Source organism: Corynebacterium sp. 1103A (genome assembly GCF_055700955.1).
Genome location: NZ_JASTTF010000001.1, coordinates 229,291 through 343,367, shown reverse-complemented (window position 1 = coordinate 343,367; position 114,077 = coordinate 229,291). Strand labels below are relative to the sequence as shown.

Genomic DNA, 114,077 nt, shown 5'->3' with positions numbered 1-114,077 from the left:
TGGCCGGGCAGCTGCCGAAGACCGTCGCCGAGCGCGATCCCGCCAACGCGGCGAAGCTCGCCGTGGTGGAAAAAGACGCGCTGAAAATCACCGCGGGCGAGCTGGGGGAGCCGACCGCGCTGGTGGCCAACCTGCCGTACAACGTCGCGGTGCCAGTGCTGTTGCACCTGCTCGCGGCCTACCCGTCCATCGAGCGCGTGCTGGTCATGGTCCAGTTGGAGGTCGCCCAGCGGCTGGCGGCGCAGCCAGGCAGCAAGATCTACGGCGTGCCCAGCGTGAAGGCCTCCTTTTACGGGAAGGTGCGGCAGGCTGGGACCATTGGGCGCAACGTGTTTTGGCCCGCGCCGAATATTGAATCCGGCCTGGTGCGCATCGATTGCTACCGCCCGGTCCAGGCGCCCTGGCCGGTCACGGAAGAGGCCCGCGCGAAGCTCTGGCCGGTTGTCGACGCCGCCTTCGCCCAGCGCCGCAAAACGCTCCGGGCCAGCCTGTCCGGGCACTTCGGCTCAGCCAACGCGGCGGAAGAGGCACTGCGGGCGGCGGGTATCGATCCACGCCAGCGCGGCGAGAAACTCGGGGTGGAAGACTTCGCCCGGCTAGCGGGCATCGCCGGGCAGACAGGAAAGGCGAACTAATGGGTGATTATGCGGTGCGGGCGCTGGCGCACGCCAAGGTGAACCTGCACCTGGGCGTCGGTGATGCGCGCGAGGATGGCTACCACGAGCTGGTCAGTGTGTTTCAGGCCCTGGATATCCACGACGTCGTGGAGTTGAAAACCCGCGGGATCGTGCGGGCGGGAGAGCCGACCGTGGTGGGCATGGACATTGCTGGCTCTTACGCCCACGGGGTTCCGGCCGATGAGCAGAACCTGGCGTGGCGGGCCGTGGAGATGGTCGCGCGTGGCTTTCGGGATCGTGGGATAGGCGAGCTGCCCGGCGTTTATATCGGGCTGAGCAAGGGGATTCCGGCGGCCGGCGGGATGGCCGGCGGCTCGGCGGACGCGGCCGCGGCGCTGCGGGCGGCCAACGAGGTCTTTGCACGGGTGAGCGGGCGGTCCGGACTGGGCGAGACGGAGCTCTATCAGGTGGCCGAAGAGCTGGGGTCGGACGTGCCGTTTACCCTGATGGGCGGCACGGCGTTGGGCACGGGCCGGGGAGAGAGGCTCGCGGAGATGCTCACGCGCAGCTCTTACTGCTGGGCGCTTATTACCTCCGCGGAAGGTTTGTCGACCCCGGCGGTCTTCGGGGAGCTGGACCGGCTCCGCGCAGCTGGGCAGGGCGGCACCCCGCGCCTAGATTCGCAGTCGGTCGCGCAGGCGCTGCTGCGCGGGACGCCGGAGGCGCTCGCCGAGGTGCTGGCGAATGACCTGCAGCCGGCGGCGCTGAGCCTGCGCCCGGACCTGCGCCAGACACTGCGGGTGGGTGAATCCGCGGGCGCGTTGGTGGGCATCGTTTCGGGCTCGGGGCCCACGTGCGCTTTCCTGTGCGCGGACCCGGAGGCCGCGGCCGACGTGGTGGGCGAAGTCACCACGGAAATCCCCGGCACGCGGGGACTCGTAGCGCGCGGGCCCGCCCGCGGGGCGCACCTGGTGGAGGCGGCAGGCGCGGAGGATTAGAGGACTTCCATCTCCGTGACCGGGGTCTCCAGCTCCACGCGCTTGACGACTTCCTTCTTGAACAAGTCGATGATGACCAGCTCCTTCTGGTTGGCGTCGGTGACATACGCGTAGCCGTTCGCCGCCTTCAGGATCGGGCCAGGGACCTGCCATTCCTCGTTTTCGGTCCACGGAGAAATCGCCTCGATGCTGTCGGTGACATCGGCCGAATCCGGGTCGATGACGTTGAGCTTGCCGTCGGTGGTCAGCACCAGCCCCTCGCCGAGCGGGCCGCGAGCCAGGGAGCGGAACCAGTAGCTGCCATCCAGGTCGACGGTGCGGGCGGTGCGATCCTCGGCGTTGATGAGTGCCACGGAGGTGGGGCGCTCGTGCTCGGCGTTAGCGTCGGTCTTGTTGTCGGCCAGGATGATGTTGGATTCTTCCGAGCCGGCGGCGTTGCCGGAGCGCTGGTAGCCGTCCTTGCCGGCGAACGCGGAGACGTCGACCTTGTGGAAGTCGGAGCCGTCGAACACGACGGGGCCGTCCTCACAGCCGAAGACAATATTGCCGTTCTGAGCGGCGGCTTCGCCGTGCACGCCGGGGCACTCGGTGGTCTCGGCGAGCTTCTTGCCGTCGGCATCTAGGTGCACGATGGTGTGGCGCTCGTCCTCGGTGCCCTTGGTGACCACCACGGAGCCGTCCTTTAACGGCACGGCCACTCCGTGGTGCGGGGCGCCGGTATCGACGGTGTTGACGGGGTCGGCGGCGGTGCCGTCGGCGACCATGTCGTCGGTCTTGTAGATCTTGGCCGTACCGTCGCCGTCGGAGAAGAGCGCCGTGTAGCCGTCGTGGCTGACCACGTGGCCGGCGTGGGGGAGGCCGTCGAAGGTGGCATCGCTAAGCGTGGGGTCCTGGACGAAGTAGTGGAAGTGGTCGCCGTGGGCCTGGCGGATTAGCCCCATGTCGAAGGCCTGGAACTTGTCGCCGCGGGTGACCAGGGCGTGGCGTCCGTCGCCGGCGGGGTTCAGGCGCTTGAAGCCGGAGGCCTCGTCGCGGCTGATTTCCTCGCCGGTCTTGGCGTCTAGGCTGATGAGCTCGTCGTCGGTGCTGAGCAGGATGCGGCCCGGCAGCTGGGCGACCTCTTCCTGGCCGGCGGCGGCCTCGACCCCGTCGTGGTGGTGCTCGTGCTCGGAGTGCCCGGCCTCAGAATGTTCGGCCGCGGAGTGCCCGGCCTCGGAAGGCTGCGACTCGGCGCTGTCGTCGGGGCGGGAACAGCCGGTGACCAACAGTCCGGCGGCGGTCAAAGCGGCAAGGGTGCGAATAGTCGATTTCTGCATACCAAAAGAGTATTGCAAATCGAATTCAACTGCAATAAGGGGTGTGGCGGGCGGCGAAGTAAGATGGTGGGCTGTTATGGCGAACCTTTTAAACTTGGAACAAGTCAGCAAGTCCTACGGCCTGAAAACCCTGCTCGACGGGGTGTCGCTGGGCGTGCAGACGGGCGACCGCATCGGCATCGTCGGAGTCAACGGCGGGGGTAAGACGACCCTGCTGGAGGTCTTGAGCGGCATCGCGGAGCCGGACGCGGGGCGGGTCAGCCACGCCAACGATCTGCGCATGGCGGTGGTGACTCAGCGCTTCGAACTGGACGAGCAGCTGACCATTGCCGACTGCGTCGTGGCCCCGCTGGGCCTGGAGACCTACGAGTGGGCCTCGAACGCGAAGGTGCGCGACGTGCTGTCGGGGCTGGGCATCGCCGAGCTGGGCCTGGAGACCCCTGTCGGGCAGCTCTCCGGCGGGGAGAAGCGCCGCGTGAGCCTGGCCGCGGCCCTGGTCAAGGACCTGGACCTGGTGGTTTTGGACGAGCCGACCAACCACCTCGACGTCGAGGGCGTGCAGTGGCTGGCGCAGCACCTTCTGGCGCGCAAGCTGGCGCTCATCGTGGTTACCCACGACCGCTGGTTCCTGGACACGGTGGCCACGCTGACCTGGGAGGTCCACGACGCGACCGTCGATGTCTACGAAGGTGGCTACAACGACTGGACCTTCGCGCGGGCGGAGCGGGCCCGGCAGGCCGACGCCATGGAGCAGCGCCGCCGCAACCTGGCGCGCAAGGAGCTGGCCTGGCTGCGCCGCGGCGCGCCCGCGCGCACCTCGAAGCCGCGCTACCGCGTCGAGGCGGCCGAGGCGCTGATCGCCGACGTGCCGGCGCCGCGCGACAAGGTCGAGCTGATGAGCTTTTCCAAGCAGCGCCAGGGGCGCGTGGTCATCGAGCTCGAGGACGCGACCATCGCCGCCCCGGACGGGCGCGTGCTGCTCGATCACTTCACGTGGCGCCTGGCCCCGGGCGAGCGAATCGGCCTGGTGGGCGTCAACGGCTCCGGCAAGACCACCCTGCTGCGCGCGTTGGCTGGCGACTATGAGTTGGCTGCCGGCAAGCGCATCGAAGGCCAGACCGTGCGGCTGGGCTGGCTGCGCCAGGAACTCGACGATCTGGACCCGCAGCGCCGGCTCATCGACGCCGTCGAGGACGTGGCCACCTATGTCCAGCTGGGCAAGAAGGAGCTGTCCGCTTCGCAGCTGTCCGAGCGCCTGGGCTTTAGCCCGAAGCGCCAGCGCACCCCGGTCGGGGATCTGTCTGGCGGCGAGCGCCGCCGCCTGCAGCTAACCCGCGTGCTCATGGCGGAGCCGAACATCCTGTTGCTGGACGAGCCGACCAACGACCTGGACATCGACACCCTCCAAGAGCTGGAGTCCCTGCTGGACTCCTGGCCGGGCACCCTCGTGGTCATCTCCCACGACCGCTATCTCATCGAGCGCATCGCCGACAACGCCTATGCCCTCTTCGGGGACGGGAAGCTCACGCACCTGCCCGGCGGCATCGACGAGTATCTGCGTCGCCGCGCCGAGCAGGAAGCTGCCGCCGAGCGCGGGGTCATCAACCTGGGCGAAGGCGAGTCTCCGGCGCCGGAGAAGAAGGGCCTGTCGCAGGCCGAGGAGCGCACCATCACCAAGAAGATGAACGCGCTCGAGCGCAAGATCACCAAGCTGGACCAGCAGATAGACCAGGTCAACCAGGAGATGGCCGAGGCCGCGGAACAGGTCGATACTGGGCGGCTGACGGCGCTGGATGCGACACTGAAGGGGCACCGGCAGCAGCGCGAGGATTTGGAAATGGAATGGTTGGAATGGGGAGAAAAGCTGGAAGCGTAGCGTTAGACCACGCGCGCGACGTCTTCTCCCTACTCAACGCCTGGGGCGCGCTGGCCGCCGCGATCTTCTTCGTTATCGGACTGACCCCGTCCATCCTGCCGCGCACCTGGTACTACCAGGGGCTTATCTGCGGCCTGGCGGCTGGCCTGGGCTACCTGGTGGGGCTCGGCCTCGAGTGGCTGTGGACCCGGATCGTGAGGCGCAACCTCGCGCAGCGCTACCGCTGGCTCGACGCAGAGACGTGGTCGCCGCGGCAACGGACCTTCACCGCCTACGCCTTCTACGCCGTGCTGGGCATCTGGGTGCTGGCGGTGACCTTCTACTCGGTGCGGTGGCAGCGCGACGTCGCCAATAATTTCTCGGTGCCGGCGCTCAGCCTGCCTAAGTACCTGCTGGTCCTGCCGGTGGCGCTGGCCGTGTTCACCGCGCTAGTCATCGTGGCCCGCGGGCTGCGGACCCTGGTCCGCGCGCTGGGGAAGGCGATCCCGGGCAACTGGCCGCGGCGCCGCCGCCAGATCGTCGCTGCTGGGGTGGTGGCCGTACTCGGCGTCTACCTGCTCGACAGCGTGGTCCCGGACGTCATCGTGCGCGCCGGGGAGAAGATCTTCACCGCCCAGAACGCCGACCCCGATCCGGCCACGCGCCCACCCGCCAACCCGGAGCGCTCCGGCTCGCCCGACTCCGTCATCGATTTCGACGGGGTGGGGCTGAACGGCTCGCGTTTCTTAAGCGCCGGGGCCTCGCGAGCAGAACTCGAGCGGGTGACCGGGCGCCCGGCGAAAGAACCCATCCGCGCTTATGCTGGCCTGGGCAACGGCGCGACGAATACGGAGCGCGCCCGCCTGCTCATCGAAGAACTGGAGCGGACCAACGCTACCGAGCGCGAGGCTATCCTGCTGGTGATGACCACGGGCACGGGCTGGATCTCGTCGTACTCCGCCCAGGGCTTCGAGCTGCTCTACGGTGGGGACACCGCGGTGGTCGCCGCGCAATACTCTGCTATGCCCTCGGTCTTCCACTTCCTGGCCGGCGGTGAGCAGGTCGAGCGTGCCGGGCAGGAATTCATCACCCCGATTGTCGACTGGTGGAACACGCTGCCGCGGCAGGACCGCCCGCAGCTCTACCTCTACGGCGAGTCGCTGGGCACCACCGGCATCGAGGCGGCGTTTTCCGGGCTTCGCGACATTGCCAACTCTGTCGACGGCATCCTGCTGACCGGCCCGCCGCACTTCAACCGGCTGCGCACCCAGTTTGTCGAGCGCCGTGGCCCCGGCACCACGGAGATCAACCCGGTCTATGCCGGCGGCCTGGTGGTGCGTTTCGCCACCAGCAGCACCCAGGCCCGGGAGTGGGCCAGCCTGCCGGAGCAGGAGTGGGGGCCGACTCGCATGCTGTATATCCAGCACACCTCGGACCCGGTCAGCTGGTGGTCGCCGGGCCTGACCTGGCGCGAGCCCGACTGGATGAGTGAGGACACGCAGGCCAGCCGCGACTCCGCAATGTCCTGGTTCCCGGTGATTACCTCCCTGCAGGTCGCCGCGGACCTGCCGGGCGCCAAGAACGTCCCTGACGGCGCCGGCCACAACTACGGCGAGTCCGTCATCGACGGCTTCGTTTCCATCGCCGGCCCGGAACTTGCCGCCCAGCGTGACTTGGAGGAACTGCACTGGCAGTTCGCTGAGCTTGACGTCGACAAGTACTAGCGGCCACTAAGGCGCAAAGGATTACAAAGCTGTATCGATCCGCCGCCACGGGCCGGCTCGCGTGGCGAAAGCCGGGCACGGCTGGCAAGGTCGGGGATATGCGCTACCACCAAAACCGTAAGTTTTGTACCGTCCTGGCTGCCGTCGCCGTAACCTTTGGCGGGACACAGGCCGCCCAGGCCCAGGTGCTGCCGCAGCCGGCCGACCTGTCCTCCCAAGCAGGCGCCCAGGTCGAGCAGCTGTCCTCGCAGATCCCGCAGGTGGAGCTGCCCGCCCAAGCCTACGAGGCCGCCGACCGCTTTGGCATTCAGCTGCCGGCCTTCATCGCCCCGCCCAAGGGCGCCGCCTTCGCCCAGGCCCGCTCCGACCTCGGCGCCGCCACCCACGCCCACCTGGTCAAGCAGGGCCACCACCCGAACCAGAACGCCGCCGGCATCGCCCAGCAGTGGGCGGACGAGGCCGCGGCCGGCAAGGTGAGCTTCGACGGCAAGGTCGGCCACGGTGCCGCGGCTGCCGATGCCGGCGAGGGCTCCGTTCACCGCCTGACCGAGCAGGAAGCTCGCGAGCGCACCGCCTGGCTCAACCGCGACGTCCCGGTCACACGGATTGACGACGGCCGCGGCTTCGGCGTGGCCACCGCCACCGACGGAAAGTTCGTCTACGTGGCCGAGTTTTTCCTGCGCTAACGGGAATTTAAAGGCACCACCAGGCGCGGGTAGGACCCTCGGGGCCCGTGTGATCAGCGCCTCCTCGGCGAGCTAAGGCCCCATCCACCCAGGCGGGTAAGATGGGGCCATGATTTTCATCAACGTTCAATTCCACGTCAAGCCCGAGTACGCCGAGACCTTCCTCGATGAGATCGACTGGTACACCCAGGCCTGCAACGCCGAGGAGGGCTGCCTGGACTTCAAGTGGTTCCGGGATCCGGAAGACCGCCAGAAGTTCCTGCTGCTGGAGACCTACGCCGACGGCAAGGACGTCGACCACGTCCAGTCCGAGCACTTCGAGCGCTCCTGCCGCGAGTTCCCGCAGTACTTGGTCGAGACCCCGGACATCATCAACTTCCACATCGAGGGTAAGGAGTCCTGGGACAAGATGGCAGAGTTTAAGGTCGAGGACTAGACCTCGCACTTAGTTGTCGTGACCTTCTCCCCGTGGGCATAGCGCAGCAGCCCGTAGAAGAAGGCCAGGGCATATTGGTCGGTGCCCACGCCCGCCACGGGATGGATCCCGTCTTCGCGCAGGTAGTTCGGGTCGTGCTGGGCGTGTGAGCACCAGTCCGCCAGGTAGACGTTGTCGTATTTTTTCACTGCGGCGATGGTCTCCTGCCGCGCCGTGGTCATCCAGTCGCGGTCGCCATAGGGGGTGGCGATGAGCACCGTGCGCTCTGGCCCGATGATCTTCATCATCTGATCGATTTCATCATCCAGCTGCGGGCCGTTGGTGCCGAATCCTATAAAGACCGTGTCCCGCAGCTGACCCGAGTCCGCGAGCTGCTGGATGGCGGGCAGGCTCTGGTCGTAGTGCCGGGAGACCGCCGCGTCGATATAGATGCCGGGGAAGCGGTCCTGCAGCGACTGGCTGGAGGCCAGCATCACGGAATCACCCACGGCCGTAATCTCGTCCCCGCTGGGCATGGGGTGCACCATGTCCGGGCTCTTCTTGTCCTCCGAGGTCTTGTCATTCGGGGCACCAGCGGCGTCCCCGCCGCCCTGGTCCGCGCTTTTCTCGCTGGGCGCCTGGGCATTGTTGGACTGGTTCTGGGCCGCCAGATCATCCAGTTCCTGCTCAAAGGAGGTCTTGTCGCCGGAGTGGGTCAGGCCCCAGGCGATGCCGCCGAGGGAGCTGAAGACCAGCACGGGAACCAGCGGCCAGGCCGCCACCTTCCAGGCTGAGCGCAGCGTGGGCCAGTCGGGGCGGGCGGACCAGAAATCGCGGGCGGTAGTGCGGTAGCCGCGGCGGCGCAGCGGGTTCTCAATGCACCGATAGCTCAGCTCCGCCAGCCCGGCAGAGAGCAGTAGGGCGACGGTACCCACGGCCCACGCGTTTGCATCCCCGGTGATCTCGCGCAGGATGATGACAATAGGCCAGTGCCACAGGTACAGAGAGAACGAGCGCTTGCCGGCCCAGCGCATGAAGCGGTTGGCGAACAGCGCGTTGAGTAGCGGGCGCTCGGCCAGGATGCCGCAGATGATCGCCACCCCCAGCACGCTGGAGACCAGCAGCCCGCCGCGGTAGGTCAGCGCCAGATCGTCGGCCATAAACATAAGCTGCGCGGCGTAGGCGACCAACGCCACCAGGCCTACGGCCTCGGCCACGCGCCGTCCGGACGCGGAGTAGTGCGGCCACGCGGGCGCTTCCGGGTTGGGGTTGCGGGTGGTGATGATGAGCGACAGGCCCGCGCCGGCCAGCAGGCCGAAGGCGTGGGTGTCGGTGCCGTAGTAAACACGGGTCGGATCTTCGCCCGGGCTAAAGATCCAGGCCATCGCCAGCGCGGAGGCCACCCCCAGCGCCACGCTGACCCCTAGCGCTAGGCGCCGCGGCTGGCGCCTGCCCAGGGAGAACAGCCCCAGAATAAACAGCGGCCACAGCAGATAGAACTGCTCTTCCACGGCCAGGGACCAGTAGTGGGCAAAGACCTGGACCTCGTTATCGGCGAAATACGACTGGGAAGTAGCTATCTGGACCCAGTTGTTGGCGAAGAACAGGGTGCCGAAGAACTGCTCGCGCAGGTTGACGGCGATATCGCCGCCGATCGCGCCGACCAGCGCCGTGCAGATTGCCAGCACGGCCACGGCCGCCGGCAGGATGCGGCGGAAGCGCCGGACCCAAAAATCGCGCAGGCTGATCCCGCCGGTGACGTCGAATTCCCGTACCAGCAGCGAGGTAATCAAAAACCCGGACAGGACGAAGAACATGTCCACGCCCAGGTAGCCGCCCGGCAGCACACCTCCAAAGAAGTGGTAGACGATGACCGCGGCGACCGCGAGGCCGCGCAGCCCGTCGAGGGCGGGCACGTAGCGCAGCCGCGCCGTGTTCTTCTTCCGAGCCTGCTTTTTCGACGCGGCTACTCGGCCGCCGCCTATCTCCCGCGGGCGCGGCGACGCAGGGGAGGAACCCGCCTTGCCGCCTGCCAGCAGCACCGCCGGCGCGGCCTTGGCCGCGCGGGCCTTAGGGACAGATGCAGCCTTAGGTGCGGCGCCCACCACCTGGGGAGCGGCCTTGACCACTGGGCGGCGGGGGTTTGCCGGCTGCGCCGAACGGCCGGCGGGCAGCGCCTTGCGCTCCGGGTTGGGTCCCAGCGCCCGCTGGGGCTGCGGGGCCGGGGAGGCAGGCTCGGAGGGTGGTGTGCTCGGGGCAGCCGGCACGCCGCTAGCGCGGGTGCTCTGGCTGCGACTGCGGCGCGGGTCGAGCTTATGGGCTACGCGTTTGCCCAGTTTGCCGGCCTTAGAACTCACCACTCGCTCCTACCTAGCTGGGAAAATATTCGCGCCCTGATCCGCGAGTCAGACTCCGTGCCAGGGCGATGGTGGGGATTATTCTCCAAACCAGTCGCGGAGTACTTCTAACACGCCGTTGTTGAGATTGGAGGGAGCTTGGAGATCCGCGATTTCTTTTAGGCGGCGGTGAGCATTCTCCATCGCCACGGCGGTGCCGGCCGCCTGGAGCAGCTGAAAGTCGTTGAGGTAGTCGCCGAAGGCGGCGGTCTGCTCCATCGGGATGCCCAGCTTCGCGGCCAGTTGTTCCAGCGCGTGGCCCTTATCCGCGTCGGCGGACATGACGTCTATCCAGTTCTTGCCGGAAATAGCCAGATTGTTGCCGGCGGATGCGGCCCGCAGGTGCGGGGCGACGTGCTCTTCGGCGTCGGCGTTGCAGTAGACCGCCAGCTTGACCAGCGGCTTATCGGCCGCCACTCGTGCCAGGTCGTCCACCACGGTCACGGAGTGGTAGTACTTGTCGATTTCAGCCCGGATGGCAGCCGGGGTGCCGGCGGCGATGTAGGAGGTCTCCGGCGCGCAGAGGACTGCCGCGTAGGTCTGGGCGCTGTCGATGCCCGCGCAGGCGTCAAGGCAGGCGGTGACTATGTCGGCGGGCAGCTGCGTGGTGTCCACGATGTTGCCGTGGTGGCTGACCACGGTCCCGTTTTCTGCGATGAAGGACTTGATGCCGCTGATACCGGAGAACATGTCGCGGAGGGTGGCCAGCTGCCGGCCGGACGCCGGCACTAGGACCACGCCTAGATGGTGGAGCCGGGCGGCGAGCTCGGGGAAGCCGGCGGGGATGCGGCCTTCGCCGTCGAGGAGGGTTCCGTCCATGTCGAGGGCGATGAGCCGGGGAGTAGGTGCAGGCATAATGATCCTCCGTTAGTTGTGGGGCTGCGGCGCCGCTGTGTGACGTGGAATACTGGATGCCATGACTGAACACAACGATGCCCCAGTAATTCTTGACGTCCGCAACAGTACCGGAGTGGTGGAGCTCAACCGGCCCAAGGCCTTGAATTCGCTCAACCCGGAGATGGTTGACAAGATTGTTGAGGGCCTGAACCAGTGGCGCGACGACGACGGCATCGAACAGGTGCTTTTTGTCTCCTGCAGCCCGAAGGCCTACTGCGCCGGCGGCGACGTGCGCGCGGCAAGGCAGGGCCTCATTGATGGCAACGTCGCGGAGGTCGACCAGTTCTTCGCGGACGAGTACACCATGAACGCCCAGCTGGCGCACTACCCGAAGCCGGTCATCGCGGTTCTCGACGGAATCGTCATGGGCGGGGGAGTAGGCATCTCCATGCACGGCAGCCACCGCATTGTCACGGACAAGACTTTCGCCTCCATGCCGGAGATGAATATCGGCTACGTCACCGACGTGGGCGCGGGCTATGCCGCCCAGCGCACGGTGGGCACCCGCGGGAAGTCCTCCCCGGCGCTGGCGAAGTTCTGGGCGCTGACCGGCTACCGCATGTACGCCGCGGATCTGCTTTACTCCGGCCTGGCCACCCACTACGTCAAGGACGCCGAGGCCGTGGTAGAAGACATCGTAGAGCGTGGGATCGATGCCGCGCTGGGAGAGCACTCCACCCAGCCGGAAGAGGTGGCCCCGCTGGCAGAAATCATCGACGATATCGAGGCCATTTTCGGCGCGCCGACGTGGGAGGAAATCTCTCAGAGCCTGGCGCAGGCCGGCAATGAGGAGCTGGCGCGCAAGGTCGCGGAGCTTACCCAGGCAGCCAGCCCGACCTCGCTGGTGGCCGCGGCCGAACTCCTGGCGGCCGAGGAGCGCGCCGCCAGTGTTGACGACGCGCTGGCCATGGAAAACGCGCTCGGGAAATACCTGCGCGGGCTGCCCGACTTCCGCGAGGGCGTGCGCGCGGTGCTAGTCGACAAGACCCAGGACGCGACCTTCACACCGGCTGCTGCCAGCGAGGTCGACGTGGAAGGCATCCGCGCGGCGCTGGGCAGCGTGTAGACACGCGGCGTTTAGCCTAAGCGGGGCGGTAGAGCGGGCCGTCGATGGCCCGCTGGTAGGTCTCAACGAGGGAGCGGGTCGCCGCCTCCCAGGACCACCGCTCGGCCTCGGCGCGCGCGGCCTCACCCATGGCGGCGCGGCGGTCGGCATCGCCTAGCAATCCCGCCAGGGCCTCGGCCCACGCGCTGTCGGAGGCGTCCTCGTCGACCAGCAGGCCGGTCTTCTCGTCGTCGATAACGAAAGGGATTCCGCCCGCGCGGGTACCGACCACCGGCACGCCGGAGGCGAAGGACTCCAGGGCCACCAGGCCCAGGGTCTCGGTCCGGGAGGGGAAGCAAAAAACGTCGCCGCAGGCGAATGCCGCGGCCAGTTCGTCGCCGGAGAGGTAACCGGTAAAGACCGCCTCGTCGGGGCCGAACTGCTTCGCCAGCTGCCCGGCGTACGGGCCGGCGCCGACCACCGCCAGGCGCGCGCCGGGCACACGCTCGCGGACACGCGCCATGATGCCGGGCAGGCGGTCCAAGTCCTTTTCCTTGGACACGCGCCCCACGTAGGTAACCAGCGGGGCTTCGGGGTGCCCGCCCGTTAGCCGGGAGCGCATGTCCTCGCTGTAGCGGCGCGGGTAGTAGTTGTCCGTGTCCACCGCCTTGGGCCACAGCGAGACGTTGTTGATCCCCAGTTCTTGGGCGCGCTCGACCATGGGGTCTGAGGTACAGAGGTTTTCTACCGCCTGGTTGTGCAGGTAGCGCAACGCCGCCTCCGTGGCGGGCCGGACCCAGCCGATCCCTAAGGCATCTACGTATTCCGGCAGGTTCGTGTGGAAACTACCCACCAGGGGCAGGGCCTCGCGGCGCGCCGCCCACACACCCAGCGCCGCGGTCCAAATCGGGTTGACCACGTGCACGACGTCGGCGTCGAAACGCCGCAGCCGGCGCAACACTCGCGGATCCGGCAGGCCCCATTTCAGCTCGGGGTAGACCGGCCACAGGGACAGCGAGGGGATGGAGACGACCTCGAAGCCGGCGTAGGCGGCCGGCGGGTTACCGGGGGCGAAGACTAAGACCTCGTGCCCGGCGGCGTGCAGCTGCTGCAAGGTGTGGGTCAGCCGGGTGACGACCCCGTCGATTTTGGGCAGGAAGACTTCCGTGAAGATAGCAACGCGCACGGTAGCTGCCTGGCCTATTCGTTCTCGGGAACGCCGGCGGACTGCTGGGCGGTCCACAGGGAACGCGCCGGGATCTTGGAGCGATCCACCCGGTCGCAGTACTTGCGCGCGACGTCCTCGACCTCCTGCAGCAGCCCCTCGGACAGGGTGGTGGGCTCAAGGCCCAAACGCAGGAAGGTGTCGTTGGATACGTGCAGCTCGTTCTCGGCGGACTCCTTGCGCGGGTTCGGCACGTAGGCGACCTGCGCGCCGGAGAACTTCGCGACCAGCTCCGCTAGGTCGCGCACGCGGTGGGTCTCGGTCATCTGGTTGATGATCTTGACTCGCTCGCCCCGCTGCGGCGGATTGTTCAGGGCCAGTTCAATGCAGCGGACCATGTCGCGGATGTGGATGAACGCGCGGGTCTGCCCGCCGGTGCCGTGGATCGTCAGGGGGTAGCCGACGCCGGCCTGGACCAAGAAGCGGTTGAGCACGGTGCCGTAGTCGCCGTCGTAGTCGAAGCGGTTAATCAGCCGCTCGTCCCGACGAGTCTGCTCGGTGTGCGTGCCCCAGATGATGCCCTGGTGGAGATCGGTAATGCGCAGCTCGTCATTCTTCGCGTAGTAGGCGAAAAGATGCTGGTCCAGCACCTTGGTCATGTGGTAGACCGAGCCCGGGTTGGACGGGTAGAGGATGGACTGCTCGACCGGCTCGGAGCCCGGGACCTCTACCTTGACGTCCAGGTAGCCTTCCGGGATCTCCATGCCGGCGGTGCCGTAGCCGTAGACCCCCATGGTTCCCAGGTGGGCGACGTGGATATCCTGGCCGGACTCGACCACCGCAGCCAGCAGGTTGTGCGTGGCATTGATGTTGTTGTCCACCGTGTAGCGCTTGGTCCGGGAGGTCTTCATCGAATACGGCGCGGCGCGCTGCTCGGCAAAGTGGACGACGGCGTCTGGGTGATCGGTGTTGATGAACTCCAGCAGTGCTGCGTAGTCGTGGGACACGTCGATGCGGTGGAAGCCGATGGTCTTGCCGGAGACTTCCTTCCAGGCCTCCAACCGCTCGTCGATGCTGCGGATCGGTGTGAGCGATTCGGCTTCGAGCTCGGCGTCAATGGCGCGCCGGGAGAGGTTGTCAACGATGTGCACGTCGTGGCCCTGGTCGGACAGGTAGAGGGCTGCGGGCCAACCGCAGAATCCGTCCCCGCCCAGAATGGCTACCTTCACTGTGTGATACTCCAATAAAACGATCGCGAATAGGGGAGACCTTAAAAGGCCTAGACATAAAATTTTACCCTGATCCAACGCTTAAGGCGCTGAATCAGGGTAAACCTTCAGTGAACATTTGCTGCCCGGCGGGCCGGGCACCAAGAGGCAATACCCGGATTCTTCGGGGAGTAGTCCACCTAGACTATCGAGCGAAGCGTGGCAAAGGCCCGCCGGACCATCTGCTCACCCACCTCTGGGTCGCGCGGCTCAGGCAGTGCGAAGAAAGCCTTGCTCGCCGACGCACTCACCGCGGCGCAGGCGTGGAGAACTACCTCGGTGTCGAACGCGTCCCGCTCAGGGCTGTGCCGGGAAAACGCTTCCGAGACTTGCTCTGCCACGCGCTTGGCGTCGTCGCGATTGACGCCGGAGAAACATGACTTATCCAGGTAGTCCATCACCATCGACAACGAAGCCACGGAGTGCAGCTCCGGTTCGGCGGTATGGAATCCCTTACAGACGATGTCTTCGAAGATCTCCGTCGTGGTTGCTTGCGCTGGGTATTCGTCTACCTTCTCGGCAATCGAGCTGACTGTATCAAGAGCGAACTGAGCCAGGCACTCGTTCAGACTGGAGTAATAATTGTGGAAGGTGCGGGCGGATACGCCTGCCTGCTCAGCCACGTGAGAAACCGTGAGCGCCTCCGCGCCCTCGGCTAGATAGATGCGGCCAGCCGCATCCGCTATCGCCTGCCGGGTGGCGCGCTTTTTCGTTTCTCGGAGATTACTCATTGCCAGTAAATGCCTTCTTGACCTTGGTCCACCAGGATTCCTTGCCCGAAAGGTTATCGCCTTGCTGCACCCAGGCGCCAGTTTCGGCGTCGTTAGCATAGCCCCCGCGCGCCGGGGTGGCCGGGCCGGACTCGGCGAAAACGCCGGCGCGCCGGGCCGCCTGCACGTGGGCAGCATAGCCGCCGTGCTCCGGGTGGAAGTCCGCGTAGGTGTCGCGGTGCTTCTCCGCGCCTGCATCGGCGTTGCCGGGTGCAGTTTCGGTAGCGGTGGCGGTGGCGGTAGCGGCAGCTGCGCCGCCCGCGGCGGCGGTGCCGGCAGCCGGGGTGCGGACCTGGTCGGGATCGCCGCCATTCATCAGGGCCTCGCGGTTGGCGGTAAGCGCCTCGCCCTCGATGTCCATGTTCGGCAGGACCTTGTCCAGCCACTTGGGGATCCACCAGGCCTTGTCGCCCAGCAGGAACATAGTGGCCGGGATGATGGTCATGCGGACCACGAAGGCATCGATAGCCACGCCGATGGCCAGGGCGAAGCCCATGGTCTTGATGAACTGCTCGTCCATGAGCATGAAGGCGGCGAAGACCGAAATCATGATGATCGCGGCCGCGGTGACCACGCGGGCGCCGTGCTTGAAGCCGTTGGAGGTTGCGTTCCCCGCGGTCTTGCCATGGACGTAGCCCTCGCGCATGCGGGTGACCAGGAAGACCTGGTAGTCCATGGCCAGCCCGAAGGTCAGGCCGATGAGCATGATTGGCAGGAAGGACAGCAGCGGCTGCGGATCGTCGATGATGCCGAAACGGCCCTCCTGGAAGATGGCCACGGTGATGCCGAAGGCGGCGGCCATCGAACCCGCGAAGCCGAGCGCGGCGATGAGCGGGACCCAGATGGAACGGAAGACCAGCAGCAGGACGATGAACGCCAGGGCCAGGACCACGGCGATGTACGGGATGAGGATATCCGTAAGCCGCTCCGAGATGTCGTCGAAGATCGGGGTGACGCCTGTGATGCCGTATTCGCCGCCGGTTTCCTCAGTGAAGTCGGTCTGGTAGGAGCGCAGCGCGTTCAGGGTGTCCGTGGTGGCCTCATCGGTAGCCCCCGTGGACGGGGTGATAAGCACCTGGGCGGCGTCCACGTTGTCCGTCGTCTGGATGATCTGGGCGTTTTCGACGCCCTCGGTGTCGTTGAAGTCGGCCAGCAGCTGCTGGAAGGCTGGCATCCGCTCCTGTTCGTTCACGCCCGCGACGTCGACGTAGGCTACCATCGGGGCGTTGCGGCCCTCGCCGAAGGCGTCGGCGGTGATCTCGTAGGCATCGCGCTGCGGGCTGCCTACTTTGGCGGTGCCGTCGGTCGGCATGGCCAGGGACAGGTTGGCGGCCGGGATGGCCAGAATACCCAGCAGGACAATGCCGGCGACCAGGTTGGTAACCGGGCGTGCGCGGATCTGGCGGACCCACTTCAGGCCCATGGTGGGCTTTTCATCCTCCGGGTCCGGGACCTTCGGCCCCGGCACGCGGCCGGCGAAGATCTTGGTGCCCAGCAGTCCCAGCAGGGCCGGGATGAAGGTCAGGGCGACCAGCACGGCGACGGCCACAGTAGCCGCGGCGGCGATAGCCATGGTGCCCAGGAAGGGGATGCCGATCATGGTCAGCGCTGCCAGCGCGATCACCACGGTGGTGCCGGCGAAGACCACGGAGGAGCCCGCGGTGCCCAACGCCATGCCCATGGCGTGGGCGCGGGTCTTCTTGTCCATCTTCTTCAGCTCTTGGGCCAGTTCCTTCGGGCTCAGGTTGTTCAGCCCGGAGGAGGTGATGAGCTCGTTGCGGTAGCGGTTGACAATGAACAGTGCGTAGTCGATTCCCACGGCCAGGCCGATCATGGAGGCCAGCATCGGGGTCATATCCGAGATGGTGTCGGTGAAGATGGTGCCCAGCTGGACCCCAAGCAGGCCCACGCCGACGCCGATGACCGCGGAGATCAGGGGCATGCCGGCGGCGACGAAAGAGCCGAAGGTAATCAGCAGTACGACAGCGGCCACCGCCATACCGATGAGCTCCGAGGTCATGTTCATCTCTTCGCCTGCGGCGGAGAAGGCGTTGCCGTTGTATTTGACGGTCAGGTCGCCGGAGTCGTAGTCATCGATGACGTCGGTGACAGCGTCGCGCTCGCCCTCGTCGATCTCCATGACCTCCGGCGCATCAAAGGCGATGGGCAGAGTACCGGTGGTCTTGTCCTCGCTCAGCGGGGACAGGGCCTTGAGGTTGGACTGGATCTGCTCCTGCGGCATGCCCTGGGCGGCCATCTGCTCGCCCATCTGCTTTTGCATGCCGCCGGCGGCCATCACCGGGTTGACCAGCTGGTCCGTGTCGGTCAGGGCGTCGGTGCCCTTGAGATCGTCGATGAGCCTATCGACCTCGCCCATCAGGGCCGGGTCGTCTAAGGGCTTGCCCTCCGGTGCCTGGATAACCACGTTGGCGGTGGGCTCGCTCATGGCATCCGAATCGTTGCCGAAGCGCTCGTTCATCTTGGCTTGGGTGACGGTGGAGTCCATGTCCGGCATGGAGAAGTTCGGGTTCGGCTCTTTAGCAAAGCCCGCGGCCAGGCCGCCCATGGCGACCAACAGGACGAGCCAGAAGGCCAGGAAAGGCCAAACCTTCCGGTACGACCAGCTGCCCAGCCGGTAGAGGAATTTAGACATAAAGCGTGCTTTCTTTCTCGCTCAGAACAATGGTCAAACGAAGAATGGTTGGAAACAAAAGTTAGACGTCGGTCCGCTTCCCGCCGCGGACGTTGCCTAGGCGGCGGGGAGTGGAGGAAATGAAAGAAGGATTCCGGGGACACGTGCAGAAACGTGCGCACCCTCGGAAACAATGCATAGCGTACGCAAACTTGCAGAGGGTGTGCAACTTGGGTGCACTTCGGGCGCTGAGAGACTTAAGCGGTAAGATTGCGCCCATGCTGCACGCCGCTAGTTTCGCCTTCCTAGACTCCGTCAACGCCCTGCTGATTGGCGTGGTCACGGCGCTAGGCGTGATGCTTGAGCGCGGCAAGTACCGCCGGATCGTGCCGCTTTTGATCTTCGGCGACTGGTTCGGGGTCTTCGCCCTCTCGGTGGTGACCATGTTCGTGCTGGACCAGCTCAAGGCCTACGTCGAAGGCTTCCTGGACACCCCTATCCTGGGCGTGCTGCTCATCGTGCTGGGCCTGGCCGCGGCGGTCATGACCTGGCGCCACCGCGGGGGAGAGTCCAACGAGATGGTGAGCAAGCTTCTGCGGCCCCTGCAAACGCCCAGCCCGCTGACGTTTTTGACCGGTTTCATCCTGGGCGTGGCCCAGTCCATTACCTCCGGTGCCTTCTTCGCTGGGCTCATCTACCTGGCCGCCGGGGACTATAGCGTGGGAATCCGCTACGGTGGGCTTTTCCTCTACGCTACCTTCGCTCTCTCGCTGCCCATCGCGGTGGCGGTCTTCGTTGGACTCGTGCGGCGCAAACCCAACTCGGCGGCTGGGCGGCTTTTCGCCCAGGCCCGAGAAAACAAGGAGATCGTCAGCAAGGTCGGCAGCTACGTGGTGGCCGCCATCCTGGTCATCATCGGCTTCGCGATGCTCTAGGCCTTAACCCACCACAAACCCATCACAGCCCTTAATCCACCACGAAGGCCAGGCGCTCGGAGATTTCACACTCGCCCGGGCCGGTCAGCTTCTCCGCTACCGCGCGGCGCTCCTGGTCGGACAAGGGGATAAGCCAGCCCTTCTTCGGATCATGGACCGGCAGGGTGGTTTTGCTTACCGGCAGGAGGTAGACCGCCGTGCTGGTGGTGGCTGCGGTGCCTGGGGCGGCATCGCGCCTGCCCGCCGTTAGCAGTAGCGGGCGGGCGTTTTCGGCCGCCTCCCGCACCGCGTCGGCGGTGATGACGTCAATATCCACAATAACGAGGGTTTCCGCCGTGGACACCTGCAAGCGGGCGGCCGCGAGCTCCGGCACGTCAACGCGGGCCCGGGCCAGGGGGCGGCCTTTCCGGCCGGTCAGTGTGGACCAGATACTGCTCACATCCATGGCCTTAATTGTATCCGCGGTTAGAATGGCGGCCATTATGATTGATGCCTCGGATACCGCGCTCGTCATCGAAGGCGGTGGGATGCGCAACTCCTATACCGCCGCGTGCATAGTAAGCTTCATCCAGCAGGAGGTCCAGTTCGGCTGGGTCGGTGGGGTCTCCGCGGGCTCGTCGCACACGGTCAACTACCTGTCAGGGGACCCCATCCGCGCGGAGGATTCCTTCACCGACTTCGCCAAGAACCCCAGCTTCGGCGGCGTGGGCTTCTTGCTGCGGGGTAAGGGCTATTTCAACGCGGAATTCATCTACGAAAAGTCCGCGGACCAGGACCTGCCCTTCGATTGGGAGGGCTACCAGGCGAACCCGGCGGAGATGAACCTGGCCGCCACGCGCGCGGACACTGGGGAATCCGTCTACTGGACGCGCGCAGACGTGGCCGTTCCGGAGGACCTTTTCGTACGGGTCCGCGCCTCCTCCACCCTGCCGCTGCTGATGCCGCTGCGCTTTATCGACGGCGCGCCCTACGTCGACGGCGCCCTCGGCGAGCATGGCGGGATCACCATCGAGCAGGCCGAGCTGGCGGGTTACAAGAAATTCTTTTTCGTCGGCACCAAGCCGCGGGGCTATATCCGCCCCAAAACGCGCCGGCCCAGCATGGTGCGCGGGCTCTTCCGGCGTTACCCGGCTATCGCGGAGGCGATCATCCAGCGGCCGGACCGCTACAACGCCTCCCGCGCGCGGCTGGCGGAACTGGAGCGGGCCGGCCAGGCCTACCTGTTTAGCCCGGAGGACATGCAGGTCACCTCCACGGAGCGCTCGGTGGCCAAGCTACGCGCCAACTTTGCCGCCGGCGCCCGCCAGGTCGAGCGCGAATGGCCCGCCTGGCAGGAGTTCCTGCGCGGCTAGGGCGCGTCCTTGTTAAGCTTCGCCGTAGCCGGCGGCCCGGGCCTGCGGGGCGGCGGAAACGTAGGTCGCCACCAGGTAGCGGTTGATGTCCGAGCGGTTGATGACGCCGACCACGTGGCCGGCGGAGTCGACCACGGGCGCCTTCTTCAGGTGCCGGTCGGCCAAGACCGCGGAGATGGTCCCCAGGTCGTCCTCGGCATTGACCGTGACCACGTCGGTGGTTGCGATGTCTGCCACCGGCTTGTCGAGCACCGCGGCGACCTCGACGCTGAACTCGTCCTCGCCGTGGTGGATGAGGAAGGCATAGGGCGTGGTAAACCGCGGTACCTGGGTGCCCAGCGCGCCCAGCACGTCGCCGTCGGAGACGATGCCGCGCAGGGTACCGTCCTCGGCCAGCAGGGGCACAGCGGAGATCTTCTTGTCCACGAAGACCTGCAGCGCCTGGCGGATAGTGGCGGCAGGCGGCAGGTGGTAGACGTCGGTTTTCATCAGCTGGCTAACCAGCGAGTCCGTGATCGCCGGAGCCGCCTCGCCTGCCTCCGGGGCAACGTCGGCATCGTGAGCTGTGCGCGAGTGGGTGCCGGCCACGGCCAGGACTGCCGCCCCGGCGGCGAGTACAAAGAGCAGGACGCCGACGGCCAGGAAGCCGCGGTTAGCGGACTCATCCGAGCCCTGCCCGGAGGCGACGAAGGCGCCGTAGATGCCGGTGGAAACGGCCGAACCGATACAGCCGGCGACCTGGAAGGACGTCGAGAAGATGGTCACGCCGTGCGCATTCAGGTGGCGCGGCAGCGAGGACAGAGCGAAGGACTGCACCGGGCCGATGGCCAGGGCGGAGCCCACGATGGCCGGGATGTACCACAGCGTGATGGCCCAGAGGACTTCGCCGCGCATGGCCCAGGAGGTGGCCAGGGAGAACACGGCCATGAGCGCCATGCCCAGCGGCAGGATGAGCTGCGGGCCGCGGGAGTCGTAGATCTTGCCGGCCACCGGGCCCAGAATCACGGCCATCAGGATGGCGGGGAAGAGCACCAGCGAGGCGGTCAGCCCCGTGGTCACGTGCACCGACTGCAGGTGGATCGGCACGAGGATGTTCATCGAGAAGACGATGATGAGCGCGACGATGTTGATGGTCACGCCGGCGCGGAAAGCGAAGACCTCCAAGGGGCGGAGATCGATGAGCGGATCGGCGCTGGTGCGCTGGCGGCGCACGAAGGCGGCCAGGGCGAGGGCGCCGATGACGATCGCGGCCACGGCGACAAGGCGCTGCGGGCCGAAGATGGTGGAAATGCCGTAGAACAGCCCGATGAGAGCTACGGCGACCAGCGCCACGGAGAGCGCGTCCAGGGTGGTCTTGGCGTTTTCGGAGATGTTGTAGACCACGATCCAGCCGACGATGAAGCTAATCAAGGCCAGACCGCCGAAGAACCACAGCAGCAGGCGCCAGGAGGCCAGCTCCAGCAAGCCGCCGGAGACCACGATGGCCACCGACGGGCCCAGCGTGGTCATCGCGCCCATCAGCCCCATGAAGGTGCCGAGCTTCCCGCGCGGGGCGACGGTCAGGGCGATATTCATGCCGATGGGTACGAGCAGTCCCGTGCCCAGCGACTGGATGATGCGGCCGAGTAGCAGCATGGTGAAGTTCGGGGCCAGGGCGGCGACGACGGAACCGATGATCAGTGTGGAGGTCGTGGACAGGTACAGCGGCTTGGTATTAAAGCGGCGGAAGAAGAACCCTGCGGTCGGGGTCATCACGGCCGCGCCCAGCATGTAGGCGGTGGCCAGCCACTGCACGGTGGTCACCTCCACGCCGAAGTTGGCCATGATGGGGGTAAAAGCCACGTTCAAAAACGTCTCGTTGAAGGTGGCGAGGAACGCCGAAAACGCGGCGGCGATAACGATGGAAAGCCCGGCCGGCTTAGCCGACTGGGCAGGCGCAGCAGAATGTGAAGCAGCCAAGGAAACACCTCTGGGGTTGTAGCGGTTGAGAAGAAATCGGACTATCACCAGGAAGACCTGTGTGACAAGGCGTCGTGGCGTTAGCAGATTTACTCGCACCGCCGCACCCCAGCGCGGGTGATAAAAGGTGGGCGCTAGCGTGAGGGCTCCAGGGGCACTCCGGGTGGGGGCTCCAGGTGGGCCTTAGGCGCGATACATGTCTCGTGTTCCAGCCGGCCAGACAGTGTAGCGGCACCTGCTGGGGCGGTTCTAGTTGCTGGGCGCCGGCGACATCGAAAGTTTGCCCCTGAAAGGGGTGCAACCCAGCGACGTACCTAGTCAGGGTAGGGTCTCGGCTGGTGAAGTGCACCCGACCGCTTAGAATTGAGCAACGTGTTAGAAATCTTTAATGGTAATGAGCTACTGACCATCTTCTTGATGATCGTGCTCGGCACCTTGTTCGGGATGATCCCCTTCGGGCCGCTGCGCTTCGGCGCGGCCGGCACGTTGTTCGTGGGGCTCGCCTTCGGTTCCTTCGTGGACCTAGACGAGACCATCCTGAGCAAGTTACAGGAAATGGGCTTGGGTCTGTTCATCTACATGCAAGGCCTGTCCGCCGGGGAACGTTTCTTCAAGGGATTATCTGAGCAGTTTAAGCAGATGATGGCGGCTGCGGCCGCAGTGATCTTGGCAGCCGGGGCCGCGCTGGGCTTCGGTGGCATTCTGGGGATTTCCCCGCTGGGCGCGGTAGGCGTCTTCTCCGGCGCGACGACGTCGACGGCCTCGTTGGCCGTGGCCCAGCAGCAGACCGGCGAGGACTTGCCGGCTGTGGGCTACTCCCTGGGCTACCCGGTGGGCGTGGCCGTGGCTATCCTCATGGTCTCCTTCATCCTGAAACAGAGCTGGCCGGCGAAGAAGGACCAGGATAACTCCGCCGACCAGGTCTTCCGTGCCATCACGGTGCGCGTGACGAAGAACGACGTCAACATGGCGGACCTGGAAGAGGCATTCGGTGAGCACTTCATCATCGCGACCATTCGCCGCGGCAACAAGGTGATGGTGGCCGGTGACTCGCCGGAGATCCATACAGGCGACATTATGCGCGTGATGGTGACTAAGTCTTATTCCCGCGAGCTGGTCAAGGCGCTGGGTAAGCGCCAGCCGCAGACCCCGTTCGTGGACAAGCGCCTAGTCATCGAGGACGTGGCGATTTCCAATGAGGACGTCGCCGGCCGCACCGTCGGCGAGCTCAACCTCTTCGAGCGCTACGGCGGCCGCATCCTGCGCGTGCGCCGCGGCGACGAGTTGTTTTTGGCCAACGATGACACGCACCTTGCCTCCGGTGACACCGTGGAGCTCATCGTGAAGTTCGACCGCCTGGGCGATATCCGCGACTACTTTGGTAACTCAGTCAAGTCCTATGCGGAGCTGAACTGGGTGGCTGTGGCCGGCGGCCTGTTTATCGGCTACCTGATTTCGCTCATCGTGATCCCGCTGCCGGGTGGGGCCTCTTTCGAGCTCGGCTTCGCCCTAGGCCCGCTGATTACCGGCCTGGTACTCGGCGCGGTCCACCGCACCCGCCGGGTGCCGTGGCAGGTGCCGGCGTCTATCAACACCTCCTTCCAACAGTGGGGCCTGATGATCTTCCTGGCCTCGGTCGGCCTGGCGTCGGGCGAGGCTTTCGTTTCCACTGCGTTTTCCATCGTGGGGCTTAAGGCCATGGTGCTGGCGGCGCTGGTGACCATCGTGGTCATCGTCCTCTTCGCGTTGTTCAGCCGCATGCTGGGCCAGTCGGAGACCCGCACCGTCGGCGGCGTGTCCGGTATCTTCGGTCAGCCCGCCGTGGTCAACTACGCCACCGGTGTCAGCACCGACTCCCGCATCATGACCGGATACGCCTCCACCATCGTGGTGGCCCAGGTAGTCAAGATCGTGGTCATTCCGTTCATGCTGATGTTCTAGCTGGCTTCGTCTTCAAGCCTGCAGCTATAGTCAGCTCTTTCAGGCAATAAAGAAAATAAAGGGTGCCTGACCGGTAGATTACCGGCCAGGCACCCTTCGTCTATGGGGCCGTCTGTCGGGGGCGGCTGGTGGCCTAGTCGGCGACCAGGGTTTCCATGGTCAGCTCGGGGTGTTCTTTCTCGATGAAGGCCAGCTTCCACTTGTCGCCGAAGAGGGCGATCAGCTCGCCGTCGGTGCGGGTGAAGATCTCCACGCCGCGTTGGCGGCCCAGCTCAGGGGCGGACTCGGCGTCGGTGCGGCGCGCCACGGAGTAGGGGATGGGCTCGGTGACGGTCTCGACGTTGTACTCCAGCTCCATGCGGGCCTGCATGACCTCGAACTGCATGGGGCCGACCGCGGCCATGACCGGGGAGGCGTCGCCGCGGGCGTCGTTGCGCAGTATCTGGACCACGCCCTCGGCAGCGAGCTGATCCAGGCCCTTGCGGAAGGCCTTGTACTTGCCCAGCGACTTCGCGCGCAGGATCCGGAAGGCTTCCGGGGCGAACTGCGGCATCGGGCGGAACTGCACCTTGCGGCCGGTGTAGATGGTGTCGCCGGGGGCGAGCGAGCCGGCGTTGACTAGGCCCACGATATCGCCCGGGTAGGCGGCATCCACCGTGTCGCGGGTGCGGCCGAAGACTGTCAGCGCGTACTTCGTGGAGAACGACCGCCCGGACTGGGCGTGGTGGACCTGCATGCCGCGCTCGAAGCAGCCGGAGACCACGCGCATGAATGCCAAGTTATCGCGGTGCTTCTGGTCCATGCCGGCCTGGACCTTGAAGATGACGCCGGAGAAGTCATCGGTGACCTCGCGCGCGGCGTCCATCGCGCTGGACGCGCCCGAGTCAGCGGCCTCCAGGGCCTTCGGGTCGGATTCGCGCTCGCGCGGGGCGGGCGCGATGGCGCACAGCGTGTCCAGGATCTGGTGCACGCCGAAGTTCAGCATCGCCGAGGCGAAGATCAGCGGGCTGGTCACGCACTGCTCGAACATTTCCTGGTCGTGGACCGCGCCGTCGGCGGCGAGCAGCTCGGCTTCCTCCGCGGCGGTCTCCCAGACGTCCGCCTCCTTTGCGGCGGCGTCGGCGGGGGAGTAGTGCTCCTCCGGGGCGATGGTGGAACCGCCGGCGGTGCGGATGAAGTGGATGTACTCGTCAGCTTCGCCGTCGTCGTTGACGTGGGCGAGGCCGCGGAAATCGCCCGCGATGCCGACCGGCCAGTACAGCGGCGTCGGCTGCAGTTGGATCTCGTTGACGATCTCATCGACCAGCTCCAGCGGCTCCCGGCCCACGCGGTCCCACTTGTTGATCACGGTGATGATCGGCAGGCCGCGGGCCTTACAGACACGGAAGAGCTTGAGGGTTTGCGGCTCGAGGCCCTTGGCGGCGTCGATCAGCATGACGGCCGCGTCCACCGCGGTCAGCACGCGGTAGGTGTCTTCGGAGAAATCCGCGTGGCCAGGGGTGTCGACTAGGTTGATCATGTACGGCTCACCCTCGTGGCCCTCCGGCGCGTACTCGAACTGTAGGGCGGAGGAGGCCACGGAGATGCCGCGGTCCTTTTCCATGTCCATCCAGTCGGAGACGGTGGACTTGCGGCCGGCCTTGCCGTGCACGGCGCCCGCCTCGTTGATGATGTGGGCGTGCAGCGCCAAAGCCTCGGTCAGCGTGGACTTACCGGCATCCGGGTGGGCGATAACGGCGAAGGTGCGGCGGCGGTTGGCTTCAGCGGCAATACTCATGGCGCATAGTTTACTTCCCGGTAGCAGGGACGTTTAATTGCACGGTGCCTAGTCGAGGTACAGTCTCTGGCCTAGGGCGTTGAACAAAGCGCTGATTTCGGCGTCGGAGACCTTCTTCTGGCGGCCGGGCCGCTGGTGGTTGTTGTAGTACTCGCCCGGGGTGAAGTGGATACCTGCCGTGCCAGTCAGGTAGAACGCCAAGTTGCGGGCGCCGTCCTCGGCCGAGCCGAAGTGGCGGCCCAGACGCCCGGTGTAGGCCTTGGACAGACGGGCGTTGGAGGTGCGCGAGAAATTCGTGGCCAGCACGCCGGGGTGGAAGGCCACGGAGTTCAGCCCCTGTTCGTGCAGGTAGTGGGTGAGCAGGATGGTGCCCAGCTTCGCGTTGCCGTAGGCGCGCTCCGAGCTGAAACCGTGGAAGGTGTTCGGGTCCTCGGGGTCGAACTTGGCGAGCAGGACGTTGGCAATTGAGGCGGTCTGCACCACCGGCGCGCTACCGAGCTGCTCGCGCAGCAAGGTAGACAGCAGGAACGGGGCGACCACGTTGACCTGCCAGGTGCGCTCGAAGCCGTCCGCGGTGGTCAGGGGGCCGTCGAAGATGCCGCCGGCGTTGTTGGCCAGGCCCGCCAGCGGGCCGAACTCGGCCAGCTTCTCCGCCAGCTCGCGGACCTCGCGGAGGGATTCGAAGTCCGCGACCAGGTGCGGGGCGCCGATGTCGTCGGCGACGCGCGCGGTTTTCTCCGGGTTGCGGCCGACGACGACGATGCGATCGTCGGGGCGGGTGCGGTGGATGAGGCGGGCAGCGGCGGCTCCGACGCCATCGGAGGCGCCGGTGATGACGAAGGTTTTCATATCTTAAGCCTAGCGCGGCCGCCGGCCCGGGATCCGGCGCTTTCGCCCTTAGCGAGAGTGGATGGTGTTCTGCGCGGCGGCCAGGCCCTTTTCCACGATCAGACGGGCGCCCTCGGCGGCGGTGTCGAACGCCGTATCCAGCCCGCGGCTGGCGTCGACCGGGCCCAAGACGTAGTCGGGGATGGACGAGCCCTTCGGCGGGCGCCCGATGCCGATGCGCACCCGCAGGTAGTCCCGGGTGCCGAGGTGCTCGGTCAGGGACTTCAGCCCGTTGTGCCCGTTTTCGTTACCGCCCTGCTTGAGGCGAACCTTGTGGGCGGGCAGATCGAGCTCGTCGTGAATGACAATAATGCGCTCCGGCGGGACGTTTAAACACCGGGCCAGCTCGCCTACCGGCCGGCCGCTAAGGTTCATAAAGCTTTGCGGGCGCACGGCCAGCACCGGGGTGCCCTGGATGTCCAGGGAGGCGGCGTCGGCCGCCAGGCCGCGGACCGGCTGGACCAGCCCGCCGGTAGCCGCCAGCAGGTCATCGACAGCCATAAAACCGACGTTGTGCCGCGTCGCCGCGTATTTCGGCCCCGGGTTGCCCAGGCCAACGATGAGCCACTCGGCGCGCAAGTCCTCCGGCGCCGGAGCGGTAGGCCGGTGACTAGAGGGCTGGGACCCGGATGGCTTGCGAAAGGGGCTGAAGAGTTTATCTAAAAAAGACACGCTCTTAGTCTGACATATATCCTTCTAAGACATGACAGCGAGCACAGTCCTGGACGAGGTGACCTGCCCGGTCCTGCCGGCGCCGATGGCTGGCGGCCCGACCACCCCGGAGCTGGTGGCGGCGGCCGCGAAGGCAGGCTCGCTGGGCACCCTGGCGTGGGGCACGGCCAGCCCTGAGCAAGCAGAAACCCAGCTCGACCAGCTGCTGGCCACCGGCACCACCCGCTGGGCGGTCAATCTCTTCCGTCCGCAGCAGCCGCTGCGTGAAGGGGAGCGCCAGGCTGCGGCTGATGTGGCGGCGGCCGAAGGGATGGAGCTTGCCGGTGCCGACTACAGTTTCGGCTGGGACTTCAAACTCGACCTGGCATTAGGCGCGCCCACCCCGCCGCGGGTGGTCTGGGCGATGTTTGGCACCTTCACCAGCGACGAGACCGAGCGCATCCACGACCGCGGAGCCGAGGCCTGGGTGACCGTGACCAGCCCGGCCGAGGCGCGCGCGGCCGCGGAGGCTGGGGCCGACGTCCTATGCGTGCAGGGACCCGACGCGGGCGGTCATCGCGGTATCTGGGACGAATACGCCGAGCCGGACCAGCGCGCGCTGCCGGAGTTGGTGCGCGCCTGCCAGGTGGGAGTGCCACTGCTGGCCGCGGGTGGCCTGCGCACCGCCGAGGACGTCGCCTGGGTACTCGGCCTGCCGGGGGTGGCGGCCGCGGTATGCGGCTCCGCGTTCCTTTTGGCTGATGAGGCGGGAACGAGCCCCGCCAACCGGGAAATGCTTTCCAAGGGCGGGCCCACCGTCGCCACTCGCGCTTTTAGCGGCAGGGTGGCCCGGGGCCTGGCGACGGAGTACACCGCGCAGCACCCGGATGCCCCTGCTATCTACCCTCACCTCAACCAGATTCTGCGCCCTAGGCGGGCGGCGGGGGATAAGGCGGTGGCATATTGCTTAGTGGGCGAACCGGCCACTGGGCTGCGCGGGGGTAGTGTGGAAGACATCCTCTGCCGTCTTAACCAAAAGGCGAACTAGAACGCGATAAACTTTTTGGTTGAGAATTGGTTATACACCCATCGGACCGTGAAAAGGATTGATTTCGTGACCACGAACTCGCACGTGTGGCAAGAAAACTGGAATGAGCGCCTGGAAAAGGCGCAGGAGATGTTGCCGCTGATCCACCAGCTTCACCGCAAAAACAACGTCGTCACCACGATCTTCGGCCGCCCACTGGTGGGCGTCACCGACATCGACATCATCAAGAGCCACCGCTACGCCCGACGCATCGCGGAGCGCGAGCTGTCCACCTTCGAGACCCTGCCGATCATCCAGGAGCTGACCGAGATGAACCTGGGCTCTGCCTCCGTCGACGTGGGGCGCCTGGTCATCGGCTACGAAGAGGAAAAAGACAACTACAACAGCCTGCGCGATTACCTCGAGCAGGAGCTGGTGGAGGTCGTCGGTGCCGGCATTAACAAGGAATGCACCGACGTCGTGCTCTACGGCTTCGGCCGCATCGGCCGCCTGCTGGCCCGCATCCTGATTGCCCGCGAGGCCGCCTACGGCGGCGTGCGTCTGCGCGCCATCGTCGTGCGCAAGAAGGGCGACGGCGACATCCTCAAGCGCGCCTCCCTGCTGCGCCGCGACTCCGTCCACGGCGCCTTCAACGGCTCCATCTCCGTGGATGAGGAAAACGAGGTCATCTGGGCCAACGGTACCAAGATCAAGGTCATCTACGCCTCCGACCCGGCCACCATCGACTACACCCAGTACGGCATCAAGGACGCCATCCTGGTCGATAACACCGGCGCGTGGCGCAACCGCGAGGGCCTGTCCCAGCACCTGGAGGCCCCGGGCATCGGCCGCGTGCTGCTGACCGCCCCGGGCAAGGGCGACATCAAGAACATCGTCTACGGTATCAACGACGGCGACATCGCCGAGGACGACAAGATTCTGTCCGCCGCCTCCTGTACCACCAACGGCATCACGCCCGTCCTGCAGGTCATCAACGAGCGCTACGGCGTGGTCCATGGCCACGTGGAGACTGCCCACTCGTTCACCAACGACCAGAACCTCATTGACAACTACCACAAGGGCGACCGCCGCGGCCGCGCCGCCGGCCTGAACATGGTCCTGACCGAGACCGGCGCCGCCAAGGCCGTGGCCAAGGCCGTCCCGGACTTCGAGGGCAAGCTGACCGGCAACGCCATCCGCGTTCCCACCCCGGACGTGTCCATGGCCGTACTGAACCTGGAGCTGGAGAGCGAGGTCGAGCGCGAGGAGGTCAACAACTTCCTGCGTGACGTCTCGCTGCGCTCCCACCTGCGCCAGCAGATCAGCTACATCGCCTCCCCGGAGGTCGTCTCCTCCGACTTCGTCGGCTCCACCCACGCCGGCATCGTCGACGGCCTGGCCACCATCGCCAGCGGCAAGCACCTGGTGCTCTACGTCTGGTACGACAACGAGTTCGGCTACTCCAACCAGGTCATCCGCATCGTCGAGCGCCTGGCCAACGCCCGCCCGAAGGTCCTGCCCGGCCGCATCCACGCCTCCCAGCTCTAAGGCGCGTGGGAACCCGCTAAGGGCTCCCGGATAAATAAATTTCCCCGATCGGTGGAGTGTTCCACCGAGCGGGGAAATTTTTAGGTCCTGTTGTGGGTGGCCTGGGACTTATTTCTTCTTGTCCTTCTTTTTCTTCTTCTTATCCTGCTTGCCGCGTTCGAGGTCGGCAGCCACGTCGGGGACGTACTTGAACTCCTCGCGGGCTGGGCGCTCGTATTCCTCCCCGTCGGAGGCCGGGCGCTGCGGGATATCCGGCAGCTCGCGGTCGATCTTCCGGTAGGGGATGGAGCTGAGCAGGTGGGAGATGACGTTGATGCGGGAGCGCTTCTTGTCCTCCGACTCGACGGTGTACCACGGCGCGGTGGGGGTGTCGGTGTGGATGAACATCGCGTCCTTGGCGCGGGAGTAGTCCTCCCAGCGGGTGATCGACTGCAGGTCCATGGGGGAGAGCTTCCAGCGGCGCAGCGGGTCGTTGCGGCGGGACTCGAAGCGGGCGAGCTGCTCTTCGTCGGAGACGGAGAACCAGTACTTGCGCAGCATGATGCCGTCCTCGACCAGCATCTGCTCGAAGATCGGGGCCTGGTGCAGGAAGCGGACGTATTCCTGATCGGTGCAAAAGCCCATGACGCGCTCGACGCCGGCGCGGTTGTACCAGGAGCGGTCGAAGATGACGATCTCGCCGGCGGTCGGCAGCTTTTCGATGTAGCGCTGGAAGTACCACTGGCCGCGCTCCCGGGAGGTGGGGGCGGGAAGGGCCTCCACGCGGCAGGAGCGCGGGTTGAGGTACTGCGTGATGCGCTTGATCGCCGAGCCCTTGCCCGCGGCGTCGCGGCCTTCCATGATGATGACCACGCGCGCACCGGTCTCGATGACCCATTGCTGCATATCGACCAGCTCGGCCTGCAGGCGCTTGAGCTCGTCCTCGTACGCCTTTTTGTTCAGTTTCGGCGGCTTGGTGGTCTTGGCGTCTTTCTTGCTCATAGTTCAATCGTAGCCGTCGGAAGGCCGTGGGGAAAACCTATCAACGGTGAATATTAATCGGCAAAGACCGTGGTGTTTTCGATGTGGCCGAGGCCCTCAATCGCCACGCGCACGGTGTCGCCGTGGCCCAGGAACTGCTGCGGGTCCCCGGCGAAGCCGACGCCCTCCGGAGTGCCGGTGACGATGACGTCGCCGGGGTTGAGCGGGTAGAGGTGCGAGCAGAAAGTGACCAGCTCGGCGACGGGGAAGATCAGGTCGTCGGTGTTGTCTTCCTGGCGAATCTCGCCATTGACCTTGGTGGACAGCCGGGCGCCGGTCCCCGGGGACCACTCGTCCGCGGTGGTCAGCCACGGCCCGAAGCCGGAACTGCGGTAGAAGGACTTGCCCGCGTGGAACTGGGTGGTCTGCCGCTGGAAATCGCGCAGGGTGTAGTCGTTCATGATGGCGTACCCGGCCACGTGGGATAGTGCCCGGCTGCGATCGATGCGGTGCGCGCGGGTGCCGATGACCGCGGCGAGCTCGCCCTCGTAGTCGAGCTTGCCCTGGGCGTAGCCGGGGATAGCCACGTCGCTAAAAGGCCCGGTGAGCGCGTCGGCGAATTTCACGAACAGCGTGGGCTGGCCTGGGGCCTCGCGCCCCATCTCCCGGATGTGGCGGGCGTAATTGAGGCCGACGCAGATGATTTTCTCCGGCTGGGGGATGACCGGGGCGAGGTCCTCGTGGTCGAAGACGATGGGCTCGCCGGAGAGCTGGGCAGCCTTGCGCCAGTCGCCGCTGCGCAGGAGGGCACCCACGTCCTCGTGGTCGAGTTCCACACCGGTGTAGTCGCTGTCCACGCGGACGGTGGTCGTGCCGTACTGGGTCTTTAGGGTAGCGAGCCTCATAAAAGGTTATGTTAACGCCTGCAGCACCTCGTCTGCGGCATCGGCAGCGATAATCGGCACCTCCGCGGCCTCCTTCTTGGAAAACTTGGCCAGCACGAAACTGGCCGGATCCAGGCGCCCGGGCGGGCGGCCGATGCCCACCGACAGGCGCTGGTAGTCCTTGGTACCCAGGGATTTCGTGACCGAGCGCAGACCGTTGTGCCCGCGGTCGCCGCCGCCCCGGCGTAGACGCACCGCGCCGAAGTCCTGCTCCAGCTCGTCGTGAATGATAATGATGTCATCCGGCTGGACGGAGAAGTAATTCGCCAGCGCCTTGACCGCCCCGCCGGAGGTGTTCATGAACGTGCGGGGCTGGGCTAGGATGACGCGGCGGGCACCCAGGCGCCCCGGGGCCAGCTCGGCGATCTCCGCGTTGGTTCTCCGGTTGAGGCTCAGACTAGCGGCCTGCGGCGTGGCCCGGCTGGCGAGCTCCGCAATGACCTCGTGGCCGACGTTGTGCCGGGTGCCGGAATATTTCGGCCCCGGGTTGCCCAGGCCGACGATTAGCAGGGGAGTCTCACTCATGCTCACTATTGTGGCACAGGCAAAAGAAAGGCGGGCCGCCCCACGCACTCGGCGTGGAGGGCCCCGCAGTAAGTCCCTAGCGAGGAGGCAGTGATTACTCCTCGTTGTCGGAGGAGGACTCGCCCTCGTCGACGGACTCGGCGCCAGCGTCGGCGCCGCCTTCCTCGACAGCCTCGGCGGCCTCTTCGAGCTCGGTGTCAACCTCCGGCTCGGAGATGGAGACGATGACGGTCTCCTCGTCGGCGACCAGGGTGGAGCCTTCCGGCATGGTCAGGTCGGCAGCGGTGATGACGGTGCCGTTTTCGGCGCCCTCGATGGAGACGACGATCTCTTCCGGGATGTTGAGCACGTCGGCCTCGATCATGACGACGTCGGCGTCCTGCAGGTACATCATGCCCGGAGCCGGCTCGCCCTCGATGGTGACCGGGACCTCGACCTCGACCTTCTCGCCGCGCTTAATGGACAGCAGGTCGATGTGGTCAACGTCTAGGGTCAGCACGTTCTGGTCGACGTGCTTGACCATGGTCAGGTGCTGCTGGCCGTCGATTTCCAGCTCGAGAACGGCGTTGACGCCGTGGTAACGCAGCAGGGTCTGGATTTCCAGCAGGCCGGCGGCGAAGTGGATCGGCTCGGTGTTGGAGCCGTAGATCACCCCGGGGATCTTCCATTCGCGGCGCAGGCGGCGAGCGGCACCCTTACCGAACTCGGTACGGGCTTCAGCCTTGATGACAGGGCGTTCGTTAGCCATTGTTTCTCCTTGAAAGTCGAATGTAGGTTGAAAAGTACACACGGCAAGGACTAGGCGTATAAATACGACTAAAGCCTGCCGATGGACGTCTTGGTCGAGTCACATCGCAGGCTTGGATAAGTGAAGCTTGGAATGTAGTTTTATCAATCGCGTCGATAACGGCCAACACCACGCGCGTGGATAATCAGCCCTCGCCGAGACAGATAGCAATCTAGCACGCGCGCCCCGCTGGCGCAATTTCCGTGCCCGGCGATGCAATTTCTGCGCCAGGGTGCGCGGTACCTTGCACCTCCGCGTCTTCTAGGAGTTCTCGTCACTCCTAGGAGTCTTGGTCGGTGGCCTTCCGCGGGCGCGCCGTGGAGGTTGCCTCGGCATCGGAAGCCGTCTTTTCGGAAGCGGCGATGGGGTTGCTGTCGGCGTCGTAGCCGGTGGGCTCGGTCTCGCTGACGTAGCGCACCTGGCCGCGGTGGATGGGCTCGTAGCGGCCCTCCAGCCAGTTGTCGTCCACCTCGTAGTCCGAGGCATTAAACGGGTTACTGGAGTTCGCGTCCAACTCCGCGATGACCTCCTGGGACACGGACTCACGCAGCGGCTGGGAGGCCAGGTTGGAGTGGAAGATCTCCTCGGAGAGCTCGGCGCGCTGGGCGTTGCTGAACTTCTGCTTCGGGTCGATCATGCGCAGCACCAAGGAGCGGATCTTGTCGCGGAGGCGGGACTCGGCGGTGATGATGTCGCGGCCGCGGGCCAGCCAGGTGAAGATCAGCACGCCGATCATGACCAGCGCGAGGTAGCCCATGATCGGGAAGACCGCGCCGACCAGGGAGGCAAAGTCCAGGAAGGACAGCACGTAGCCGACGATGACGATGATTACCAGGGTCAGGCGGAAACGCTGCGGGGCGTGCGTGGACCCGCGGCGGGACAGGCTGTAGAAGTTACCCAGCGCGGTGGAGAAGATCATGACGTAGATGACGATGGAGGCGAATAGGCCCAAGGCATCATTGACGTTGGTGATGATGCTCAAGGTCGGCAGGGCGTCCTCATAGATGTCCGTGACGTTGGAGATCATGGCGACGACCATCATGACCAGCAGGACGCCGATGATGCCGCCGCGGCCGGCGGTGCGCACGTCGATGGTGTCGCCGCCCATGATGATGCCCATGGAAACGCCGCCCATCATGGCAATACCGACGTAGTTGAAGGTGGAGACCCGCCAGTTCGGCAGGGTGGTCTCCACGTTATCGATGCCGAACTGGCCCACGGCGGCGAGATCCGACGGGGCGTTCATGAAGGAGTAGACCGCGGCGATGACCAACAGGGCGACCACGAACGGGGTGATAGAGCCCAGGGTGTTGCTGACCTTCTCAACGTTCATCATGCCGCAGATGATGACGGCGACGGCCATCAGCGTCGAGCCCACCCAGAGCGGCAGACCGAACTGCCGCTTGAGGTTGGCGCCGGCACCGGCCAGCATCACGAAGGAAATGCAAAACTGCGTGAAGGTGATGGAATAATCTACGAAGCGAGCCAGGAACTTGCCGGCTACGCTGGAAAAGATGCGATCGTGGGAGGCGGCCTGGAAATAGCTTCCGTACTGCATGGCGATCATGACCGCGAGGGGCATCAGTACCAGCGCGATGACGGCGCCGATGACGCCCCACCAACCGAAGGCGGCGTAATACTGCAGCTTTTCTTGGCCGGAGGCGAAACCGGCGCCGACAGTACAACTGAGGTACGCCATTCCCAGCATGAGAGCTTTTTCACTAAAGTCCTTCCACGTTGAAAGTTTTCAACAACAAGGTAGGACTATAGTGGCTGTGCTGGGAAGATACTAGCCCGCTGTGTATCCACCGTCGACCATGTGGGCGCTGCCGGTGATATAGGACGCGTCCGGGGACAGCAGGAAACGCACCAGGTGAGCCACCTCTTCCGGCTGGCCTAGGCGGCCCAACGGGTGGGAATTGATGACGCGGTGCAAGGCCTCATCATCCATGTCTTTAGCCAGGCGGGAGCCGCGCACATAAGCCGGACACACGCAGTTGATGCGGATGGCCTTGGAGCCGTACTCCAGGGCGGCGCTCTTGGTCAGTCCCACCACGCCGTGGTTGGCGGCGGTGTAGCCGGAATTGCCCGCGGAAGCGAAGGCGCCGTGCACGGAGGCGACGTTGACGATTGAGCAGGTGGAGGTGCGCTCTTGGTCCATGAACTGCTCGAGCTGGTAGCGCATGCCGTAGGCCACGGCGTTGAGGTTGCGGTCGATGAGCTGGTCCCACTCGCTCACGGCGAATTCGCCGGTATGGTCGTCGCTGCCGCCGTAGCCGGGGCAGTTAACCGCCAGGTGTAGGGCGCCGTAGGTCTGGACGGCAACATCGACGGCGTCGCGGTGCGCGGCCTCCACGGTGGTGTCCATGACGTGGCCGGTTACCTCCGCGCCGGCGCCACGCAGCTTTTCCACCAACTGTCCCAGCAGCTGCGGGTCCTCGTCCGCGACAACCAGGCGAGCACCCCACTCGCTGAGTTCTTCGGCCACCGCGGCACCGATGCCGTAGCCGGCCCCGATGACCAAGGCCACGCGTCCGTCGAAATTAGAAAACCTACCCATGAGTGTCCTTCCTTGTGGTCGTGGCTCCCTCACCGGTGCGACCCGCCGGAACGTTTAAGCGTTCCGGCTCACGGTCACACCAGGGGAGTTGCCTAGGGCACCCAGGGTAGTGATTTTTTCTTAGTCTTGCGGCTCAAACAGGGTAGTAACCGAGCCGTTTTCGAAGATCTCGTGGATCGTGCGGGCCAGCAGTGGCGCGATAGACAGCACCGTCAGGTTGGACCAGCCCTCGGTGGACTGCGGCAGGGTATCGGTCGTGATGACCTCTTCCGCGCCGCACTCCGACAGGCGCTCGCGCGCCGGATCGGAGAAGACACCGTGGGTGCAGGCGATGATGACCTTGCGGGCACCGGCCTCCTTGAGGACGCGGACCGCGCCAGCAATGGTGCCGCCGGTGTCAATCATGTCGTCCAGCAGGATGCAGTCGTGGCCCTCGACGTCGCCGACGACGCGGTTGGACACAGTCTGGTTGGCCACCTCGGTGGAGCGGGTCTTGTGGACGAAGGCCAGCGGGGCGTCGCCCAGCTCGTGGGCCCACTTCTCGGCGACCTTGACGCGGCCAGCGTCCGGGGAGACCACGGTGATGTTGTCCGTGGCGTAGGTCTTCTTGATGTAGTCGGTCAGGATTGGCATGGCGTGCATGTGATCGACCGGGCCATCGAAGAAGCCCTGGATCTGGTCGGTGTGCAGGTCGACGGAGACGATACGGTCTGCGCCGGCGGCCTGCAGCAGGTCGGCAACCAAGCGGGCGGAGATGGGCTCGCGGCCGCGGTGCTTCTTATCCTGCCGCGCGTAAGGGTAGAACGGCAGGATGGCGGTGATGCGCTTGGCGGAACCGCGCTTGAGCGCATCGATCATGATGAGCTGCTCCATCAGCCACTTGTTCAGCGGCTGGGTGTGGGACTGCATGACGAAGCAGTCGGCACCACGCACGGATTCCTCGAAGCGAATGAAGATTTCGCCGTTCGCGAAGTCGCGGGCGGTTGTGGGGACTAGGTCCGTCTTGAGCTCCTTGGCTACGGCCTCAGCCAGATCCGGGTGTGCGCGCCCGGAAAACAGCTTCATGTTTTTGCTGCTGCCAGTGATTTTGCCAGTCATAGCGAGTTAAAAACCCTTCTTAATTGTGGTCGCCGTTATGTGGTTCGCCTTGCGCGCGGGCCGCCGCTTCCGCCGCCGGGGTGCCCGGCCGCTTTTTCTGCACCCAGCCCTCGATATTGCGCTGCTTGCCACCAGAGACAACGAGTGCTCCTGCAGGAACATCGTCCTTGATTACTGTACCCGCTCCGGAATACACGCCGTCACCGACCGTCACCGGAGCAATAAACATGGTGTCCGAGCCGGTGCGGACGTAGTCGCCCACGGTGGTATGGTGCTTGTTCACGCCGTCGTAGTTGACGAAGACGGAGGAGGCACCGATGTTGGACTCGCGGCCGACGGTCGCGTCCCCGATATAGGTCAGGTGCGGGACCTTGGAGCCCGGGCCGATGTGGGCCTTCTTGGCCTCGACGAAGCCGCCCAGCTTGCCCTTCTCGCCCAGGATGACGCCCGGGCGGATGTAGGCGAACGGGCCGACGGTGGCCTCCGTGCCGATGACCGAGCCTTCGCCGTGGGTGCGGATGACGCTGGCGCCGGCGCCCACCTGCATGTCGGTCAGGGTGGTGTCCGGGCCCACCACGGCGTTGTCGCCGATGGAGGTCGTGCCCCACAGCTGGGTGCCGGGGTGGATGGTCACGTCCTGGCCGATGGTCACGCCTACACCAATCCAGGTGGTTTCCGGATCGACGACGGTGGCCCCGCCGCGCATGGCCTCTTCTACCAGGCGGCAGTTGAGCTCGCGGCCGGCGGCGGCCAGCTGGATACGGTCGTTGACGCCGGCCAGCTCAGCCGGGTCCGGGGCGCGGAAGGCGCCGACTGCCTGGCCGTCCTCGCGGGCGATCTCCAGCACGTCGGTGATGTAGAGCTCGCCCTGGGCGTTGTTGGTGTCCAGGCGGGCCAGCGCGGAGCGCAGCGTGGCGGAGTCGAAAGCGAAGACGCCGGAGTTAACCTCGCGGATAGCGCGCTGGGCGTCGCTGGCATCCTTGTGCTCGACGATGGCCTGCACGCTGCCATCCTCGGCGCGCTCGATGCGGCCGTAGCCGGTGGGGTTATCCAACTCCATCGACAGCACGGTGACCGCGTTGCCAGCCTCCTGGTGCGCGGCGCGCAGGCCGTCGATGGTCTCGGCGCGCAGCAGCGGGACGTCGGCGTTGGTGACGATGACGGTGCCGTCGAAGTCGGGGAGCGGTTCCAGGCCGCACTGCACGGCGTGCCCGGTACCGTTTTGTTCTTCCTGGACGGCCTGCAGGATCTCCCGGCCGAGCTCCTCGGCGAGCTGGTCGACGGCGGGGGAGACCTGGTCACGCTGGTGGCCGACGACGGCCACGAGGTGTTCGGGCTCCAGCCCTGCGGCGGCATAGAGGCTGTGTCCTAACAGGCTGCGGCCGCCGATGCTGTGCAAAGTCTTCTGCGTTGCAGACTTCATGCGGGTGCCAGCGCCGGCGGCGAGAACTATAACGGCTACGGGTTGCGGGCTTGCCACGTGGGGAACTCTCCAAAATCTTAATCGGCGAAAGTGCAATAAGTTTTTCGCTAAACATCATATAGCGGACCGCGCCCAGCCGCGTTCTTTTGAGCAGACACGTCGCGCCGCCCCGGGGCGCTACTTAGCCGGAAACGTCCTCGAGCTGGCGGGCCCGCCAGACGCCCACCGCGCCGACCAAGGCCAAAAAGAGCAGCGCAACCGAGGGGCCGGCCAGGGCGATGAGGGCGGAGATACCGCCGACTACCAGCAGCATGACGCCCATCATGGTGTTGGCCGCGCCCACGTAGTGGGTGCGCTGGTCGCCCTCGGCCATGTCCACCACGTAGGTCTTGCGGGCCACCCGGATGGCGGTGTGCGCCAGGGTGACCACGAAGAAGCCGGCGGGCAGCAGCCACTGGTTGACCGCGGCGGGCAGGGTGGCATCGGCAGCCACGATAAGGACCAAAACCACGGAGGCTACGGCCGCGCCGCTGGCCATGACGTTGCGGGAAGACTTGTCGGAAAAGACGCCGGAGACCCGCCCGCCGATGAGCGAGGCCACCGCGGAGGCCAAGAGGAACGAGCCTAGGCCGCCCAGCAGGGTATCACCGTTGCGCTGGGCCAGGCTAACGATGAACGTCGTGGACAGCGCGGAGACCAACAGCAGGGAGCGGACGTTGACGAATCGCCGGAAGCGGCGGTCGCCGGTGTAGAGCTGCCACGTGTCCTGCCACCAGTTGGCCGCCGGCGGCGCCTGGTCCTCCTCCGTGACGGGCTCCGCGATGTCGCGGAAGACCAGCGTGGCCACCGCCCAGGTCAGCGAGCCGGCCACCACCAGCACGCCCAGCGCCCACTGGGGCAGCTGCCCGGTCAGCACGAGGAAAACACCGACCAGCAGGGTGGCACCGCCCCCGACCGCGGTGGCCCGGCCGGTGACCTGGCCCCGGGTGCCCTTGGAAATCGTGCGGCCCTGGACGTCCTTGCCCGCGATGGAGCACAGTGCCCGGAACACCGACAGCGCCGCGAGCGCCAGTAAGACGCCAGCGCCGAGCAGCCAGCCGCTGGCGACGATGATGATAAGGCCGATGAAGAAAGCGGAAACCGCCTGGCCGATAGAGCCCAACATCCACAGCTTCTTGCGGCTGTTGTGCGTGGTCACCCAGGGAGTGAGCGCGGCCTGCGGCAGCATGGAGCCCGACTCGCGGAAGGGCACCAGCAGGGCGGTGAAGAAGTGGGGAACGCCGGCTGCCTGGAAAGCCCACGGCAGTACCGTCTTGGCGGAGACCACCTGGTCGCCCAGGTTTTGCAGACCGTTGGCCCAGACGAAACGCCGCGCGTTGTGGGATTCCCTATTCTTGTTGTCCATGGCGTCGAGCTTATTGGGCGAGGTGCTTTTTAGGTAGTAAGGCCGGCCTCGCCGCAAACCGACTGAGCAGGACTTCGGCCCGGCGGTGGGGATTAGGAGTGTGAATAAAATCGGCGAGATCCCAACCAATGTGAGATTGTGCGCGGCGGCTCAAACGCGGGGCGGCTGGCGCGGCCGGTGGCCTAGGCTGGAGGGAGTATCAATTTTCACGGTTTTGTGAAGGCAAAGGTGATTGTTTATGCCCGCTCGTGCCCATGTGCACCGCCCGTTCAACCGGCGCACGTTTTTCCGCGGCACGCTCGTCGCCGCCTTGGGGGCGGCCGCCGCGCCGGCACTGGCGGCGTGTTCAGGTAGCCAGTCGAGCCAGCAGCCCGAACCGCGCGGCTACGACGGTGAGCTGCGCAAGCTGGCCATCCCTCCTCTCTACGAGGGCTCGCTGGAGGGAAAGAGCCGCACGTTCACCCTGCAGGCCCAGGCCGGCCATGCCGAAATCCTGCCGGGCCAGCCGCGCACGCGGACTTGGGGCTTCAACGGCGACTACCTGGGCCCGACGCTGCGCGCCAAAAAGGGCGAAGAGGTCAAGGTCCGCGTAGAAAACAACCTGCCGGAGATGACCACCGTCCACTGGCACGGGATGAAGCTGCCGGCCTATGCCGACGGCGGCCCGCACTCGCCCATCGAGCCGGGGAAGAGCTGGGAACCGTCTTGGACGGTGGCACAGCCGGCCGCCACGGTGTGGTACCACCCGCACCCGCACGGGCAGACCGCCGTGCAGGCCTACCGCGGCTTGGCAGGCATGTTCATCCTGGACGACGAGGTCTCCGAGTCCCTGGAGATTCCGCACGACTACGGTGTGGACGATATCCCAGTCGTCCTCTGCGATCTCAAGTTCACCGATGATGACCAGCTGGATAACCGGATCGATGACACCCTGGGCCTGATGGGCACCACGCCGGTGGTCAACGGCCAGACCAACTGCTTCTTCCAGGCCACCACGCGCCGGGTGCGGCTGCGCTTCTTAAACGGCGCGACCATGCGCTTCTACACGCTCAGCCTGGACAACGACGCCCCCTTCCAGGTCATCGCCTCCGACTCCGGGCTGCTGGGCGTGCCGGTGGAGGCCGACGATATCCTGATCGGCCCCGGCGAGCGCGTCGAAGCCTTGGTGGACTTGTCCCCGGGCGAGGAAATCAAGCTGGTCTCCCGGCCGCGCGAGGATCGGTTTGGCATCCCCGAAAACGGCGAGTACACCGTGGACTTCGGCTTCCAGGACTCCTTCGACCTGCTGACCCTGCGCGGCCCGCAGGATGACGCGCCGGAGGCCCCTGCGCTGCCGGCACAGCTCGACCCGGCCGCGGGCAAGGCGCCCGCTAGAGAAGGGTTGAAGGAGCGCACCTTCGTGCTCAACACCTTCCTTATTAATGGCGAATCCATGGACATGGCCCGCGTGGACGAGGTGATTGACCACGACAAGCCGGAAATCTGGCACGTGGAAAACGAGAACGCGGACTGGCCGCACAACTTCCACATCCACAACTCCCGGTTCAAGATCCTGGACTTCGACGGGCAGGGGATTGAGGTGCCCACCCAGGGCTGGAAGGACACCATCGACCTGCCTCCGAAGGCGACGGCAACCCTCCTGGTGGAATTCGGCTATTACCCGGACCCGACCATCCCTTATATGTTCCACTGCCACATGCTCCTGCACGAGGACGAGGGAATGATGGGACAATTTGTAGTGGTCAAGCCCGGCGAGGAACCCGACGTGCGAGTGACCCCGGCGGCGATGACCTTCGACGATCACGCCAGGCACTCGTCCAGCCACGCGGAGCACGGCTCCATCGATGCCTCCCGCAGCCCCTATGCGCCCTATGCGCCCACCAGCGGGGCCCAACCTGCGGGTGGTGCCGACGAGCCGGCCGCGCGCGGCAACCCGGGCGGGCACCAGTCCAATTTGGACGCCAAGTAGCCGGCACAGCAGTCCAAAGCCATTCGGGCGGGGAGAAGCTCCGCGCGGATGCCTATTGTTGTAAGCATGCACGACGTCGATCCGCTCATCTCCACCCTCTATCAAGGCTTTGATCTGATCGGAGTGGTCCTCAACGGGATCATCGGCGGGACAATTGCCCGCAAGCGGGAATTCGACATCGTCGGCTTCATCTTCCTCGCGCTGTTTTCGGCGCTGGCCGGCGGCATGATGCGCGACATGCTGATCGGGGCGGGCGCGGCCGCCGCCGTCTCGGACCCGGCCTACCTGGGGCTGGCGTGCGTGGGTGCGCTCGTCGCGTTCTTAACCGATCTGAAGGGCAAGGTCTGGGAAATCTTCAAGGTCCACGGCGACGCCATCATCCTGGGCGTGTGGTCCACCACCGGGTGCGTGAAGGCGCTGTCCCACGGGGTGCCGCTTATCGCCTGCGTGTTCATGGGCGTGCTGACCGCCGTGGGTGGGGGAATGATCCGTGATATTGCCTCCGGGCAGATCCCGGGGATCTTCGGCGGCAGCCCGCTCTATGCGGTCCCGGCGATTGTCACCGGCGTGGTCATGGCGGGCTTTTCCAGCTCCGGACTCCAGGCACTAGGAATGTTGGTAGCGCCGCTGGTGGGCACCGGGCTGGCGGTCTTGGCCTACTGGCGCGGGTGGGTGCTGGCCCGGCCTGGGCGCGCCCCCGTGAACTACACCGCGGAACACATGGCGCAATTCGTGCGGCGGACGGGAAACCGCTGGTGGGGTGGCCGGCGGAAGTAGTTCCGCGCGCGGGCCGGCGATGGCAGGCCGGTGATAAACGTTTCGAGGCTGATAAAAATTAGTTTGCACAGGTCGCGAAAAGCCTTGAAAAGACTTTGTCATTCGTGCAAAAGGGGTGGTTTTTGCACGCGTTTAAACGGTACGGGCGTATCGCTATGAGCCAATAAATGCGCTGGGTACGGTGCATTTCTGAGTGTTTGGTCACATTGCAGTCATTTTCTTGGGATTTGCAGCAAATTTATTTGCACAAGCCATAGGGGAGGGATAAAGTTACAACTAACACGAAAGGGAAATCGAGTGGCAGCTGTCACAAGGGTTCCAGATGGCAGTCCCACCCGAGTCCTGAAAGTGGCTCACATATCGCACTACTGGGAGAGACAACAATGTCCACAATCACCAACCCGCAGAACGCCGCCGGGTCAGAATCCGGCTCTGGCGATTCGCAGGCCGTCAAAGCACAGAACACGACCCCCCTTCTTTCTGGCGAAAAGCCCACCGTGGATCCTCGCGGTTGGCACAAGACCGACACGGTCTGGATGCTGAGTCTGTTCGGTACCGCAATTGGTGCCGGCGTCCTCTTCCTTCCGATCAACGCCGGCCAGGGCGGTATTATCCCGCTCATCATCATGACGCTGGTTGCGTTCCCGATGACCTTCATGGCCCACCGCGCGCTGACCCGCTTCATGCTCTCCAGCTCCAACCCGGACGCTGACCTGACCCAGGTGGTCGAGGAGCACTTCGGCCCGAAGGCCGGCATGGCCATGACCATCCTGTACTTCCTGTCGGTGTACCCGATTCTGCTGGTCTACTCGGTCACCATCGTCAACACGGTCTCCAGCTTCATGCAGCACCAGCTGGGCATCGAGCCGCCGTCACGCTGGCTTCTGTCCGCCATCCTGGTCGGTGGCCTCATCCTGGTTGTCCGCATGGGCAACGACTTCGTGGTCAAGGCCATGTCCGTTCTGGTCTTCCCTTTCATCGCCATCCTGGTCCTGCTGTCTCTGTACCTCATCCCGAACTGGTCTGGCGCCCTGTTCAGCACCTTCGACATGAGCGAGGTCTCCCGCGTCTCCGGCCACGGCCTAGGCGTTACCCTGCTGCTGCTGGTCCCGGTTATGGTCTTCTCCTTCAACCACTCGCCGATTATCTCCTCCTTCGCCAAGGCAAAGCGCCAGGAGTACGGTGCCGCGGCTGACAAGAAGACCGGCCAGGTCCTAGCCGCCGCTGAGGCTCTTATGGTCGGCGTGGTTATGTTCTTCGTATTCAGCTGCGCGCTGTCCCTGTCCCCGGAGAACGTGGTAGAAGCCAAGGAACAAAACATCACCATCCTGTCCTACCTGGCTAACCACTTCGATGACCCGATTATCGCTTGGGTCGCCCCGATTGTCGCCATCATCGCCGTCGCCAAGTCCTTCCTAGGCCACTACCTCGGTGCGGCCGAAGGCTTCGAAGGTATCGTCGTGAAGTCCTCCGGCGGCCACCTGCAGCGTAACAAAGCCCTGGAAACCGGCACCCTCATCTTCATGCTGGTTTCCTCCTGGCTGGTCGCTTGGGCTAACCCGTCCATCCTGGGCATGATTGAGACCCTCTGCGGTCCGACGATTGCCATCCTCCTCTTCCTGATGCCGCAGTACGCCATCCACAAGATTGACGCCCTGAAGAAGTTCCGCGGACACTTCGGTAACTACTTCATCACCGTCATCGGCATCGTGGCCGTTGCCACCATCGTCTACAACATCATCCAGGTCTTCTAAGACCACTTCCTCCGTCCCACTTCGGTACTCCCACTACGGGAATAGGAAAATTTCGGAAAGGTAATCCAACCATGTTCGTCAGTATTTTTGAAATGTTCAAGATTGGTATCGGGCCCTCTAGCTCCCACACCTTGGGACCAATGAAGGCCGGCCGCCAGTTCGTGGATGAACTCGAGCGCGCCGAAATCATCGACCGGGTCGACCGCATCCACGCAGAGGTCTACGGCTCCCTGTCCCTGACAGGCAAGGGGCACGCCACTGACGACGCCATCATCATGGGCGTGGCGGGCAACGAGCCCGAGACCGTCGACATCGACGAGATGCCGGTCTTCCTGGCTAAGGTGCGCGCCACCAACAAGCTGGAAATCGGCTCCGCCGAGCGCATGGTCAAATTTGACGACATCGTCTTCCGCTCCGATTTCCACCCGGCTCACGAGAACACCATGTCCCTGACCGCCTACAACGGCGACGAGGTCGTCATGGAGAAGTTCTACTGTTCCATCGGTGGCGGCTTCATTGTGGAGGCTGAGGAAGTCGGCGGCGCCTGCGCCCCGCACCAGCCGGTGCCGTACGCGTACCCGACCGCGGCGGCCCTGCTCGACCTGTGCCGCCGCCACGACCTGTCCATCCCGGAGTTGGCCATGGCCAACGAAATCGAGGCTCACGGTGAGAACGCAGTGCGCGAGCACATGGCCAAGGTCTGGGACGTCATGAAGGAAGGTATCCAGCGCGGCATCACCACTGAGGGCACGCTACCGGGCAAGCTGCACGTTCCCCGCCGCGCAGCCGTGCTGTACAAGCGCCTGACCGAGAAGCCGAACGGCGGTAACGACCCGCTGAGCGCAATGAGCTGGCTGAACGTCTTCGGCCTGGCCGTCAACGAGGTCAACGCCTCCGGTGGGCGCGTGGTTACCGCCCCGACCAACGGTGCCTGCGGCATCGTCCCAGCCGTGCTGGCTTACTACGACAAGTTCATCTCCCCGGTTGACGAGGACACCTACCGCGACTACTTCCTGACCTGCACCCAGGTGGGCGCGCTGTTCAAGATGAACGCTTCCATCTCAGGCGCTGAGGTTGGTTGCCAGGGTGAGGTGGGCGTGGCCTGCTCCATGGCTGCGGCCGGCCTGGCCCAACTCATGGGTGGCACCCCGGAGCAGGTGTGTGCCGCTGCCGAAATCGGCATGGAACACAACCTGGGCCTGACCTGCGACCCGGTCTGCGGCCAGGTGCAGGTGCCCTGCATCGAGCGCAACGCGGTTGGTGCCGTCAAGGCCGTCAACGCGGCCCGCATGGCCCTGGAACGCGAGTCCGACCCGACCGTGTCCCTGGACAACGTCATCGAGACCATGTACCAGACCGGTAAGGACATGAACTCCAAGTACCGGGAGACCTCCGAGGGCGGTCTGGCCACCGTTCTCTTCCCTCGACTCCTGCCTTGCAGCTAAACTTACGGAATACGTAAGAATACTCACAGTAAAACACTGAACCCCAACCAGAGATAAGGAACGCGGACATGCACACGGCTTTGAAAGACCTCGTCACCTCTGCACCGGTGAAAGATACGGCCGACCTGCATGCCCGCTACGTTCCTCTGGTGGAGTTCATGGGCCAGGCGATGGGACCCAACTGCGAGGTTGTGCTGCACGACCTGACCGTGCCGGATGAGTCCATCATCGCCATCGTCAACAGCCACATCAGTGGCCGTGAGGTCGGCGGCCCGGTAACGGACTTCGCCCTGTGGTTCATGAAGCAAGGATCCCACGACTCCATCCCGTTCGTGGCGGGCTACCGCTCAGTCAACGCCGTCGGGCGCATTTGCCGTTCGTCCAGCTACTTCATCCGGGATGAGTCCAACGAACTCATCGGAATGGTCTGCGTGAACGTCGACATCACCGAACTCGTCAACGTGCAGCGTCTAGCCGGCAGCCTCATCGGCGAATCCCGCGACAGCGCTGCTGAGGGAGCTCCCATGCCGACCACGGCCGAGGCCAAGCGCCGGGCGGTGCAGCTCGCCCAAGCCACGAGCGCGGCTGCCGTCGCCAATACAACCAACACCGGTTCGGACGAGGCGGAGGAAGAAAACCACCACTCCCTAGAAAGCTTGCGGACCAACCTGGAGTCCCTCCTTGAGTCCATGCTGGATACCGCACTAGAAAAGCAAGGCGCTGCGCCAAACCAGATGCGTCGAGACGAACGCCTGGAAGTTGTTGCGAACCTTGAAGAAGCAGGCTTCTTCCTGCTCAAAGGTGGAATCGCCGCAGCAGCGGAGCGTCTGGAAGTCTCCGAGCCCACTGTGTACCGCGACCTCGTGAAGGTCCGCAGCTAACGCAGCTCGGAGCTGCGATATGGAAGCGCCCCCGCAGGTGACCTGATGGTTGCTTGCGGGGGCGTTTTTAGCGAACTAGTGGGTCATTAGATCTCGCCGTCGAGGTAGACGGGCACGCCGTGCCTGCGCATTGCGAGCTCGCAGGCGCGCTGCTCCCAGCCCAGGCTGCGTCCGTCGAGCTGCTGTTCCGACCCGGTGCTCGGGTAGACGACGATCGTCTCGTGGTCGTGCAGGTCGCTGAGCTCGGCCGCGTCCTCGCCGATGCGGGCAAAAGGGCGCGCACGTCTTCGCAGATCCCCATTATGATGGGCATGGCCCCGGCGATCCAGCGGGCGTAGGTGCGTGGGGCGACGTTTAGGGCGTGGGCCATGCCGGCGTTGTCCTGACCCAGCAGGTGCTGGGAGGCCTTGAGCTCGCCGCGGGTGATGGAGACGAGAGTCTCAGTCACCTCGTACTTGACGTCCGGCACATCCCAGAAGTGGATGGCCAAATCGCGCAAGGTATCCGAGTCCAGCGGACGCGGGTCTTGAGCTCTGCGACCTCGTCCTCGTCCAATTCGGACTCATCGAGAGAAGAGACCGCGTAAACCTGGTCTATCCAGCAGTCCATATTTATGCCCTGGTCCAAGGCCTCGTCGATGAGCTTCTTGCGCACTTCCGGGAGCGTTTCGCCCCAGACCTCCACGTCGTAGACGAACTGGGCTGCGCTGATGATGTAGGTCATGTCTTAACTTCTTGGTCAAAGATGAGGGGAGTGGGTTACCAGAACTGTGTGGAGCGCCCGTTGTCTCGCTCAGGCGGCGCGGGAATCCGCACGTGCGGCGGTGACGGGTGTGGTGGTGCCGCGTTCGGTGAAGACACTTGTCTTGTGCATTTCGGACTCTATTCCGTACTAGATGACCGGGACCTTTTCCCTTGCCGTCTGAGTCCGAGCTTATGCGGCAATCAGATGCTTGCCTAGTGCTAGGCGCGGTAAGTGGGGAGCGAGGAATCCCACGACAATTCCACGCCGAAAAACAAAAATTAGTCCGTGGAAAGTCTGGGTTGGTTGGACGGCGGATACGTAAAACCCGCCCTACCAGTGAAAACTGCTCAGGGCGGGTAAATGGAAAGCTTCCCCACCAGGACTCGAACCTAGAATGACGGTACCAAAAACCGTAGTGTTGCCGATTACACCATGGGGAATTACGACGCTTCAGTGGTGAGGCGTTGTGCTTTAACAGACTACCTTACGGGCCGGGGATTGGAATAATCGGGTTGTGGCGTCGTAGGTAGGCTGAGGGACGGCGTCGTGGGTGGTCGGTGGGGCCCGGGCGCTGGGCGGGGTGGCAGGCCCGGTGGTGCCTGCAGGGGGCATCGGCGGCTAGGCTTTAAGGCATGGTGAAACGACGCATGACGGGCCGCCAGCGGCGCGAACAGCTGCTGGCTGTGGGCCGGGCGGCCTTTGCGGAGCTAGGTTTCGACGGGGCTAGTGTCGAGGAAATTGCGGCGCGGGCTGGGGTCTCAAAACCGGTGGTCTACGAGCACTTCGGGGGCAAGGAAGGGCTCTACGCGGTGGTTGTTGACCGGGAGATGGTGGCGCTGGAGGCCGTCATTACGGAGGCGATCGAGCACGGCAGCTGGCGGGAGCGCATTGAGCAGGCCGCGCTGGCGTTGTTGACCTACGTGGAGGAGGAAACCGACGGTTTCGTCATCCTGGTGCGCGACTCCAAGCCTGGCACGGAGCGCTCCTACGGCACGTTGTTGAATACGGCGGTCGGCCAGGTCAGCTATATACTGGGCCGGGCTTTTGCCCGCCGGGGCCTGGACGAGGAATTGGCTACGCTCTATGGGCAGGCGCTGGTTGGGATGGTTTCCACCACGGCACTATGGTGGCTGGATGTGCGCCAGCCGGACAAAGAGGTCGTGGCCGCGCATATTGTTAATTTGTGTTGGAATGGGCTCTCCGGCATGCAAGCCCAGCCGAAGCTCGTCGCGCCGCCAGCCGGTGGCACGGGGCAGACACAGGAAGAGGAGAATTAATGACGGCAATGCTGGCCGGCCTGCTCAAGGTCGCTGCCTCCGATCCGAAGCTTAAAGGCCTGGCCGCCCAGGCGAGGGAGCGCGCCCTGCACATCACTGGCATTGACCAGGCTCGTCCCTGGGCGATTGGCACGCTGGCCAACCAGGCGCCGGTGCTGGTGGTCACCGCGACCGGCCGTGAGGCGGAGGATCTCAGCGCCGAACTGGCCGCCATGCTGGGCGATGCCGTGGCTTATTTCCCCGCCTGGGAGACGTTACCGCACGAGCGGTTGAGCCCGGGCGTGGATATCATCGGCCGCCGCGCGCAGGTCCTGGACCGGCTATCGCACGGCGACGTGCGCGTGGTGGTCACCGCAGCGCGCGGTTTTAGCCAGCCGATCCTCCAGGAGGTGGAGGGCCGGGCGCCGATCCACCTCGCGGAGGAGGAAGAACACGACCTCACCGGGCTCGTGGAGGCCCTGGACTTTAAGGCCTACCGCCACGTGGACATGGTGGCCCGGAAGGGTGAATACGCCATCCGCGGCGGGATTCTGGACGTCTACCCGACGACGCTGGACTACCCGGTGCGCGTGGAGTTCTGGGGCGACGAGATTACCGATATCCGGCAGTTCTCCGTGGCCGATCAGCGTACCATCCCGGAGATTGAGGTCGGCGCCGTCGACGTCTATCCCGCCCGCGAACTGCCCGTTACTGACGCGGTCGCGCGGCGGGCCGGGGAGCTGGCCCAGAAGCACCCCGGCAATCCGGCCCTGGTGGAACTGCTGACCAAGCTGGGCGAGAAGATCCCCGCCGATGGCATGGAGGCGCTGCTGCCGGCGCTAAGCGATGCCCCGATGGTCACCCTGACGGACTTCTTGGACGCGAGCGCCCACGTGGTCCTGGTGGCGCCGGAGAAGATCCGCACGCGCATTTCTGACCTGGTCGACACGGACGCGGAGTTCATGGCCGCCGGCTGGGAGGCCGCCGCCATGGGCGCGGACGGCCCGCTGGCCACGGAGGGCCTCGACCTGTCGGCGGCCAGCTTCCGCGACTACGACGAACTGTCGGACCTGGTCACCGACTCCGGGCGCCCGCTGTGGACCTTCGCCCCGCCCGGCATGTTCGCCGCCGACGAGGCCGAGACCCTGCCGCTCGAATTCGAGCCGGGCCCCACCCCGCGCGGGGATCTCAAGGCCATCGACCAGATGATGGCTGAGCTGCTCGCCCACACCCAGGCCGGCGGCCGGGCGGCGTTCATCGCGCCCGCCCACGGCGCCATCAAGCGCATGGTGGAGCGTTTCGCCGAGAAGGGGATCCCCACCGAGGTTGCCACCCCGGGCTGGGAGCCCAGCCCGGGCAAGGTCACCCTGTACCAGGCGCTCAGCCACGCCGGCCTGGTCTTCCCCAAAGTTCGCAAGCTCAAGGACGCGGAAGCCCTGCCGCTTGTCGTCATCACGGAAACCGACCTGACCGGTAACCGCGTGGGCGATATCGCCGGCGCGAAGCGCCGGCCGGCCAAGCGCCGCAACAAGGTCGATCCCCTGGCCCTTAAGCAGGGCGATTTCGTTGTGCACGAAACCCACGGCATCGGCCGCTTTATGAAGATGGCCGAACGCACCATCAAGGCCGGGGATGAGACCTCGCGGCGCGAGTACATCGTGCTGGAATACGCCGCCTCCAAGCGCGGCCAGCCGGCGGATCAGCTGTGGGTGCCCATGGACTCGCTGGACCTGCTGAGCAAATACACCGGCGGCGAGGCCCCGAAGCTGTCCAAGATGGGCGGTTCGGACTGGAAGAACACCAAGAAGAAGGCCCGGGCCGCCGTGCGCGAAATCGCCGGCGAGCTGGTGGAACTCTACGCCAAGCGCCAGGCCGCCCCCGGGCACGCCTTCGCGGAGGACTCGCCCTGGCAGCAGGAGATGGAAGACAACTTCCCCTTCGTAGAGACCGAGGATCAGATGCTGGCCATCGACGCGGTCAAGCACGACATGGAATCCACCGTGCCGATGGACCGCGTCGTGGTGGGAGATGTCGGCTACGGCAAGACCGAGGTCGCCGTGCGCGCGGCCTTCAAGGCTGTCCAGGACGACAAGCAGGTCGCGGTCCTGGTGCCGACCACGCTGCTGGCCCAGCAGCACTACAACACCTTCACCGAGCGCATGGCGGGCTTCCCGCTGGAAGTGAGGGTGCTCTCCCGCTTTACCACCCAGAAGGAGGCCAAGGAGATCATCTCCGGCCTGGCGGATGGCACGATAGACATCGTCATCGGCACCCACCGCCTGTTGCAGACCGGGGTGTATTGGAAGCAGCTGGGGCTCATCATCGTGGACGAGGAGCAGCGCTTCGGCGTCGAGCACAAGGAACACATAAAGGCGCTCAAGGCCTCGGTTGACGTGCTGACGATGTCCGCCACGCCCATCCCGCGCACGCTGGAGATGTCCATGGCCGGCATCCGCGAGATGTCCACCATCCTCACCCCGCCGGAAGACCGGCACCCGGTGCTGACCTATGTCGGCGCCTACGAGGACAAGCAGGTCGCGGCCGCCATCCGGCGCGAGCTGCTGCGTGACGGCCAGACCTTCTTCATCCACAACAAGGTCGCGGACATCGAGAAGAAGGCGCGCGAAATCCGGGAGCTCGTGCCGGAGGCGCGCGTGGTGGTCGCCCACGGGCAGATGCCCGAGGAAGTCCTGGAAAAGACCGTGCAGGGCTTCTGGGACCGCGAGTATGACGTGCTGGTGTGCACGACCATCGTGGAGACCGGCCTGGACATCGCCAACGCCAACACCCTGATCGTGGAAAACGCCCACCACATGGGCCTGTCCCAGCTGCACCAGCTGCGCGGCCGCGTGGGGCGCTCCCGCGAGCGCGGCTACGCCTACTTCCTCTACCCGAAGGGCGCAACCCTCAGCGAGACCAGTTACGACCGCCTGGCCACCATCGCCCAGAACAACGACCTGGGCGCCGGCATGGCCGTGGCGATGAAGGACCTGGAGATGCGCGGCGCCGGCAACGTGCTGGGCGCCCAACAGTCCGGACACATCGCCGGCGTCGGCTTCGACCTCTACGTGCGGCTGGTAGGCGAGGCCGTGGAGACCTTCAAGGCCCTGGCCAAGGGCGAGACCCCGCAGGTCACCGACGAGGCCCCGAAGGAAATCCGCATCGACCTGCCAGTGGACGCGCACATCCCGGAGCGCTACATCAACTCCGAGCGCCTGCGCCTGGAGGTCTACCGTAAGCTGGCGGCCTCCCAGGACGACAAAGACCTGCGCGCCGTCCGCGAGGAGATGGAGGACCGCTTCGGGCCCGTGCCCACCGAGGTCCTGCGCCTGCTGGCCGTGGCGCGGCTGCGCCACCAGGCGCGCCGGGCGGGCATCTCCGACGTCACGGTGCAGGGCACCCGCCTGAAGTTCCACCCGGTCGAGCTGCCCGACTCCAAGCAGGTGCGCCTCAAGCGCCTGTACCCGGGGTCGAACTACCGCGCCGCGGCCCAGGCGCTGCAGGTGCCCTTCCCGAAGGCGGGCCGCAACGTCACCTCCCCGCAGCTGCGCGATACGGAGCTGGTGCAGTGGGTGGCCGATTTTATCTCCGCCATGTTCGACGTGGACAAGGTAGGCGTCACCGGCGAGGATCCGGGCAAGCCCGCACCGAAGGACAAGAAGAACGTGATTTCGGTGGGGCAGTAGCCGCTACTGGCTGAGAGCTGAGAGCCGAGAACAGACAGCTTCCACCCTGCGACTTCCCCGTCAGACAATTTAGTTTGACGGGGGTAAGTTTTTCTCTTAATGAAAATTGGCACCATGACCTGCGGGTGCCATAAATCACTTTATGGCGTTAACGGTGTTATCGAGCATAGCATTGGGTAAAATTGGCCTCGGCCTTGGTTCGCCTCGGCAACTACCTGGACGGGTGTGCGCCGCGTCGTGTTAACTCTGTTCTTTGCAGGTTTCGCACGTGGGGTAAGGCCCTAGCGTGGTCCCTTCGCCACTTCTACGCTGCTGGTTACGGCACTTGCGCCAGTACGTGTTACCCCCACCGAAGAAGCCACGGGTGACTTGTTCAAGTGGTCCGCCTAGGGCAGTGAGCAACGTAGAAAGGAACCAACCGCTATGTCTGAAAAATTCCGCGCCGCGGTCGTCGAAGAATTCGGCCCCCGGCTCAACCTCGAGGACATTGGCCTGCCGGAGCCCGGCCGCAACCAAGCCCTGGTTAAGAACATCGCCTCCGGCATCTGCCACACTGACGTCCACGCCGCCGGCGGGGACTGGCCCGTCAAGCCGGAACCGCCCTTCGTGCCCGGCCACGAGGGCGTTGGCGAGGTCATCAAGCTGGGGCCGGGCGAGCACGACCTCGAGGTAGGCGACATCGTGGGTAACGTCTGGCTCTGGTCCGCGTGCGGAACCTGCGAATACTGCCGCACCGGCCGGGAGACCCTGTGCAACGAGGCCGAATACGGCGGCTACACCGTCGACGGCTCCTTCGGCCAGTACATGTTGGTCGATACCCGCTACTGCGCGCGCATCCCAGAAGGGGCCGACCCCATTGAGGTGGCCCCCATCCTGTGCGCCGGCGTGACGGTCTACAAGGGCCTGAAGGAAGCAGAGACCAAGCCGGGCCAGTTCATGGTGATTTCCGGCATCGGCGGCTTGGGCCACGTGGCCGTCCAGTACGCCGTGGCCATGGGCATGCGCGTTATCGCCGTGGATATCGCCGACGACAAGCTGGAGCTCGCCAAGAAGCACGGCGCCGAGTTCGCCGTCAATGCCAAGGAACAGGACCCGGCCCAGGCCGTGGAAGAATACACCAAGGGCGGCGCCCACGGTGTGCTGGTGACCGCAGTCCACCCGCAGGCCTTCGGTCAGGCCATCGGCATGGCGCGCAAGGGCGGCACCATCGTCTTCAACGGCCTGCCGCCGGGAGACTTCCCGGCGCCGATCTTCGACATCGTCTTCAAGGGCCTGACCATCCGCGGATCCTTGGTCGGTACCCGTCAGGATCTGGAAGAGGCGCTGGACTTCTACGCCCGCGGCAGGATCAAGCCGACCGTCACCGAGGTCAAGCTGGACGACGTCAACGACGTCTTCGACGGCCTCATCAACGGCGGTGTGGACGGCCGACGCGTCATCCGCTACTAGCTAGTACGCGACAAGTCCAGCGAAAAGTCCGGTTGCTCTCAATGAATCAACCGGACTTTTCGTGTGCCTGGGACGTGTGGTCTTTTGGGCCGTGTGATCTTTAAAGTGGAGCTGCTAGCTGAGGCTGAGCGAGCCGGCGCTCAGTCCCCAGATGGCCACGACGGCGCCGATGGTCACGATGGCGACCACACCCCACTCGAAGGCGTTGAAGACGCGCTCGCGCTTGTACAGGCGGGTGCCGACGTAAGGAATCATCCCCGGGATGACGGCCAGGGCGCCAAGGAGCACGTAGACCGGATCGGCGGCGTAGATGAGCCAGACGGAGTAGATGAAGGCGACCAACGCTATGGCGAAGTGGCGGCGGTTGTCCCGGCGGCTGACCTTAGGCCCGGAGATATCAAAGCGCACGCCGGCGTGCGGGTGGTTCAAGCCCTTGCCGCGCACCGTGAGCAGGAGCAGGTAGAACGCGGAGAAGATGTAGGGCAAGAGGTACATGATGGTGGCCAGCTGCACCATGGCGTTGTAGGAGGTCTCATTCAGGTAGAAGATGATGATGAAGACCTGGATGACCGAGGTGGAAATCAGCTGCGCGACCCACGGAGCGCCGGTCACGTTGACGGTGCCGATGCGGCGGGGGATAAGCCCATCGATAGCCATCATCACGATGGGCTCAGCGCACAGCATCTGCCAGGAGACGTAGGCGCCCAGCACGGACAGGCACAGACCTAGGGAGATGAGCGCGCCGCCCCACGGGCCGACCGCGGCGCTAAGCACCGAGGCCATGGAGTTATCCGGCAGCGCGGCGAGCTCTTCCTGGCTCAGCACGCCGAAGGACAGCGTGGACACGGAGACCAGCAGCGCGAGTACGGAGAAGAAACCCACCACCGTCGCGCGGCCGACGTCGCCGCGGGTGCGGGCCTGCTTAGAGTAGACGGACGCGCCCTCCACGCCGATGAAGACCCAGACGGTAAAGAGCATGATGCCCTGGACCTGCTCGAAGAGGCTGGCCTCGGAGGCCCGGCCCCAGAAATCGAAGGTGAACTTGTCCCAGCTGAACCCGAGGAAGGCCACCAAAACGATGAAGGACAGGATGGGGACCAGCTTGGCCACGGTGGTCACCAGGTTCATGAAGGCGGCCTGCTGGATGCCGCGGGCCAGCACGGCGAAGATGAGCCACGTCATGGCCGAGACGGCCAGGGCGGAGGTCCACTGGTGATCCGCGTTGAAAAACGGGATGTAGTGGCCGACGGTGTTGAAGAAGAGGGTGGCGTAGCCGACCTGCGCCATGACCGACCCCAGCCAGTAGCCCCAACCGGAGGTAAAACCGATGAAATCACCCAGGCCGGCGCGCACGTAGGAATACACGCCGGAGTCGAGGTTGGGCTTGCGGTGTGCCAGGATCTGGAAGACGAAGGCGACGGACAGCATGCCGACGCCGGCGATGAGCCAGCCAATGAGCATGGCGCCCGGGCCGGCCACGGAGGCGATGTTTTGCGGCAGGGAGAAGATGCCCGCGCCCACCGTGGAGCCGATAATGAGCGCTACCAGCGTCCATAGCGTTACGGAGTGGGAGCGGCCCTTCGCTGCCACCACCGGGGAATCTTGATTAGTCACCCGTTAAAGCTATCGTGTATACCGCCCGCAAGGGAATTCAGCGAAGGCGACCCCCTATACTCGGGGTCTATGACTGTCCTGCTGCTCGATGAACGTTGGCCCACCCTGATCCCCATGCAGGCGCATGGCCGGCTTTTCGGCCCGGTGTCTTTCACCAGCGAAGTTCCCGTGAAGGTGCGGTGGAATTTCTCCGATCTGGTCGCGGGGGAATCGCCTGAGGGCGTGCTTGTGACCACCGATGAGAATGACCCGGAGGTCCAGCGCCGGCTCGCTGCGGACGAGGCGGTCATCGAGGCCGAGTCGCGGCAGGACCCGGTCGGCCAGGCGCAGCGCGTGATGACCCGGGCCTTGCACATCGGGGAATGGGAGAGCGCGCAGACGCACACCAGCCTCCTGTCGTACCTGGAGGAAGAATCCGCCGAGTTCGCCGAGGCGGTGCGCTCCGGATCGGACGAGTCCGAGCTCTGTGCTGAGCTAGGCGACGTCTTCCTGCAAGTGCTCTTCCACGCCGAAATCGCCAGCCGCCGGGGTGCTTTCGAGTTCGCGGACGTGGCGGCCAGCTTTGTGAACAAGATGCGGCAGCGCAGCCCCTATCTCTTCGACGGCACGCGCACGGTCGTGCCCAGCGAAGAGCAGGAGCGCCTCTGGCAGGAGGCTAAGGCCCGCAGCCGCCGTTCCTAGCTGCTGAAGCGGCTCTGCTTAGGCGCCCTGGCGCAGGGTAGAAGACAACAGCGGGAGGTAGTCGCCCAGCTGGGAGGACAGGCCGGTGCCGCCGGTGAGCATGGTGTCCTGCTTGACGATGCCGCACTTCAGGGCGCGGTCCGCGGTCTCCCCGGCGAACTTGGTGGCAGCCAGCTGGATGGGAGACAGCGTCTGGCCGTTGGGGTTGAGCTCGCGCAGGTTGCGCGAGAGCTGGCTGCGGGTGGTTTCCGGCGTCAGCAGCTCGCCGGAGGTGGTGGTATCGATAGCGTGCAGGGTGGTGCGCAGGGTGTTGCAGTCGGCGCCCTTGATGAGCTGGGAGCCCAGATCCAGGATCGACGGGGCGGCCTGGGCGGCAGGGGCCAGGGCCAGGGTCAAAGCGGTGGCGGCTGCGGTTGCGGCGGAGGTCAAGCGAGAACGCATGATGGTGATGTCCTTTTGTATTAAGGGGAGAGAGGTCGGGGTGGGGCGGGGACGGGTTCCGGCTGTTGGCCGGTTAAAGCCCGTAGAGAGCCCAGATAGAACATAGCCGAGAGGTTGTGGCAGAAGTTAAAACAGTGACAAATGTTGCAAACTTGTGACCGTTTCCGCTGCGGGAAATCTCCTCATGTCGCGGTTCGCCCTCGGCAATACCGAGCCGGTAGGATATGACCCCGTGACTCAACGGACGGGCAAGACGGTAAGACGGGGATGCGGCTGCGCCGCGGTCCTCGCAATCGTGCTGGTCGTCGCGCTGGTGGGCTGGTCGCTGTCCTTTCTGGGCGCGCCGTCGCCCGTGCGGAAGCTCGCCCCGGTGCCGGAGAACGTCCCGCCGGAAGCTCCAGCAGAGGTTGCCGAGATCAACGTCCACGCGCCAGGCCGCACCGCGGATAAGCTGACCTACTGGGCCCAAGACCTATCCGAGCAGACCGGGATCCCGGCCCAAGCGCTGCGCGCCTACGGCAACGCGGAGCTTATCGCCCGAGACTCCTGGCCGGACTGCAACCTGCGCTGGAACACCCTGGCCGGCATCGGCTACGTGGAGACCCGGCACGGGACCTACTCGGGAAACTGGTTCAAGCCCTCCTCTCTGGATGACAACGGCTACCCGCAGCCACCCATCGTCGGCATCAGCCTGGACGGGACCAACAACACGGCGGAGATCCCGGACACGGACAACGGCGAATTCGACGGGGATACCGAGTACGACCGGGCCGTAGGCCCCATGCAGTTCATCCCCGAGTCCTGGAAGCGCGTCGGGGTGGACGCTAACGGGGACGGGCACCCAGACCCGAACCAGATCGACGACGCCGCGGCCGGGGCGGCGAAACTGTTGTGCTTGGACGGACGTGACCTTTCGCACGAACAAGGGTGGGTCGACGGCGTGCTCGCCTACAACCAATCTGGGGAATACGTGCGGAAAGTCGCCGCTGCGGCCAATTCTTACGCCGTCGGCCAACCGGCCACCAGCTAGGGAGGGCGCCCGGCTTGGCGAATATAACCACGCCGCGGGCAAGTTTTCGGTAAAAATGGAAGCTAGGTAGGCGTCCCATGTTTTTTGGGGCGCGCCCACATCTAACCTCTAGAGGAGTGAATTTCAAGCATGGCCGATATCCTGCACGTATTCGCACGCGAAATCCTGGATTCCCGCGGCAACCCCACCGTGGAGGCGGAAGTTTTCCTGGATGACGGTGCCCACGGGCTTGCCGGTGTACCGTCCGGTGCTTCCACCGGTGTCCACGAGGCCCACGAGCTGCGCGACGGCGACGACCGTTACCTGGGTAAGGGCGTGACCAAGGCGGTCGAGAACGTCAACGAGGAGATCGCTGATGAGCTGGCCGGTTTCGTGGCTGACGACCAGCGCCTGATCGACCAGGCCATGATTGACTTGGACGGCACGGAGAATAAGTCCCGCCTGGGTGCCAACGCCATCCTGGGCGTGTCCATCGCCGCCGCCAAGGCTGCCGCCGAGTCCGCTGCGCTGCCGCTGTATCGCTACGTAGGCGGCCCGAACGCGCACGTCCTGCCGGTGCCGATGATGAACATCCTCAACGGCGGCGCACACGCTGACTCCGGCGTGGATGTCCAGGAATTCATGATCGCCCCGCTGGGCTTCGACTCCTTCGCCGAGGCCCTGCGCGGCGGCGCTGAGGTCTACCACGCCCTCAAGGCCGTCCTGAAGGACAAGGGCCTTTCCACCGGCCTGGGCGACGAGGGTGGCTTCGCCCCGTCCGTCGGCTCCACCAAGGAGGCCCTCGACGTCATCGTGGAGGCCATCAAGAAGGCCGGCTTCACCCCGGGCAAAGACATCGCCTTGGCCCTCGACGTTGCCTCCTCCGAGTTCTACCAGGAAGGCAAGTACCACTTCGAGGGCGGCGAGCACACCGCGGAGGAGATGTCCAAGGTCTACGAGGAGCTCATCAACGCATACCCGATCGTCTCCATCGAGGACCCGCTGCAGGAAGACGACTGGGAGGGCTACACCGCCCTGACCGCCGCCATCGGCGACAAGGTCCAGATCGTGGGTGACGACTTCTTCGTCACCAACCCGGCCCGCCTGCAGGAGGGCATCGACAAAAAGGCCGCGAACGCCCTGCTGGTCAAGGTCAACCAGATCGGTACCCTGACCGAGACCTTCGACGCCGTGGACCTGGCCCACCGCAACGGCTACCGCACCATGATGTCCCACCGCTCCGGCGAGACCGAGGACACCACCATCGCCGACCTGGCCGTCGCCCTGGGCTGCGGCCAAATCAAGACCGGCGCCCCGGCCCGTTCCGAGCGCGTGGCGAAGTACAACCAGCTGCTGCGCATTGAGCAGGAGCTCGGCGAAGCCGCCGTCTACGCCGGCCGCTCAGCCTTCCCGTGCTTCAATGGCTAAGCGCACTTGCAACTAGAATTTCGGCCCCGGGTCTTCCCGGGGCCGTTTCTTGCTGCGTCGTCACCGCCAGGTGTGTGTGCGCGCGGTGGCGCCTCTTTTTAACACCCGCCCCGCCGTGCCGCCGCTGCGTTAAGGGGCGGCCACGCTAGGATAGTGGCCTATATGGCACGCGAGAAGAAAACCCCCAGCAAGCGGCGCACCACCGTACCGGTCGCGTCGCGCTCTGCGGGGCGCTCCGGCCGGTCTGTGCGCCCGCGCCCGAAGGCTAAGCGGAAGCCGGACCGCATGGATGTCGCCGGCTTTACCGTCATCGTCGCCGTGCTGGTGGTGGTGCTTGCCGCCATCGCCGTGCCGCTGCGCAACTTCTACCAGGGGCGCTCCGAGATCGCGCGGCTCAACGAGTCGATTGCCGCGAAGGAAGCCGAAAAGGCGCAGCTGCAGGAAGAAATTGACCACTACCGGGACGAGGACTTCGTCAAGCAGGAAGCCCGCCGGCGCCTGGGTGTCATCGAACCGGGGGAGACCGCCTACCGCATTCTGGACCCGCAGATGAACCCGGGTCACTCGGTGACCACCGGCAAGGACGCCGTCGAGGAGAGCCAGCCGTGGTACGTCGTTCTCTGGGACTCGCTCTCCGAAGGCGACGAGCCGCGCTCGGTGGTCTCCGGCGGGCCGAAGGACACGGGGGAGAACCGGGCCGAGACCTCCGAGGGCCCAGTCTCTTCGGCCGTGGAGGAAGCCATCGAGGAGTCCCACAAGTCCCCGGAGAAGCCGGATCCGGTGGACCAGGGCGCGGATTACGCGCCGCAGTAGCGCCCCGCGCTCACGCCGGCGGGGTGTTCGTGAGACAATAGCGTCTATGACCGTGACAGATAAGGACCTCGCCACCGTCGGCCAGCAACTGGGCCGGACTCCGCGGGGTGTGCTGGAAGTTTCCTACTACACCCCGGACGGCCAACCCGCCGTCATCAAGACCACGCCCAAGCTGGAGGACGGCACCCCGTTTCCCACGTTGTACTACTTGACGGATCCCCGCCTGACCGCGGAGGCCTCCCGCCTCGAGGTCGCCCACGTCATGAAGTGGATGGAAGTGCGCTTGGCTGACGATGCCGACTTGGCCCGCGACTACCGCGCCGCCCACGAGCACTACCTGGCCGAGCGCAACAAGATTACCGACCTGGGCACGGATTTTTCCGGCGGCGGAATGCCCGACCGCGTCAAGTGCCTGCACGTTTTGATCGCCTATGCGCTGGCCGAAGGCTCGCAGCACTTCCGCCTGGGTACCGAGGCCGTGGCGCTCGCCGCCGAGCACGGCCAGCTGCGCGGCAGTGCCATCCCCGCCGACTGGCCGAGTGTAGCCGATCTCGGCATCGACATGGATCAGTTCGACTTCTCGAATACCTAAACCGGGCTTACTAACTCCTCATTTACCCGCTCGAGCAACTCGCCTAAGGACTAGACACCAGCATGACTCGCGTAGCAGCAATCGACTGTGGCACCAACTCCATCCGCCTGCTCATCTCCGATGTGCAGCCTGGCGGAAAAGTCAAGGACGTCACCCGGACCATGGAAATCATCCGCCTGGGCAAGGGCGTGGACGCCACCGGGGAAATCTCCCAGGAGGCGCTGGGTCGCGCGCGCACCGCGCTGGAGTACTTCGTCCAGCAGATGAAGTTCGAGCAGGTCAAGAAGGTGCGGATGGTCGCCACCTCGGCTACGCGGGACGCGAAGAACCAGCAGGAGTTTTTCGATCTGACCGCGGAGCTTCTCGGGGAGATCGAACCCGGGGCCTGCGCTGAGGTCATCACCGGGGAAGAGGAGGCGCGCCTGTCCTTCAACGGCGCGGTCAGCGACCTAGCCTCGGAGCGCGCCCCGTTCTGCGTCATCGACCTGGGCGGCGGTTCGACGGAATTCATCGTGGGCGATGAGGACGGCACCATCGACAGCTCGCACTCCGCGCAGATGGGCTGCGTGCGCATTACCGAGCGCATCATGCCCTCCGACCCGCCGTCGGACACGGAGATCGAAATCGCCAAGGACTTCGTCGCCGAGAAGATGAAGGAAGTCTCCCAACTGGTCAACGTGGACAAGGCCCAGACCTTCGTCGGCTGCGCCGGCACGTTCACCACCCTGTCGGCCCTGGCCCAGGGGTTGGAGCGCTACGACGCGGACGCCATCCACGGCACCGAGCTGCGTTTCGATGCCCTCCGCGTACTCCTGGACCAGCTCATGCATACCCCGGCCGATGAGCGCGCCCTGAACCCGGTCATCCACCCGGGACGCGCCGATGTCATCGGCGGCGGTTCGGTGGCGGTCGAAGGCATCATGAACCTCATCGAAGAGCACAACGATGCCCACTCCTTCATCGTCTCCGAAAAGGACATCCTAGACGGTATCATCGCTGGCCTCGTCGCCGGCATGGATGCCTAAGGGGTCTTCGCCCAGAGCAACCGGCCCAGGGCAACTCGCAACCCGGTTTTCACCCGGGGCCGGTGGTGAATTAGACTCACAAAGGGTTGCACAAGCCCCTATAGCCCAATCGGCAGAGGCAGTTGACTTAAAATCAATTCAGTGTGGGTTCGAGTCCCACTGGGGGCACCACTACCAGCTAAAACACTTCATCGGCCGCGCGAAATCCGCGTGTAGTGTCCAATAAGTGTCGAAGAATTGTAGACTTTTGGTCTGGCCACGGCACCGGTCCCCGCGCAGTCGAGCCAACAGCGCCCGGCCTAGCCCAGCGGTAGAGCCGGGGCGCAAACCGTGGTGGGTGCCCCCCTGCGTGTCGAAGTTCCGCACGTCGGGAAGTCGCTGAACCCGCTCACTGCTCTTTCAAGTTGACAGCGCTGCACATGTCCAGCATTGTTGACTTATCACGTTTATGCCGCCCGTCCCTAGTTAAGGGGCGTGCGGCCCTTTTAATTTGTTTTTCTAGGAGATTGCCGGATGACCACACCCGATCCGCGTTCGCGCTCCCTGTCGGGGGAGACCACGCTCATCATTTCGGTGCTCGCACTGACCACATTTGTGATGCTGCTTAATGAGACGGCGCTGTCGGTGGCGCTGCCGGCCATCATGACCGAATTCGAGGTCACCTCCGCGGTCGTGCAGTGGCTGCTGACCGGCGTGCTGCTGACCATGGCCATCATGATGCCGATGACCGGCTGGATCCTGGACCGCTTCACCACGCGCTCGGTGTACTTCTTCGCGGTGGGCTCCTTCCTTATCGGCTCTGCCGTGGCGGCCTTTTCCCCGACGTTCGCAATCCTGCTCGGCGGGCGTGTCCTCCAGGCTGTCGGCACCGCCATCCTCCTGCCACTGCAGATGACCGTCGTCATGACCGTCGTGCCGCCGAAGGTGCGCGGCACCGTCATGGGGGTTATCGCGATCGTCATGGCCGTCGGCCCGGCCCTGGGCCCGACCTTCGCCGGCGCGGTCATGTCCGTGTCTACCTGGCACACCACCTTCTGGATCATGGCTGCCCTCGTCGCCATGGCCGCCGCCTTCGCCGCCTGGAAGCTGCGGAACGTCAGCGAACTCAAGCGCGCCCCGCTCGATGTCCTCTCCGTGGTGCTGTCCGCCGTCGCCTTCGGCGGCTTGGTCTACGGGCTTTCCTCAGTGGGCGTGCTCATTGATGGTGGCGACGGTGCCGGCGTGGTCATCGGCGTGTCCATCGCCGGCGTTGCCGGGCTCGCGCTGTTCATCTGGCGCCAGCTCGCCCTGGCCCCGAGCGGCCGCGCACTGCTGGATCTGACCCCGCTGACGGTGAAGAACTTCGTCGTCGCCATCATCGTCATCGTGCTCTTCCAGGCCGCGATGCTGGGCATGGCCAACACCCTGCCGCTCTACCTCCAGGGCGCGCTGCTGACCACCGCGTTGGTCGCCGGCCTGGCCTCCCTGCCGGGCGGCCTCGTGGAAACGGTCCTTTCGCCGATCGCCGGCGCCTTCTACGACCGCGTCGGGCCCCGCCCGCTGGTCGTCCCCGGCACCATGATCGGCGCGGCCGCGCTGCTCTGGATGGGCACGGTCAATGAGGAGTCTCCGGTCTGGCTCTTGGTGGTGCAGTACACCATCTTCGGCGTCGCCATGGCGCTGTCTCTGACCCCGCTGATTACCACCGCGCTGTCGTCGCTGCCGTCCGAAATCTACTCGCACGGCTCGGCCATCCTCAACACGCTGCTTCAGCTTGCCGGCGCGGCGGGCATCGCCGTGATGATCGCCATCTTCGGCCACGTTGCCGGCGCCGGCGGGGGAACGCGCGCAGCCCAGGGCGATGGCGCCGCCACCGCCTTCATGGTCTGCGGCGGCCTGCTTGTCGTGGCCGTCATCGCCGCGCTGTTCCTGCGCAAGCCGGAAGATCATGGTGAGGTCAAGACCGTGGAGAGCGCCGAGCCGGCTTAAAGCCCAAGGCTTACAAGTCCGCGGCTAGCAAGACCTAGGAAAGCAAGCCAGAGACCTTAGAACCAGGGCCTGCGGGAGCCGTAGAATACGAAAAAGACCAGCCTGATGGCTGGTCTTTTTGTCTGTCTAAAGCCCGCTAGAACCCGGCTAGATTCGCGGGGGATGCGGGCTGGAGTGGCTTAGCCCAGGAACTGGCGAACCTCGGCGGGCAGCAGGTCGAGCAGCTGCTGTGGCAGCGCCTTGGAGAAAGCCAGAGTGCCGCCCACGACGGCAATGATGCCGACCACGGCCGCGAGGATTCCGCCGACGCTAGATCCACCCAGGGAGGACAGGGAGGACGCCGAAGACGCGGAAGAAGCCGAGGAACCGGAGGACTGGGATGGTTGATCGTCGTCCTGGCCGTTGTCGATGTCGCAGTCGGCGGTGCGGGTGTTTTCCGCAGCGCGGAAAGGAATGCCTTCAGTCACGCCGTCATCGGCCCAGAGGAAGACGGTGGTTTCTTCCTGCTTGCCGTCGGTGCACTCGCCGGCGAAAGTGTGCGTAGCGAAGCCTTCGTTGGCCACGTTGTCCATTTCGGCCGGTCGGGCCTGGATTTCGGAGGTGGCCTTCCACTCGCCATCGGCCTTTGTCAGCTCGATGGACGCGCCTTCGCAGACCTCGTCGCATAGGGCGCGCAGGACGCCGGATTCCACGTCGTAGTCCAGTGCCATGACGCCCTCGAACGGGGAGCGGTAGCGCTGTTCCAGGACCGGGGCATCGGCGGACAGGTCGACGAAGAGGACCTCGCCGTTAGCCTCAACGCCGACGGCAAACTCGCCGCCGCCAAGAGCGGAGATAGCCTCTAGGCCGGAGTTAGCGCCGATGTTGCCAGTGAACTCGGCGAGGTTCCATTCTTGCTCGGCGATCAGGTCTCCGCCCTCGCTGGTCGGGGCAGCGAAGTGCAGCACGGACGGGCGGGAGACATTCTTGGATGCGTTGTCGCGCTCGGTGGCGACGTAAAGGGAGCCATCCTCGGACACGGTAATACCCTCGGCGTCCGGCAGGCCGCTGCCGTCCGGGTACTTCAGGTTCCACTGCCCGGCGACGGTGAAATTACCGCTCTCAACGTCGTAGTCGAGGGCCAGCAGGCCGCCCTCGTCGTTGTTGACCACCCAGGCGCGGCCATTGGCGTCGAAATCTATGCCCGAGAAATCCTCGATGGAAAATTCCGCGCCTAAGTCAACATCCTTGATGGTCTGCGGATCGAAGCGCCACTCCGCGTCCGCGACCGGTTCGGTCTCACCCTCGGCGATATTGGCGGCGCCTTGGGTCGGCTCACCGGTGACGTCGAACTCGCCGGTCATGTCCGGAACGCGGCCCCAGGTGGTGGCAGCATGGCCTTCCCAGGTGGTCGTCTCGACGAGCTGGCCGTCGGCATCGTAGAGTCGGACCGAGTCGTTGCCGCCCAGGCCGAAGCCGTCGTCCTCCAAGTCGGTGTAGAAACTTAAATAACCACCGGATTCAATCTCGGTGCCCTCCGGGAAGACGACAGGGGTGTGGTCGTCATCATCATCGAGGATGGACCAGCCGCTGATGTCTACCGACTTCACTTCGTCGGTATTAGCCAGCTCAACCCAGTCACCGACCGGGTCGCCGTTGGACTCCACCTCGTTGATAACCACGGGGGACTTAGGGGTCTCCTGCGCCAGGGCGGTGGGTACGGACAAGGCGCTGAAGGTCATCGTGGCAGCGGCGGTAGCCGGGAGCCAACGACGGTGGGAGACTGCGGACATGGGCAGGGTTCCTTTCTTATAGGGACAGAGAGAAAAGAGCAGACTACACCTTATGCGCCCGCGGTAGCCGGGGCTCGACGACGAGGTAAACACTAGGAAAATTCTGAGGCTGCAGACTCGAAATTGGATATAGGCGTCATCCAGTAACTATCCGGGACCTTCCCAGCAACTGCACGTGAACCTACCCGTTATTGTCCGGGGAGCGCACAAGATTGCGCTTTAGGGTTGAAGTCATGAGCACACAAGATCTTTATTTGAAGGTCGCCGGCTTGATCGCCCGGGTGACGACATCGAAGATCAGGGACTCGCATTCGACATGCGCACGATGGTGAGCCGACGCCGGGTCCTAGGAATATTCGGCATCGGCGCCGGCGCGGCTGCCCTGGCCGCCTGCAGTCCTGGTGGGACGAGCACGGCCTCGAGCAGTGCGGCATCGTCAGCTTCGGCCACGAACCCCAACGCCGCCTCGAAGTACGCCGGCCAAGAACTGTCCGGGTTGAACAACGAAACCGCGGGACCGTACCCAGGCGACGGCTCCAATGGTCCTGACATCCTGGACGAAAGCAGCGTCGAACGCCGTGACCTGACCACTTCCGTCGACGGTAACGGCTCGGTGGAAGGCGTACCCATGACGCTGACGATGAACCTCATCGACATCGCCAACGACAACCAACCGCTGGGCGGTGCCGCAGTCTACGTCTGGCACTGCAATGGCGAGGGCGAGTACTCCATGTACTCCGACGGCGCGACGGACCAAACTTGGCTGCGCAGGGTCCAGGTCACTGACGACAACGGCAGCGTGGCTTTCGATTCCATCGTTCCCGGCTGTTACAGCGGGCGCTGGCCGCACATCCTCTTCGAGGTATTCACCAGTATTGACGAAATTACCGATGCCTCCAATTCCGTGCTGACCTCGCAGATAGTGGTGCCGGAAGAGGTCGCCCGTGCCTGCTACAGTGACAGCGTTTACTCTGGCTCGGCCGACCACCTCAACAACATAACCCTGGAGACCGACAACGTCTTTTCCGACGGCTGGGACGCCCAGACCCCGGCGGTATCTGGATCAAAAAACGCTGGCTATCAGCTGGAGATCGACGTTCCCGTCGACATCATCGACAAGGCGACCGGCGGACAACCTCCTGCCGGCGGCAATGGCCCGGGCCAGGGGCCCGGCGGAGGCGGCCCGGATGAAGGCGGCGGTACACCCCCGGAGCCACCGGCCAACTAGAATTTTGGGTATAAGTCAACAGCGTGGGAACTTTCTGGAAACGCGACGCGTTGACACTAGTGACTAGACCCTAGACCCCTAGACCCCTAGACATATTCCCAAGAAAAGGAAAGGAAGCGGGATTCCCTTGCGCAGTAGCAACCCGGTCATGAACACGCTTGCCACCTCGGAGCAACAATCTTCGAACGGCTACAACGATCCGCAGGCTTACGGCCAGGCTCCTGAGCGCCCGATGACCGTCGACGACGTCGTCACCAAGACGGGTATTACGCTCGGCGTCATTATCGCACTGGCAGTCGTCAACTTCGGGATCGCCGTGGTTACCGGTGACGCCTCGCTGTCGATGATCCTGACGCTGGTCGGCGGCATCGGCGGCTTCGTGACCGTCCTGGTCGCCACCTTCGGCAAGAAGTGGGACTCCGCAGTCGTCACCCTTATTTACGCGGCATTTGAGGGCCTGTTCATCGGCGGGTTCTCCCTGCTGATTTCCGGCTACTTCACCGTGGGCAGCTCCGATGCCGGCGCCCTGATCGGCCAGGCCATCCTGGGCACCGTCGGTGTCTTCCTGGGCATGCTCTTCGGCTACAAGACCGGCGCCGTCAAGGTGACCCCGCGTTTCCGCAAGATTGTCTCCGGCGCCATCATCGGCGTCTTCGTGCTGGTCATCGGTAACCTGCTGCTGGCCCTGTTCACCGGCAACAACCCGCTGCGCGACGGCGGCACCTTGGCGATCATCTTCTCCATCGTCTGCATTGTGCTGGCTGCCCTGTCCTTCATGAATGATTTCGACCTAGCCGACCGCCTCATCCGCGCCAACGCTCCGGCATCCCACGCGTGGGGCGTGGCCCTCGGGCTGGCCGTCACCCTGGTCTGGCTCTACACCGAGATCCTGCGCCTGCTGAGCTACTTCCAGAACCGCTAGCTCGCACCAAGCTTTCTCTTGACCGCCTTTCCCTTCAGGGGGAGGGGCGGTTTTGCATATCTGGCGCACGCCACCCCGTGGCTTGACGGGTTTTACCGGTCTGCGGCTCACGGGCTCCCTTCGCGGTCACGGGGAGAGGGAAATTGCACAGATCGTCTGTTCCGGTGGGCGCGAAGGGTTCATCGGGCGAGAGCGGGGCTGGGGAGATGGACTTTGTGGCGGCCACGTTGGCGGCCTTCCGTCAAGTGGATTCGCTAAACCTTCAGTGAGTAGACAGGTTGCCGTCGCCAGTCCGATTGGCACGACGTCGTGAGCTGCGGGAGAAGGCCAGAATTGCCGGTAGGCTTATGACAAATATGTAATTCCGGGTACCCCCATTTCTTCAAGTTTCAGTTGGGGTAAAAATGAAGTGGGTCACTTTCATGCAGCTTTTAAACCGCTAATGGCCTGCACCTACGCTGTCAACTTTCTGTTAATTGGCTTATTTGACCGAATCCGGGAGAGACGGTTGGAAGAAATAATTTGACGGCTCGGGAAGACAAAACTTTGATGTTCATGCACACTAGGTACCGAGGCCGCCGCTAAGGGGCACGAGGGAGAACCGAAAAGGGACTTCCAAGTGCTTCGCCCCGGTAATAAAAGCCAAGCTCGGGGTAGCTTTTGTTGCTGGGGTGGCGGTCTCACTCGTTGAGGTGGGGCACGCAGAAAGATCGGGGGAACACATGGTTAGAAAGGTACTGAGCAGCGTGGCAGTAGCCGCGGCCTTTCTCGCCGGGGGTTGTTCCGGAATCGGTTTCTCTGAAATCGGTTCGGAGCTTACTGCTGACGATGAGCACAACACCGTTGGTGCCGAGGGGGCGGCGTCCGAGCCCGCGGATGTTGCATCTGAAGCAGAACCCCACAGCTCAAACCCTGAGTCCACTGAGTCCTTGCTTCCCCCATTAGGGAAGCCGGATGTTATGGACCCGGGGTTTGAGCTTTTTAAACCTTGTATGGAAATCACCCGGGAAGAATTCTTGGAGGCCGGATTTGGGCAGCCCGAGGATAGCTACTGGGGAGAGCTAGTTTGTAGTTTCACGGAGGGGAAGGAGCGAGACGTAGTAGTAACTCTGGCTTCGCAAGAGTTTTCTTCTCCGGAGAAAGAGATGAAAGACGACGAAGTCGATGGTCTCTATCTTGAGACGAATAACGAATCGGCGGGGAATTCTTGTATCGCGTATCTGGATACTATCGGAGGGGCAATAGTGTTAGTTAGAACCTCATTAGAAAAAGAAACCACTTCTCAAGTCTGCGAAGGAGTTAAAGCAGGCGTTAAGGGATTGGCGGGTTTAAGCTAATGATTAACATCGATGTCCGTGAGCTCGAGATGGCTTCAGAGTCGATGAGGAGACTTCGAGAAAGCGTGAGCCTTTTAAGTAGTTTCGGTTTCGACGTCTTAGACTTCGGTTTCTCGCCTATTACTGGTGTTGACCGCACGGGGGATATTCACGGTCGGGCGGTGCATATGGACCCGGCGTCGGCGTTTAGTACGTTGGAGAAGTTTGCTGGCCAGTTGGGCTGGATGGCCTCAGTGCTGGGGGATGAGGCGCAGGGCTTCGAGCAGCAGGAAGATGCGAATGCGCATGGGCTGGATATCGCGGATGCCGGCGGGACGGTGAATAAGTCGGTGATGCCGCTTGTTGACCAGCCGGAGCCGGGATACAGCCCGTTTAGTTTTGTGCCGCCGGTGGTTAATACGGGCTCGTCGTTGTTCGGGCTGGTGCAAGGCTTCCTGTTTACGAATATGGGGCGCATTAGCAACACGATTCACCGCTGGCAGCAGTTCGCGTCGCGGGTCAATGGGATTTCGACTGAGATGGAAGCGCTGGCCGGGCAGTTGCAATCGCGAAACCAATCGGAGACCACGGACCGGGCGGCGGCCAAGATTCGGGAGGTTGCGGCCACGGGCCGCCAGTTCGCGGCTAATGCTACGGTCATGGCGGGGAAAAACTCCAACATGTTGGCAGGACTGCAAGCCGACCAGGTGGTGGCGTCAGCGGATTGGGGCAAGCTTCTGGCTATCCCAGACCCGGCGGCGCGGAAGGCGGTGGAGCGGGCACTGCTGATGAAACACCAGGGGATTTTGCAGAATATTGTGCTGCAATCCATGCCGATTCAGCGCAGTCTGATGGACCAGGCCCCGGCCAGTGGTGGCGGGGATTTGCAACTGGGAATGGGCGCCGTGGAGGGTAACGGACAGCGCTATTCCACTGAGGGGGTGACCCTGCCGAGGCAGATACAGGAGCTGATGAACCGCCCGGGTGTGGGGCCGGGTTCCTTCGAGGTCGCCGACGGGCAGATTAGTGCGGTCGACGGCGTGGGATTGGATCCGGCGACGCGGCAGGAGATGCGCGACGCCGTCCAGCGCAGCGGCCAGTGGTTGGCTGACCAAGGGCTCATTCCGGCCGGGGAATCGGCGCTGCGCGGGGAACAGCTGATGACGCAGGCGGCGAACGTGGCCGCACCGAGTGCGCCGGGTGCGGTGACGCCGGGCGCATCGGCAGCAGGTGGCGCGGCGATGCCGGCCGGTGGCCTGACAGGCGCGCCGACAACCGTCACCCCGGCCGGGGCGTGGGCCGGTGCACCCGGGGCTGGTCTGGCTGGTGCCGGCGCAGGCCAAGGCCTGGCGGGAGGCAACCGCGGGACGGCGTTCCTGCCGGGCAGCGCTTTCGGCGGGATGACGTCGGCGGCGCCGGGCGCAGCCGGCAATGGGGCAGCGGGTGCGCGTGGGGCCTTGCGCGGCGGGCTGCCGGGAGCGGCCGGTCTGTCCGGTGCCCCGGGAGGCGCAGTGCCGGGGGCGGCAGGTAGTGGCCTGGGCTCGGGTGCCGGGGCAGGTGCGGGCGCCGGTGGCTCTTATGGGCAGAGCCCGGCGCAGCAGGCCAACAAGGCCGTGGCGGGGGCGTCGCAGAATGGTCGCTCCGGTGGCATCGGCCGCGGGATGGCGCCGATGATGGGCATGCACCGCGGCGGAAACGGCCCCAAGGACTCGTCCCGGGCGGTGCGTGCGGTTGTCACCGAGGTCGAAAAAGACCCGAACCGGCGGGCACTGCTGGGCCAGCGGCCGGCGGTCGTCCCCGGGGTCATTGGTGCCTGGGTTCGCGAGGACTAGGCCAAATTGGGGGCCCTATTTTGGCACGAAAAACCGCCCCGCCGGAGTGCTTGGATGCTCCAGCGGGGCGGTGGTATCTGTTTCGGGCGATTAGTTCCCGCCGACTACTTCACCGTCAACGGTAATCTCGGTGAAGGTCAAGCCCTGCGGGGACTCGGCGGGCTTGGAGAGGCCGACCTCGACCTCTTCGGTGTTGGCACCGCCGGCGCGGGTGCCGGTGCCGCGGGCGGAGTCATTATCCCACTCGGTCCAATCGATGTCGGTCACGGAGTCGCTGGCATCCTCACAATCCAGGGTGATGGAATTCGGCTCAGCGACGGCGATGGACTCGCAAGTCAGGTGGCGAGGCGCACCGGCCGCGGCCAGGGAAGGCTGAGCCGAGGTCGGCTCAGCGGTGGCGCTGGCGGCAGAGCCTGCGCCGGACTCGGCGGCGGAGCTGGACGGCTCAGCGCGGTCGGTAAAGGTCGAGGCGTTGTCGATCTTTTCCTCGGACGGGTTCTCGTGCGGCGGGTGGCAGGCAGCCAGACCCAGGGCAGAGACTACGGCGAGTCCGGCAGTAGCGAGGCGGGAAAACTTCTTCATGGGGAGTGCTCTTTTCTGAATCAGGGGAATCGCACAAATTTGGATTAAGACTGCTGGCGCGGGGTAGCGGCCTTAGCAGAATCATACGGCTTGGCCGAGAGGATCGTGACCGAATTGGTTTTACCGCTCGGAGCGGAGTACTCGCGGGTCTCGCCCTCTTGAGCGCCTAGGATGGCAGCGCCCAGCGGGGACTGCTCAGAGTAGGTCTCCAAGTCCTTGTTGTCGGAGGCGGCAGCGCGGGTACCGATCAGGAAGGTTTCCTTATCGTCCTCGTCGCCGTTGTAGTACACGTGTACCACGGAACCGATGTGGGCCACGCCCTCCTCAACGCCGGAGCGCTCCGTGGTGGAGTTCGCCAGAACTTCGGAGATCTGCTTGATGCGGGCCTCTTCCTGGTCCTGCATCTCACGTGCCGCGTCGTATCCGGCGTTCTCCTTGAGGTCGCCCTCTTCGCGGCGCTCGTTGATCTCGGCGGCAACGACGGGGCGGTGATCGATAAGCTCCTGGAGCTCTGCCTCCAGCTTGGCCTTGGTTTCCGGCGTGATGTACTGCTTTTGCTGTTCAGCCATGGTGCACCTTCCCTAAATTCATCTCAGATTGTTCACCGCGCCATTGCCTGGCCGGTGGAATAATGGTGGGGCCGGCCGGTGACAAAGAATAAGGCGCGGTCGACCCACGTAGCGCCCCGAATTTTAGCACAGCGGCTACTGCGCTCTAGGTCGCGTCCCCCAAGACTGGGGCCGAGGTCGGCCCCGGGCAGAACGGAGCTGGGTACATGCCGGAACCGTGCCGCGGCGATGGTGCGGCGGCGGGGAAGCCGAGGTTATTCGGCGTATTCGGGGTGGTCGACGTCGAGGTAGGCCGGGATCTGGCTCGAGCAGCCGTAGACGCCGCCGGCGACGGCGCGGTCGTTGGTGGGGATATCAACCGCGATGCGCATGCTTTCCTCGTCGTTGGCGGGGATGGGGAACTCGCGCCGGCCGACTTCCGCCTTGGAGTAGTCGTAGGCCTGGACGATGCAGTAGGCGGCCTCATCCGGTGAATTGCGGGTCACATCGGCCCACACGCGTAGGGTGTGATCGTCCCGAATCTCGTGGGTGACGTAGGAGATTTCCGCGTTGACCTTTTCCTGCTGCATGAAATATTGCACGCCGTAGAAGATCATGGCAAGCACGATCGCCGCAATGACCAGGGCGATTGCCTTGCCCGTGAAATCCTTCGGGGCGGTGCGGGGGCGGGTGCCGCCGTAGCGGGCCGACAGATCCGTGCTCGTGGGCCGTGCTGCCGATGCCCCACGCGGGGCGCGCTGGTCTCCTCCGGAACTCATGAGGCACAGTCTAGTCAGAGTGGTCGGCGTTCGGGAATTCGCTGCCATCGCTTAGGATAGATCCGCATAGGCTCAGCCAGGCCGCAGCACCCGCCCCGCGCGGGCTGGTAGCGCGGCCCGGCCCGGAGCCCGACGATAAATCTACGATTGAGGATGTTTTAGCACGTGACTGGATTGCGTCTGTTAGCTATTCACGCCCACCCGGATGACGAGTCATCGAAGGGCGCGGCCACCACCGCCAAGTACGCCGCCGAAGGCGACGAGGTCCTGGTGCTCACCTGTACGGGTGGTGAGCGCGGCGACATCATCAACCCGGCTATGGACAGGCCGGGTATCAAAGAGCGGATGAAGCAGGTCCGCCAAGAGGAAATGGCCGCCGCCGCCCAGGCGCTGGGGGTCAAGCACCACTGGCTCGGGCACGTGGACTCCGGGCTGCCTGGGGATCCGTGGACCGAGGACATCCAGGCCCTGCTTCCGGAGGGCTGCTTCGCCGCGCTGGATGATGCCGTCGTGGCAGCGGAATTCGTCCGCGTTATCCGCTCCTTCCGCCCGCACGTTATCGTCACCTACGACGAGAACGGTGGCTACCCGCACCCGGACCACCTGATGGTGCACCGGGCATCGATGCTCGCGTGGGAAAAGGCCGGGGATCCGGACTGCCGCCCGGATCTCGGTGAGGCCTGGGAGCCGTTGAAACTGTACTACTCCCATGGGTTTATCTACCAGCGCATGAAGATCTTTCACGAGATGCTGCTGAAGGAAGGCAAGACCAGCCCCTACGCGCCCATGATGGCGCGCTGGGACGAGGGCTTCGGCGATATTATGGCCAGGGTTACCACGCAGGTAGAATGTAGTGAGTACTTTGCCAACCGCGAGGCAGCCCTGCGGGCACACGCGACGCAAATTGACCCGGCCGGCGCTTTCCTTGCCACCCCGGTTGCGGTGCAGCAGAAATACTGGCCGACCGAGGAATTCGAGCTGGCGCGCACGCGGGTGTCTACGTCGCTGCCGGAAAACGACTTGTTCGCCGGGGTTTCCGCGGACGGTAATTTTTAATCTATCGGGCATTTCTAACCAGGAGGACGAAGCCTAGATGAGTATCAGCGACCACGTGATTTACGCCGCCACCGACCCCAGCCTCATGCTGCTGGCCCAGGGCGGCTCCGACGGCCCGGTGGGCCCGGAATTCGGTAAGGCCTCGCCCATCGGCCTGCTGATCCTCGCCGTCATGGGCGTCTTCGTCATCATGGCCGGGTGGTTTTTCCATCGCCGCTACTCGCGCTTCCGCCGCCGCACTCTCTTCGCCGAGGCGCACGGCATCGATCCCTTCGACAAGGAAACGCTGGACGCCGCCATGGAAGAGGCCGGGGTGCTGGACCACCGCAAGTCCTCGAAATTCTAGACATTCAATTGCATTTGACTTGAGAGAGTGATTAGCCAGCTACACTAAGGGCGTGAATTTCGTGCCAGCTTTGCTCTACCCGCTCTACGAAGCCCGGCTCCTGCGGGGGCTCAAGGGCAAACCCCAGCCTAAGCACGTCGCGATTATGGCGGACGGCAACCGCCGGTGGGCCCGGGAAGCTGGTTTTACCGACATCAGCCACGGGCACCGGCAGGGTGCCAAAAAGATTGGCGAGATGATCTCCTGGTGCGCCGACACCGAGGTGGAAGTTGTCACTATCTATCTGCTGTCGACGGAAAATCTTAAGCGCCAAGAGGCCGAGGTCAAGCTTCTCTTCGACATCATCTCGGACGTAGTAGAGACCCTGTCGACCGGGGACTTAGGCTGCCAGGTCCGCCTAGTCGGCCACCTAGATCTGCTGCCGGACCCCGTAGTCGAGCGCATGCGGCAGGCGGCGGAGAAGACGCAGAAGAACTCGGGGGTCATCGTCAACGTGGCCGTTGGCTACGGCGGGCGCCAAGAGATCGTGGACGCCGTGCAAGACTTAGTGCGCGCGGAGGCTGCGCAGGGCACCACGGCGGAGGAGATGGCCGAGCGGGTTACCGCCGAGTCCATCTCGCACCACCTCTACACCAAGGGCCTTCCGGACCCGGACCTGGTCATCCGCACCTCCGGGGAGCAGCGCCTGTCCGGCTTCCTGCTATGGCAGGCGGCCTATTCCGAGATCTGGTTCACGGACACGTACTGGCCGGCCTTCCGCAAGCTTGACTTCCTCCGAGCGCTGCGCGACTACTCGCAGCGCTCCCGCCGCTTCGGTAAGTAGCCCGGCAGAGTTTTTTAGCGCGCGGCGTTTTTATAGCTTGCGCATGCGCACCTGCTCGACCAGGTGGTTCGGCCCCTTGGTGAGCACCAAGGAGGCCCGCACGCGGGTGGGCAGGATGTTTTCTACCAGGTTGGGCAGGTTAATCGACTGCCAAATCTCGCGGGCTTGGGCCGCGGCCTCGGGGTCTTCGAGCCCAGCGTAGTGGGCGAAGTGCGCGCCCGGCTTACGGAAGGCGGTGTGGCGCAGCCGCAGGAAGCGATCGATGTACCACTGCTCGATGACGCTGGTGCGGGCGTCGACGTAGACCGAGAAATCAATCAGGTCGGAGACCATCAGCGTCGGGCCGGTCTGCAGCACGTTGAGGCCCTCCAGGATAAGAATGTCGGGCTGCTCGACGACCTGGTGCTCGTCCGGCAGGATGTCGTAGACCACGTGGGAATAAACCGGGGCCTTGACCTGCGCGGCGCCGGACTTGACCTCGGTGACAAAGCGTAGCAGTGCGCGCCGGTTGTAAGACTCGGGATAGCCCTTGCGCTGCATCAGGCCGCGCTCTTTGAGAACCTTGGTGGGGTAGAGGAATCCGTCGGTGGTTACCAGGCTGACTTTCGGGTGGTGCGCCCAGCGCTGCAGCAGCACCTGGAGCAGGCGCGCGGTGGTGGACTTGCCGACGGCCACGGAGCCGGCCACCCCGATCACGAACGGCACGTTGGCCGGGGGATTGCCCAGGAATTGTTCGGTGGCGGCGGTGAGCTTCTGCCGGGCCTCGACCTGCATATGGATAAGACGCGACAGCGGCAAGTAGACCTCTGCGACCTCGTTGAGATCGATGTTCTCGCCCAAGCCGGAGAGCTTGGCTACCTCTTCTTCTGTCAGCACCTGGGGCATGGATTTGCGCAGCTCGCGCCAGGAATCACGGTCGAAGTTCAGGTAGGGGCTGGGGTCATGCGTGCGCGCCATGACACCCATTGTTCCAAAGCTCCCTCCAACCGGGTGTAAACGGGTAGCGGGAAAGGCCGAACTAAACGAGAAAGTACGCACTTTCGTTAAGATAAGTAGCGCGCCTAATACAACCCCGGGGCGTTTGGTTCTCGAACGTGCTGGGGAGTGGCGGGTGAGTATAGCCCCACAAGGAAGGTACGGAAGAATTTCTATGACTGCTTCGAATAACGCGGACGTTCGCTACCAGGAGCTGCGTGACCTGGATCCGGACACGCATGCGGCGATTACTGGTGAGCTTGCCCGGCAGCGAGACACCCTCGAGATGATTGCCTCTGAGAACTTCGTCCCGCGCGCGGTCCTACAGGCCCAGGGCTCGGTGCTGACCAACAAGTACGCGGAGGGCTACCCGGGCCGCCGCTATTACGGCGGCTGCGAGCACGTCGACGTGGTCGAGGACCTGGCCCGCGACCGCGCCAAGGAAATCTTCGGCGCGGAGTTCGCTAACGTGCAGCCCCACTCCGGCGCCCAGGCCAACGCTGCGGTGCTGGCCGCGCTGGCGGAGCCCGGCGACAAGATTCTCGGTCTGTCCCTGGCCCACGGCGGCCACCTAACCCACGGCATGAAGCTGAACTTCTCCGGCAAGCTCTATGACGTTGCTGCCTACGAGGTGGACCCGGAGACCATGCGCATCGACATGGACAAGCTGCGCGAGCAGGCCTTGGAGGTCAAGCCGAAGGTCATCATCGCCGGCTGGTCCGCCTACCCGCGCACCCAAGATTTCCAGCGTTTCCGCGAAATCGCCGATGAGGTCGGCGCCTACCTGTGGGTGGACATGGCGCACTTCGCTGGCCTGGTCGCCGCCGGCCTGCACCCGTCGCCGGTGCCGTACGCGGACGTGGTCACCACCACTGTTCACAAGACCCTGGGCGGGCCGCGCTCCGGCATGATCCTGGCCAAGCAGGAGTTCGCCAAGAAGCTGAACTCGAACGTCTTCCCGGGCCAGCAGGGCGGCCCGCTGATGCACGTCATCGCGGCCAAGGCCATCGCCATGAAGATCGCCGGCACGCCGGAGTTCAAGGAGCGCCAGGAGCGCACCCTGGAGGGCGCGAAGATCATCGCTGAGCGCCTGATGCAGGACGACGCCAAGGCCGCGGGCATCGACGTGCTCACCGGCGGCACCGACGTGCACCTGGTGCTGGTCGACCTGCGCAACTCGGAGGTCGATGGTCAGCAGGCCGAGGACCTGCTGCATGAGGTCGGCATCACCGTCAACCGCAATGCTGTGCCGAACGACCCGCGCCCGCCGATGGTGACCTCGGGCCTGCGCATCGGCACGCCGGCGCTGGCCACCCGCGGCCTGGACGCCGCGGCCTTCACCGAGGTCGCCGATATCATCGCCACCACCCTGGTGGATGGCGATAAGGCTGACAAGCAGGCGCTGCGCGCCCGTGTGGAGGAGATTACCAAGCAGTTCCCGCTGTACGAGGGACTCGAGGACTGGAAGCTGCTCTAAGGATTTAAGTCCTTTAGCTAGGCCCAATAAGGGCCTAGCTGCAGTTTCTATTCGGACGCCTCGTCGGCGCCCAAGTGTTCGTCGCGTTCCTGGGCGTGCTGGGTGCGCGCGGCGCGCAACCACTCGGGCTGGTTTTCCAGCAGCTCCTTGATCTGAGCGGTGGTCAGCGGGGCGTCCATGTCGTTCTTTTTCAGCGAGGTCACCGAAATGCCTAGCTTCTGGGCGACGACGGGGCGCGGATGCGGGCCCTCGCGGCGCAGGGTGGCCAGCCACTGCGGGGGATTGTGCTGGAGCTCGCGGAGCTCGGCGTGGGTTATCGCGCCAGTTTGGAAGGACTCCGGGGTAGCCGGCAGGTAGATACCAAGCTTTTTGGCCGCGGTCTGCGGGCGCATGGCGGTGCCGGAAGGCTGCTGCGGGGAATCTTTTTGGTAATCAGTCACAAAGATAACGGTAGCACTTTCGCTAGGATAAGGGCCATGTTGCGCCTAGCATTTGCCACCGGCACGGAGCCGGGAAAGTGGTTTCGTCGGTTCCGGGAAAACACCGCCCACGGGGGCCTGGAGACGCTGGATGCTGACGACGCGCTCGCTACCTTACTGTCTGGGGACGCCGACCTCGCCCTAGCGCGGGTGCCGGCGGCCGGGGACGAGCGCATCGACAGCTCCTTCCACGTGGTGCGCCTGTACGCCGAAGCCCCCGGCGTGGCTGTCCCGAAGGACTCGGTCTACGCCGAGGTCGGCGAGGACGTCCGCGAGGAGGACGTTGCGGACGAATACCTTAACTATCGCATCCCCAACTCCGGGCTCGTGGACGTCGAGGCCGTGCGTACCGGGCTGCAGGTGGTCGGCGCCAACGTGGGGATCGTTATCGCTCCGCGCCCGCTGCTGAAGGTGCTGTCGAAAAAGCAGGTAGTGCCGCTGGGGCTGGTGGACGCCGAGGTGCCGCGCACGGAGATCTGCCTGGTATGGAAGAAGGACCGCGACGCCGACGATATCCAGGACTTCGTGGGCGTGGCGAAGGGGCGGACGAAGAACTCCTCCCGCCAGGAAAAACCGAAGCGCAGTGCCCGGAAGAAGGCCAAGGCCAAGCAGGCCCGGCGGCTCGGGCGTTCGTTACCCAAAAATAAGAAATCCTCTGACCAGCATAAACGGCGCAAATAGTTTGACTGAATCCCATAATTTCTGGCTAAAGTTTGGGATAATTGTTGAAAAACTCTGAATGGGTTCTTACGGTGGAAGTTGCTGTTAAAGCGCATTTATCTACGAAAGTGAGGATTGACCATGAACAAGATTTCTCGTCGGGTGGTTGCCGGCCTGGCAGCCGCCACCCTGTCCTTTGGCGTAGTTGCCTGCTCCGACGCTGAGAACGCCGCTAACGACGCCAAGGACACCGCCGGCTCCGCCGCCAACGACGCCACCGAGGCCGCCGGCTCCGCCGCCAACGAGGCCATCGACTCCAACGATGACGACGGCGACGACAAGGGCGAGTCCAACGGCGACGACAAGGGCGACAACGCCGATGACAAGGGCTCCAACGGCGACAAGAAGGCCGTGACTACCGGCGCCGGCGAGAAGGAAGTTCCGGCTGATTTCGCCTCCGCCATCGAGGACAAGACCTCCGAGTGGGGCGAGCCGAAGGACATCACCGAGGGTGAGAACGGCTCCGTTGCCACCTTCGACGATGACAAACTGCTGGCTTACTCCGCGGAGACCGGTGCCCAGCCGGTCATTGGCAAGATCGCTGAGACCTGGACCGCCGAGGGTGGCGTCGACAGCAAGGTCGGCCTGCCGACCGCTCCGGAGCAGCGCGACGACGATGACGACGACGGCTTCGAGGGCTGGAAGCAGAGCTTCACCCAGGGCAGCATCGAGTGGGACTACGACGATGGCCACGGCCAGTACGAGGCTGACGTCGACGTCGACGACTAATACCTAGCCGCGCCTTTAGCTGGCGCGCTGATGCACCACCCGCGGGAAGCGGCGGCAATTGTGGCCGCGGCCCCGCGGGTTTAGTGATTGCTCAGGCAGGCGTGGCCGCGATGTCGCGGCTAGTTTGACTAAAGTTCATCTTTCACCCATGTAATTTCAACCTAGCCGGCCTACATTGGGTGGTGTCCGCACGGGCCGGGCACCACTGGTTCGTGATTGACCGCCAATTTTTAAGGGAGCACCTTAAAGCCATGACCTATCCGACCACGACCTCCATCCTTCCGCTTGCCGACGCCCATCTTGACGCCTCCGTCAAGACCAAGACTTACGTGCTGGATACTTCCGTACTGTTGTCTGACCCTTGGGCGCTGAAGAAATTCGCCGAACACGACATCGTCCTGCCGGTTGTTGTTATTTCGGAGCTGGAAGGAAAACGTCATCACCCAGAGCTTGGCTGGTTCGCCCGCCAAGCTCTTCGTCATTTGGAGCAGCTGCGCGTCGCCTATGACCACCTCGATCAGCCGGTCCCGGCCAACGAAGAGGGCGGCACCCTCCGTGTGGAGCTGAACCACCAAGACCAATCCCTTCTGCCGGCCGCCTTCCGCGGCCCGGAGGGGGACCACCGGATTCTGGCCTGCGCGCTCAACTTGGCGCACGAGGGCAAGGAGACCGTGCTGGTGACGAAGGACGTGCCGCTGCGCGTGAAGGCCGGCGCCGTGGGACTGCCTGCGGACGAGTACCACGCGCAGGACGTCGTGCTGACCGGGTACACCGGGATGGCGGACGCGGCCGTGTCGGGCGAGGTGATTGACGAACTCTATCGCGATGGGGAAGTCGTGATTGATGACGTGCGCACCCGCGAGGGAACGCCGTTGGCCGAGCTGCCGGTGCACTGCGGCGTGAAGCTGTGGGCCGGCCAGCAGGCGGCGCTGGGGCGCGTGGCCGAGGACGGTTCCGTCCAGGTCGTGCGCGGGGACGCCAACGCCTTCGGCCTGCAGGGCCGCTCGGCGGAGCAGCGAATCGCCCTGGACTTGTTGCTGGACAACTCCGTCGGGATCGTCTCTGTCGGCGGCCGCGCCGGCACCGGCAAGTCGGCGCTGGCGCTGTGCGCCGGGCTGGAAACCGTGCTGGAGCGTGGCGAGCACCGCCGGATCGTGGTCTTCCGCCCGATGTACGCGGTCGGCGGCCAGTCGCTGGGCTACCTGCCGGGCTCCGAATCGGAGAAGATGAACCCCTGGGCGCAGGCCGTCTACGACACCCTGGACGGGCTGGTCTCCGAAAACGTCATGGACGAAGTCCTTGACCGCGAGCTCATCGAGGTCCTCCCGCTGACCCATATCCGCGGCCGGTCCCTGCACGACTCCTTCGTCATCGTAGATGAGGCGCAGTCGCTGGAGCGTAACGTGCTTTTAACCGTGCTTTCTCGCCTGGGTCGCGGGTCGCGCGTCGTGCTTACCCACGACGTCGCCCAGCGCGACAACCTGCGCGTCGGGCGCCACGACGGCGTGCAGGCCGTCATCGAGAAGCTCAAGGGACATCAGCTCTTCGCACACGTGACCTTGCAGCGTTCGGAGCGTTCTGCCATCGCGGAATTGGTCACGGATTTGTTGGAAGGTGACCACTAAAGAAGCTGGTAAGCGCTTTATTAACGGGTTTGTTAGAAGCCGACTGGCGCGGAAAAACAACTGCAAGGAATAATGGGCAGCATGTCTAAAAAGTCGTTCAATATTCGTCCGTTCCGGACAAACGATTACCCACAGATGATGCACATTTACGAGGAGGGCCTGAACACGGGCCACGCCACGTATGAAACGACGGCATTGTCACTCGAGCAATTCACCAACGCCAAGATCTCGTCGACTGTTTTTGTCGCCGTCGAAGAAGACGATGACAACAAGGTGATCGGCTGGGTTTCGGCCGCCCCGATTTCCTCCCGTTCCGTCTTCCACGGGGTGGTGGAAGACTCCATCTACGTCGATCCTTCGGCGCAGGGCCGTGGCGTGGCCGGGGCGTTGCTGGACAAGCTCATTGAGGTCTGCCAGGAGCTGCACAAGTGGGCCATCCACGCGTGGATCTTCCCGGAAAACACCGGCTCGGCCAAGCTGCACGAGTCCCGGGGCTTTGCCAAGGTAGGTACCTATTCCCACTTGGCGAAGATGACCTACGGCGAGCTCGCTGGCCAGTGGCGCGACACCGTCGTCTACGAAAAGCTGCTGCCCAAGCCGGATGCCCCGGGCACCGCGCCCGCTGAGGACTAGCTCCGCTCAACCGCAACTGAACGCAACGCGTCCCTACCTTAGGTAGGGACGCGTTTTGTTTTTAGTACTTGCTGGAAGGGAAGCGAAAAACACAATGGCCACCCTCGCCGCGGCTGGAAGAAGGTGCGGCGAGGGTGACCATCGTTGGCATGGGAGTAGGTAAACGGTTTAGGAGATGGTCTCCTTGAGGTGTTCCTCGCGTAGCGGCAGCAGGAGCAGCAGGGCGATGATGGCCATCGGGACCATCAGCAGGATGACGGGCGTCAGGCCGTCGTTGTACGAATTAAGGATGGCGTCCTTGACCGGGCCGGGAAGGTTAGCTACCAGGCTCGGGGTCAGAGAGTTAGCGCCGCCGCCATTCTCGCTGAACTTCTGGGCCATAGCCGCGCCCTGTTCACCCATCTGGGCGAAGGCCTTGGGCAGGCGGGTGGCCATCTCGTTCTGCATGTTGTGGATGAACATGGAGCCGACCAGGGATGCGCCCAGCGCGGAGCCGATCTGGCGGAAGAAGTTGTTCGCCGCGGTCGCGGTGCCGACTTGGGACAGCGGGAAGGAGTTCTGGACGATAAGGACTAGCACCTGCATGACCAAGCCCAGGCCGACGCCGAAGACCAAGAAGCGCACGCCCAGCTGGGGCAGGGAAGTCTTAACGGTCAGCTGGGAGAGCCAGTAGAGGGCGCCGGCGGTGATCGCTAGGCCGACGATCGGGTAGATTTTGTAGCGGCCGGTCCGGGAGATGACAAAGCCCACTGCGGTAGAGGTGCCGATAAGGCCGACCATCATCGGGATCATCATCAGGCCCGCTTCGGTCGGGGTGAGGGTGTGGACCATCTGCAGGTAGGTGGGCATATAACCCAGCACGCCGAACATCGCCAGGCCCAGGACCATGCCGGAGGCGGTGGTCAGCACCATGTTGCGGTTCTTAAACAGGTGCATCGGGATGAGCGGCTCAGCGGCCCGCAGCTCAACCAGTACGACCAGGATGGCGCCGATGACCGTGGTGGCGGCAAGCCCCAGGATGATCGGATCGGACCACTCGTACTCGGTGCCGCCCCAGGTGGTCATGAGGATCAGGCTGGCGGTGGTGATGGCGATGAACGTCGCGCCCAGGGTGTCGAACTTCTGCAGGTTCTTCTCACCGACGCGCAGGTGGAGCACGGCGATGCTCACGCCCATGGCCAAAATGCCCAGCGGGATGTTCATCCACATGCCCCAGCGCCAGCCGGGGCCGTCGGTGAACCAACCGCCCAGCACCGGGCCGAGCACGGAGGACAGGCCGAAGACGCCGCCCATGATGCCCATGAACTTGCCGCGCTCCCGGGAGGAGGTCACCTCGGCCACGATGGCCTGGGAAGAAATCATCATGAAGCCGGCGCCGAAGCCCTGGACGGCGCGGCTGATGATAAGCAGCGTCATGGAATTGGCGAAGCCGCCGATGGTGGAGCCGACGACGAAGGTGAAGGTACCTGCGATGTAGATCCACTTGCGGCCCCTCTGGTCGCCCAGCTTGCCGGAAATCGGCATAGCGATGGTCATTGTGACCAGGAAGGCGGAAATAACCCAGCTCATGTGGTCGACGCCGCCGAGCTCGCCCACGATGGTGGGCAGGGCGGCGGAGAAGATCATCTGGCCGAGCGAAGACATCAACATTGTCAGGACGAGCGCGCTGAAGATGAGGCCGAGGTTATCGGCGCTCTTTTTACCCGCGTGGGGGCTTGCAACTACCATGCCAGGCCTTTCGCATAAGAAGTAAGAATTTGTGCAGAATGGCGAAGATTTTCCGTCAAGGTTTTATCAGTGGAGTAGAAGTCCGCGGTGGCTACCAGCCACAGCGACTCCCGCAGTAGGGAGGCAATGAGCGCGGCTTCGCACCGCGGGGACATACTCGGGTTTTGTTTATCACCCGGGTTGTTCTCCAAGCGCTTCTGGATGAGCTCGCGCAGCTCCTTGGCCTTGGCCCTCTTGCGGGCGAAGGACTCGGCGGCTGCCTCGCTGTCTTGGGCAATTCTTTGACGGCGCGCGTGGATTTCCGGGCGATCGTAGTGATCGTCGATGTGCGTGGCGATGAGGGTGAGGCTAAGCTCCAGCACGTTGTCGGTGGGAGTGGTAAGGAACCACTCGGTCAGCTCAGGGGCGAATTCCTGGGAAGGGCTCCCCATGACCGCCGAGGCTTTGGAGTCGAAGTAATTAAAGAAGGTGCGCCGGGAAATGCCGGCATCCGCACAGATCTCTTCTACCGTGACCGCCCCGAAGCCGTGTTCGTCCACGAGCTTGGTGGCGGAGTCTTCGATCCGGCGCCGGGTCTTGCGGCGCTTTTGTTCACGTAGTCCTACACGGTCATCGTCTTGCACGGAGTGTAACTTTACACGCGGTGCAAGTTTGCACCAAGTGCAAGCACTATGATTTCTGGAGAATTCTTGGCCGAGTGTGGTCGGCATTACGCATCGGTCTATTCGGCGGTCAGCGTGCCTAGGACCAGGGCGGCATCAGCAGCCGTCTCAAGTGGGGTATAGGTCGCGCGTAGGGCGTTGCCGGTGGACTCAAAAGCCCAGGTTCCCTCCGCTTCGCACCGCCCGGCGAGGGTCTCGGCGTCGAAGGAGACGCGGGAGCCGTCGGCCACCGGATCGAAAAGGTAGACTTGGCAGTTCTGGTCCGGGTAGGTCACGATCCCGGTCTGCCCGGTCAGCGCGGCCACCGCGGTCCAGGTCCCCTTAGCGGAGCCTTCCTCGCTCAGCTCGCCGTAAAACATGCCGCGGGCCGAGGCTGAGTCTGGTTTGGCGTCGAGTTCGAAGCTGCCGCCCGTGCCGTCGTGGGCGGAGGGGAGGGAAAACGGTTCCGGCTCGCTGGGGGACGGCCTGAAGAAGTAAGCCGTAACGGCGGCGAGCAGCGCGAGCACTATCACGGACACCCCGGCGAAGATGAGGCGGCGGCCGGTGCGGCGGGACTCGCGATAGCGCGTGAAGGTGTCGGCAGGCATGGCAAAAGCATAACGCCTCCCGTCGGTCCTAGGTGGACCGGTGGGAGGCGTGGGTGGGTGGGAAAGCCCTAGGGGAACCTTAGAAGTTGTCGCGATCGGTGTTGGCCATGTCCAACACGTTCAGGCGACGGTCGAGCTCCTCCTCCGTGAGGTTCTCGCCGTCGACGAAGCCCAGATTAATGACGGCCTCGCGCACAGTGATCTTCTCGTTCAGAGCGTGCTTGGCGGCCTTCGCGGCGTTCTCGTAGCCGATGGCGGAGTTCAGGGGGGTGACAATCGAGGTAGAAGACTCAGCGAAGTTCTTCATGCGCTCCTCGTTGGCGGTGATGCCGTCGACGCACTTCTCGGCGAAGACGCGGCCGGTGTTGGCCAGCAGGCGGGCGGATTCCAGCACGTTACGCGCCATCATCGGGATGAAGACGTTGAGCTCGAACTGGCCCTGGGAACCGCCGAAGGCAACGGCGGCGTCGTTGCCGATGACCTGGGCGGAGACCTGGGTGGCGGTCTCGCACAGGACCGGGTTGACCTTGCCCGGCATAATCGACGAGCCCGGTTGCAGATCCTTCAGGTGGATCTCGGACAGGCCGGTCAGCGGGCCGGAGCCCATCAGGCGGATGTCGTTGGCAATCTTATACAGGCTCACGGCCACGGTGCGCATGGCGCCGGAGAACTCCACTAGGGAGTCGCGGGCAGCCTGCGCCTCGAAGTGGTTGTGGGCCTCCTGCAGTTCTTCCAGACCGGTGAGCTTCTTAAGTTCCTCGGTGACCTTCGCGCCGAAGTCGGCGGAGGTGTTCAGGCCGGTGCCGGTGGCGGTGCCGCCGATGGCCAGCTCACCCAAGCGCGGCAGGGTGGCCTTGATGCGCTCGATCCCGAGCTCGATCTGGCGGGCGTAGCCGCCGAACTCCTGGCCCAGGGTGACCGGGGTGGCGTCCATCAGGTGGGTACGACCGGACTTGACGACGCCCTTCCACTCCTGTGCCTTCTTGGTCAGGGACTCGTGCAGGACCTCCAGGCCCGGGATGAGGTCGTTGACGGCCTCGTAGGTAGCCGCCACGTGGGTGGCCGTCGGGAAGGTGTCGTTGGAGGACTGTCCCATGTTGACGTGGTCGTTCGGGTGGACCTCGACGCCGGCCTTCGCGGCCAAGGAGGCGATGACCTCGTTGGTGTTCATGTTGGACGACGTGCCGGAGCCGGTCTGGAAAACGTCGATCGGGAAGGCGTCGTCGTGCTGGTTGTCAGCAATCTCCTTGGCGGCGGCGATGATGGCGTCAGCCTTATCCGCAACCAAGGCGCCGGAGTCCTTGTTGACCTGGGCGCAGGCTGCCTTCAGAAGGCCTAGGGCGCGGATCTGGGCGGACTCGAGACCACGGCCGGAAATCGGGAAGTTATCCACCGCTCGCTGGGTCTGGGCGCGCCACAGGGCGTCCTTCGGGACCTGAACTTCGCCCATCGTGTCGTGTTCGATGCGGTACTCAGTCATGTAAACCTCGTCTTCCTTAAGCTGGATTAATTGAGCTGTTGAAAACTGCGTTACAGCCACCTTCCAGTATGACAAAAAGCACGCCGGAGGGTGGCTGTGTTGAATATGTCCGGTTTATTCGTTGGGATCCGAGTAGTCGACCACGGAGTATTCCCGCAGCTTGGACATCTGGTGGATCGAGTCGATGTAGCGGATGGTGCCCGACTTCGAGCGCATCACCAGCGAGCGGGTGGTGGCCGAGTGGGCTCGGTAGGACACGCCGCGCAGCATGTCGCCGTTGGTCACGCCGGTCGCGGCGAAATAGCAGTTCTCGGAGGAGACCAGGTCATCATTGGTCAGCACGCGGTTTAGGTCGTGGCCCGCGGCCTTGGCCTTCTCCGCCTCCTGCTCGTCCTTCGGCCACAGCTGGCCCTGGATCTCGCCGCCCATACACTTCATGGCGCAGGCGGTGATGATGCCCTCCGGGGTGCCGCCGATGCCCATCATGATGTCGATGGAGTTGCCATCCTGGGCAGCGGCGATGGCGCCGGCGACGTCGCCGTCCATGATGAGGCGCACCTTCGCGCCGGCGGCGCGGATCTGAGAGATCAGATCCTCGTGGCGCGGGCGGTCCAGGACCACGACGGTGATGTCCGATGGGCGCAGGTTCTTGGCCTTGGCCACGGCGTTGATGTTGTCTTCGACGGAAGCGCTGATGTCGATGTGGCCCTTGGCCTCCGGGCCAACGGCGATCTTCTTCATATAGAACACGGCTGAGGGGTCGTACATGGTGCCGCGCTCGGCAGCGGCGATGACGGAAATCGCGTTCGGGCGGCCCTCGGCCATCAGGCGGGTGCCGTCGACTGGATCCACCGCGATGTCCATCGCCGGGCCCTCGCCGGTGCCGACCTCCTCGCCGTTGAAGAGCATCGGTGCCTCGTCTTTTTCGCCCTCGCCGATGACAACGACGCCTTCCATGGACACGGAGTTAATGAGCTTGCGCATCGCGTCCACGGCGGCGCCGTCACCTTCGTTCTTCTGTCCGCGGCCAACCCACCGGCCCGAAGCCAGGGCGGCGGCTTCGGTCACCCGCACCAGCTCCATGGCTAGGTTGCGATCTGGTGCCTCCGGGGTTCCAGCGTGAGAATTCGACATCGAGGAGATTACCTTCCTTTTAATGCTGTGAGGATGTGAAAATTATCCATCTTCTATTATCCACGCCGATAGCCATTTCCACCCGCGGTACGCCCTACCTTTGGGGAAACGCCCCCGAAAGTGGGAAGAACCGCGCCAGGCGACGAATGTAGGGGGCCGGGCAGAGGGTTTTTCTTATCGCGTTGCCAACTGCCATACTGGAGGGCGTGCCTGCAGAGAATAAACCCAAGCTTTTCGAGGGCGGCAAGGACATGATCCTGTCGCTGGGCGTGACCGTGATTGCGATGTTGGCGGTCGTCGGTGCGACCGGCCTGTGCACGGTCAACCCGGAGGACTCGCCGCATGCCGAGGTCACCGAGGTGGACGCGGAGAACTTCCTACGCATGGAGACCCAGGCCACCGGCGTGCCGGCCCGCCTGCCGCAGCTGCCCGACGGGTGGTACGCCAACTCCGCCCGCCGCGGCCAAGTCGCGGGTCAGCCCGCCCCCATCGTCGGCTTCGTTACCGCCGAGAAGGGCTACCTGCAGGCCACCCAGACCACCGTCGACTACGACGAGGCCCGCCGCGGCTACGACGGCAACTATCGCGAGCTGACCGATACCGCGGTGATCGATGGCCAAACCGTGGAGATCTACACCAGCGACGACAACGACGTCCGCGATCTGTGGGTCACCGACCTAGGCGACGTGCGGCTTATGGTCTCCGGCTCTGCTAACGATGCCGACTACCGCACCCTCATTTCCGCCATCGTCGACGCCGAGCCCGTCGGCGAGGTGGCCGCGTCTAGCGGCGAGCAAAAGTAACGGTCTCCAGGCGGTCGCTAAATTCCACGCTCACGCCCGGGCCCTGGGCCAGCTGTGCTAGCTCGTTCTGGGTCAGCCCGGTCAGCTTTTCCTTGGCCTGGAAAACATCGATCTTTTCCCGGCTTAGCTGCGGCTTGACGATGACGTCTGCGACTCCGCCGTCCTCGAAGGTCAGCGCGATCGCGCCGTTGAAATAGCTGATGACGTCGCCGGCGGCCTGGTGGGCCGGGCCGAAGAATTCCTCGACCAGCGCGCGGGAATCACCGAAAAAGATCGCCCCGGCCGATCCGGAGGCGGAGACGAAGTCGACGCGTTCGCCCGGGTAACCATAAATCTGCAACGTGGTGCCTTTCTATCGTTTTTTAACTAGCTAGCTCTATAGCCTCAAGCATTAGTGGGGCTTAGTCCGCCGGGTCAGCCGGCTCCTCGCCCTCGGCATCTGGGTCGTTGCCCAGTGCCTTCTCCACGCGGCGGGCGGCGCCGTCGAGGTGAGACTCGCAGGCCTTGGCCAGAGCCTCGCCGCGCTCCCAGTACTTCAGCGACTCGTCCAGGCTCATCTGGCCGAGCTCCAAAATCTTGACGGTCTCGATGAGCTCGTCGCGGGCCTGCTCGTAGGTCAGTTTCTCCACGGGCGGGAAAGCGTCGTCGCCGGCCTGGCCGGTGCCGATGGTGTCTTCGTTCATGCTGGTCTGCCTTTCTTAATGGGGGCGTAAGTTGCGGGTTTTAGGTCGTGGCTAGTCGGCCGGCTTGGCGGCCATCGCCGCGGCGGTAACGGAACCGTCGGCGACGCGGATGCGCAGCTGCGAGCCGGGCGGGGACTGCTGGTAGGAGGTGACCACCTCGGGCCCGCTGCCGTCGCGGGGCAGGACCTGGACCACGGAATAGCCGCGCTGCAGGGTCGCTGCCGGCCCGAGCGCCGAGACCTGGGCGCGCAGGGCGCTGACCTGGTTGTTTTCGCGGTCGAGCAGGTATTTAACGTCGCGGCGCATGGCGGCCTTCGCACGGTCGATCTCCTCGCGGCGCGCGGTGATGGGGGAGAGGGGAGCGGCCAACACCGGGCGGGAGCGGATATTGGCCAGGCCGCGGCGCTGATTGTCCACCCAGCCGCGCAGCGCGCCGGCCATGCGCTGGCGGGCCTCGTTGATAAGCGCTTTTTCCTCCATGACGTCGGGCACGACGCGCTTGGCCGCGTCCGTCGGGGTAGCCGCCCGCAGGTCGGCCACGTTGTCGAGCACCGGGTTGTCCGGCTCGTGGCCGATGGCGGAGACCACCGGGGTAGCCGCGGCCGCCACGGCACGTTGTAAGGCCTCCTCAGAAAACGGCAGCAGGTCCTCAACCGAGCCGCCGCCGCGGGCGATGATGATGACGTCTATTTCCGGATCCCGGTCCAGCTGCTGCAGGGCGTCGATGACCTCCGGGACGGTAGAGCGCCCCTGCACGGCCGTGTTGATGACCCGGAACTGCACGGCCGGCCAGCGGTCCTGGGCCACGGAGATGACGTCGCGTTCGGCCGCGGATCCGCGGCCGGTAATCAGGCCGACCTTGACCGGTAGGTAGGGCAGGCGCTTCTTGCGGGCCGGATCGAAAAGCCCCTCGGCGGCCAACTGCTTGCGCAGCATCTCGATGCGGGCGAGTAGCTCACCCAGTCCGACGTGGCGGATCTCCGTCGTCCACAGTGAAAAGCTGCCGCGGCCGGCGTAGAAGGCCGGCTTACCGCGGATGATGACGCGGTCGCCGTCCTTGAGCGGGGTCGGCAGGGAGCGGATCAGGTTGGTGGGGCAGGTTAGCTGTACCGACTTTTCCTGCTCGACGTCGCGCAGGGTCAGGTAGGATAGCTTCCAGCTATTCTTGACGTTGATCTGGGTCAGCTGGCCCTCGACCCAGAGGAAGCCTAGCCTTTCGATCCACCCTTTGACTTGGTCGTTGACCTTGCCCACCGGCCACGGAGTATCCGGGGTATTCGCCGGTGCGTTCATGTGTGAGCTTCCTCCCGTTCTGCCGTGATTATAGGCGTTTGCACCCAGTCTATTGTTTTGCAGTGGATTTCGTTATTCTGGGGGCATGACTGATGCTGGAAAGAATGTGCTTCTCGCGGCCCCGCGCGGGTACTGCGCCGGTGTGGACCGCGCGGTGGAGACGGTAGAAAAGGCGCTGGAGAAATACGGCGCCCCGATTTACGTGCGCAAGCAGATTGTGCATAACCGCTACGTGGTGGAATCCCTGGCCGAGCGCGGGGTGGTCTTCGTCGACGAGGCATCCGAGGCCCCTGAGGGTGCGCACTTGGTCTTCTCTGCGCACGGTATTTCCCCGGCCGTTCGCCAGGAGTCCCAGCAGCGCCGCCAGCTGACCCTGGATGCGACCTGCCCGCTGGTGACCAAGGTGCACAAGGAGGTCCAGCGTTTCGAGCGCGACGGCTACCACATCCTCCTGGTGGGCCATAAGGGCCACGAGGAGGTCGAAGGAACCGCCGGCGAGGCCCCGGAGATTACCCACTTGGTCGACGGCGTGGAAGGCGTGGCGGAGCTGCCGGAGTTCCTCCACGACGAAAAGCTCGTGTGGCTGTCCCAGACCACCCTGTCGGTCGATGAGACCATCACCATCGTCAACAAGCTGCGCGAGCGCTTCCCACACCTGGAGAACCCGCCGTCAGACGATATCTGCTACGCCACGCAGAACCGTCAGGAGTCGGTGAAGGCCATCGCCCCGAAGTGCGACCTGATGATCGTGGTCGGCTCCCGCAACTCCTCGAACTCGGTCCGCCTAGTTGAGGTGGCCCTGGACGCGGGCGCGAAGGAGTCGCACCTGATCGATTTCGCCAAGGAGATTGACGAGTCCTGGCTAGATGGCGTGCAGACCGTCGGCGTGACCTGTGGCGCCTCCGTTCCGGAGCTGCTGGTCCGCGAGGTGCTCGAGTACCTCGACGAGCGCGGCTACAGCGACGTCGAACAGGTAACCACCACCACTGAGACCATCCAGTTCGCCCTTCCGCGTGAACTGCGCCCGGCTCGTACCAAGGCAGCCAAGGAAACCACAGCAAACCAGTCTTAGACCCACCGCCCCAGTACCGGGGCACAACTAAAACGGCGAGGCAGTCACATTGATCGGAAGTGACTGCCTCGCCGGTGGTATGTATCGTGCCGCATCTAACCCTTCGCCTAGTCGTCGTAGAGGTTGTCGTCGCGGGAGGGATTTTGCCGTACGCGGCGCGCCTGGGACTGGGCTTGAGACTTCGGCGGGTACTGGCGCGACGTCTGAGCCGGGCGGCTGGTGGCCTCGCCGTAGCGGGGAAGGGAGGAGCCCGGGCCACCCGCGCGGCGGTTGGGATCCGGGCGGTAGGCCTGCTGGTTGGCCTGCTCCTGCCGGCGCTGTTCGCGGTCGCGCTCGCGGACGCGGCCACCCCGCGGGGCGGGCTGCTCGGAGCCCTGCCCGGACCTGCGGCCCAGCGGGATATTGCCGGCCTGGGCGCGGCGCTTTTGCTCCTCGTTGCGAGCGATGAGCTCGGCCACGGTGAGCCGGCTACTGCGCTCGCGGGCCCGGGCCCTGGTGTCGCGGTTGCGCTTGTCTGCGGCGGCCTCAGCCCGGCGGGCGACCTGGGCCTTCTCGTTTTCCGCTCGGGCGTTAGACCGAAGCCGCCACAGCCGGAAGGCCATGATGGCGATAGACGCCAGCGTGGTCAGGAAGAACGGAATGAAGTGCTCCAGGAACGGGAAAGCGCCGGTGACCAGGGCAGTGGTAGAAAACGCCGAGGCCCCCTCGCTGGCCCCGCCCTGTGTCACTAGCCAGCCGCAGAGCAGCGTGAAGACAGTGAAAAGGAGCGGGGAAGTGGCCACGGTCAGGTACAACCCCCGCGGGGCCACGGTGCAGGTGACAGCCAGAACGCTAACGATGTAGCAGAGCAGGTACGGCCACCCCAGGTCCCCGAAGAGGAGGGACAGGAGAAGCCCGGTGGTCAAAGCCGCAGCGACGATAGCAATTGCCATGCCGAGCGGCAGCCCACCGCGGGCCGTTCGAGCCTGGGTTTTATGAAAAGCGTTCGCATGTGACACGGGGCGTTATTCTACCTGCCGCCCATCGTGTCCTGGGAATCATTTAGCCGCGTGCCCTAAGTCTCCCAGGCAGGGCCGGGGTTTTCGGGACGGGGCCGGGAGCAGGCGGGAGCAAAAGGCTAGTCGGACTCGGCGGCGTGGCGCGGAGAGGACTCTACCGGGGAGATCTGCGGCGGGTGCTTGTCGGTGCGGGCCGGGATATCCATCTCTGCGAGCCGCCGGGAGGTGACCATGACGCGGCTGTCGAAGGAACCCAGCGTGGAGTTGAAGGCATCGACCGCCTTTTCCAGGTTGCGGCCCACCTTGTTGAAATGCTCGCCCACGGTGTTGACCCGGCTGTAGAGCTCGCGCCCCAGGCGCTGGACCTCCCGGGCCTTGTCGGAGAGATCCTCCTGCCGCCAGCCCAACGCCACGGTACGCAGCAGTGCGAACAGCGTGGTGGGGGTCGCGATGACGATGTTGCGGGAGAAGGCGAATTCCAAAAGCTCGGGGTCCACGCTGAGAGCGGCGTCCAAGAAGGGATCCGCGGGCACGAAGAGGACCACGAATTCTGGGGTGGGTTGGAAGGCCTCGATGTAGTCCTTGCCTGACAGCGTGGTGATGTGGTTGCGCATCTGGTGGACGTGGTGGCGCAGGAAGGCTGCGTGTTCCTCGGGGTCCTGGGCCTCCAATGCGTCGAGGTAGGAGCTAAACGGCACCTTTGCGTCCACGACAATGTGCCGCCCGCCGCTCAAGTGGACCAGCAGGTCCGGGCGGACCTGGTGGCTGCCGAAGTGGGCGGAGACCTGCGGATTAAAGTCTACGTGCTTGACCATGCCGCCCAGTTCGACGACGCGCTCGAGCTGCATCTCGCCCCACCGGCCACGCACATTGGGCGAGCGTAGGGCGGTGACCAGCTGGTCGGTCCTGTCGGACAGGCGGGTAGAAGTGCGCATCATTGCTTGGACCTGGCCGCGCAGGGAGGAAAACTCGCTGGCGCGGTCGGCTTCCAGCTCCCGCAGGTGGAGGCCCAGCCGGTCCATAGCTTTTTCCAGGGGAGCTAGTGATTCGGCGACGTCGGCGCGCCGTTGCTGGGAGGCTTGCAGGGCGGCCTGCTGTTGTTGGGCGGCGCTGGGGCCGGCCGTGGGGTCGGTGGGCTGCCGGCGCTGCCAGTGGGCATGCCCGAGCCAGCCCAGGACGGCTCCGAGGGCCACACTGATGAGAAGGAAGGCAACCGTGGCGAGCGTGGAAGTACTCATACCATCTAACTTCGCACACCCGCCGGACGGAAGCCTTAAGATTCCTCCCGCGTTTCGAACATCCGCGCGATTTTATCCTTCAGCTTGCGGATCCCGGTGCGGGCCGCCGGACGCTCGTACTCCGGCGGCGGGGAGCTCAGATCGACCAATTCGCTCACGTCCGCGCCGTCGGGCGCGGGGGCTTCCTCGCGCCAATCCCGGCGCTGGCGCAGGCCCTGCTCCTGCTTGACACGGCCGACGAGGTAGCCGGCCATCGTGGAAAACTCGACGTCGTCGGTGGTCTTCTCGCCGGACTGCAGCATGAGGATGTCCTGGACGTAGCGGTAGGCCACCGCGATCATCGCTGCGGCGGGCACGGCGAGGAAGGCGCCGACCAGAGCGAAGAGCGCCGAACCCAGCGTGACGGAGACCAGGACGATAACCGGGTGCAGGCTCATCGCGCGGGCCTGCAGCCACGGCGAGAGCACGTTGCCTTCCAGCTGCTGGACCAGTAGGACCAGGCCGAGCACCATGAGGGCCTCGGTAAAGCCCAAGGAGACTAGGGCAATGGTCACGGACAGCGCGCCCGCCACGATGGCGCCGATGAACGGGATGAACCCAGCGATGAAGGTGATGATCGCCAGGGCCATCGCTAGCGGCACGCCAATAATGGCGAGGCCGCCGCCGATGAAGATGGCGTCGATACCGGAGACCAGCGCCTGGGCCCGGATGAACCCGCCCAGCGTGTTCCAGCCGCGCGTGAACAGCTCGGTCAGGTGCCAGCCGGCGCGGCGGCCGACGCTTTCGCGCAGCCAGGGCAGGAATTTGTGCCCGTCCTTGAGGAAGAAGAACGTCAGCACGGTGACGATCACGAGGGTAATCAGTAGGGAGGTCGCCGTGCCGATGCCGGTGAACACGGACCCGGCGATATCGCCGGCCTGGGCCTGGAGCCAGGAGGCGATGTCGTCGATGTACTGGCCCATATCGTCGCTGTCCAGGTTCAGCGGCGGCCCCTGCGCCCACAGCTGCAGGCGCTGGATGCCCTCGACGGTCTGCAGGTAAAGCGACTGCGACTGGCGCGCGAAATCCGGCGCGATGAATGCGATGAGGCCACCGACCAAGGCCACGAAGGTCAGCATGGTGATCGCCGCGGCCAGGGAAGCGGGGAAGTGGTAGCGCCGGAGCCAGCCGGCAATCGGTGCCAACACCGTACAGACGATCAGAGCCAAGATGACCGGCAGGATCCCCTGCCAGAAACTGCCGATGAGCCAGCCGAGGGCGTACATGAGCAGCCCAATGACGAAGATGCGCACCGACCACAGGGCGGTGCTGCGGATGTAGTGCCCGAGCACGACCAAGCGGTCGACTTGGTCGCCCGGTGGGTGGGGAGAGACCGACTTCAGTAACTTCTGTTGGCCCTCCGCGGAGGTTAAGGCCGGGTTAGCGGCTTCATCTTCTTGAGAACTCACGTTCACTATCTTGCCTTAAAAGGGCGTAAGAATGGGAAATACCTGCAACCGGCTGTCGGCTACCGGCCTTCGGTGCGTTAGGATTGGGCACGTGAGTCTTACATTAGGAATTGTCGGATTGCCCAACGTTGGCAAGTCCACGCTGTTTAACGCCCTGACCCGCAGCGACATCTTGGCGGCGAACTACCCGTTCGCCACCATTGAGCCCAACGTGGGCTTGGTGGAGCTTCCCGATGCGCGCCTGAACCGCCTGGCGGACATCTACTCCTCCGAGCGCATTCTGCCAGCGACGGTTTCCTTCGTAGACATTGCCGGCATCGTTAAGGGTGCTTCCGAGGGTGAAGGCATGGGTAACGCCTTCCTGTCCAATATCCGCGAGGCCGACGCCATCTGCCAGGTTGTGCGCGCCTTCTCCGACGACAACGTCATCCACGTCGACGGCCAGGTCAACCCGACCAGCGATATCTCGGTCATTAACACCGAACTCATCCTGGCCGACCTCCAGACCATCGAAAAGGCCCTGCCGCGGCTAGAGAAGGAGGCAAAGAAGAACAAGGACCTGGCCGAGACCGTCGAGGAGACCAAGAAGGCCCAGGAGATCCTGGAGGACGACACCACCTTGTTCGCCGCCGCCAAGGATGGCAAGGTCGACCTCGACCTCCTCAAGGAGCTGCACCTGATGACGGCGAAGCCGTTCCTCTACGTGTTCAACTCGGACGAAGAGGTGCTTACCGACGAGGCCAAGAAGGATAAGCTGCGCCAGCTGGTCGCCCCGGCCGACTGCGTCTTTTTGGATGCCAAGACTGAGACCGAGCTGCTGGAGCTGGACGACGACGAGGCCCTCGAGCTGCTCGAGTCCGTCGGCCAGACCGAGCCGGGCCTGCAGACCCTGGCTAAGGCCGGTTTCAACACCCTCGGCCTGCAGACCTACCTGACGGCCGGCCCGAAGGAGTCCCGCGCCTGGACCATTCACCAGGGCGATACCGCTCCGCAGGCCGCCGGCGTTATCCACTCCGACTTCGAGAAGGGCTTCATCAAGGCCGAGATCGTCTCCTTCGAGGACCTTGATGCCGCAGGCTCCATGGCCGAGGCCCGCAACCACGGCAAGGTCCGCCAGGAAGGTAAGGACTACATTATGCAGGACGGCGACGTCGTGGACTTTAAGTTCAACGTCTAAGCCTTAATACTTTTCCGGCCCAGTGCAGTGTGTTCCTGGGCCGGATTTTTATATGTGGCGAGTACCCCTAATCCACGTGACCGGCGGGCGGAGGGGTGCTGTCCTCCTCGTCCGCGGCGCCGGTGACTAGCGCCTGCAAGGCAGCGACGATGCCGGCCGTGATGGCGTCCTGCGTTAGTCCCTCCCTGGTGAGCGCTCCGGTGGCGGGATTCCGCCAAGCCTAAGCACACGACGAAATCCGGGCTGTGGCCGGCGATCAGCTCGTCCAATTGTTCCCGGGCCGCGGCGAACTCCACGGGCAGTACGGCGGTGGTGACGTCGGCGGCATCGGCAAGCGCGCTTTCGATGCCGGGCAGCGCCGCGCGCGTCGGATTGTAGGAGCTCGGCCCGAATGGGGCGAAGGCGGTGACCGACAGGGAAGGCATGGTGCCAAAGTCTAGTGGCTATCGGGACTAGCCTGGGGCTTATGCGTTTTAGCCAAGAAGAACTGGCCGCCTACCGCGGCGCCACCGTGCCGGATCTGCTGCCGGAGCCGTTGCGTTTGTTATTCGTCGGCATCAACCCGAGCCTGTGGACCGCCGCTACCGGCGCGCACTTCGCCCGCCCGGGTAACCGCTTCTATCCGGCCCTTTTCCGAGCTGGGTTGACTACCCACCAGTTCGATGCCACGGGCGGCTACGCGGACGCCGACTTTGCCGAGCTGCAAGAACGAGGCATCGGCGTGTCCAACCTCGTTCCGCGCGCCACCGCCCGGGCCGACGAGCTAACCACCGAAGAGCTGCGCCAGGCGCCGGCGCGCTTGGACGACATCGTTAGCACACACCACCCGAAAGTCGTGGCCGTGCTGGGGATTACCGCCTACCGCAAGGCCTTTAGCCTGCCCAAGGCAGTCATCGGGGAGCAGGACTCGCCGTGGGAGGGCACCCGCCTGTTTGTGCTCGACAACCCCAGCGGACTTAACGCGCATGCCAGCGTCGCGGACCATGCGGCTGGGTACCGGAAGGTGGCTAAGGCCGCGGGCATAGAAGTGTAAGCCTTTTGGGCCCAGATTCATCCCGTGCGGAGGGCTTCTGCAAGAACGAAAAATGGCGCCTACGATCGGGGCCGTACGTTACTTTCGAATTTCAAGGAGTGATTGTTGTGGCCGATCTGTCCAACAAGACCGTTGCGGTTATCGCTACCGACGGCTTCGAGGATTCGGAGCTGACCTCCCCGGTCGAGGTCGTGAAGAACGCGGGTGCGACCGTGAAGATTATCGCCCCGAAGGGCGGCGTCATCGAGGGCAAGAATGGCACCAAAGTCGACGTCGATACCACCACGGCCCTGGCCAAGGGGGAGTCTTTCGACGGCATCATCCTGCCCGGTGGCACCGGCAACGCGGATGCGCTACGCATGGACAAGGACGCGGTTGAGCTGGTAGGAAAGCACGTTGACGCGTACCTGCCTCTCGGGGTCATCTGCCACGGCGCCTGGATCCTCACTGATGCGGACGTGCTCAAGGGCCGCACCCTGACCTCCTTCCCGTCCCTGCAGACGGACCTGCGCAATGCGGGCGCTACCTGGGTCGACGACGAGGTCGTCTGCGACCAGGGCCTGGTTAGCTCCCGCACGCCGGACGATCTGCCGGCCTTCAACGATAAGCTGGTTGAGGAGATCGCAGAGGGGCAGCACTAAACCCTGCTTGACGATGCCCGGTCGCTGGAGTTTCGCTTCCGCCGCTGCCGGGTTTTTGCGTGCCTAGTTTTCTAGCTCGAGCGGGCGCTAGAGCGATTCCCCATGGTGTGGCGGTCGATGGCGCGTTTGAGCGGGGAGTAGTGCTCGACGACGACGCGGCGGTAGGCTTCGGCATCACCGGCGTAGAGGGCGTTGATGATGTCCTGGTGGGCCTCGACGGTCAGATCGAGGTTTTCCGAAAGGGCGATGCGCACGTGCGGAAGGACGGCCATGTGGACCTGCCAGAAGGCATCGGAAAGCTCTTTGATGAGTGGGTTGGATGTTACCGAAACCAGCTGGGCGTGGAAGGCGCGGTCCTCGCGGGTGAACAATTCCCCCTTGGCGCGCCGGGCGCGCATGCCCTCAACGATGGTCTGCAGCTGGGACATGTCTTCGCCGCGGTAGTGAATGACCAGGTCGTCGGTCATCCATAGGTCGAGGGCCTGGCGGGTGTTGACCACGTCTAGGAGGCGCTCGAGGAAGTGGTCCGTGTCCAAAATGATGCGGAAGACCATGCTCGTGACCATGGGGGAGAGGGACATATCGGCCACGTAGGTGCCGTGGCCGTGGCGGACCTCGACGATGTCGAGGCTCGACAGTGTGCGCACTGATTCGCGCACGCTGGAGCGGGAGCAGCCTAGCTCCTCGCACAGTGCGGCTTCGGAGGGCAGCATATCACCGGTGGTCAGCCGCCGGGAACGGATGTAGTTGATAATGCCGGTCACGGCATGGGCAGCGGCGCCGGAGTGGTTGAACATGGAGGGACTGACTTTCTAGCTTTCTAGCTGGGGGCCGGCGGACTCAGTTTCTTTTAGTTTAGTCGGTGCGTGCCAGGTGGTGTGAGTTTTTTCGGTGTCGCTTCGGTGTTGGTTCGGTGTTGCTTCGGTGGCGGAAATATTTGGGCCCGGGCCGCGGGGGTAGCGTGTCTGGAGCCCTATAAACGACACTTAAGCGACGCGAGACACCTTAAACATCCGGTGTGAATCAAATGTAGTCAATTTGTTATCAAGGCCTGGCCTGCGATTACGGCCTCATTTCGCGGCCATTTATGGAAAACACAGACTTTTTCATGGCGATATTGAGCTGGGGGCGTATCTTGGGCGGCAGCACGGAAAAGCAAATAAGTTAACTACACCGGTGAGAAGAAAGCAAATCACGGGTGTAGGCCGTGTGTTTCTGACAGACGAAATTACCAATAACTAACCGAGAGGAAAGTGTGACTATGTCTAAGGATATTAAGGACCTGCTCAACGCCACCGCCTACGACAAGGACGGCGAGAAGCTCGGCGACGTCAACGAGATCTTCGTGGACGACAACACCGGTAAGCCCACCTTCGTGGACGTCAAGCACGGTCTGTTCGGCATGAACAGCAGCCTGGTCCCGCTACGCGGCCACGACTTCAACGGCGACGAGCTGCGTCTGGCGTTCTCCAAGGATCGCATCAAGGACGCGCCGGACTTCGATTCCGACTCCGCACTGACCCCGGAACAGCAGAACGACATCTTCCGCCACTACGGCCTGGAGCAGGCCGAGGACCGCACCGAATACCGCGACGCTAACCGCGAGATCAACCGCGGGCAGGGTCGCACCGAAGCTGGCGTTGCTGGCGCCGGCGCCGGCGCGGGTGTTGCAGGTGCTGGCGTTGCCGGTGAGCGCACCGCAGCTGACGAGAAGAAGGTGGCTGGCGAGCACGCTGCTGACAAGAACGTGGCTGACCGTGAGGCAGCAACCGCTGACCGTCAGGCTGCAGCTAACAACCGCACCGCTGCGGCCAACGACGGTTCCATGATCCGTTCTGAGGAGCAGCTCAACGTCAACAAGGAAAAGGTTGCCACCGGCGAGACTCGCCTGCGTAAGTACGTGGTCACCGACACCGAGACCGTCGAGGTCCCAGTCACCCACGAAGAGGTTCGCGTCGAGCGCACCCCGATTTCCGAGGAAGAAGCCGCTAACTTCACCGGCGAGATCAAGGACGGCGACACCGATGAGGCTTCCGTCACCCTGCACGAAGAGCGCGTCGACGTGAACAAGGAGACCGTCCCGGTCGAGAAGATCAACCTCAACAAGGAGCAGGTCACCGAGACCCAGCGTCACACCGAGGAGCTGCGCAAGGAGCAGATCGACACCGACGGTATCGGTACCCAGGACAAGAAGTAAACACTTCCTCGTCTAACTAGCACGCCCCGGCAGGCCCGCGCCTGCCGGGGCTTTGTGCTGCCTGCAGTCTTCTAGCTGCCGGTTTTTGTAGTTTACCTGCCGGTTTCGGGCTGGCTGTAGGCCTCTGTTCGGCTTTTGTGGTCGGTGGGCCGGTGCGCCGGCGGGCGAGTGATACTGATAAGATATTTCGGTTCCAATAGTTCCCGCTGCCACGTGCAGCTTTCAAAGATTCAAGAAGGTGACCCATACGTCCGTAACGCATGCCGACAACGACAAGCTGCTTAACCCGACTTTCATCCTCGCGTGGATCGTCAATTTCGCGCAGTTTCTGGTCTTCTACATCCTAATCACCACGATGGCGGTCTACGCCGTCACCCAGTTCGGTGCTTCCGATACCGCCGGTGGCTTCGCCGCTAGCTCCTTCGTCGTGGGCGCCACCGTGGCCCGGCTTTTCTCCGGCTATGTGGTCGACACTGTAGGGCGCCGGTCCTCGCTCATGGTGTCGCTGGTGCTGGTTGTGGTCAGCTGTGCTTTGTACTTCCCAGCGCACTCGCTGGCGGTACTGATTCCCGTTCGCTTCATCCACGGCGTGGGCTACGCAGTGACCTCCACCGCGATCATGGCCGTGGCCCAAGCAGTCATCCCGAACCGCAAGCGCGCCGAAGGTACCGGTTACTTCGCACTCGGTACCACGCTGGCAACAGCAGTCGGCCCGGCCGTTGGCCTCTTCCTAGCCAACGGGCCGGGGTATACCACGATGTTCGTGGTCGTCTCCGCGTTGACCATCATCGATCTGGTTGTCGCCTGGTTCCTCAAGGTTCCGGAGAACAACCGCGACTACCGGCCGAAGTTGACCTTGGCCGCGGTGGTCCATCCGCGGGTCGCGCCCATCGGCATGTTCATGTTCTTGGTCGGCATCGGCTACGCCGGAGTGGTGACCTTCCTTAACTCTTATGCGCACGCGACCGGGCTGACCGCCGGCGCAGGGCTGTTCTTCATCGCCTACTCCGCGATGACCTTCGCCATGCGCTTCTTCCTGGGGCGCCTCCAAGACCGCCGCGGTGACAACAGCGTAATCTACATCACGCTGGCGGGCTTTATTGCTGGCCTCGCCCTGCTGGCCACCGCGACCGCCGACTGGCACGTGGTCATTGCGGGTGCGCTCGTCGGTTGGGGCTACGGCTCCATCATGCCGGCCGTGCAAGCTATTTCCGTGCGCCTTGTTAAGCGCGAGGAAATGGGCGCCGGCATCTCAACTATGTTCCTCTTCCTCGACCTAGGCGTGGGCTTGGGCCCGATCTTCCTGGGCATGCTCGTTACTGCGACCGGCTACTCGGCAATGTACTGGTTGCTCGCCGGCCTCATCGTGGTGGCGGGTTGCGTCTATTACCTCGTGCACGGCCGTACCGATGCCGCCAAGGGGAGCAATTTGCACACCGAGGACATTTAGGGGCGTGCCCTTCGCGCTCACGGGGAGCAGGTTTTGGACAGCCAGGCCTTGCTGGTGACCGCGAAGGGTTCATCAAGGGGGGAAGGGCACATGAAAAGCCCCCGAAGGGGCTAGTTCATTCGGTGCCGGCTTAGGCGGCAGGGTGCTTGGACGGCTCGATGATGTCGCCGACGCCGTGTTCGGCGGCGTCCCAGACTTGCTTGTCCTGGATGCCGGCGCGCTTGGCCACGATGGTGGCGCACACGGACTGGCCGGTGACGTTGACGGCGGTGCGGCCCATGTCGATGATGGGCTCGATGGCCAGCAGGAGGCCGACGCCGGCCAGGGGCAGCCCCAGGGTGGACAGCGTCAGGGTCAGCATGACGGTCGCGCCGGTGGTGCCCGCGGTGGCTGCGGAGCCGATGACCGAGACGAAGATGATGAGCAGGTACTGAGTCGGGCTCAGCGGGATGTCGTAGAACTGGGCGACGAAGATGGCGGCGATGGCCGGGTAGATGGAGGCGCAGCCGTCCATCTTGGTGGTCGCGCCGAGCGGGATGGCGAAGGAGGCGTATTCGCGCGGCACGCCCATGGCTTTTTCGGTGAAGCGCTGGGTCACCGGCATGACGCCCATGGAGGAACGGGTGACAAAGCCGAGGGAGAACACGGGCCAAACGCGCTTGTAGAAGCCCATGACCGGGATGCGGTTGTAGGCCAAAACGGCGGGGTAGACAACCAGGATGACCAGGGCCAGGCCGACGTACATGGCAAGCACGAACTTGCCCAGGGAGGCGAGGGCGTCCCATCCATAGGAGGAGACGGCCTTACCGATGAGCGCGGCGGTACCGATAGGCGCCAGGCGGATGATCCACCACAACACGACCTGGATGACCTTGAGGAAGGACTCGGTGAAGTTCAGGAACGGGTCGGCGGCCTTGCCGGTCTTGACGGCGGCGATGCCGAGCGCCAGGGAGACGACGAGGATCTGCAGGGCGCCGAAGCTTAAGGAGACCTCGTTGTCGCTGAAGGAGGCGCCCAGGCCGATGAAGTTTTCCGGAACGATGGATTGGATAAAGCCCAGCCAGGATCCGACGCTGCTGGGCTCCGCGGCGGTGGTCGCGTCCACGGTGGTGCCCACGCCCGGCTTCATGACGACGGCGACGAGGATGCCGATGACCACGGAGATTAATGCGGTGATGGCGAACCAGATGAGGGTGGAAATTGCCAGGGAGGCGGCGTTGGCGACCTTGCGTAGGTTGGCGACTGAAGTGATGACCGCGGCGAAAATGAGCGGCGGCACCATCACCTTGAGGAGCTGGACGTAGGCGGAGCCGACGCCAGTGAGCAGAGAGGTCAGCCAGTTGGGATCCTCGGAGGTGCCGCCCATGCCGGCGGCGATAAAGCCGAGGATAAGGCCGACAATCAGGCCGGCGATAACTTGGGCGCCGAAGCCGGTGGCCCACTTGGGCAGGCCGGAGGAGCCGCGGGTGTTGTGGTCATCGGCGGGCGTGGCCGAGGACGACGGCGTGGAAGAGGACATGACAAACCTTTTCTGAAAAATGAACCGACTAGGTTAGGAAAAATAGACAGGGTAGTTCTTTTGATTGCCTGTTTTACCTTAGCCCCTGGCAGGTTACTCGCACAATCCTGCCGTCCCTAGCTGGGAGTTGGGCCGCCTGGCAGAATGGGGACATGGCACTCGAGATACTGGATGATTCCCGGCTGGAACGCATTCTCGTGGTGGTGGCACACCCGGATGATGCCGAGTACGGGATTTCCTGCGCGGCAAAGCAATGGAGCGACGCCGGCAAGGAGGTGGCCTACCTGCTGGTCACTGCCGGCGAGGCCGGGATTAGGAGCCTGCCGCCGGAAGAATGTGGCCCGCTGCGCGCCGAGGAGCAGCGGCGCGCCTGCGCGGCAGTCGGGGTGGAGGACTTGGAAATCCTGGATTTCCCGGACGGCCTGGTGGAGGCCTCGCCGCAGGTGCGCTTGGCCATTGCCGCCAAGATCCGGAAGTTTCAGCCGGACACCGTCGCCATCATGATGTACGGCCTGCAGGCGCGGTGGGGGCTGAACCACGTCGACCACCGCGCAGTGGGCGTGTCCACGATTGACGCCATCCGGGATGCTGACAACCCCTGGATCTTTCAGGACTTGGGCCTGCCGGCCCACAAGGCGCAGCGACTGCTGGTGGCTAACGACCCAGACAGCACCCACGTGCAGACGCTGAGTGAGGACGCGGTGGCTGGTGGGGTGGCATCGTTGAGCGAGCACAAGCGCTACCTAGAAGAGCTACCCGACCACCCTCGGCCGGAGGATTTCATCCCGCAGATGGTGGCGTTGGGCGGCGGTGGCTACGGGCTGAGAGTCCGCGTCTACGATCCGGTCTAGGCCGCGGGAAGTTGATGCGGCAACTAAAAGCCGTGGCAGTGGCTCTAACAGGGATTAATTAGGATAGCCTTTCTGGAAATTGGCGGGCCTGCGCCGTAGATTGAGGGCATGTCTAAATTTAGCCCTCTCAACTGGCCTGTCGTGCGCCAGTTCCGCTCGGGTGACGCCTTCGGCCGGGACGTGAATACCCAGTCCGCCAAGAGCCAGCACCTGCACGGCCGGACCGCGGAAGCGGACAAGGTTGTCCAGTCCGTGTGCCCCTACTGCGCGGTGGGTTGTTCCCAGCGCGTCTACGTTAAAGACGACAAGGTTATCCAGATTGAGGGCGATCCGGATTCGCCGGTCTCGCGCGGGCGCCTGTGTCCGAAGGGCTCGGCCTCGGAGCAGCTGATCAACTCCGAGTCCCGACTGACCACCATCAAGTACCGCGCGCCGTACGCCACCGAGTGGCAGGACCTAGACACGGATACCGCGATGGAAATGATCGCGGACCGGTACCTGGAGTCCCGCCGCAACGGCTGGCAGGACACGGACGATTACGGCCGTCCGCTCAACCGCACCATGGGTGTGGCTGGCCTGGGCGGTGCGACGCTCGATAACGAGGAAAACTATCTGATTAAGAAGCTGTTTACCGCCACGGGCGCGGTGCAGGTCGAAAATCAGGCCCGCATATGACACTCCGCCACCGTTCCCAGTTTGGGAACTTCGTTTGGCCGCGGCGGCGCGACCCAGCCGCTGCAGGATATGGCGAATGCGGACTGCATTGTCATTGAGGGTTCGAACATGGCCGAGTGCCACCCGGTGGGCTTCCAGTGGGTGGTTGAGGCCAAGAAGCGTGGTGCCCGCATCATCCACGTGGACCCGCGGTACACGCGTACCTCTGCCTTTGCGAACCGGCACATCGGTATCCGCGGCGGCACGGACGTGGTGCTGCTGGGTGCGTTGATCAAGTACATGATCGACAACGGTCTGTACTTCTACGACTACGTGGTCAACTACACCAACGCGCCGACCATCATCAGTGAGGACTACCTGGACACTGAGGACCTAGACGGGCTGTTCTCCGGCTTCGACCCGGAGACCGGCAAGTACGTCAATGACTCGTGGCAGTACGTCAAGAAGGATGAGGGCCAGGCGTGGAACGTGGAGCGCGACGAGACCCTGCAGCACCCGAACTCGGTGTTCCAGATTCTCAAGCGTCACTACGCCCGCTACACGCCGGAGATCGTGGAGGAGACCTGCGGTATCTCGCAGGAGGACTTCTACTACCTGGCGCAGTCGATCGCGGATAACTCCAAGCCGGATCGCACGACGTGCTTCGCCTATGCTCTGGGCTTTACCCAGCACACGCTGGGCGCACAGTTCATCCGCACGGCGGCTATCCTGCAGCTGCTGATGGGCAACGTCGGCCGCCCGGGCTCGGGCATTATGGCGCTGCGTGGGCACGCCTCCATCCAGGGCTCGACGGATATCCCGACGCTGTTTAACAACCTGCCGGGCTACCTGCCCATGCCGCACGTCCAGGACGATGGCTGGGAGAGCTACGTGGCCAACTTCGCGAAGCGGGGCTCAAAGGGCTTCTGGCAGATTGGTGAAAACTACGCCGTGTCCCTGATGAAGTCTTACTTCGGCGACGCCGCCACGAAAGACAACAACTGGGGCTTCGACATGATGCCGCGCATCTCCGGGGCGCACTCGACCTACGAGACACTCATGGGCATGCTGGACGGGCAGGTCGAGGGCTACCTAGTCTTCGGCCAGAACCCGGCAGTCGCACAGTCCAACGGCGGTATGCAGCGCCGTGGCCTGGCCGCGCTGAAGTGGCTGGTGGTCCGCGACTTCCAGGAGATCGAGACCGCTTCCTTCTGGCACGACTCCCCGGAGATTAAGACCGGCGAGCTCAAGCCGGAAGAGATCGGCACGGAGGTCTTCCTCATGCCGGCGGCCACCCACGTGGAAAAGGCAGGTACCTTTACGCAGACGCAGCGCATGTTGCAGTGGCGTTTCAAGGCTGTCGATGCCCCGGGGGAGGCCACCAGCGAGCTGTGGTTCTTCTACCAGCTGGGTAAGAAGATCAAGGAGCGCTTGGCTGACTCCACCGACCCGCGCGACCGCGCCATTCAGGCGCTGGCGTGGAACTACGAGGAAAACGAGGAAGGCGAGCCACACTCGGAGGACATCCTCAAGGAGATTAACGGCTATTACTTGGAGGGGCCGAAGAAGGGCCAGCTGCTGCCTGCGTTCACCGAGATGAAGGCGGACGGCACCACCTCGGGTGGTTGCTGGATCTACACCGGCGTCTACAAGGACGGCATCAACCACTCGGCCAAGAAGGTCCCGGGCTCGGAGCAGAACGAGGTCGCTCTGGAATGGGGCTGGGCGTGGCCGGCGAACCGCCGTATCCTGTACAACCGGGCATCGGCGGCGCCGGACGGTACCCCGTGGTCGGAGCGCAAGAAGTACATCTGGTGGGACGCTGAGGCCGGCAAGTGGGTCGGCGACGACGTACCGGACTTCCCGGCCTCACTGCCGCCGGACTACAAGGCGCCCATCGATGCGGTGGGCCCGGCCGCCTTGGACGGCACGGATGCCTTCATCATGCAGACCGACGGCCGCGGCTGGCTGTTCGCCCCGTCGGGCCTGTCGGACGGCCCGCTGCCGACGCACTACGAGCCGCATGAGTCTCCGGTGCGCAACATCCTGTACAAGCAGCAGCAGTCGCCGACGCGCCTGACCATCAAGCGCCCGGACAACCTGTCGAAGCCGGAGGCCGGAACGCCGGGATCCGAGGTCTTCCCGTTCGTCTTCTCCACGTACCGACTGACGGAGATGTACACCTCGGGTGCAATGTCGCGCCGCCTGCCGTACCTGGCGGAGCTCCAGCCGGGCTTGTTCTGCGAGGTCTCCAAGGCCCTGGCGGAAAAGCGCGGCCTGGAAAACGGCGGCTGGGCCACGATTGTATCGCCGCGTGGCGTGATCGAGGCGCAGGTGCTGGTCACCGACCGTATGGAGCCGATGGTCATCAATGGCCAGGAGTTCCACCAGTTGGGTCTGCCGTTCCACTACGGTGATTCCGACAACGCGGTCGTGGCCGGCGACGGCCCGAACGATCTGCTGGGGCTGACGCTGGAGCCGAACGTGTTCATCCAGAACTCGAAGATCGGCGCCTGCGATATCCGGCCGGGCCGCCGCCCGCGCGGCCAGGCCAAACTGGAGCTGCTCCACGAGTACCAGCGTCGCGCCAACCTGGATCTGGATTCGGGCAACCAGTTGGTCGACGTGCTCGATGAGTTCACCATCGAGTCCAAAAACGCCGACGAGGACGGCGGTAACGGCACGGACCGGACCGCTGGCAACGCGGCGGATGACGAAGGAAAGGAGCTCTAGGTGACTAACGTTTTGGGTGCTAATTCCAACGCGCTGACCGAGCACTCCCACGGGTACGACTCGTATACGCGCATGGCGTTTTTCACCGACACCTCCGTGTGCATCGGCTGCAAGGCCTGCGAGGTCGCCTGCAAGGAGTGGAACCGTAACCCGGTCGAGGGTTATGAGCTCACCGGCAACTCCTACGACAACACCGGCGCGCTGGGCGCGAACACCTGGCGCCACGTGGCGTTCGTGGAGCAGGGCGACGACCGCATTCAGGAAGCGCGCGAGGAGGGCCGTAAGCTCATTTCGCTGGGTATGCCCACCATCGGCGGCGCGGAAAAAGAGATTGACACCACCCCGCCGGATACTTCCAATTTCCGCTGGCTGATGTCCTCGGACGTGTGCAAGCACTGCACCCACGCCGGTTGCCTGGACGTGTGCCCGACGGGAGCGCTCTTCCGCACCGAGTTCGGCACCGTGGTTGTTCAGGATGATGTCTGCAACGGCTGCGGCACCTGCGTGGCCGGCTGCCCGTTCGGCGTGATTGAGCGCCGCGATGACGGCGGCGTGACCCTGAAGACGGACAAGACCGCGACCGTAGATTACGAAGACCACACTCATTCGGGCATCAACGTGTTGGCTAAGCTCAAACAGCTCAAGCCGCAGGGCGACGACCACACCGCGGGTCAGCCCATGCCGGTCAAGAATCTGGGCATTGCCCAGAAGTGCACCATGTGTTACGACCGCCTGAAGATGGGGCAGGAGCCGGCGTGCGCCAAGACCTGCCCGACTAACTCCATCCAGTTCGGCACCTACGACGACATGCTCGCCGCCGCCCAGGAGCGCGTGCGCGAGCTGCACGAGCAGGGTCTGCACGAGGCGCGCCTCTACGGCGCGAACTCGGAGGACGGCGTCGGCGGCACCGGTTCGCTGTTCTTGCTGCTGGATTCGCCGGAGGTCTACGGCCTGCCACCGGATCCGCGCGTGCCCACCGCGGACCTGCCGCAGATGTACAAGACGGCGGCGAAGGCCATCGGCGCGATGGCGCTGGCGGTCGCCGGATCCTTCGTGTTGGGAGGCAAGAAGTGAGCGCATACGACGAGTACCGGCCCCCGCAGCCGGAGCGGGCCAACCGCTACAGGAAATTCGACGACACCAAGCCGAAGCGCAAGAAGCGCGGCAAGGTAGGCGCCGGCGCGCAGGACGGCTCCAAGGAGCAGCGGATGGCGGAGGACTTCGAGTTCTCCTCCTACTACGGCAAGCCCGTGGTCAAGGCCCCACCGTGGGAGTGGCCGATTGGCGCCTACCTGTTCCTGGGCGGCGTCTCCGGCGGTTCGGCGCTGCTATCGCTGGGCGCGCAGACCACCGGCAACCGCGCCTTGCGTCGTTCGACGTCCATCTCCGCCTTCGGCGCGGCCGCGGCCGGCTCGGTCTGCCTGGTGCTCGACCTCGGCCGCCCGGAGCGGCTGCTGAACATGTTCCGTGTATTCAAGGTGACCTCGCCGATGAGCATCGGCTCCTGGATCTTGGCTACCTTCGCCACGGCGGCGTCGCTGCCGGCCCTGTCCGAGCTGGACGATGTCACCGGCCGTCGGGTCCCCCTACCGAAGTTCGCGCGTAAGGCCGTGCACAGCGCCGCCGGCTCGGCCGGTGTCGTCGCCGGCGTGCTGGGTGGCCCGCTGGCGGGTTACACCGCTGTGCTGCTGGGTAATACTTCGAACCCCACCTGGAACGACACGAAGCGTCACCTGGCCTTCGTCTTCGTTTCCTCCGCCTCGGCGGCAGCTTCCGGCTTGGCGATGGTGACCACCCCGCAGCAATTCGCCGGGCCGGCCCGAGCGCTCGGCATGATGGCCGCGGCCAGCGATTTGGTTGCCACCCGCGTTATGGAAGAAAACATGGAGCCGGAACCGCGGGAGACCCTGCACAAGGGCACGCCCGGTAAGCTGATGAAGGCCTCCGAGTACTTCATCGCCGCCGGGGGCGTGGGCACCGCGATCTCCGCGCTGACCAAGTCGCGGTGGGGCGCGGTCGCTTCCGGCCTGAGTCTGCTGGCTGGCTCTGCGTGCACGCGTTTCGGCGTGCTCAACGCGGGCCTGGAGGCGGTCAAAGACCCGATGACCACTATCGGCCCGCAGAAGCGCCGCGCCGCCGCACGCCGCGCCGAGCAGGGCCTGGATACCTCGGTCGTCACCCCGGACTAGGCGGGGTCGGCGCAGTCTTAGTTTTCGGTTTGTTAGCCCTGGGGATTGGGCGGCACAATATTGGCTCGTGTGCCCAAGGCGGGACTCAGCCTTCGGCACGAGCTATAACCGAATGAAAGATTGCATAGTCGTGACTATTCCCCGCAGGAAGTCATCCTATGACAAGCGCTCGTACGACGCCTTCTACCGCAGCCGCGTAGGCCTTGCCCCTGGGCCCGGGTTCGCCATTCTGGGCGTGTTCAGTGGTATTTATTTCCTTTTGACTGGCACTGTCTGGGCAGTGACCGGCGAATTTACCCGCCTGGGCGGCCACCTAACCGAAGCCCTCGGCGCGGACATCCAGTCATGGAAGTATTACCAGGAAGTCACCACCATGGAGGGCGACCCCTCCAGCGCACCGACGGCTGGATCGTCGTCGCGATACTCACGGGCTCGTTGGTGGCCGCCCTTATCGCTGGCGATTTCTGCTGGCGGATCCCGCCGCTGAAGCGTCGCTGGGTGCAGGTCCTGTGCGGCGGCATCATCGCCGGCTACGGCGCCCGACTGGCGTTTGGCTGCAACCTGGCAGCTATGTTCACCGGCATCCCGCAGTTCTCTCTGCACGCCTGGATTTTTACCATCATGACCGCGGTCGGCACGGCCGTGGGCGTCAAGATTATTAAAATGCCGTGGTGGCGCGGTCCCTCCAAGCCCAAGCCGGTCAACACCCCGAAGGTGGGCCTTGGGGACGTGCGCCGGCGGCAGCAGCGCAAGCGCTGGCTGGGCATCGCCGTGACCATCGTGACGCTTAGCATCGCCGGCTTTTACTTCGCCTCTGGCCAGCCGCTGCTGGGCGTGGCCGTGCTTTTCGGCCTGGCCTTCGGCGTGCTCATCCAGCGCGGCCAGATCTGTTTTACCGCCGCGTTCCGCGACCTGTGGTTGACCAAGAAGACCAAGCTGGCGGACTCGCTGATTATCGGCTTGGCCGCCGCGGTCGTCGTGACCTTCGCGGTCCTGCTGCTCACGGATGCCACCCCGCTGACCAAGCCGGCCGGCTGGGGCACCATCCTCGGCGGCTTCCTCTTCGGCATCGGCATCATCTTCGCCGGCGCCTACGAGACCGGCATGATGTATCGCGCAATGGAGGGCCAGCTGGTGGCCTGGGCTACCTTCGCCGGCAACATCATCGGCGCCACCATCCTGGCCTACGGTTGGAATCACTGGGGCGTCTACGATGCCCTGGTGGCCAACGCCGTCAAATTCAACTTCTACGAATCCTGGGGCCCGTGGCTGGCGCTCATCGCCTCCCTGGCCGCCCTCGGCCTATGGTGGCTGGTGCAGGCCCCGCTGCGCACCGACCGCCGTGGTCGCCTCGACGCCCAGTACGGAAAGGACAACTGGTGAACGAGCTACCCGATTTCGAGCTGGATATATGGGGCGAATCCTGCCCCTATCCGGTCATCCAGACACTCAGTGCCCTGGAGGACATGGACCCGGGCCAGAAGCTGCAGATCACCACCGACTGCCCGCAGGCCTTCCGCAACGTGCCGGACGATGCCACCGCCGCCGGACACCGCCTAGTAAGCGAGCCGGAGCGCACCGGCGCGCGCATGACTTTCATCTTCGAACGCGTTGAGCACGTCACGGGGCCGCGGATGGACAACAAAACCCAGCAGACCAAGCCGAGTCTGCTGGGCAAGCTGAGAAATAAGTTGGGCCGCTAGCGCACGCTAATCAGCGTCTCGCCGTTAGCCGCGACGGTGCGGCCGACGACCGGGTAGCCCGGCACCTCGCCAATGAGCAGCAGGCCTCCGGAGGTCTGCGCGTCGGCCAAGAAGATGAGGTCTTCCTCGCTGGCCTCGCCGCCGTCTAGGTGCGGCCGGACCCAGTCTAGGTTGCGGCGGGAGCCACCCGGGATGAAGCCGTCGGCGAGCGCCTCGCGGGCGCCGTCGATGGCCGGTACGGCCGCGAGATCGATCTCCGCCGCGATGCCGGAGGCCCGGCACATCTTGTACAGATGGCCCAGCAGGCCAAAGCCGGTGATATCGGTCGCGGCCGTGATCCCGGCTTGGGTGGCGGCTTGGGCGGCCTCCCGGTTTAGCGTGGTCATGGATTCGACCGCCGACGGGATAGCCTCGCCGGTGGCCTTGTGCTTGCTGTTCAAGATACCAACGCCGATGGGCTTGGTGAGGGTGATGGGAAGGCCCGCCTCGGCGGCATCGTTGCGCATGAGCTTGTCTGGGTCCACGATGCCCGTGGCCGAGAGCCCGTAGAGCGGCTCCGGCGCGGTAATCGAGTGCCCGCCGGTAATCGAGATGCCGGCCTGCTCGGCAACGTCCATGCCGCCGCGCAGCACCTCGCGCAGGATGTCCAAGCTCAGCGCCTCGCGCGGCCAGCCCACGAGGTTGATGGCGGTAACGGGCGTGCCGCCCATCGCGTAGACGTCGCTCAGCGCGTTCGCCGCGGCGACCCGACCCCAGTCATAAGGCTCATTGAGCATAGGGGTGAAAAAGTCGGCGGTGGAGATGACGGCCAGCCCGTCCTGAATCTTGACCGCGGCGGCGTCGTCGCCGGCGTCCAGCCCGACGATGACATCCGGGTCCGCGTGGCCTACCAGGCCTTCGACGGCGGATTCGAGCTCGCCGGCGGGGATCTTGCAGGCGCAACCGCCGCCTGCTGCGAATGAGGTCAGCTTGATATCGTCCATGCCCCGAGCCTACTCGTCAAAATGCCCGGGCCGGCACAGCTGTCACTCCGCCTAATCCAGCCCGCAACTATTGCCCCGCCCGTGAACCTTTCCCCGTTGTCGGCTCGCCGATGAACCCTTCGCGCTCACCGGGAGCAGGAATGTGTGCATTTTGGTTGCGCTGGTGACCGCGAAGGGTTCATGGGGTGCTAAGAGTTCAAGCGGCGCCCGGGCGGGGCGCACCTAGGCTCACGGGTGCTGCTGGCGTTGGCGGAGGGGGCGCTTGGTAGAGTTTCCGGTGGAGGCGTCTGCGTCCTGGTGGGCGCCCCGGTCTTCAAAACCGGTGAGGCCGAGTATCTCGGCCTGGCAGGTTCGATTCCTGTCCGTCTCCGCCAATAAGCTTAAATTTTCCAGGAGTGCCGTGACTGACCCGCGCCGCAACATCCCGCGCACCGATGATCTGCTGAAGCTGCCCGAGGTTGAGCAGGCCCGGACCCACGTGTCTGAGCCTGTGATTCGCACCATCATCGACGGTGTCCTCAACCAGGCCCGTCGCGGGCAGGTGCCGCCGGAGGACGTGGCAGCCGAGATCGCCCGGCGCGTCGCCAGCGCCCAGCCGTATTCGCTGCGGCCGGTCATCAACGCCACGGGCGTTATCGTGCACACAAACTTGGGGCGCGCCCCCTTGCCGCCCGCGGCCGTCGATGCCTTAGTCGCCGCCGCCGGCTACACCGACGTGGAGCTGGATCTGAAGACGGGTTTGCGCTCCAAGCACCGCGGACGCGGGGCGGTTAACGCGCTGCTCGCGGCGTGCCCGGCGGCCGAGGACGCGCTCATTGTTAACAACGGCGCGGCCGCCCTGCTGTTGGCCACCGCGGCGCTGGCGCCGCACCAGGAAGTGATTATCTCTCGGGGAGAGCTCATCGAAATCGGCGCGGGCTTCCGCCTGCCGGAGCTCATCGAATCCTCGCACGTGCGCCTGCGCGAGATCGGGGCGACGAACCGAACCCACCTCCACGACTACGTCGGAGCTATTGGTCCGGAGACCGGCGCCATCTTGAAGGTGCACCCCTCGAACTTCCGGATCACCGGTTTTACCAGCTCGGTCTCGGTGGAGCAGCTGCGCCCGGTCGCACAGGAAAACGACGTGCGCCTCATCGTGGATTTGGGCTCGGGCCTTCTGGCCTCGGACGCGACGCTGCCGGATGAGCCTGACCTGCACGCCCAATTGGTGGCCGGCGCGGACGTGGTTATCGCCTCCGGAGACAAACTGCTGGGCGGTCCGCAGGCCGGGATCCTCCTCGGTACGCGGGAGGCCATCGCCCGCATGAAGAAGCACCCGCTGGCCCGCGCGCTGCGGGTGGATAAGCTGCGACTGAACGCCCTGGAGGCCGCGCTGAACACGCCGCGAAATCCCGTCGCGGATGCGCTGCACGTGAGTGCGGAGTCACTGAAAGAACGCACCGAGGCGATGGCCGCGCAGCTGGGCGCGCAGGTCGTCGAACACGCCGGGCGCGTGGGCGGCGGCGGGGCGCCGGAGTACCCGCTGCCCGGCTACGCCATCGCCTTGGAGGACAAGGTGGCCCAGCGGCTGCGGCTGGGTACCCCGGCGGTGCTCGCGCGCGTCCACGAAGGCCGCTGCCTGGTGGATCTGCGCTGCGTGCCACCCGCCGCGGACGAAACCTTGCTCGCAGCCTTGAAGGAGGCTGTCTAAATGCAGGTCATCGCTACTGCCGGCCACGTCGATCACGGCAAGTCCACCCTGGTTAAGGCGCTGACCACCATGGAACCGGACCGGTGGGAAGAAGAGAAGCGCCGGGGGCTGACCATTGACCTGGGCTTTGCGTGGACCACTCTGCCCAGCGGCGAGGACGTCGCCTTCGTTGACGTGCCCGGGCACGAGCGTTTCTTGGTCAACATGCTGGCTGGGCTCGGGCCCATCGGCCTGGGCCCGGCGCCCATCCTGCTCTTCGTCGTCGCCGCGGACGAGGGCTGGCAGGCCCAGAGTAGCGACCACCGAGATGCCGCGGTGGCGCTGGGCATCGAGCGCGCGGTGGTGGTGTTAAGCCGCGCGGACAAGGCGGACGCGCAGCAGCGGGCAAACGCCGCCGCCCAGGTCCAGCGGGAGCTGGCCGGCACGCCGCTGGCGCAGGCGCCGGTGGTGGAGGTCTCGGCAGTGACAGGAGAGGGCATCGAAAAGCTGCGCGAGGCCCTCGACGGGCTGGTCGGGACGGAGCCGGACCCGGCAGCCGCCGTGCGCTTGTGGATCGACCGGTCGTTTAGCATCACCGGCGCGGGCACCGTGGTCACCGGCACCCTGGTGGCCGGCACGCTGCGCCCAGGGGACACGCTCAGCCTGTTCCAGGCCACCGGCGTGCGCGAGGTCGAGGTGCGCGGGCTACACAGTGAGAACTCCGCCATTGACCTCGCTCAGCCGGTCAGCCGGGTGGCGGTAAACCTGCGCGGCATCGACGCCGGCACCATCCACCGCGGCGACGTGCTGACCACCCCGGGCAAGTGGGAGACCACCCGCGTCATCGATGTGCGGCGCACGACGGGCCGGAACCTGGACGTTATCCCGCAGGAGGTCGTCGCCCACCTGGGCAGCGCCGGGGTGGGAGTGCACGTACGCCCCTTCGACGCCCAGCACGCCCGCCTGCAGTTGCCGGAGCCGCTGCCCGTCGTGGTCGGGGACCGCCTCATCCTGCGCGGCTCGGGCGCGCGCTACGTGCTGGCCGGAGTCGAGGTCATCGACGTCGCCCCGCCGGAGCTCAACCGCCGCGGGGACGGGACCCGCCGCGGCCAGGTGCTGGCGGGTATTACCGACGCCAGCGATGCCGGGGAACAGGTGCGCCGCCGTAAGGCCGTACGCGTCGAGGACCTGGCCCGTCAGGGGCTGGATAC

99 protein-coding genes and 2 tRNA genes (2 of these 101 only partly in view) are annotated in these 114,077 nt (G+C 64.7%); 56 read left to right on the top strand and 45 right to left on the bottom strand.

Annotated features, from left to right (window positions below; all coding sequences use genetic code 11):
- Both rsmA and QQS52_RS01540 read left to right on the top strand, forming a co-directional pair.
- Window positions 1-635 carry the 3' portion of a 16S rRNA (adenine(1518)-N(6)/adenine(1519)-N(6))-dimethyltransferase RsmA gene (gene rsmA, locus QQS52_RS01545; protein ID WP_472772261.1) on the top strand. Its footprint begins 253 nt before the window's first position, so the window shows 635 of its 888 coding nt (coding positions 254-888); its start codon lies off the left edge, out of view; it ends in the stop codon at window positions 633-635.
- The gene (locus tag QQS52_RS01540) at window positions 635-1,615 is read left to right on the top strand and encodes a 4-(cytidine 5'-diphospho)-2-C-methyl-D-erythritol kinase (RefSeq protein WP_472772260.1); all 981 of its coding nucleotides are present in this window, start codon (window positions 635-637) and stop codon (window positions 1,613-1,615) included. The genes rsmA and QQS52_RS01540 overlap by 1 nt, the downstream gene beginning before the upstream one ends.
- On the opposite strand, the gene QQS52_RS01535 is transcribed toward QQS52_RS01540, so the two are convergent.
- Window positions 1,612-2,931: a hypothetical protein gene (locus QQS52_RS01535; RefSeq protein ID WP_472772259.1), complete on the bottom strand. Its 1,320-nt coding sequence runs from the start codon at window positions 2,929-2,931 to the stop codon at window positions 1,612-1,614. The genes QQS52_RS01540 and QQS52_RS01535 overlap by 4 nt on opposite strands.
- 76 nt (window positions 2,932-3,007) lie before the next feature.
- Here QQS52_RS01535 and QQS52_RS01530 point away from each other — a divergent pair, with 76 nt between their 5' ends.
- The 4 genes from QQS52_RS01530 (at window position 3,008) to QQS52_RS01515 (ending at window position 7,632) form a co-directional block, all read left to right on the top strand.
- Window positions 3,008-4,807 carry an ABC-F family ATP-binding cassette domain-containing protein gene (locus QQS52_RS01530; protein WP_472772258.1) on the top strand — a complete coding sequence of 600 codons (1,800 nt, stop codon included), beginning with the start codon at window positions 3,008-3,010 and terminating at the stop codon, window positions 4,805-4,807.
- Window positions 4,783-6,510: an alpha/beta-hydrolase family protein gene (locus QQS52_RS01525; protein WP_472772257.1), complete on the top strand. Its 1,728-nt coding sequence runs from the start codon at window positions 4,783-4,785 to the stop codon at window positions 6,508-6,510. The genes QQS52_RS01530 and QQS52_RS01525 overlap by 25 nt, the downstream gene beginning before the upstream one ends.
- 98 nt (window positions 6,511-6,608) lie before the next feature.
- Complete coding sequence (locus QQS52_RS01520; RefSeq protein ID WP_472772256.1) at window positions 6,609-7,196, top strand: hypothetical protein; 588 nt, start codon at window positions 6,609-6,611, stop codon at window positions 7,194-7,196.
- Between the two features lie 109 nt (window positions 7,197-7,305).
- Window positions 7,306-7,632 carry a putative quinol monooxygenase gene (locus QQS52_RS01515; protein ID WP_296204898.1) on the top strand — a complete coding sequence of 109 codons (327 nt, stop codon included), beginning with the start codon at window positions 7,306-7,308 and terminating at the stop codon, window positions 7,630-7,632.
- Here the strand turns inward: QQS52_RS01515 and QQS52_RS01510 are convergent.
- Together QQS52_RS01510 and QQS52_RS01505 are read right to left on the bottom strand one after the other, a co-directional pair.
- Window positions 7,629-9,968: an acyltransferase family protein gene (locus tag QQS52_RS01510; RefSeq protein ID WP_472772255.1), complete on the bottom strand. Its 2,340-nt coding sequence runs from the start codon at window positions 9,966-9,968 to the stop codon at window positions 7,629-7,631. The genes QQS52_RS01515 and QQS52_RS01510 overlap by 4 nt on opposite strands.
- A 78-nt stretch (window positions 9,969-10,046) precedes the next feature.
- The gene (locus QQS52_RS01505) at window positions 10,047-10,862 is read right to left on the bottom strand and encodes an HAD family hydrolase (RefSeq protein WP_472772254.1); all 816 of its coding nucleotides are present in this window, start codon (window positions 10,860-10,862) and stop codon (window positions 10,047-10,049) included.
- A 61-nt stretch (window positions 10,863-10,923) separates the two neighbouring features.
- Between QQS52_RS01505 and QQS52_RS01500 the strand changes: the two genes are divergently transcribed.
- The gene (locus tag QQS52_RS01500) at window positions 10,924-11,970 is read left to right on the top strand and encodes a 3-hydroxyisobutyryl-CoA hydrolase (protein ID WP_472772253.1); all 1,047 of its coding nucleotides are present in this window, start codon (window positions 10,924-10,926) and stop codon (window positions 11,968-11,970) included.
- 16 nt (window positions 11,971-11,986) lie between these two features.
- Here QQS52_RS01500 and QQS52_RS01495 read toward each other — a convergent pair whose 3' ends face one another.
- From QQS52_RS01495 to QQS52_RS01480, 4 genes are all read right to left on the bottom strand, one after another.
- A complete protein-coding gene (locus tag QQS52_RS01495) occupies window positions 11,987-13,135 on the bottom strand; it encodes a glycosyltransferase family 4 protein (protein ID WP_472772252.1) in 1,149 nt (382 codons plus the stop codon).
- A 14-nt stretch (window positions 13,136-13,149) separates the two neighbouring features.
- A complete protein-coding gene (locus QQS52_RS01490; protein WP_472772251.1) occupies window positions 13,150-14,343 on the bottom strand; it encodes an NAD-dependent epimerase/dehydratase family protein in 1,194 nt (397 codons plus the stop codon).
- A gap of 179 nt (window positions 14,344-14,522) precedes the next feature.
- A complete protein-coding gene (locus QQS52_RS01485) occupies window positions 14,523-15,113 on the bottom strand; it encodes a TetR/AcrR family transcriptional regulator (RefSeq protein ID WP_472772250.1) in 591 nt (196 codons plus the stop codon).
- Window positions 15,106-17,805 carry an MMPL family transporter gene (locus QQS52_RS01480; RefSeq protein ID WP_472772249.1) on the bottom strand — a complete coding sequence of 900 codons (2,700 nt, stop codon included), beginning with the start codon at window positions 17,803-17,805 and terminating at the stop codon, window positions 15,106-15,108. Before QQS52_RS01480 ends, QQS52_RS01485 begins: the two co-directional genes overlap by 8 nt.
- Before the next feature lie 257 nt (window positions 17,806-18,062).
- Between QQS52_RS01480 and QQS52_RS01475 the strand changes: the two genes are divergently transcribed.
- Window positions 18,063-18,719: a hypothetical protein gene (locus QQS52_RS01475; protein WP_472772248.1), complete on the top strand. Its 657-nt coding sequence runs from the start codon at window positions 18,063-18,065 to the stop codon at window positions 18,717-18,719.
- Window positions 18,720-18,750: 31 nt separating this feature from the next.
- Here the strand turns inward: QQS52_RS01475 and QQS52_RS01470 are convergent, their stop codons facing one another.
- Window positions 18,751-19,164 (bottom strand): hypothetical protein, encoded by a 414-nt coding sequence (locus QQS52_RS01470; protein ID WP_472772247.1) that lies wholly within the window; start codon window positions 19,162-19,164, stop codon window positions 18,751-18,753.
- A gap of 37 nt (window positions 19,165-19,201) precedes the next feature.
- On the opposite strand from QQS52_RS01470, the gene QQS52_RS01465 reads away from it, so the two are divergent.
- Window positions 19,202-20,071 carry a patatin-like phospholipase family protein gene (locus tag QQS52_RS01465; RefSeq protein ID WP_472772246.1) on the top strand — a complete coding sequence of 290 codons (870 nt, stop codon included), beginning with the start codon at window positions 19,202-19,204 and terminating at the stop codon, window positions 20,069-20,071.
- Window positions 20,072-20,083: 12 nt separating this feature from the next.
- On the opposite strand, the gene QQS52_RS01460 is transcribed toward QQS52_RS01465, so the two are convergent.
- Window positions 20,084-22,030: an MFS transporter gene (locus tag QQS52_RS01460; RefSeq protein WP_472772245.1), complete on the bottom strand. Its 1,947-nt coding sequence runs from the start codon at window positions 22,028-22,030 to the stop codon at window positions 20,084-20,086.
- Window positions 22,031-22,402: 372 nt separating this feature from the next.
- Between QQS52_RS01460 and QQS52_RS01455 the strand changes: the two genes are divergently transcribed.
- On the top strand, window positions 22,403-23,971 hold the full coding sequence (locus QQS52_RS01455; RefSeq protein ID WP_472772244.1) for an aspartate-alanine antiporter-like transporter: 1,569 nt from the start codon (window positions 22,403-22,405) through the stop codon (window positions 23,969-23,971).
- Window positions 23,972-24,104: 133 nt separating this feature from the next.
- Here QQS52_RS01455 and QQS52_RS01450 read toward each other — a convergent pair whose 3' ends face one another.
- Genes QQS52_RS01450 through pth (QQS52_RS01440) form a run of 3 tightly spaced genes read right to left on the bottom strand, consistent with a single transcriptional unit; the run spans window position 24,105 to window position 27,308 of the window.
- Window positions 24,105-25,748 (bottom strand): peptide chain release factor 3, encoded by a 1,644-nt coding sequence (locus QQS52_RS01450; protein ID WP_070769580.1) that lies wholly within the window; start codon window positions 25,746-25,748, stop codon window positions 24,105-24,107.
- Window positions 25,749-25,796: 48 nt separating this feature from the next.
- On the bottom strand, window positions 25,797-26,597 hold the full coding sequence (locus QQS52_RS01445) for an SDR family NAD(P)-dependent oxidoreductase (RefSeq protein WP_472772243.1): 801 nt from the start codon (window positions 26,595-26,597) through the stop codon (window positions 25,797-25,799).
- Between the two features lie 48 nt (window positions 26,598-26,645).
- Entirely contained in the window at window positions 26,646-27,308 is a 663-nt protein-coding gene (gene pth / locus QQS52_RS01440) for an aminoacyl-tRNA hydrolase (protein WP_472772242.1), read from the bottom strand.
- Window positions 27,309-27,339: 31 nt separating this feature from the next.
- On the opposite strand from pth (QQS52_RS01440), the gene QQS52_RS01435 reads away from it, so the two are divergent.
- Both QQS52_RS01435 and QQS52_RS01430 read left to right on the top strand, forming a co-directional pair.
- A complete protein-coding gene (locus tag QQS52_RS01435; protein WP_472772241.1) occupies window positions 27,340-28,335 on the top strand; it encodes a nitronate monooxygenase in 996 nt (331 codons plus the stop codon).
- Between the two features lie 66 nt (window positions 28,336-28,401).
- Window positions 28,402-29,862 carry a glyceraldehyde-3-phosphate dehydrogenase gene (locus tag QQS52_RS01430; protein ID WP_472772240.1) on the top strand — a complete coding sequence of 487 codons (1,461 nt, stop codon included), beginning with the start codon at window positions 28,402-28,404 and terminating at the stop codon, window positions 29,860-29,862.
- A 108-nt stretch (window positions 29,863-29,970) separates the two neighbouring features.
- On the opposite strand, the gene ppk2 is transcribed toward QQS52_RS01430, so the two are convergent.
- The 9 genes from ppk2 to QQS52_RS01385 all read right to left on the bottom strand — a co-directional run bounded on the left by ppk2 (window position 29,971) and on the right by QQS52_RS01385 (window position 39,564).
- Entirely contained in the window at window positions 29,971-30,843 is an 873-nt protein-coding gene (ppk2, locus tag QQS52_RS01425) for a polyphosphate kinase 2 (protein ID WP_472772239.1), read from the bottom strand.
- 53 nt (window positions 30,844-30,896) lie between these two features.
- Window positions 30,897-31,727 (bottom strand): fumarylacetoacetate hydrolase family protein, encoded by an 831-nt coding sequence (locus tag QQS52_RS01420; RefSeq protein WP_472772238.1) that lies wholly within the window; start codon window positions 31,725-31,727, stop codon window positions 30,897-30,899.
- A 6-nt stretch (window positions 31,728-31,733) separates the two neighbouring features.
- On the bottom strand, window positions 31,734-32,291 hold the full coding sequence (gene pth / locus QQS52_RS01415) for an aminoacyl-tRNA hydrolase (RefSeq protein WP_472772237.1): 558 nt from the start codon (window positions 32,289-32,291) through the stop codon (window positions 31,734-31,736).
- A 94-nt stretch (window positions 32,292-32,385) separates the two neighbouring features.
- A complete protein-coding gene (locus tag QQS52_RS01410; RefSeq protein ID WP_472772236.1) occupies window positions 32,386-33,039 on the bottom strand; it encodes a 50S ribosomal protein L25/general stress protein Ctc in 654 nt (217 codons plus the stop codon).
- A 319-nt stretch (window positions 33,040-33,358) separates the two neighbouring features.
- A complete protein-coding gene (locus QQS52_RS01405; protein ID WP_472772235.1) occupies window positions 33,359-34,786 on the bottom strand; it encodes a YkvI family membrane protein in 1,428 nt (475 codons plus the stop codon).
- Between the two features lie 81 nt (window positions 34,787-34,867).
- Complete coding sequence (locus QQS52_RS01400) at window positions 34,868-35,638, bottom strand: SDR family NAD(P)-dependent oxidoreductase (protein WP_472772234.1); 771 nt, start codon at window positions 35,636-35,638, stop codon at window positions 34,868-34,870.
- A 120-nt stretch (window positions 35,639-35,758) separates the two neighbouring features.
- A complete protein-coding gene (locus QQS52_RS01395; RefSeq protein ID WP_472772233.1) occupies window positions 35,759-36,736 on the bottom strand; it encodes a ribose-phosphate diphosphokinase in 978 nt (325 codons plus the stop codon).
- A gap of 19 nt (window positions 36,737-36,755) precedes the next feature.
- Window positions 36,756-38,216: a bifunctional UDP-N-acetylglucosamine diphosphorylase/glucosamine-1-phosphate N-acetyltransferase GlmU gene (gene glmU, locus QQS52_RS01390; protein WP_472772232.1), complete on the bottom strand. Its 1,461-nt coding sequence runs from the start codon at window positions 38,214-38,216 to the stop codon at window positions 36,756-36,758.
- Window positions 38,217-38,340: 124 nt separating this feature from the next.
- Window positions 38,341-39,564: an MFS transporter gene (locus QQS52_RS01385; RefSeq protein ID WP_472772231.1), complete on the bottom strand. Its 1,224-nt coding sequence runs from the start codon at window positions 39,562-39,564 to the stop codon at window positions 38,341-38,343.
- A 238-nt stretch (window positions 39,565-39,802) separates the two neighbouring features.
- Here QQS52_RS01385 and QQS52_RS01380 point away from each other — a divergent pair, with 238 nt between their 5' ends.
- The 5 genes from QQS52_RS01380 (at window position 39,803) to QQS52_RS01360 (ending at window position 46,390) form a co-directional block, all read left to right on the top strand.
- On the top strand, window positions 39,803-41,533 hold the full coding sequence (locus QQS52_RS01380; protein ID WP_472772230.1) for a multicopper oxidase family protein: 1,731 nt from the start codon (window positions 39,803-39,805) through the stop codon (window positions 41,531-41,533).
- 66 nt (window positions 41,534-41,599) lie between these two features.
- A complete protein-coding gene (locus tag QQS52_RS01375; protein WP_472772229.1) occupies window positions 41,600-42,310 on the top strand; it encodes a trimeric intracellular cation channel family protein in 711 nt (236 codons plus the stop codon).
- A 383-nt stretch (window positions 42,311-42,693) separates the two neighbouring features.
- Window positions 42,694-44,064, top strand: coding sequence for an SLC5/6 family protein (locus tag QQS52_RS01370; RefSeq protein ID WP_472772228.1), 1,371 nt, complete (start codon window positions 42,694-42,696; stop codon window positions 44,062-44,064).
- Window positions 44,065-44,135: 71 nt separating this feature from the next.
- The gene (locus QQS52_RS01365) at window positions 44,136-45,509 is read left to right on the top strand and encodes an L-serine ammonia-lyase (RefSeq protein ID WP_472772227.1); all 1,374 of its coding nucleotides are present in this window, start codon (window positions 44,136-44,138) and stop codon (window positions 45,507-45,509) included.
- Between the two features lie 68 nt (window positions 45,510-45,577).
- Window positions 45,578-46,390 carry a helix-turn-helix transcriptional regulator gene (locus QQS52_RS01360; RefSeq protein ID WP_472772226.1) on the top strand — a complete coding sequence of 271 codons (813 nt, stop codon included), beginning with the start codon at window positions 45,578-45,580 and terminating at the stop codon, window positions 46,388-46,390.
- Window positions 46,391-46,834: 444 nt separating this feature from the next.
- On the opposite strand, the gene QQS52_RS01355 is transcribed toward QQS52_RS01360, so the two are convergent.
- On the bottom strand, window positions 46,835-47,113 hold the full coding sequence (locus QQS52_RS01355) for a hypothetical protein (RefSeq protein ID WP_472772225.1): 279 nt from the start codon (window positions 47,111-47,113) through the stop codon (window positions 46,835-46,837).
- Window positions 47,114-47,766: 653 nt separating this feature from the next.
- Here QQS52_RS01355 and QQS52_RS01350 point away from each other — a divergent pair.
- From QQS52_RS01350 to adhP, 3 genes are all read left to right on the top strand, one after another.
- Window positions 47,767-48,411 carry a TetR/AcrR family transcriptional regulator gene (locus tag QQS52_RS01350; RefSeq protein ID WP_472772224.1) on the top strand — a complete coding sequence of 215 codons (645 nt, stop codon included), beginning with the start codon at window positions 47,767-47,769 and terminating at the stop codon, window positions 48,409-48,411.
- An 8-nt stretch (window positions 48,412-48,419) separates the two neighbouring features.
- Window positions 48,420-52,076, top strand: coding sequence for a transcription-repair coupling factor (mfd, locus tag QQS52_RS01345; protein ID WP_472772279.1), 3,657 nt, complete (start codon window positions 48,420-48,422; stop codon window positions 52,074-52,076).
- A gap of 423 nt (window positions 52,077-52,499) precedes the next feature.
- Entirely contained in the window at window positions 52,500-53,525 is a 1,026-nt protein-coding gene (gene adhP / locus QQS52_RS01340; protein ID WP_472772223.1) for an alcohol dehydrogenase AdhP, read from the top strand.
- A 114-nt stretch (window positions 53,526-53,639) separates the two neighbouring features.
- Here the strand turns inward: adhP and QQS52_RS01335 are convergent, their stop codons facing one another.
- On the bottom strand, window positions 53,640-55,139 hold the full coding sequence (locus QQS52_RS01335; protein WP_472772222.1) for an amino acid permease: 1,500 nt from the start codon (window positions 55,137-55,139) through the stop codon (window positions 53,640-53,642).
- Between the two features lie 69 nt (window positions 55,140-55,208).
- Here QQS52_RS01335 and QQS52_RS01330 point away from each other — a divergent pair, with 69 nt between their 5' ends.
- The gene (locus tag QQS52_RS01330; RefSeq protein WP_472772221.1) at window positions 55,209-55,820 is read left to right on the top strand and encodes a MazG nucleotide pyrophosphohydrolase domain-containing protein; all 612 of its coding nucleotides are present in this window, start codon (window positions 55,209-55,211) and stop codon (window positions 55,818-55,820) included.
- An 18-nt stretch (window positions 55,821-55,838) separates the two neighbouring features.
- On the opposite strand, the gene QQS52_RS01325 is transcribed toward QQS52_RS01330, so the two are convergent.
- Window positions 55,839-56,261: a hypothetical protein gene (locus tag QQS52_RS01325; RefSeq protein WP_472772220.1), complete on the bottom strand. Its 423-nt coding sequence runs from the start codon at window positions 56,259-56,261 to the stop codon at window positions 55,839-55,841.
- Window positions 56,262-56,493: 232 nt separating this feature from the next.
- On the opposite strand from QQS52_RS01325, the gene QQS52_RS01320 reads away from it, so the two are divergent.
- From QQS52_RS01320 to QQS52_RS01290, 7 genes are all read left to right on the top strand, one after another.
- Window positions 56,494-57,291, top strand: a complete 798-nt coding sequence (locus QQS52_RS01320) for a lytic transglycosylase domain-containing protein (protein ID WP_472772219.1) — start codon at window positions 56,494-56,496, stop codon at window positions 57,289-57,291.
- A gap of 129 nt (window positions 57,292-57,420) precedes the next feature.
- Window positions 57,421-58,698, top strand: a complete 1,278-nt coding sequence (gene eno / locus QQS52_RS01315; protein ID WP_472772218.1) for a phosphopyruvate hydratase — start codon at window positions 57,421-57,423, stop codon at window positions 58,696-58,698.
- A 162-nt stretch (window positions 58,699-58,860) separates the two neighbouring features.
- On the top strand, window positions 58,861-59,511 hold the full coding sequence (locus QQS52_RS01310) for a septum formation initiator family protein (protein WP_472772217.1): 651 nt from the start codon (window positions 58,861-58,863) through the stop codon (window positions 59,509-59,511).
- 46 nt (window positions 59,512-59,557) lie between these two features.
- Window positions 59,558-60,103, top strand: a complete 546-nt coding sequence (locus QQS52_RS01305) for a DUF501 domain-containing protein (protein WP_472772216.1) — start codon at window positions 59,558-59,560, stop codon at window positions 60,101-60,103.
- Window positions 60,104-60,165: 62 nt separating this feature from the next.
- A complete protein-coding gene (locus tag QQS52_RS01300; protein ID WP_472772215.1) occupies window positions 60,166-61,128 on the top strand; it encodes a Ppx/GppA phosphatase family protein in 963 nt (320 codons plus the stop codon).
- 94 nt (window positions 61,129-61,222) lie between these two features.
- Window positions 61,223-61,299, top strand: a tRNA-Leu gene (locus QQS52_RS01295).
- Between the two features lie 342 nt (window positions 61,300-61,641).
- Complete coding sequence (locus QQS52_RS01290) at window positions 61,642-63,096, top strand: DHA2 family efflux MFS transporter permease subunit (RefSeq protein WP_472772214.1); 1,455 nt, start codon at window positions 61,642-61,644, stop codon at window positions 63,094-63,096.
- Between the two features lie 179 nt (window positions 63,097-63,275).
- Here the strand turns inward: QQS52_RS01290 and QQS52_RS01285 are convergent, their stop codons facing one another.
- A complete protein-coding gene (locus QQS52_RS01285) occupies window positions 63,276-64,868 on the bottom strand; it encodes a lamin tail domain-containing protein (protein WP_472772213.1) in 1,593 nt (530 codons plus the stop codon).
- Between the two features lie 316 nt (window positions 64,869-65,184).
- Between QQS52_RS01285 and QQS52_RS01280 the strand changes: the two genes are divergently transcribed.
- The 4 genes from QQS52_RS01280 (at window position 65,185) to QQS52_RS01265 (ending at window position 70,166) form a co-directional block, all read left to right on the top strand.
- Window positions 65,185-66,096, top strand: coding sequence for a dioxygenase family protein (locus tag QQS52_RS01280; RefSeq protein ID WP_472772212.1), 912 nt, complete (start codon window positions 65,185-65,187; stop codon window positions 66,094-66,096).
- 127 nt (window positions 66,097-66,223) lie between these two features.
- Window positions 66,224-67,018 (top strand): Bax inhibitor-1/YccA family protein, encoded by a 795-nt coding sequence (locus QQS52_RS01275; protein WP_472772211.1) that lies wholly within the window; start codon window positions 66,224-66,226, stop codon window positions 67,016-67,018.
- A 746-nt stretch (window positions 67,019-67,764) separates the two neighbouring features.
- Window positions 67,765-68,355: a DUF3558 family protein gene (locus QQS52_RS01270; RefSeq protein ID WP_472772210.1), complete on the top strand. Its 591-nt coding sequence runs from the start codon at window positions 67,765-67,767 to the stop codon at window positions 68,353-68,355.
- A gap of 65 nt (window positions 68,356-68,420) precedes the next feature.
- On the top strand, window positions 68,421-70,166 hold the full coding sequence (locus tag QQS52_RS01265; RefSeq protein ID WP_472772209.1) for a hypothetical protein: 1,746 nt from the start codon (window positions 68,421-68,423) through the stop codon (window positions 70,164-70,166).
- A 90-nt stretch (window positions 70,167-70,256) separates the two neighbouring features.
- Here the strand turns inward: QQS52_RS01265 and QQS52_RS01260 are convergent, their stop codons facing one another.
- The 3 genes from QQS52_RS01260 to QQS52_RS01250 all read right to left on the bottom strand — a co-directional run bounded on the left by QQS52_RS01260 (window position 70,257) and on the right by QQS52_RS01250 (window position 72,075).
- A complete protein-coding gene (locus tag QQS52_RS01260) occupies window positions 70,257-70,748 on the bottom strand; it encodes a hypothetical protein (protein ID WP_472772208.1) in 492 nt (163 codons plus the stop codon).
- A 44-nt stretch (window positions 70,749-70,792) separates the two neighbouring features.
- Window positions 70,793-71,317, bottom strand: a complete 525-nt coding sequence (gene greA, locus QQS52_RS01255; protein ID WP_472772207.1) for a transcription elongation factor GreA — start codon at window positions 71,315-71,317, stop codon at window positions 70,793-70,795.
- Window positions 71,318-71,571: 254 nt separating this feature from the next.
- The gene (locus QQS52_RS01250; protein WP_472772206.1) at window positions 71,572-72,075 is read right to left on the bottom strand and encodes a DUF4307 domain-containing protein; all 504 of its coding nucleotides are present in this window, start codon (window positions 72,073-72,075) and stop codon (window positions 71,572-71,574) included.
- Between the two features lie 165 nt (window positions 72,076-72,240).
- Here QQS52_RS01250 and mca point away from each other — a divergent pair, with 165 nt between their 5' ends.
- Genes mca through QQS52_RS01235 form a run of 3 tightly spaced genes read left to right on the top strand, consistent with a single transcriptional unit; the run spans window position 72,241 to window position 74,300 of the window.
- A complete protein-coding gene (gene mca / locus QQS52_RS01245) occupies window positions 72,241-73,131 on the top strand; it encodes a mycothiol conjugate amidase Mca (protein WP_472772205.1) in 891 nt (296 codons plus the stop codon).
- 37 nt (window positions 73,132-73,168) lie between these two features.
- Window positions 73,169-73,477, top strand: a complete 309-nt coding sequence (locus QQS52_RS01240) for a hypothetical protein (RefSeq protein WP_472772204.1) — start codon at window positions 73,169-73,171, stop codon at window positions 73,475-73,477.
- Between the two features lie 52 nt (window positions 73,478-73,529).
- Complete coding sequence (locus tag QQS52_RS01235) at window positions 73,530-74,300, top strand: isoprenyl transferase (protein ID WP_070767919.1); 771 nt, start codon at window positions 73,530-73,532, stop codon at window positions 74,298-74,300.
- Between the two features lie 30 nt (window positions 74,301-74,330).
- Here QQS52_RS01235 and coaA read toward each other — a convergent pair whose 3' ends face one another.
- Window positions 74,331-75,257, bottom strand: coding sequence for a type I pantothenate kinase (gene coaA, locus QQS52_RS01230; protein ID WP_472772203.1), 927 nt, complete (start codon window positions 75,255-75,257; stop codon window positions 74,331-74,333).
- A gap of 193 nt (window positions 75,258-75,450) precedes the next feature.
- On the opposite strand from coaA, the gene glyA reads away from it, so the two are divergent.
- Window positions 75,451-76,752 (top strand): serine hydroxymethyltransferase, encoded by a 1,302-nt coding sequence (gene glyA, locus QQS52_RS01225; RefSeq protein WP_472772202.1) that lies wholly within the window; start codon window positions 75,451-75,453, stop codon window positions 76,750-76,752.
- A gap of 47 nt (window positions 76,753-76,799) precedes the next feature.
- Here glyA and QQS52_RS01220 read toward each other — a convergent pair whose 3' ends face one another.
- Window positions 76,800-77,144, bottom strand: coding sequence for a DUF5997 family protein (locus QQS52_RS01220; protein ID WP_472772278.1), 345 nt, complete (start codon window positions 77,142-77,144; stop codon window positions 76,800-76,802).
- 84 nt (window positions 77,145-77,228) lie between these two features.
- On the opposite strand from QQS52_RS01220, the gene QQS52_RS01215 reads away from it, so the two are divergent.
- The 4 genes from QQS52_RS01215 to QQS52_RS01200 all read left to right on the top strand — a co-directional run bounded on the left by QQS52_RS01215 (window position 77,229) and on the right by QQS52_RS01200 (window position 80,938).
- Entirely contained in the window at window positions 77,229-77,912 is a 684-nt protein-coding gene (locus tag QQS52_RS01215) for a LysR family transcriptional regulator substrate-binding protein (RefSeq protein ID WP_472772201.1), read from the top strand.
- Window positions 77,913-78,032: 120 nt separating this feature from the next.
- Window positions 78,033-78,680, top strand: a complete 648-nt coding sequence (locus QQS52_RS01210) for an LGFP repeat-containing protein (protein WP_472772200.1) — start codon at window positions 78,033-78,035, stop codon at window positions 78,678-78,680.
- Window positions 78,681-78,931: 251 nt separating this feature from the next.
- A complete protein-coding gene (locus QQS52_RS01205) occupies window positions 78,932-80,305 on the top strand; it encodes a PhoH family protein (RefSeq protein WP_472772199.1) in 1,374 nt (457 codons plus the stop codon).
- Between the two features lie 81 nt (window positions 80,306-80,386).
- Window positions 80,387-80,938, top strand: a complete 552-nt coding sequence (locus tag QQS52_RS01200) for a GNAT family N-acetyltransferase (RefSeq protein WP_472772198.1) — start codon at window positions 80,387-80,389, stop codon at window positions 80,936-80,938.
- 168 nt (window positions 80,939-81,106) lie between these two features.
- Here the strand turns inward: QQS52_RS01200 and QQS52_RS01195 are convergent, their stop codons facing one another.
- From QQS52_RS01195 to glpX, 5 genes are all read right to left on the bottom strand, one after another.
- A complete protein-coding gene (locus tag QQS52_RS01195; RefSeq protein WP_472772197.1) occupies window positions 81,107-82,666 on the bottom strand; it encodes an MDR family MFS transporter in 1,560 nt (519 codons plus the stop codon).
- Complete coding sequence (locus QQS52_RS01190) at window positions 82,660-83,289, bottom strand: TetR/AcrR family transcriptional regulator (protein WP_472772196.1); 630 nt, start codon at window positions 83,287-83,289, stop codon at window positions 82,660-82,662. The genes QQS52_RS01195 and QQS52_RS01190 overlap by 7 nt, the downstream gene beginning before the upstream one ends.
- Before the next feature lie 98 nt (window positions 83,290-83,387).
- The gene (locus QQS52_RS01185; RefSeq protein WP_472772195.1) at window positions 83,388-83,915 is read right to left on the bottom strand and encodes a hypothetical protein; all 528 of its coding nucleotides are present in this window, start codon (window positions 83,913-83,915) and stop codon (window positions 83,388-83,390) included.
- A gap of 79 nt (window positions 83,916-83,994) precedes the next feature.
- A complete protein-coding gene (locus QQS52_RS01180; protein ID WP_472772194.1) occupies window positions 83,995-85,395 on the bottom strand; it encodes a class II fumarate hydratase in 1,401 nt (466 codons plus the stop codon).
- 114 nt (window positions 85,396-85,509) lie between these two features.
- Window positions 85,510-86,529 (bottom strand): class II fructose-bisphosphatase, encoded by a 1,020-nt coding sequence (glpX, locus tag QQS52_RS01175; protein ID WP_472772193.1) that lies wholly within the window; start codon window positions 86,527-86,529, stop codon window positions 85,510-85,512.
- Window positions 86,530-86,735: 206 nt separating this feature from the next.
- Here glpX and QQS52_RS01170 point away from each other — a divergent pair, with 206 nt between their 5' ends.
- Window positions 86,736-87,332, top strand: a complete 597-nt coding sequence (locus QQS52_RS01170; RefSeq protein WP_472772192.1) for a DUF4245 domain-containing protein — start codon at window positions 86,736-86,738, stop codon at window positions 87,330-87,332.
- Here QQS52_RS01170 and QQS52_RS01165 read toward each other — a convergent pair.
- From QQS52_RS01165 to xseA, 3 genes are all read right to left on the bottom strand, one after another.
- The gene (locus QQS52_RS01165; protein ID WP_472772191.1) at window positions 87,313-87,672 is read right to left on the bottom strand and encodes a hypothetical protein; all 360 of its coding nucleotides are present in this window, start codon (window positions 87,670-87,672) and stop codon (window positions 87,313-87,315) included. The two genes, QQS52_RS01170 and QQS52_RS01165, sit on opposite strands and share 20 nt — an antisense overlap.
- A gap of 61 nt (window positions 87,673-87,733) precedes the next feature.
- Window positions 87,734-88,015: an exodeoxyribonuclease VII small subunit gene (locus QQS52_RS01160; protein ID WP_472772190.1), complete on the bottom strand. Its 282-nt coding sequence runs from the start codon at window positions 88,013-88,015 to the stop codon at window positions 87,734-87,736.
- A 51-nt stretch (window positions 88,016-88,066) separates the two neighbouring features.
- Window positions 88,067-89,308, bottom strand: coding sequence for an exodeoxyribonuclease VII large subunit (gene xseA, locus QQS52_RS01155; RefSeq protein ID WP_472772189.1), 1,242 nt, complete (start codon window positions 89,306-89,308; stop codon window positions 88,067-88,069).
- Between the two features lie 85 nt (window positions 89,309-89,393).
- On the opposite strand from xseA, the gene QQS52_RS01150 reads away from it, so the two are divergent.
- The gene (locus QQS52_RS01150; protein WP_472772188.1) at window positions 89,394-90,380 is read left to right on the top strand and encodes a 4-hydroxy-3-methylbut-2-enyl diphosphate reductase; all 987 of its coding nucleotides are present in this window, start codon (window positions 89,394-89,396) and stop codon (window positions 90,378-90,380) included.
- 107 nt (window positions 90,381-90,487) lie between these two features.
- Here QQS52_RS01150 and QQS52_RS01145 read toward each other — a convergent pair whose 3' ends face one another.
- The 3 genes from QQS52_RS01145 to QQS52_RS01135 all read right to left on the bottom strand — a co-directional run bounded on the left by QQS52_RS01145 (window position 90,488) and on the right by QQS52_RS01135 (window position 93,998).
- Entirely contained in the window at window positions 90,488-91,378 is an 891-nt protein-coding gene (locus tag QQS52_RS01145) for a DUF6542 domain-containing protein (protein WP_472772187.1), read from the bottom strand.
- A gap of 119 nt (window positions 91,379-91,497) precedes the next feature.
- Window positions 91,498-92,616, bottom strand: a complete 1,119-nt coding sequence (locus tag QQS52_RS01140) for a DNA recombination protein RmuC (protein WP_472772186.1) — start codon at window positions 92,614-92,616, stop codon at window positions 91,498-91,500.
- 35 nt (window positions 92,617-92,651) lie between these two features.
- Entirely contained in the window at window positions 92,652-93,998 is a 1,347-nt protein-coding gene (locus tag QQS52_RS01135) for an AI-2E family transporter (protein WP_472772277.1), read from the bottom strand.
- Between the two features lie 157 nt (window positions 93,999-94,155).
- Between QQS52_RS01135 and ychF the strand changes: the two genes are divergently transcribed.
- Entirely contained in the window at window positions 94,156-95,241 is a 1,086-nt protein-coding gene (gene ychF / locus QQS52_RS01130; RefSeq protein ID WP_472772185.1) for a redox-regulated ATPase YchF, read from the top strand.
- On the opposite strand, the gene QQS52_RS01125 is transcribed toward ychF, so the two are convergent.
- Entirely contained in the window at window positions 95,238-95,666 is a 429-nt protein-coding gene (locus tag QQS52_RS01125; RefSeq protein WP_472772184.1) for a pyroglutamyl-peptidase I family protein, read from the bottom strand. The two genes, ychF and QQS52_RS01125, sit on opposite strands and share 4 nt — an antisense overlap.
- A gap of 41 nt (window positions 95,667-95,707) precedes the next feature.
- Here QQS52_RS01125 and QQS52_RS01120 point away from each other — a divergent pair, with 41 nt between their 5' ends.
- Window positions 95,708-96,274, top strand: a complete 567-nt coding sequence (locus QQS52_RS01120; protein WP_472772183.1) for a mismatch-specific DNA-glycosylase — start codon at window positions 95,708-95,710, stop codon at window positions 96,272-96,274.
- Window positions 96,275-96,381: 107 nt separating this feature from the next.
- Complete coding sequence (locus QQS52_RS01115; protein WP_472772276.1) at window positions 96,382-96,915, top strand: type 1 glutamine amidotransferase domain-containing protein; 534 nt, start codon at window positions 96,382-96,384, stop codon at window positions 96,913-96,915.
- A 71-nt stretch (window positions 96,916-96,986) separates the two neighbouring features.
- Here the strand turns inward: QQS52_RS01115 and QQS52_RS01110 are convergent, their stop codons facing one another.
- The gene (locus tag QQS52_RS01110) at window positions 96,987-97,712 is read right to left on the bottom strand and encodes a FadR/GntR family transcriptional regulator (RefSeq protein WP_472772182.1); all 726 of its coding nucleotides are present in this window, start codon (window positions 97,710-97,712) and stop codon (window positions 96,987-96,989) included.
- A 464-nt stretch (window positions 97,713-98,176) separates the two neighbouring features.
- Between QQS52_RS01110 and QQS52_RS01105 the strand changes: the two genes are divergently transcribed.
- Window positions 98,177-99,112: a PRC and DUF2382 domain-containing protein gene (locus QQS52_RS01105; protein WP_472772181.1), complete on the top strand. Its 936-nt coding sequence runs from the start codon at window positions 98,177-98,179 to the stop codon at window positions 99,110-99,112.
- 238 nt (window positions 99,113-99,350) lie between these two features.
- Window positions 99,351-100,562 carry an MFS transporter gene (locus QQS52_RS01100; RefSeq protein WP_472772180.1) on the top strand — a complete coding sequence of 404 codons (1,212 nt, stop codon included), beginning with the start codon at window positions 99,351-99,353 and terminating at the stop codon, window positions 100,560-100,562.
- Between the two features lie 130 nt (window positions 100,563-100,692).
- Here QQS52_RS01100 and QQS52_RS01095 read toward each other — a convergent pair whose 3' ends face one another.
- On the bottom strand, window positions 100,693-102,081 hold the full coding sequence (locus tag QQS52_RS01095; RefSeq protein ID WP_472772179.1) for a dicarboxylate/amino acid:cation symporter: 1,389 nt from the start codon (window positions 102,079-102,081) through the stop codon (window positions 100,693-100,695).
- 152 nt (window positions 102,082-102,233) lie between these two features.
- On the opposite strand from QQS52_RS01095, the gene QQS52_RS01090 reads away from it, so the two are divergent.
- The 6 genes from QQS52_RS01090 to yedF all read left to right on the top strand — a co-directional run bounded on the left by QQS52_RS01090 (window position 102,234) and on the right by yedF (window position 110,211).
- Window positions 102,234-102,932 carry a PIG-L deacetylase family protein gene (locus tag QQS52_RS01090; protein WP_472772178.1) on the top strand — a complete coding sequence of 233 codons (699 nt, stop codon included), beginning with the start codon at window positions 102,234-102,236 and terminating at the stop codon, window positions 102,930-102,932.
- 108 nt (window positions 102,933-103,040) lie between these two features.
- Window positions 103,041-106,319 carry a formate dehydrogenase-N subunit alpha gene (gene fdnG, locus QQS52_RS01085; protein WP_472772177.1) on the top strand — a complete coding sequence of 1,093 codons (3,279 nt, stop codon included), beginning with the start codon at window positions 103,041-103,043 and terminating at the stop codon, window positions 106,317-106,319.
- A 72-nt stretch (window positions 106,320-106,391) separates the two neighbouring features.
- Window positions 106,392-107,393: a 4Fe-4S dicluster domain-containing protein gene (locus tag QQS52_RS01080; protein ID WP_472772275.1), complete on the top strand. Its 1,002-nt coding sequence runs from the start codon at window positions 106,392-106,394 to the stop codon at window positions 107,391-107,393.
- A complete protein-coding gene (gene nrfD, locus QQS52_RS01075) occupies window positions 107,390-108,508 on the top strand; it encodes an NrfD/PsrC family molybdoenzyme membrane anchor subunit (protein WP_472772176.1) in 1,119 nt (372 codons plus the stop codon). Before QQS52_RS01080 ends, nrfD begins: the two co-directional genes overlap by 4 nt.
- A 345-nt stretch (window positions 108,509-108,853) precedes the next feature.
- Window positions 108,854-109,891, top strand: a complete 1,038-nt coding sequence (yedE, locus tag QQS52_RS01070) for a selenium metabolism membrane protein YedE/FdhT (protein WP_472772175.1) — start codon at window positions 108,854-108,856, stop codon at window positions 109,889-109,891.
- Window positions 109,888-110,211, top strand: coding sequence for a sulfurtransferase-like selenium metabolism protein YedF (yedF, locus tag QQS52_RS01065; RefSeq protein ID WP_472772174.1), 324 nt, complete (start codon window positions 109,888-109,890; stop codon window positions 110,209-110,211). Before yedE ends, yedF begins: the two co-directional genes overlap by 4 nt.
- Here yedF and selD read toward each other — a convergent pair.
- Entirely contained in the window at window positions 110,208-111,194 is a 987-nt protein-coding gene (gene selD / locus QQS52_RS01060) for a selenide, water dikinase SelD (RefSeq protein ID WP_472772173.1), read from the bottom strand. The genes yedF and selD overlap by 4 nt on opposite strands.
- 279 nt (window positions 111,195-111,473) lie before the next feature.
- On the opposite strand from selD, the gene QQS52_RS01055 reads away from it, so the two are divergent.
- The 3 genes from QQS52_RS01055 to selB all read left to right on the top strand — a co-directional run.
- A tRNA-Sec gene (locus QQS52_RS01055) sits at window positions 111,474-111,568 on the top strand.
- A gap of 26 nt (window positions 111,569-111,594) precedes the next feature.
- Complete coding sequence (gene selA, locus QQS52_RS01050; protein WP_472772172.1) at window positions 111,595-112,887, top strand: L-seryl-tRNA(Sec) selenium transferase; 1,293 nt, start codon at window positions 111,595-111,597, stop codon at window positions 112,885-112,887.
- Window positions 112,888-114,077 carry the 5' portion of a selenocysteine-specific translation elongation factor gene (gene selB / locus QQS52_RS01045; RefSeq protein WP_472772171.1) on the top strand. Its footprint extends 604 nt past the window's final position, so only the first 1,190 of its 1,794 coding nucleotides appear in the window; it begins with the start codon at window positions 112,888-112,890; its stop codon lies beyond the right edge, outside the window.

What these genes read in the sequence shown, in the direction of transcription:
- QQS52_RS01540 (WP_472772260.1), top strand. Translation starts at nt 635, where the DNA reads ATGGGTGATTATGCGGTGCGGGCGCTGGCGCACGCCAAGGTGAACCTG.
- QQS52_RS01535 (WP_472772259.1), bottom strand. Translation starts at nt 2,931, where the DNA reads ATGCAGAAATCGACTATTCGCACCCTTGCCGCTTTGACCGCCGCCGGA.
- QQS52_RS01530 (WP_472772258.1), top strand. Translation starts at nt 3,008, where the DNA reads ATGGCGAACCTTTTAAACTTGGAACAAGTCAGCAAGTCCTACGGCCTG.
- QQS52_RS01525 (WP_472772257.1), top strand. Translation starts at nt 4,783, where the DNA reads ATGGGGAGAAAAGCTGGAAGCGTAGCGTTAGACCACGCGCGCGACGTC.
- QQS52_RS01520 (WP_472772256.1), top strand. Translation starts at nt 6,609, where the DNA reads ATGCGCTACCACCAAAACCGTAAGTTTTGTACCGTCCTGGCTGCCGTC.
- QQS52_RS01515 (WP_296204898.1), top strand. Translation starts at nt 7,306, where the DNA reads ATGATTTTCATCAACGTTCAATTCCACGTCAAGCCCGAGTACGCCGAG.
- QQS52_RS01505 (WP_472772254.1), bottom strand. Translation starts at nt 10,862, where the DNA reads ATGCCTGCACCTACTCCCCGGCTCATCGCCCTCGACATGGACGGAACC.
- QQS52_RS01500 (WP_472772253.1), top strand. Translation starts at nt 10,924, where the DNA reads ATGACTGAACACAACGATGCCCCAGTAATTCTTGACGTCCGCAACAGT.
- QQS52_RS01485 (WP_472772250.1), bottom strand. Translation starts at nt 15,113, where the DNA reads ATGAGTAATCTCCGAGAAACGAAAAAGCGCGCCACCCGGCAGGCGATA.
- QQS52_RS01480 (WP_472772249.1), bottom strand. Translation starts at nt 17,805, where the DNA reads ATGTCTAAATTCCTCTACCGGCTGGGCAGCTGGTCGTACCGGAAGGTT.
- QQS52_RS01475 (WP_472772248.1), top strand. Translation starts at nt 18,063, where the DNA reads ATGCTGCACGCCGCTAGTTTCGCCTTCCTAGACTCCGTCAACGCCCTG.
- QQS52_RS01470 (WP_472772247.1), bottom strand. Translation starts at nt 19,164, where the DNA reads ATGGATGTGAGCAGTATCTGGTCCACACTGACCGGCCGGAAAGGCCGC.
- QQS52_RS01465 (WP_472772246.1), top strand. Translation starts at nt 19,202, where the DNA reads ATGATTGATGCCTCGGATACCGCGCTCGTCATCGAAGGCGGTGGGATG.
- QQS52_RS01450 (WP_070769580.1), bottom strand. Translation starts at nt 25,748, where the DNA reads ATGAGTATTGCCGCTGAAGCCAACCGCCGCCGCACCTTCGCCGTTATC.
- QQS52_RS01445 (WP_472772243.1), bottom strand. Translation starts at nt 26,597, where the DNA reads ATGAAAACCTTCGTCATCACCGGCGCCTCCGATGGCGTCGGAGCCGCC.
- QQS52_RS01435 (WP_472772241.1), top strand. Translation starts at nt 27,340, where the DNA reads ATGACAGCGAGCACAGTCCTGGACGAGGTGACCTGCCCGGTCCTGCCG.
- ppk2 (WP_472772239.1), bottom strand. Translation starts at nt 30,843, where the DNA reads ATGAGCAAGAAAGACGCCAAGACCACCAAGCCGCCGAAACTGAACAAA.
- QQS52_RS01420 (WP_472772238.1), bottom strand. Translation starts at nt 31,727, where the DNA reads ATGAGGCTCGCTACCCTAAAGACCCAGTACGGCACGACCACCGTCCGC.
- pth (WP_472772237.1), bottom strand. Translation starts at nt 32,291, where the DNA reads ATGAGTGAGACTCCCCTGCTAATCGTCGGCCTGGGCAACCCGGGGCCG.
- QQS52_RS01410 (WP_472772236.1), bottom strand. Translation starts at nt 33,039, where the DNA reads ATGGCTAACGAACGCCCTGTCATCAAGGCTGAAGCCCGTACCGAGTTC.
- QQS52_RS01405 (WP_472772235.1), bottom strand. Translation starts at nt 34,786, where the DNA reads ATGCTGGGAATGGCGTACCTCAGTTGTACTGTCGGCGCCGGTTTCGCC.
- QQS52_RS01400 (WP_472772234.1), bottom strand. Translation starts at nt 35,638, where the DNA reads ATGGGTAGGTTTTCTAATTTCGACGGACGCGTGGCCTTGGTCATCGGG.
- QQS52_RS01395 (WP_472772233.1), bottom strand. Translation starts at nt 36,736, where the DNA reads ATGACTGGCAAAATCACTGGCAGCAGCAAAAACATGAAGCTGTTTTCC.
- QQS52_RS01385 (WP_472772231.1), bottom strand. Translation starts at nt 39,564, where the DNA reads ATGGACAACAAGAATAGGGAATCCCACAACGCGCGGCGTTTCGTCTGG.
- QQS52_RS01380 (WP_472772230.1), top strand. Translation starts at nt 39,803, where the DNA reads ATGCCCGCTCGTGCCCATGTGCACCGCCCGTTCAACCGGCGCACGTTT.
- QQS52_RS01375 (WP_472772229.1), top strand. Translation starts at nt 41,600, where the DNA reads ATGCACGACGTCGATCCGCTCATCTCCACCCTCTATCAAGGCTTTGAT.
- QQS52_RS01370 (WP_472772228.1), top strand. Translation starts at nt 42,694, where the DNA reads ATGTCCACAATCACCAACCCGCAGAACGCCGCCGGGTCAGAATCCGGC.
- QQS52_RS01365 (WP_472772227.1), top strand. Translation starts at nt 44,136, where the DNA reads ATGTTCGTCAGTATTTTTGAAATGTTCAAGATTGGTATCGGGCCCTCT.
- QQS52_RS01360 (WP_472772226.1), top strand. Translation starts at nt 45,578, where the DNA reads ATGCACACGGCTTTGAAAGACCTCGTCACCTCTGCACCGGTGAAAGAT.
- QQS52_RS01355 (WP_472772225.1), bottom strand. Translation starts at nt 47,113, where the DNA reads ATGACCTACATCATCAGCGCAGCCCAGTTCGTCTACGACGTGGAGGTC.
- QQS52_RS01350 (WP_472772224.1), top strand. Translation starts at nt 47,767, where the DNA reads ATGGTGAAACGACGCATGACGGGCCGCCAGCGGCGCGAACAGCTGCTG.
- mfd (WP_472772279.1), top strand. Translation starts at nt 48,420, where the DNA reads ATGCTGGCCGGCCTGCTCAAGGTCGCTGCCTCCGATCCGAAGCTTAAA.
- adhP (WP_472772223.1), top strand. Translation starts at nt 52,500, where the DNA reads ATGTCTGAAAAATTCCGCGCCGCGGTCGTCGAAGAATTCGGCCCCCGG.
- QQS52_RS01330 (WP_472772221.1), top strand. Translation starts at nt 55,209, where the DNA reads ATGACTGTCCTGCTGCTCGATGAACGTTGGCCCACCCTGATCCCCATG.
- QQS52_RS01325 (WP_472772220.1), bottom strand. Translation starts at nt 56,261, where the DNA reads ATGCGTTCTCGCTTGACCTCCGCCGCAACCGCAGCCGCCACCGCTTTG.
- eno (WP_472772218.1), top strand. Translation starts at nt 57,421, where the DNA reads ATGGCCGATATCCTGCACGTATTCGCACGCGAAATCCTGGATTCCCGC.
- QQS52_RS01310 (WP_472772217.1), top strand. Translation starts at nt 58,861, where the DNA reads ATGGCACGCGAGAAGAAAACCCCCAGCAAGCGGCGCACCACCGTACCG.
- QQS52_RS01305 (WP_472772216.1), top strand. Translation starts at nt 59,558, where the DNA reads ATGACCGTGACAGATAAGGACCTCGCCACCGTCGGCCAGCAACTGGGC.
- QQS52_RS01300 (WP_472772215.1), top strand. Translation starts at nt 60,166, where the DNA reads ATGACTCGCGTAGCAGCAATCGACTGTGGCACCAACTCCATCCGCCTG.
- QQS52_RS01290 (WP_472772214.1), top strand. Translation starts at nt 61,642, where the DNA reads ATGACCACACCCGATCCGCGTTCGCGCTCCCTGTCGGGGGAGACCACG.
- QQS52_RS01285 (WP_472772213.1), bottom strand. Translation starts at nt 64,868, where the DNA reads ATGTCCGCAGTCTCCCACCGTCGTTGGCTCCCGGCTACCGCCGCTGCC.
- QQS52_RS01280 (WP_472772212.1), top strand. Translation starts at nt 65,185, where the DNA reads ATGCGCACGATGGTGAGCCGACGCCGGGTCCTAGGAATATTCGGCATC.
- QQS52_RS01260 (WP_472772208.1), bottom strand. Translation starts at nt 70,748, where the DNA reads ATGAAGAAGTTTTCCCGCCTCGCTACTGCCGGACTCGCCGTAGTCTCT.
- greA (WP_472772207.1), bottom strand. Translation starts at nt 71,317, where the DNA reads ATGGCTGAACAGCAAAAGCAGTACATCACGCCGGAAACCAAGGCCAAG.
- QQS52_RS01250 (WP_472772206.1), bottom strand. Translation starts at nt 72,075, where the DNA reads ATGAGTTCCGGAGGAGACCAGCGCGCCCCGCGTGGGGCATCGGCAGCA.
- QQS52_RS01240 (WP_472772204.1), top strand. Translation starts at nt 73,169, where the DNA reads ATGAGTATCAGCGACCACGTGATTTACGCCGCCACCGACCCCAGCCTC.
- coaA (WP_472772203.1), bottom strand. Translation starts at nt 75,257, where the DNA reads ATGGCGCGCACGCATGACCCCAGCCCCTACCTGAACTTCGACCGTGAT.
- glyA (WP_472772202.1), top strand. Translation starts at nt 75,451, where the DNA reads ATGACTGCTTCGAATAACGCGGACGTTCGCTACCAGGAGCTGCGTGAC.
- QQS52_RS01220 (WP_472772278.1), bottom strand. Translation starts at nt 77,144, where the DNA reads ATGCGCCCGCAGACCGCGGCCAAAAAGCTTGGTATCTACCTGCCGGCT.
- QQS52_RS01215 (WP_472772201.1), top strand. Translation starts at nt 77,229, where the DNA reads ATGTTGCGCCTAGCATTTGCCACCGGCACGGAGCCGGGAAAGTGGTTT.
- QQS52_RS01210 (WP_472772200.1), top strand. Translation starts at nt 78,033, where the DNA reads ATGAACAAGATTTCTCGTCGGGTGGTTGCCGGCCTGGCAGCCGCCACC.
- QQS52_RS01205 (WP_472772199.1), top strand. Translation starts at nt 78,932, where the DNA reads ATGACCTATCCGACCACGACCTCCATCCTTCCGCTTGCCGACGCCCAT.
- QQS52_RS01200 (WP_472772198.1), top strand. Translation starts at nt 80,387, where the DNA reads ATGTCTAAAAAGTCGTTCAATATTCGTCCGTTCCGGACAAACGATTAC.
- QQS52_RS01195 (WP_472772197.1), bottom strand. Translation starts at nt 82,666, where the DNA reads ATGGTAGTTGCAAGCCCCCACGCGGGTAAAAAGAGCGCCGATAACCTC.
- QQS52_RS01185 (WP_472772195.1), bottom strand. Translation starts at nt 83,915, where the DNA reads ATGCCTGCCGACACCTTCACGCGCTATCGCGAGTCCCGCCGCACCGGC.
- QQS52_RS01180 (WP_472772194.1), bottom strand. Translation starts at nt 85,395, where the DNA reads ATGACTGAGTACCGCATCGAACACGACACGATGGGCGAAGTTCAGGTC.
- glpX (WP_472772193.1), bottom strand. Translation starts at nt 86,529, where the DNA reads ATGTCGAATTCTCACGCTGGAACCCCGGAGGCACCAGATCGCAACCTA.
- QQS52_RS01160 (WP_472772190.1), bottom strand. Translation starts at nt 88,015, where the DNA reads ATGAACGAAGACACCATCGGCACCGGCCAGGCCGGCGACGACGCTTTC.
- xseA (WP_472772189.1), bottom strand. Translation starts at nt 89,308, where the DNA reads ATGAACGCACCGGCGAATACCCCGGATACTCCGTGGCCGGTGGGCAAG.
- QQS52_RS01150 (WP_472772188.1), top strand. Translation starts at nt 89,394, where the DNA reads ATGACTGATGCTGGAAAGAATGTGCTTCTCGCGGCCCCGCGCGGGTAC.
- QQS52_RS01140 (WP_472772186.1), bottom strand. Translation starts at nt 92,616, where the DNA reads ATGAGTACTTCCACGCTCGCCACGGTTGCCTTCCTTCTCATCAGTGTG.
- QQS52_RS01125 (WP_472772184.1), bottom strand. Translation starts at nt 95,666, where the DNA reads ATGCCTTCCCTGTCGGTCACCGCCTTCGCCCCATTCGGGCCGAGCTCC.
- QQS52_RS01120 (WP_472772183.1), top strand. Translation starts at nt 95,708, where the DNA reads ATGCGTTTTAGCCAAGAAGAACTGGCCGCCTACCGCGGCGCCACCGTG.
- QQS52_RS01110 (WP_472772182.1), bottom strand. Translation starts at nt 97,712, where the DNA reads ATGTTCAACCACTCCGGCGCCGCTGCCCATGCCGTGACCGGCATTATC.
- QQS52_RS01105 (WP_472772181.1), top strand. Translation starts at nt 98,177, where the DNA reads ATGTCTAAGGATATTAAGGACCTGCTCAACGCCACCGCCTACGACAAG.
- QQS52_RS01095 (WP_472772179.1), bottom strand. Translation starts at nt 102,081, where the DNA reads ATGTCCTCTTCCACGCCGTCGTCCTCGGCCACGCCCGCCGATGACCAC.
- QQS52_RS01090 (WP_472772178.1), top strand. Translation starts at nt 102,234, where the DNA reads ATGGCACTCGAGATACTGGATGATTCCCGGCTGGAACGCATTCTCGTG.
- QQS52_RS01080 (WP_472772275.1), top strand. Translation starts at nt 106,392, where the DNA reads ATGGCGTTTTTCACCGACACCTCCGTGTGCATCGGCTGCAAGGCCTGC.
- yedE (WP_472772175.1), top strand. Translation starts at nt 108,854, where the DNA reads ATGGAAGTATTACCAGGAAGTCACCACCATGGAGGGCGACCCCTCCAG.
- selD (WP_472772173.1), bottom strand. Translation starts at nt 111,194, where the DNA reads ATGGACGATATCAAGCTGACCTCATTCGCAGCAGGCGGCGGTTGCGCC.